The organism is Gluconobacter japonicus, assembly GCF_015244665.1.
GTDB lineage: Bacteria > Pseudomonadota > Alphaproteobacteria > Acetobacterales > Acetobacteraceae > Gluconobacter > Gluconobacter japonicus.
Map to the genome: position 1 here is coordinate 554,660 of NZ_JABCQN010000003.1, position 91,687 is coordinate 646,346.

General features: G+C 52.5%; 67 protein-coding genes, 2 pseudogenes and 1 riboswitch (1 of these 70 only partly in view). Of the genes and pseudogenes, 44 read left to right on the forward strand and 25 right to left on the reverse strand.

Features of this window, described 5'->3' with window-relative positions; translation table 11 throughout:
- The 7 genes in view from HKD32_RS08980 to HKD32_RS09010 are tightly spaced (at most 2 nt apart) and all read right to left on the reverse strand, a layout consistent with a single transcriptional unit that may run on beyond the window.
- Positions 1–415, reverse strand: partial view of an ABC transporter permease gene (locus tag HKD32_RS08980; RefSeq protein WP_061930081.1) — the 5' portion only. Its footprint begins 521 nt before the window's first position; the window shows 415 of its 936 coding nt (coding positions 1–415); its start codon is at positions 413–415; its stop codon lies off the left edge, out of view.
- A gap of 2 nt (positions 416–417) precedes the next feature.
- Positions 418–1,464, reverse strand: a complete 1,047-nt coding sequence (locus tag HKD32_RS08985; RefSeq protein ID WP_061930078.1) for an ABC transporter permease — start codon at positions 1,462–1,464, stop codon at positions 418–420.
- Complete coding sequence (locus tag HKD32_RS08990) at positions 1,461–3,047, reverse strand: ABC transporter ATP-binding protein (protein WP_061930075.1); 1,587 nt, start codon at positions 3,045–3,047, stop codon at positions 1,461–1,463. Before HKD32_RS08990 ends, HKD32_RS08985 begins: the two co-directional genes overlap by 4 nt.
- The gene (locus HKD32_RS08995) at positions 3,040–4,143 is read right to left on the reverse strand and encodes a BMP family ABC transporter substrate-binding protein (protein ID WP_061930071.1); all 1,104 of its coding nucleotides are present in this window, start codon (positions 4,141–4,143) and stop codon (positions 3,040–3,042) included. Before HKD32_RS08995 ends, HKD32_RS08990 begins: the two co-directional genes overlap by 8 nt.
- A complete protein-coding gene (locus tag HKD32_RS09000) occupies positions 4,134–4,694 on the reverse strand; it encodes a glutathione S-transferase family protein (protein ID WP_194257872.1) in 561 nt (186 codons plus the stop codon). Before HKD32_RS09000 ends, HKD32_RS08995 begins: the two co-directional genes overlap by 10 nt.
- Positions 4,691–5,302, reverse strand: a complete 612-nt coding sequence (locus HKD32_RS09005) for a Rieske 2Fe-2S domain-containing protein (protein ID WP_061930065.1) — start codon at positions 5,300–5,302, stop codon at positions 4,691–4,693. The genes HKD32_RS09000 and HKD32_RS09005 overlap by 4 nt, the downstream gene beginning before the upstream one ends.
- On the reverse strand, positions 5,299–5,526 hold the full coding sequence (locus tag HKD32_RS09010) for a hypothetical protein (RefSeq protein WP_061930062.1): 228 nt from the start codon (positions 5,524–5,526) through the stop codon (positions 5,299–5,301). Before HKD32_RS09010 ends, HKD32_RS09005 begins: the two co-directional genes overlap by 4 nt.
- A 128-nt stretch (positions 5,527–5,654) precedes the next feature.
- On the opposite strand from HKD32_RS09010, the gene HKD32_RS09015 reads away from it, so the two are divergent.
- The 8 genes and pseudogenes from HKD32_RS09015 to nagB all read left to right on the forward strand — a co-directional run bounded on the left by HKD32_RS09015 (position 5,655) and on the right by nagB (position 15,125).
- The gene (locus HKD32_RS09015; protein ID WP_061930058.1) at positions 5,655–6,494 is read left to right on the forward strand and encodes an aromatic ring-hydroxylating oxygenase subunit alpha; all 840 of its coding nucleotides are present in this window, start codon (positions 5,655–5,657) and stop codon (positions 6,492–6,494) included.
- A complete protein-coding gene (locus tag HKD32_RS09020) occupies positions 6,491–7,849 on the forward strand; it encodes an amidohydrolase family protein (protein ID WP_061930055.1) in 1,359 nt (452 codons plus the stop codon). The genes HKD32_RS09015 and HKD32_RS09020 overlap by 4 nt, the downstream gene beginning before the upstream one ends.
- Positions 7,833–8,327: a nucleoside deaminase gene (locus tag HKD32_RS09025; RefSeq protein ID WP_194257873.1), complete on the forward strand. Its 495-nt coding sequence runs from the start codon at positions 7,833–7,835 to the stop codon at positions 8,325–8,327. Before HKD32_RS09020 ends, HKD32_RS09025 begins: the two co-directional genes overlap by 17 nt.
- A gap of 106 nt (positions 8,328–8,433) precedes the next feature.
- Positions 8,434–9,840 carry an 8-oxoguanine deaminase gene (locus HKD32_RS09030; protein ID WP_194257874.1) on the forward strand — a complete coding sequence of 469 codons (1,407 nt, stop codon included), beginning with the start codon at positions 8,434–8,436 and terminating at the stop codon, positions 9,838–9,840.
- 146 nt (positions 9,841–9,986) lie between these two features.
- Positions 9,987–11,621 carry a S10 family serine carboxypeptidase-like protein gene (locus HKD32_RS09035; RefSeq protein WP_194257875.1) on the forward strand — a complete coding sequence of 545 codons (1,635 nt, stop codon included), beginning with the start codon at positions 9,987–9,989 and terminating at the stop codon, positions 11,619–11,621.
- A gap of 486 nt (positions 11,622–12,107) precedes the next feature.
- On the forward strand, positions 12,108–13,280 hold the full coding sequence (locus HKD32_RS09040) for an FAD-dependent oxidoreductase (RefSeq protein ID WP_194257876.1): 1,173 nt from the start codon (positions 12,108–12,110) through the stop codon (positions 13,278–13,280).
- 93 nt (positions 13,281–13,373) lie between these two features.
- A pseudogene (locus HKD32_RS09045) lies at positions 13,374–14,052 on the forward strand (IS5/IS1182 family transposase).
- 308 nt (positions 14,053–14,360) lie between these two features.
- Positions 14,361–15,125 (forward strand): glucosamine-6-phosphate deaminase, encoded by a 765-nt coding sequence (gene nagB, locus HKD32_RS09050; RefSeq protein WP_010504690.1) that lies wholly within the window; start codon positions 14,361–14,363, stop codon positions 15,123–15,125.
- A 165-nt stretch (positions 15,126–15,290) separates the two neighbouring features.
- Here nagB and HKD32_RS09055 read toward each other — a convergent pair whose 3' ends face one another.
- Together HKD32_RS09055 and HKD32_RS09060 are read right to left on the reverse strand one after the other, a co-directional pair.
- The gene (locus tag HKD32_RS09055; protein ID WP_194257907.1) at positions 15,291–17,213 is read right to left on the reverse strand and encodes a CocE/NonD family hydrolase; all 1,923 of its coding nucleotides are present in this window, start codon (positions 17,211–17,213) and stop codon (positions 15,291–15,293) included.
- A gap of 72 nt (positions 17,214–17,285) precedes the next feature.
- Positions 17,286–19,784, reverse strand: a complete 2,499-nt coding sequence (locus HKD32_RS09060) for a TonB-dependent receptor domain-containing protein (protein WP_337905510.1) — start codon at positions 19,782–19,784, stop codon at positions 17,286–17,288.
- Between the two features lie 228 nt (positions 19,785–20,012).
- On the opposite strand from HKD32_RS09060, the gene HKD32_RS09065 reads away from it, so the two are divergent.
- The 4 genes from HKD32_RS09065 to HKD32_RS09080 all read left to right on the forward strand — a co-directional run bounded on the left by HKD32_RS09065 (position 20,013) and on the right by HKD32_RS09080 (position 25,210).
- On the forward strand, positions 20,013–20,909 hold the full coding sequence (locus HKD32_RS09065; protein WP_061930031.1) for a LysR family transcriptional regulator: 897 nt from the start codon (positions 20,013–20,015) through the stop codon (positions 20,907–20,909).
- Between the two features lie 217 nt (positions 20,910–21,126).
- Positions 21,127–22,731: a serine hydrolase gene (locus tag HKD32_RS09070; protein WP_194257877.1), complete on the forward strand. Its 1,605-nt coding sequence runs from the start codon at positions 21,127–21,129 to the stop codon at positions 22,729–22,731.
- Positions 22,728–23,948: an FAD-dependent oxidoreductase gene (locus HKD32_RS09075; protein ID WP_061930028.1), complete on the forward strand. Its 1,221-nt coding sequence runs from the start codon at positions 22,728–22,730 to the stop codon at positions 23,946–23,948. Before HKD32_RS09070 ends, HKD32_RS09075 begins: the two co-directional genes overlap by 4 nt.
- A complete protein-coding gene (locus tag HKD32_RS09080) occupies positions 23,945–25,210 on the forward strand; it encodes a serine hydrolase domain-containing protein (RefSeq protein ID WP_061930025.1) in 1,266 nt (421 codons plus the stop codon). Before HKD32_RS09075 ends, HKD32_RS09080 begins: the two co-directional genes overlap by 4 nt.
- Positions 25,211–25,337: 127 nt before the next feature.
- On the opposite strand, the gene shc is transcribed toward HKD32_RS09080, so the two are convergent.
- Positions 25,338–27,365, reverse strand: coding sequence for a squalene--hopene cyclase (shc, locus tag HKD32_RS09085; RefSeq protein ID WP_061930022.1), 2,028 nt, complete (start codon positions 27,363–27,365; stop codon positions 25,338–25,340).
- A 317-nt stretch (positions 27,366–27,682) separates the two neighbouring features.
- Between shc and HKD32_RS09090 the strand changes: the two genes are divergently transcribed.
- The 4 genes from HKD32_RS09090 to HKD32_RS09105 are packed head-to-tail and all read left to right on the forward strand — an operon-like array spanning position 27,683 to position 31,920.
- A complete protein-coding gene (locus HKD32_RS09090) occupies positions 27,683–29,896 on the forward strand; it encodes a TonB-dependent siderophore receptor (protein ID WP_382385026.1) in 2,214 nt (737 codons plus the stop codon).
- Complete coding sequence (locus HKD32_RS09095; RefSeq protein ID WP_228118881.1) at positions 29,850–30,176, forward strand: hypothetical protein; 327 nt, start codon at positions 29,850–29,852, stop codon at positions 30,174–30,176. The genes HKD32_RS09090 and HKD32_RS09095 overlap by 47 nt, the downstream gene beginning before the upstream one ends.
- On the forward strand, positions 30,173–31,636 hold the full coding sequence (locus HKD32_RS09100) for a PepSY-associated TM helix domain-containing protein (RefSeq protein ID WP_194257878.1): 1,464 nt from the start codon (positions 30,173–30,175) through the stop codon (positions 31,634–31,636). Before HKD32_RS09095 ends, HKD32_RS09100 begins: the two co-directional genes overlap by 4 nt.
- Positions 31,633–31,920, forward strand: a complete 288-nt coding sequence (locus HKD32_RS09105; protein ID WP_156471977.1) for a DUF3325 family protein — start codon at positions 31,633–31,635, stop codon at positions 31,918–31,920. Before HKD32_RS09100 ends, HKD32_RS09105 begins: the two co-directional genes overlap by 4 nt.
- A gap of 2 nt (positions 31,921–31,922) precedes the next feature.
- Here HKD32_RS09105 and HKD32_RS09110 read toward each other — a convergent pair whose 3' ends face one another.
- Entirely contained in the window at positions 31,923–33,257 is a 1,335-nt protein-coding gene (locus HKD32_RS09110; RefSeq protein WP_061930010.1) for a voltage-gated chloride channel family protein, read from the reverse strand.
- A 15-nt stretch (positions 33,258–33,272) separates the two neighbouring features.
- Positions 33,273–33,354, reverse strand: a riboswitch (Fluoride riboswitch).
- Positions 33,355–33,442: 88 nt separating this feature from the next.
- Complete coding sequence (locus tag HKD32_RS09115; RefSeq protein WP_228118883.1) at positions 33,443–35,857, reverse strand: TonB-dependent receptor; 2,415 nt, start codon at positions 35,855–35,857, stop codon at positions 33,443–33,445.
- Between the two features lie 717 nt (positions 35,858–36,574).
- On the opposite strand from HKD32_RS09115, the gene ybaK reads away from it, so the two are divergent.
- The 3 genes from ybaK to HKD32_RS09130 all read left to right on the forward strand — a co-directional run bounded on the left by ybaK (position 36,575) and on the right by HKD32_RS09130 (position 39,529).
- A complete protein-coding gene (gene ybaK, locus HKD32_RS09120; protein WP_062024614.1) occupies positions 36,575–37,054 on the forward strand; it encodes a Cys-tRNA(Pro) deacylase in 480 nt (159 codons plus the stop codon).
- A complete protein-coding gene (locus HKD32_RS09125) occupies positions 37,038–38,282 on the forward strand; it encodes a DUF2075 domain-containing protein (RefSeq protein WP_228118884.1) in 1,245 nt (414 codons plus the stop codon). The genes ybaK and HKD32_RS09125 overlap by 17 nt, the downstream gene beginning before the upstream one ends.
- Before the next feature lie 128 nt (positions 38,283–38,410).
- The gene (locus tag HKD32_RS09130; protein WP_194257879.1) at positions 38,411–39,529 is read left to right on the forward strand and encodes an SMP-30/gluconolactonase/LRE family protein; all 1,119 of its coding nucleotides are present in this window, start codon (positions 38,411–38,413) and stop codon (positions 39,527–39,529) included.
- Positions 39,530–39,599: 70 nt separating this feature from the next.
- On the opposite strand, the gene HKD32_RS09135 is transcribed toward HKD32_RS09130, so the two are convergent.
- Positions 39,600–41,954, reverse strand: a complete 2,355-nt coding sequence (locus HKD32_RS09135; RefSeq protein ID WP_194257880.1) for a TonB-dependent receptor — start codon at positions 41,952–41,954, stop codon at positions 39,600–39,602.
- 420 nt (positions 41,955–42,374) lie between these two features.
- On the opposite strand from HKD32_RS09135, the gene HKD32_RS15385 reads away from it, so the two are divergent.
- The 9 genes from HKD32_RS15385 to HKD32_RS09180 all read left to right on the forward strand — a co-directional run bounded on the left by HKD32_RS15385 (position 42,375) and on the right by HKD32_RS09180 (position 53,122).
- Positions 42,375–42,533 (forward strand): hypothetical protein, encoded by a 159-nt coding sequence (locus HKD32_RS15385; protein ID WP_235678154.1) that lies wholly within the window; start codon positions 42,375–42,377, stop codon positions 42,531–42,533.
- Between the two features lie 2 nt (positions 42,534–42,535).
- Complete coding sequence (gene mdtN, locus HKD32_RS09145; protein WP_194257911.1) at positions 42,536–43,585, forward strand: multidrug transporter subunit MdtN; 1,050 nt, start codon at positions 42,536–42,538, stop codon at positions 43,583–43,585.
- The gene (locus tag HKD32_RS09150) at positions 43,566–45,401 is read left to right on the forward strand and encodes an FUSC family protein (protein WP_194257881.1); all 1,836 of its coding nucleotides are present in this window, start codon (positions 43,566–43,568) and stop codon (positions 45,399–45,401) included. The genes mdtN and HKD32_RS09150 overlap by 20 nt, the downstream gene beginning before the upstream one ends.
- The gene (locus HKD32_RS09155) at positions 45,398–47,053 is read left to right on the forward strand and encodes a TolC family protein (RefSeq protein ID WP_228118885.1); all 1,656 of its coding nucleotides are present in this window, start codon (positions 45,398–45,400) and stop codon (positions 47,051–47,053) included. Before HKD32_RS09150 ends, HKD32_RS09155 begins: the two co-directional genes overlap by 4 nt.
- Before the next feature lie 412 nt (positions 47,054–47,465).
- Positions 47,466–48,017, forward strand: a complete 552-nt coding sequence (locus HKD32_RS09160) for a sorbitol dehydrogenase family protein (protein ID WP_194257882.1) — start codon at positions 47,466–47,468, stop codon at positions 48,015–48,017.
- An 18-nt stretch (positions 48,018–48,035) separates the two neighbouring features.
- Positions 48,036–49,496: a cytochrome c gene (locus HKD32_RS09165; protein WP_194257913.1), complete on the forward strand. Its 1,461-nt coding sequence runs from the start codon at positions 48,036–48,038 to the stop codon at positions 49,494–49,496.
- Between the two features lie 22 nt (positions 49,497–49,518).
- Positions 49,519–51,153, forward strand: coding sequence for a GMC family oxidoreductase (locus tag HKD32_RS09170; protein WP_194257883.1), 1,635 nt, complete (start codon positions 49,519–49,521; stop codon positions 51,151–51,153).
- A 104-nt stretch (positions 51,154–51,257) separates the two neighbouring features.
- The gene (locus tag HKD32_RS09175) at positions 51,258–51,668 is read left to right on the forward strand and encodes a GlcG/HbpS family heme-binding protein (protein WP_034881338.1); all 411 of its coding nucleotides are present in this window, start codon (positions 51,258–51,260) and stop codon (positions 51,666–51,668) included.
- A complete protein-coding gene (locus tag HKD32_RS09180; protein ID WP_194257884.1) occupies positions 51,665–53,122 on the forward strand; it encodes a carbohydrate porin in 1,458 nt (485 codons plus the stop codon). Before HKD32_RS09175 ends, HKD32_RS09180 begins: the two co-directional genes overlap by 4 nt.
- Positions 53,123–53,215: 93 nt before the next feature.
- On the opposite strand, the gene HKD32_RS09185 is transcribed toward HKD32_RS09180, so the two are convergent.
- The 8 genes from HKD32_RS09185 to HKD32_RS09220 all read right to left on the reverse strand — a co-directional run bounded on the left by HKD32_RS09185 (position 53,216) and on the right by HKD32_RS09220 (position 64,462).
- Positions 53,216–55,648, reverse strand: coding sequence for a membrane-bound PQQ-dependent dehydrogenase, glucose/quinate/shikimate family (locus tag HKD32_RS09185; RefSeq protein WP_061929979.1), 2,433 nt, complete (start codon positions 55,646–55,648; stop codon positions 53,216–53,218).
- A 121-nt stretch (positions 55,649–55,769) separates the two neighbouring features.
- Positions 55,770–56,168 (reverse strand): tautomerase family protein, encoded by a 399-nt coding sequence (locus HKD32_RS09190; RefSeq protein ID WP_061929976.1) that lies wholly within the window; start codon positions 56,166–56,168, stop codon positions 55,770–55,772.
- 30 nt (positions 56,169–56,198) lie between these two features.
- Positions 56,199–57,320, reverse strand: a complete 1,122-nt coding sequence (locus HKD32_RS09195; protein WP_194257885.1) for a Gfo/Idh/MocA family protein — start codon at positions 57,318–57,320, stop codon at positions 56,199–56,201.
- Positions 57,321–57,325: 5 nt separating this feature from the next.
- Positions 57,326–58,807 (reverse strand): sugar porter family MFS transporter, encoded by a 1,482-nt coding sequence (locus tag HKD32_RS09200; RefSeq protein ID WP_061930163.1) that lies wholly within the window; start codon positions 58,805–58,807, stop codon positions 57,326–57,328.
- A gap of 100 nt (positions 58,808–58,907) precedes the next feature.
- A complete protein-coding gene (iolB, locus tag HKD32_RS09205) occupies positions 58,908–59,708 on the reverse strand; it encodes a 5-deoxy-glucuronate isomerase (protein WP_061929970.1) in 801 nt (266 codons plus the stop codon).
- Positions 59,690–60,592 carry a myo-inosose-2 dehydratase gene (iolE, locus tag HKD32_RS09210; protein ID WP_194257886.1) on the reverse strand — a complete coding sequence of 301 codons (903 nt, stop codon included), beginning with the start codon at positions 60,590–60,592 and terminating at the stop codon, positions 59,690–59,692. Before iolE ends, iolB begins: the two co-directional genes overlap by 19 nt.
- 48 nt (positions 60,593–60,640) lie before the next feature.
- A complete protein-coding gene (gene iolD, locus HKD32_RS09215; RefSeq protein ID WP_194257887.1) occupies positions 60,641–62,497 on the reverse strand; it encodes a 3D-(3,5/4)-trihydroxycyclohexane-1,2-dione acylhydrolase (decyclizing) in 1,857 nt (618 codons plus the stop codon).
- A gap of 24 nt (positions 62,498–62,521) precedes the next feature.
- Entirely contained in the window at positions 62,522–64,462 is a 1,941-nt protein-coding gene (locus HKD32_RS09220) for a bifunctional 5-dehydro-2-deoxygluconokinase/5-dehydro-2-deoxyphosphogluconate aldolase (RefSeq protein ID WP_061929964.1), read from the reverse strand.
- 276 nt (positions 64,463–64,738) lie between these two features.
- Here HKD32_RS09220 and HKD32_RS09225 point away from each other — a divergent pair, with 276 nt between their 5' ends.
- The gene (locus HKD32_RS09225) at positions 64,739–65,554 is read left to right on the forward strand and encodes a MurR/RpiR family transcriptional regulator (protein WP_061929961.1); all 816 of its coding nucleotides are present in this window, start codon (positions 64,739–64,741) and stop codon (positions 65,552–65,554) included.
- A gap of 108 nt (positions 65,555–65,662) precedes the next feature.
- Here HKD32_RS09225 and HKD32_RS09230 read toward each other — a convergent pair whose 3' ends face one another.
- Positions 65,663–66,625, reverse strand: coding sequence for a LysR family transcriptional regulator (locus tag HKD32_RS09230; protein WP_061929958.1), 963 nt, complete (start codon positions 66,623–66,625; stop codon positions 65,663–65,665).
- A gap of 192 nt (positions 66,626–66,817) precedes the next feature.
- Between HKD32_RS09230 and HKD32_RS09235 the strand changes: the two genes are divergently transcribed.
- From HKD32_RS09235 to HKD32_RS09245, 3 genes are read left to right on the forward strand one after another with little or no spacing between them, the layout of a single operon-like run.
- Positions 66,818–68,482, forward strand: a complete 1,665-nt coding sequence (locus HKD32_RS09235; protein WP_061929955.1) for an MFS transporter — start codon at positions 66,818–66,820, stop codon at positions 68,480–68,482.
- A gap of 18 nt (positions 68,483–68,500) precedes the next feature.
- Complete coding sequence (locus tag HKD32_RS09240; RefSeq protein WP_061929952.1) at positions 68,501–69,577, forward strand: HlyD family secretion protein; 1,077 nt, start codon at positions 68,501–68,503, stop codon at positions 69,575–69,577.
- An 8-nt stretch (positions 69,578–69,585) separates the two neighbouring features.
- The gene (locus tag HKD32_RS09245; protein WP_194257888.1) at positions 69,586–71,091 is read left to right on the forward strand and encodes an efflux transporter outer membrane subunit; all 1,506 of its coding nucleotides are present in this window, start codon (positions 69,586–69,588) and stop codon (positions 71,089–71,091) included.
- Between the two features lie 132 nt (positions 71,092–71,223).
- Here HKD32_RS09245 and HKD32_RS09250 read toward each other — a convergent pair whose 3' ends face one another.
- Together HKD32_RS09250 and HKD32_RS09255 are read right to left on the reverse strand one after the other, a co-directional pair.
- The gene (locus tag HKD32_RS09250) at positions 71,224–73,656 is read right to left on the reverse strand and encodes a membrane-bound PQQ-dependent dehydrogenase, glucose/quinate/shikimate family (RefSeq protein WP_209436200.1); all 2,433 of its coding nucleotides are present in this window, start codon (positions 73,654–73,656) and stop codon (positions 71,224–71,226) included.
- 190 nt (positions 73,657–73,846) lie between these two features.
- Positions 73,847–75,538 (reverse strand): alpha-keto acid decarboxylase family protein, encoded by a 1,692-nt coding sequence (locus HKD32_RS09255; RefSeq protein ID WP_062502830.1) that lies wholly within the window; start codon positions 75,536–75,538, stop codon positions 73,847–73,849.
- Between the two features lie 101 nt (positions 75,539–75,639).
- On the opposite strand from HKD32_RS09255, the gene HKD32_RS09260 reads away from it, so the two are divergent.
- The 11 genes from HKD32_RS09260 to HKD32_RS09310 all read left to right on the forward strand — a co-directional run bounded on the left by HKD32_RS09260 (position 75,640) and on the right by HKD32_RS09310 (position 89,490).
- The gene (locus tag HKD32_RS09260) at positions 75,640–76,569 is read left to right on the forward strand and encodes a LysR family transcriptional regulator (RefSeq protein ID WP_061929946.1); all 930 of its coding nucleotides are present in this window, start codon (positions 75,640–75,642) and stop codon (positions 76,567–76,569) included.
- A 488-nt stretch (positions 76,570–77,057) separates the two neighbouring features.
- Positions 77,058–78,206 (forward strand): FMN-dependent L-lactate dehydrogenase LldD, encoded by a 1,149-nt coding sequence (gene lldD, locus HKD32_RS09265; RefSeq protein ID WP_061929943.1) that lies wholly within the window; start codon positions 77,058–77,060, stop codon positions 78,204–78,206.
- Between the two features lie 439 nt (positions 78,207–78,645).
- Positions 78,646–79,917, forward strand: a complete 1,272-nt coding sequence (locus tag HKD32_RS09270; protein WP_194257889.1) for a carbohydrate porin — start codon at positions 78,646–78,648, stop codon at positions 79,915–79,917.
- Between the two features lie 69 nt (positions 79,918–79,986).
- The gene (locus HKD32_RS09275; RefSeq protein WP_194257890.1) at positions 79,987–81,627 is read left to right on the forward strand and encodes a lactate permease LctP family transporter; all 1,641 of its coding nucleotides are present in this window, start codon (positions 79,987–79,989) and stop codon (positions 81,625–81,627) included.
- Positions 81,628–82,063: 436 nt separating this feature from the next.
- A complete protein-coding gene (locus HKD32_RS09280) occupies positions 82,064–82,828 on the forward strand; it encodes a triose-phosphate isomerase (protein WP_194257891.1) in 765 nt (254 codons plus the stop codon).
- A complete protein-coding gene (locus HKD32_RS09285) occupies positions 82,825–83,664 on the forward strand; it encodes a DeoR/GlpR family DNA-binding transcription regulator (protein ID WP_194257892.1) in 840 nt (279 codons plus the stop codon). The genes HKD32_RS09280 and HKD32_RS09285 overlap by 4 nt, the downstream gene beginning before the upstream one ends.
- Before the next feature lie 15 nt (positions 83,665–83,679).
- Positions 83,680–84,162, forward strand: coding sequence for a D-erythrulose-4-phosphate isomerase (gene derI / locus HKD32_RS09290; protein ID WP_194257893.1), 483 nt, complete (start codon positions 83,680–83,682; stop codon positions 84,160–84,162).
- 60 nt (positions 84,163–84,222) lie between these two features.
- Positions 84,223–85,143 (forward strand): substrate-binding domain-containing protein, encoded by a 921-nt coding sequence (locus HKD32_RS09295; protein WP_010505224.1) that lies wholly within the window; start codon positions 84,223–84,225, stop codon positions 85,141–85,143.
- Positions 85,144–85,171: 28 nt separating this feature from the next.
- A complete protein-coding gene (locus tag HKD32_RS09300; protein WP_023941867.1) occupies positions 85,172–86,677 on the forward strand; it encodes a sugar ABC transporter ATP-binding protein in 1,506 nt (501 codons plus the stop codon).
- Positions 86,667–87,686 (forward strand): ABC transporter permease, encoded by a 1,020-nt coding sequence (locus HKD32_RS09305; RefSeq protein ID WP_194257894.1) that lies wholly within the window; start codon positions 86,667–86,669, stop codon positions 87,684–87,686. The genes HKD32_RS09300 and HKD32_RS09305 overlap by 11 nt, the downstream gene beginning before the upstream one ends.
- 40 nt (positions 87,687–87,726) lie before the next feature.
- Complete coding sequence (locus HKD32_RS09310) at positions 87,727–89,490, forward strand: dihydroxyacetone kinase family protein (RefSeq protein WP_061929921.1); 1,764 nt, start codon at positions 87,727–87,729, stop codon at positions 89,488–89,490.
- A 91-nt stretch (positions 89,491–89,581) separates the two neighbouring features.
- On the opposite strand, the gene HKD32_RS09315 is transcribed toward HKD32_RS09310, so the two are convergent.
- The gene (locus HKD32_RS09315; protein ID WP_061929918.1) at positions 89,582–90,895 is read right to left on the reverse strand and encodes a cation:dicarboxylate symporter family transporter; all 1,314 of its coding nucleotides are present in this window, start codon (positions 90,893–90,895) and stop codon (positions 89,582–89,584) included.
- A gap of 359 nt (positions 90,896–91,254) precedes the next feature.
- Here HKD32_RS09315 and HKD32_RS15215 point away from each other — a divergent pair.
- Positions 91,255–91,535 (forward strand): annotated as a pseudogene (locus tag HKD32_RS15215) (IS5/IS1182 family transposase); the annotation flags it as partial.
- Positions 91,536–91,687 lie beyond the last annotated feature (152 nt).

The window sequence follows — 91,687 nt, forward strand, 5'->3', positions numbered from 1 at the left end:
TGAAAAAGGCTGGTCCAATGACGGGAATGGACGAAAAAACCGGAATAGAGACGGGTTCAAATACAGCAGACACAGGAATACCGGCAACAGACCGGCCTATGACGGAACTCAGACCCAGCCCTAGGAATGTAATGGCAACGCCGCACAGAACCTGATTGGCACGAAGTACCACACTCGAAAGCGCCAGAACGCCAGCTCCCAGCCCTCCAACCAATCCGGCAGCCAGAAGGCCTAGCCATGGATGGGGCGTCGCCGTCACTGTCATGACGGCGACGACAGCCCCGAGAGACATGAGGCCCTCGACACCGAGATCCAGAACGCCAGCCCGCTCGGCAATCACCTCGCCAAGCGCACCAAGAGCCAGAACACTACCGGAAAGAACGGCATGACCAAGAAGATCGCTGAGAAGTGCCATTGTCAGGTCCTGTTCACGCGGACATAGGCCGCCAGTTCGTCTCCCGCCGCGATGGCGAGAACAAGAAGGCCGGTGATGGCCAGAACAGCCGACGAACTGATCTGGGTGGTCTGTAGAACGATGCCTGTATCAAGAATCAACGCCATCAGGAGAGCAGCCGGAATCAGCGCGAGGCATGATCCGCGAGCCAACAGCGCAACGACGATACCCAGATAGCCATAGTTGTTGGCAAGGCCTCCCTGAAGCCGGTGCACAGTTCCTGCGACCTCAAAGACACCCGCCAGCCCCGCCAAGGCACCCGACAGAAGCAAAACAGCCAGAATGCGGGGAGCAACACCAATTCCAGCGTAATGCGCAGCCTGTGGGTTCGAGCCACAGACCGCCGTTTCGTATCCGAAGCGGCTCTTGGCCAGACCAATCCCCAGACCGATGACAGTTGCAAGCGCCAGAATAAAGCCGAGATGAACGGCACCCCAGAGTTCCGGGAAAGCCGTATGCAGACGCTCGGTAGAGGCCAGAGCTCCGGTGACGCGATCGGCCCATGGGCCCGTTGCAAGATAATAGACCAGCAAAGAAGCTACGAAATTGAGCAGAAGCGACGTGACGATTTCACTCACACCCAACCATGCCCGAGCAGCCGCTGGCACAAAGATCCAGGCTGCACCGGCGAGCATGCCAGCAACAATCATGGCGGGCAGCGCAACAAGTGCAGGCCAGTGTGTGAACAGCCCGATCGCCGTCGCGGCAGTCGCGCCAGCATAGACTTGCCCTTCAGCGCCGATATTCCACAAATTGACACGAATACCGACCCAGACTGCCGCGCCTGTCAGCATCAGCGGGGTCATGAACAGGGCCAGATCTTCAATTCCGAACCGGGAGCCAACCGTAGAGCGCACAATCAGCCCAGCGAGTTCAACGGGAGAGCGTCCCATGGTAGTTAGAGTTATGGCGACAATGCTGAGAGCTGCAAGGATGGATAATCCCCGCCCTACAGCGATGCGATACGAGGGAACAACCGTCAGACGGGTCCGATGCGATACAGCGCTCATGCTGCCTCCGACAGGCTACGACCACTCATGAGAGCCCCAATACTGTCTCTATCTGCATCCGCACGCGCCATGATCCCCATGAGACGCCCTGCATACAGGACGGCAATTCGATCGCTGAGAGCAAAAATTTCGTTCAGATCTTCTGACATGAGAACTACGGCCACACCTGCGTCCCGGGCGCAGGCGAGCATGTCGCGCATCGCGGAAATGGCGCCGATATCCAAGCCACGGCTTGGATAACTCGCGACCAGAACATGGCTTGCGATCCGTATTTCTCGCTCCAGAACCAGTCTCTGCTGATTGCCACCAGACAGTCCACGGATCTGCACCTGTGTTCCCGGGAGTTTGACACCTGCTTTGTCGGCAAGCATCTGAGCGAATTTGCAAGCCTGCGGCAGGGAAAATCTGAATTTTCCGCCAATAGGAGGGCGGTCATATTCCCGTAATGCCATATTCTCCGCAACGCTCAGACCCGGCATTAAAGCGCGTTTGAGGCGGTCTTCCGGGACGTGCCCAACGCCTGCATGGGCAAACATAGCCGGGTCCGCACGGTTTACAGCCTTGCCGTTCAGAAAAATGGTTCCACTTTCAGGGTCTTTCAGACCGGTCAGAACTTCTGCCAGTTCAGGCTGGCCGTTTCCTGTCACCCCTGCAATTCCGAGGATCTCGCCGGGGCGCAGGGAAAGACTGACATTATCAAGCCGCACGACCCCCGCATTATCGCGCACAGTGACCTGCTGGAGAGAAAGTGGGTCTGCCTCCCCATCTACCGGAGCGAGAGCTTGGCGGGGATAGGACGTCGCAAGAGCGACGGGACGACCGATCATTTCCGTCACAAGGCTGTCGGGCGTCACATCAGCCACCTGATGGGTGCCGACCAGGCGCCCCTGCCGCAGAACGGAGACACGATCTGCCAGAGCCATGATCTCGTCCAGCTTATGGCTGATGATGATAACCGCTCCACCTTCAGACCGAAATCGCCGTAGAGCCGAAAACAGCTCCCCGACTTCGACTGGGCTAAGAACTGCCGTGGGCTCATCCAGAATGAGCAGCCGCGCGCCGCGAGAAAGCACACGCAAAATTTCGACCCGCTGCTGCTCACCAGCCGACAATAAGGAAACAATCGCCGAAGGCCGCACTGGCAATCCAAATTTGGTAGAAAGCGCTTTTGCCCGTGCTTCGATATCTTTTGCCGAGAGGCGCTTGGGCATCTCGGACCAGCCAAGATGCAGGTTTTCCGCAACCGTAAAGCGCGGCACCAGCCGGAAATGCTGGTGCACCATGCCAATTCCAGCCGAAATGGCGGCATCCGGAGCCGGGAATGTAGTGCCATATCCATCAATAATGATTTCACCGGCATCTGGCTGATACAGACCCGTGACCACGTTCATCAGAGTGGATTTCCCTGCCCCGTTCTCACCCAGAAGCGCGTGAATTTCACCAGGGAAGACGTTTAGGGAAACATGCTCATTGGCGATGACACCGGGAAAGTACTTCGCGATGTTCACCAGTTCCAGAATGGGCGGCGTTCCGGCGGGAAGATGGCGCGGCGGTGCATTGGGCGTATGTGTGACGTCAGCCAAGGCCGGATACTCCCTGTACCTGCCAGGTCCATCCATACATCTCCGCGTCTGTCATGACATGACCCGGCGGAACGCGGAGTTTACCGTCTGAATCATAGATTGGTCCCTGGAAGGGTGACCATCCAGCCAGCATCCGGTCTCGGGCTGCGTCAGCTTCCTTCTGGACCGCCTCGGGCACGTTCTGGCCCCAGCGGTCTCGGTCGACACCCTTCCCCAGCGTCAGGAAACGACCTTCCGGGGCCCATTCCCCCCGGATCCGTGCGCCGACCTGTTGAATATAGAAATCAGCGAAATCCAGCGTGACAGAACTGACATAGGCGTTTGGCCCAAACTCTCGCATGTCGGTGTTCCACATAGCTGCCCAAACACCGCGCTTTTCCGCCACACGCAGATAGCCCGGATCATCCATGATGCCACACAGGAAATCACACCCACTGTCCACGAGAGCCGCTCCAGCCTCGGTTGCGGCTTGCGGGTCGAACCAGGAGTTGATGGAAATGACGCGCATCGTCGCATTCGGATTGACCGATCTGGCGCCCAGAAGAACAGCATTGGCGCTCGCATAGACGGATGGCACTGGAAAGGACGCCACATATCCCAGCTTCCCGCTTTTGCTGAGACGGGCTGCTGCAATGCCGATCACGTAGCTCGCATACCAGTGCGTGATGTAATACCAGCCGAGATTGTTACTGACGGTATGACCGTCACATTCCATAAACGCCACATTCGGTGCCCGGTCTGCAACATCCTTGATGAAATCCCCATAATTGGACGTGGAGATGACCATCTGAGCGCCTTCTGCGACGAACTGGCGAAAGATGCGTGTTGCGTCCGCGGAATACGGCACGCTCTCAACAAACAGCGTTTTCACTGCCGGATAGGCGCGCTTCATGGCTTCAACGCCCTGATTATGCGCATAACTCCAGCCACCATCCGTGATGGGACTGGTGTGCCCGAAGCCGACCAGAAGATCTTCTTCTCGAATAGGTGCGAAACGGCGTTCGGCAGCCTTGAGCGCGGAAGGCAGCAATAGCGAACTTCCGAGAGCGGCCAATGCTCTGCGCCGGGGAAGACGTGTCAGGTCTTTCAATGACATTCCGGCACTCCTGGCATCGTCATGAATCCGGGTAGCGCCTTGAACTGCCGGATGAAATTTCGGATCGCCGGATAGAGATCCAGCGGCACTTCCAGATCCTGACTTAAAGCGACGATCGGGAACAGCAGAATATCGGCAACACCCGGATGCCTTCCTGAGACCCAGGGGCGGTCACACAGACGGTCGTCTGACAGGCGATCTTCAATTTCAGTCATCAGACGAAACGCTGAGGGAGGAACACCGTCTGTGGGTAACGCAGCCAGCAGCGCGGCCCGGCGAAGATGCGAAAAACGTTCCAGCGCACTTTCTGCCCACGCGTCCCGCCGTTCTTCACCAATACCAAGATGCCAGTCTCGGGAGACTTCGGGCAGACTGGTCATTCTTTGCAGGATATCGGCGGAGCCACGAAGACAACCCCCGTCAATTTCAAGCACGGGTCCGGTTTCCAGGGCAGCAGCGTCTGTGATGGTTGAAAGATGCACGCCCATCAACGACGCGCCCAGCCGGACGGCATAGCACCGGTCGTCGAGTGCCCAGTCTCGCAGCCTCATGCCGGAACCTTTTCGTTGAGTGCTTCGAGACGATCTCTGGTCGTTTTGGATCTGGCGGCAATATCCAGCCTGTTGGCCAGCGTTGCAGATGCCATGTGCAGCATTGTCAGACCGGTTTCGGGTTCATGAGCGGCTACGAGACAGTCTTCCTGCCACTCCCACCCCTTCTCCGGAAGCGCCAGAGCGGCACGCACTGAAGCCAAAGGTGCCTGGACGAGAATACTGCGCGCGCCGAACGCATCCATATCCGGCAGTTCGTCCAGACTTTCGTCCTCATTCAGCGACACCCAGATCACTCCGGCCCGCTCTTCCGCCCGATAGGCATGAGCATGGATTGTTCCCGGTACGCGTAATTCAGGATGCGCTGGAATATGACGACAGGCAGCGTCCGCACCAAACTGCCAGCCGTGATACAGACAAGCCAGATTGCCATTCCGCACAAAGCCGAAGCTCAGTCGCATACCTCGATGGGGGCAGTGGTCCTCCCAGGCATGAACCTGCCCATCTGCGCCGCGCCACAGCGCGATTTCTTTCCCGTGTAAACGAGCCGGTGCTGCGGTTTCAGATGGGACATCCATCCCAAGAGCAAGGGGAAACCAGTCTGTCACGCGATGTCTTCCACATCAGTCACGATACAGCCTGCAGGACCCAGAAGGCAGGACATTTCAAACATGCCAAGCAGGGCTTCCTCCCCGATGATCCGGGCTTCGAAACAGGACTGTGATACGGACATTTCTGTAATCTCCACGGCCAGAAGCCTTGCCCGGGCCTTTGCGAAGGCCTGCAACGCCTCAGGATCAAAATGCCCTGTGAGACGAATCTCCCGGACCATATAATCATGCCCTCCTTATCTCATTTCACAATAAGAATTTTCCGGCTTATTAATATTCCTTATTCCACCCACACCAAGTGTCATGATTAACTCAGGGTCAACCGTCACCAGCAGCAGGTCCATGCCCCATGAGTACCGTTGATTCGGAAACGTTATCACAATGGTATCCGCTCGCCATGCTGGAAGATCTGACGGAACAGCATTTCCAGACAATGCTGCTGGACAAGCTCATCGACGTTTCACGAGACGATAAAGGCGCTCTGCAGGTTCTCTGTGGGAACCGCTCCCTGCCCGCCCGTGAACGCTACGGTTATCTCTGGACATCTCTGGGTGAGCCAGTGCGCGATATTCCGTCTATCCCAGAAGCGGATGAGTCAGATCGGCGTCTGGTCTGTTGCGGGTCTATTGCCGTTCATTCGTCTGGTCTACGGGTTGTTGAGAACTTTCTCGACATGGCGCATTTTCCGTTTGTTCACACCAATATTCTCGGGGCAGAGCCGGAAACCGAGGTTCGCCGCTATCAGATCGAAACGCGTGAAGGGGGCGAAGAAATCTGGGCAACGGATTGTACGTTCTTTCAGCCACAGGCCGCCCTTTCGGCCTCCGGGGGTATTCTCACCGATTATACCTACCGAGTTGCGGCGCCCTTCTCGACACTTCTCTATAAAACTTGCCCTGCTTCTCCTGACCGGCAGGACGTGATTGCTCTCTTCGTCCAGCCCATGACGCCCACACGCTCACGGGCCCATCCCGTCATGTTTCTGATCGATGAAACCTCATTTCTTGAAGGGCTGGTGGAATTCCAGCAGTTCATCTTCCTGCAGGACAGGATCATTCTCGAAAACCAGCGCCCTCGCCTGATGCCTCTGGATGGTAAGTACGAGATCCCCACCATGGCGGACCGATCCTCGGTGGCCTATCGCCGCTGGCTGAAGGGTAAAGGCGTCACCTATGGTGTGCTCGCGTGACCGCAGTCGTCATCATAGGGCGGGTTCTGACATCGGAGACGCCCCAGAGCGCTCGCCTCGAAAACGTGGCTCTTCTGGTCGATACAGAGGGCACCATTCATGAACGCGCCACTCTAGATACAGCACGCTATGACGCTCTCTCTACACGAAAGGACGCAGTCTGGCTGCCGGATGAAACACTTCTGATCCCCGGTCTGACAGACCTGCATATCCACGCACCACAATGGCGGCAGGCTGGCATGGCGCTGGATCGACCGCTTGAAGACTGGCTGGGCATCTACACTTTCCCGTTGGAAGCCCGCTACGCTGATCCTGCGTTTGCGAAAGAGATATATGACGATCTTGTTCGCACCCTGCTGGAAAACGGCACCACAACGGCGCTTTATTTCGCGACGATCCATGAAGAGGCCAGTCTTGTTCTGGCCCGGACCTGCCTTCGCTATGGGCAACGCGGCTTTGTCGGGCTCGTGGCAATGGATCACCCAGACCTTTGCCCGCCGGATTATCGACAGGCCAGCGCTCGGGAGGCTCTGGATGCAACGCGTCGGTTCATTGGGGCTGTTCGCGCTCTTCCGGGTAATGAGTGCGGCCTCGTTCAGCCTGTCATTACCCCACGGTTCATTCCCGCCTGTTCCGATGCACTTCTGGAAGGACTTGGCATACTGGCCGCCGAACTGAACGTCCGAGTTCAGACCCATGCGTCGGAAAGTGACTGGGAACACCAGCACGTTCTGGATCGCACAGGCCAGACGGACACCCACGCGCTGGACCGCTTTGGTCTGCTGCGCGATTATACGGTTCTGGCCCACGCTGGATTTCTAGATCAGGCTGACCGGACGCTCGTTAGAGCCCGCAAGGCCGCGCTGGCCCACTGCCCCACTTCCAATGCGTTTTTTGCCGGCGCTGCACTTCCTGTTCGGGATGTTCTGGACGAGCATGTTCATTGCGGGCTGGGCACGGATATTTCCGGCGGCTATTCGCCCTCGATTTTTGAAAATGCCCGACAAGCGGTGCTGACCTCCCGTCTGCTGGAAAGCGGCACAAATCCTCACCTTCCCGCCTCAGAGCGTGGGTTGCCCAACAGCCGGATCGACTTTCAGGAAGCCTTCTGGCTTGCCACGCGCGGAGGGGCTGAGGCCTTGGGGGTTTCTGCCGGGCAACTCATGCCAGGGCAGATGTTCGACGCCGTCGAAATTCTGGGAACGTCCGGCGCTCTGCGACTGCATCCAAAAGACGATGCCGCTACCTGCGCGCAGAAAATCGTTTGCCACGCATCGTCACAGACCATTGGCCGTGTCTGGGTCAATGGCCGTCAAATCAAGGAAAAGGCGTCTCCCCATGCTGACAGACACTGATGATCTCCGCTTCCTCCGTATGTCCTTTGATATTGCGCGTAAATCGCGTGAAGGTGGCGACCATCCGTTCGGCGCCCTTCTTGTGGACGCGGACGGGACAGTTCTGATGGAAAAGGGCAATGGCTACAGCGCGGAAGGCTGCGACATGACGGCCCATGCCGAACGTCTGCTCGCCAGTCGTGCGAGCCGCGCATATGGCTCTGAACGCCTGCGAAGCTGCACGCTCTATAGCTCCGCCGAGCCTTGCGCGATGTGTTCTGGCGCCATTTACTGGGCTGGCATTGGACGCGTCGTGTACGGCCAGTCCGAAAAAAACCTGAAGGATATGACGGGCAATCACGCGGAAAATCCGACGCTGGACCTCCCCTGTCGAACTGTCTTCGAGGCGGGACAGCAGACAGTCGAAGTTGTCGGCCCTCTTCTTGAAGAGGAAGCTGCCGCCCTTCAGGCAGAATTTTGGGACGCCCATCCGGCGTGACATTCCCGCAACCCTGATGCTAGGCTGACCGTTCCTCGCCCGTTCAAGACCAGCTTGATGACGATCCGGAGTTCGCACCTTCGGAACAGGGCCTTCTGCGAAAGCCATGATCCGTCATGACTTGCTGATGGTATCGGGAAAGGACGCCGTAATGACGGTCAGCCTCCTTATTACAAACGCCTATCTGTACATTGATCGAAACTGGGAAATCCCGAACGGATGGATTGCCCTGAAGGACGGTCGTGTTCATTCCGTGGGAGATTCTGGCGAAACGCCACCACAGGCTGAAAAAATGCTCTCAGCCAATGGAAAGCTAGTGACGCCGGGTCTCATCAATGCCCATCACCACATGTACCAGAACCTGACCCGCGCCTATGCACCCGTCACGAACGGAACGCTGTTCGAATGGTTGCAGGGGCTATATCCGCTCTGGGCCGGGCTGGATGAAGAATCCGTTTATCTTTCAACTGCCGTGGCCATGATTGAGCTTATTATGGGTGGTTGCACAACGTCGATGGATCATATGTACGTCCATCCCAAGCCGTTCCTGATTGATGCGCAGTTCCGTGCGGCAAAAGACATTGGGTTCCGCTTCCACGCTACGCGCGGTTCCATGACGCGTTCCATTGAGGATGGCGGCCTACCACCTGCGTCGGTCGTGCAGGACGAAGACACCATTCTCGCGGACAGTGAGCGTCTGGTTCATGCGTATCATGATGCTTCACCCGGAGCGATGGGCCGGGTTGCTCTTGCGCCCTGCTCGCTCTTCAGTGTTTCCGAACGAATCATGACAGAATCTGCATCCATGGCAGACCGGTATGATCTGCGCCTCCATACGCATCTGGCGGAAGATCACGACGAAGATCGCTACTGTGCGGATGTTTATGGGTGCACCCCAACGGAATACTTCGAGCGTGTGGGTTGGGCCAGCCCGCGCTCCTGGGTTGCCCATTACATCTACCCTTCAACGGATGAGATCGATCGCCTCGCCCATGCGGGTGTCTGTACGGCGCAATGTCCGTGCTCGAACATGATGATCGGTGGTGGCTCTGCTGATGCCATGGACATGCGCCGCAGGGGGATGAGGGTTGGGCTTGGATGTGACGGATCAGCCTCCACCGATCATGCATCGCTCTGGCTGGAAACCCGCATGGCGCTTCTGCTGGGACGGTTCCGCAATGGCCCCCATTCCATGACGGCTCGGGATGCTTTGGATATGGCAACACGGGGTGGAGCGGCCTGTCTGGGCTGGGACGATGAAATCGGACATTTGAGACCCGGTGCCTGTGCTGATCTGGTTATCTGGCAGATGTCGGAGATCTCCCTTGCTGGCGCGTTGACAGACCCGGTGGAAGCATGGCTCCGCTGCGCCCCAGCAACAGCGGGCACAACCATCGTGAATGGCCGTATCCTGATGGAGAATGGACAACCCGTTCTGAAAAACCTGGGAGACATTCTTGGAGCGCATCGTAAAGAGGCCATGCGCATTCAGCGTCTAAACGTCTCGATATGATCAGAAGCGGGGCGACGACATACGTCGCCCCGTTGCAAAGCAATGTTCCATTACTGAAAGAGATGTGAAAGACTTTTCATCTCTGCGGAACTTGTAAGGCTTTCGTATTCCTTCCAGAATAATCGCACTATGTAAGGAGTTACACCGTGCGTACCAAGATTTTGACCTGCTCCCTCCTTGCGGCAGGCCTACTCGCTGCGACCAGCCTGATGGCTCATGCAGAAGCCCCTTCTTCAGAAACCTTGAAGGCGCCTGAAGGCGTATCTCACTTTCTGACAACGCCCCAGAAGGTCGTTTCAGATGGGACTGCGACCATTCGTGGGCAGCACATCGCGTATCAGGCTGTGACCGGAACGCTGATCGTTCATGCTCAGGGTTGGGATGATTCCGATACGGGCAGCAAGGATGAAAAGGCCAACAAGAAGAACCCGGATGCTGTGGCGTCAGTCTTCTATGTGGCTTACTTCAAGAAAGGCACCCATCCGGAAAACCGTCCGATCACCTTTGTCTATAACGGTGGCCCAGGGTCATCGAGTGTCTGGATGCACATGGGGGCCTTTGGTCCGCATCGTATTGTCACCGCAGACGATACCCATACACCGGCTGCGCCCTATCATCTGATTGACAACAACGACAGCCCGCTGGATGCAACCGATCTGGTCTTCATTGATGCACCAGGCACAGGGTTCGGGCGCCTCGTTGGCAAGGATAAGGAAAAGGCATTCTACGGTACGGACCCGGATGCAGCAGCCTTTACAGACTTCATCGCACAGTTTCTGACACGCTTTAACCGTTTCAACTCTCCCAAGTATCTTTTTGGTGAGAGCTACGGCACGACCCGATCTGCAATCATTGCCAATCAGCTGGCGTCTGAAAAAGGCATTGATCTGAACGGCGTCATGTTGCTGTCCCAGATCCTGGACTATGACAACTCGATCGACAGCGTAAAGTCGAACCCGAGCGTCGATCAGCCCTATGTTCTGGCTCTCCCCAGCTTTGCCGCAACTGCGTGGTATCATCACAAGCTGCCGACCCAGCCAAAAAACCTGAAGCCTTTCCTGTCCGAAGTCGAGCACTTTGCCCTGACGGATTACACGTCTGCCCTCCAGGACGGCACATCCATTTCAGACGAAAAACTGGAGCAGACGGCCCAGAAACTTCATCAGTACACAGGCCTTCCGGTCGAGTACCTGAAAAAGGCAGACCTGCGCGTAAGTGGCGGTGAATTTGCCAAGACCCTTCTTGGGGATGACGGCATGGATACAGGCCGTCTGGACAGCCGGTTCTCTGGACCGGCCATTGACCCGCTCGGACAGACGCCAGATTACGATCCTCAGTTTGCGGCCATGCAGTCGGCTTACGTTTCGGCCTTCAATGATTATGTCCGGAACACCCTGCACTACGGCACCAATCCTGCGTTCGATGACGGGTACCAGGAATATAAGGTTAGCGCTCATTCCATCGGGAAATGGGCCTTCGTGCACAAACAACCAGAGTCAGGCCGTCCAGCCAAAGGCGCACCGAACGTCCTGCCGGATCTGGCGAGCGCCATGAAGCAAAACCCAAGCCTTAAGATCATGTTGAATCAAGGTTACTATGATCTGGGAACACCATTTTTTGAAGGAATCTATGAGATGCAGCATCTTCCGATACCCCGAAAACTGGCCTCCAATATCGAAATTCACCAGTATGAATCCGGTCACATGGTCTATGCCCATGCCCCAGCTCTTGCAGAACTTCATGATAATGTCGTCAACTTCATCAACAAGACGCACGACTGAGGTTTGAAAATGATCGGGCAGTTTTCCTGAACTGTCCGACACTCCAATTAAATTAAAAACCGAAAAGACAGAAAATATATTTCAAACAAAATTAATCGGTGTTTTATGTTTTCTTTGGGGCGCATAATTTTTTATTGTCGCTATTGAGTGTTTTGAATCTTATAATCTTAACCAAGACTCAAGCGTATCCAAAATTCGGGCACCGTATAACTTCAGGTTATGGAAAACCGCTTATTTGAGAATTTCTTTTTATGCCCAATTACAGAATTATTATTGCAATATCAAAACAAGATGGATATTTCTGATCTGCATTAACTCCGAATTGACGGCATCACTGCAGAGTTTTTGCCTCAAAAGTAGAACATGCTCTCGCCCAGTCCTGCATGTCATCCCGGAAAAATACGCGCTGTATGCATCTGAGTTTTCTGATCCTAGACCAGCCTAAAATCACTCTCCCTTTCCTCCTTTTGACTGGGATTTTCCTCAATGCGTTTTCTTTCCCGTCGTCATGCCCTGACCAGCGCAGCCTCCCTGTTAGGCCTCTCCAGCCTTCCCGGTTGCACGGACAGAAGTCTGCGCAATCTGGATCTGGATGCGGATGTTCGCTCTCTTCCGGTCATCAGGGCGCGAACGGACCGGATTGATCGCATCACAGTCTGCCTACGCCCGTTTCGGGCTGCCGGACCCCGTCTGGATGTTGAACAGATAGGTCACAAAACCGTAGTTCATAACTATGGGCATGGAGGAAGTGGCTGGTCGCTTTCCTGGGGCAGCGCAAAACTGGCGGTAGAGCGAGTTCTACCCGTCAATTCCCAAAAAATTGGTGTCCTCGGATGTGGTGCTATCGGCCTTACGACCGCCATTGTAGCGCAGCAGGCCGGAGCACAGGTGACCATCTACGCTGAATCTCTTCCACCGTTTGTTCGATCCGCCCGCGCTTCGGGAAGCTGGACACCTTCTTCGCGTATTGCCCAAAAAGATACGGTGACACCCGAATTTGTAAACCGATGGGAAGCCATGGCCCGGTATTCGTTCTCCTGTTACCAAAATCTGCAAGGACTTCCAGGAAACCCCATAGAATGGGATACATTCTATGGGATGAAATCCAGAGAACCGGCTCCTTTGCATGCGGATCCTATCGGTTTTGCCAAGCTTGACGACCGCATTCAGGATATTGAGCCTCAGGGAAATCTGATACAGGTGGATGATACACGACTTCCCTACTCAGAAGTTCACAAGAAACCCAATCTGATTTTCAATGTCACAAGCTATTCGGACTACCTCCTACGTCAGTTTCTGGAGCGTGGGGGCAAGATCAAGACTATGACCTTGCATCATCCTTCTGAACTGACAGCCCTGCCTGAACCAGTTTTCATCAACTGCACGGGATATGGAGCGCGCGCGCTTTGGAACGATAGCAGCATCATTCCTGTTCGTGGCCAGATTGCCTGGTTGATCCCGCAACCCGAAGCTTTGTGCAGCATGAGCTTCGGAAACGTCTATGTCGTGTCCCGACGCGATGGCATCGTCGTGCAATGGATGGGCGATGACATGGGTTTTGGGTACAATGGCACGGATGAAACACCCGATCTGGCCGAAGCCCATCGCAGTGTTTCGGTCATCAATGGTTTATATAGAAGTATGGGCTACACAGTGTAGGCTCAGGCTGCATTGATTTAATTGTGAAATTTTGATTCGGGTTCTGCAAAGAGATTGAAAATAAATGACCTGTATTGACTGACGGATGACCAGATGGACCGTCTTCCGGAGAGACATGACAAATCGCGCGTTGATGACCACCGCGTGCTGAGCGACATCATTTTTATGAGTCGTAAACGGCCTGCGCTGCCGTGATGCTTGCCCAGGAATACGGTCCGCACAGAAGCTCTACACCAGCTGGAAGCGTTAGGGCGGCATGGGTATTTCATAGGGATGATAGATGGCCTGTCTGCTGCGAAGACCGAGCTTCGGACTATCATGATTGATGCGACCTTTCCCAAAGCACACTGCACGGCTTCAGGCCTGCGGTTAAAAAAGGGATCCAGGTCGTCTGATCGGTCACACCAAAGGTGGTATGCAATAGCGGTCACCGATCAGAATGGACAACTACTGAGATTTTTCATGACTGCAGGATAGGCCAGTGATTACATGGAAACTTCTGCCCTGCTGGACAGACTTACCATGGCACAGTGAATGCTGACGGACCGGGTTATAATGCTGACTATTTCAGGGGGCCCCAAGGAGAAAAAAGGAAGCAGGCCTTGCATCCCGGGACGGAAATCCCGCAGACAGCCGATCAAATATGACAAGAGAAAATACAAACAGTGCAACCGCATCGAAATCATATTCGGTCGACACACGCTGGGACAGATATCCGACAGTCTTCTTCTCCGTTATCTACCCCACTGCAAACGTCATCTTCTGGTTATGAATACTAAGCCTAAGAGACTGGAAATATTAGGAAACTGCTACCATTGGGTACCATACGGCGCCCAGAATATCGCTCAATAGAATGGTCATTATTTTGAGCGGTTTTAACGAATTTCGATCACAATAATGACTTGACATGATTGCTCACGAGCATCTCATATCGCTGGAGCATTAATTCATCTGAGCCACATCACTCCCAACAGAACACCTCCCCTGGAAACCACTCACCTCGCAAGAACAAACGTCCGGGATTGCCCCGTGCGCGTATGCTTTCTCTCCAACGCCATCAGACAGGATCTCAGTCAATCCATGAACATCATCGTAACCGATAGCCCTGAGCAGGCTTTCAGCAAGGCTGCCGACATGATTGCCTGCGAAGTTCTTTATAATCCTCATCCTGTTCTGGGATTAGCAACAGGCCGCACGATGGAAAGCATCTATCGACTTCTGGTCAAACAGTATGAAGCCTCTGCTCTGGATTTTGCCGCAACAACATCTTTCAATCTGGACGAGTATGTTGGCCTTTCTGCTACAGACCCCAATTCATACCGCTACTACATGCAGGAGCATCTTTTTAAGCATGTGAACATGCCACCCTCACAAATTCATGTCCCGAACGGAATTGCCGAAGACTTGAGTGTAGAGTGTGCTTGTTATGAAGCGTCTATAGAAAATGCTGGAGGAATTGGACTTCAGCTTCTGGGAATTGGGGAAACTGGGCATATCGGCTTTAATGAGCCTCCATCAGCCTTTAATAGTCGTACACGTGTCGTACACCTTGATGAGATCACACGTCGTCAAAATTCTGGTATGTTTGGCAATGATCCGACACGCGTTCCCGAGCACGCGTTAACCATGGGGGTCGGAACAATTCTGGAGGCGCGTAAACTTTTACTAGTGGCTGTTGGAAAAGGAAAAGCCGCTATCGTTGATGATGCTCTGAATGGACCGCTCAACGAAAATGTCAGCGCCACAGCTATTCGTTTACATCAAGATTGTACCGTCATCTTGGATAACGCAGCGGCTTCAATTTGGAAGAATAATAGCTCTAACGGGTTCAATGCTATACTTTAAAAGTATGCCAATTAAAAAAATAAATTATAAATAATATAATTTTTATTAGTTTTTACAATTTTAATATTTCCTCTCCGACTATTAAACATGAATATATCATTCTTATAATAATAGTGCTGGAGAGGTAAAAAATCAGCAGGAGAATTTTTCTATTAACGTGCCAATTTATAAGGCTGATTTGGCACTTCCATGAAGTTCTAACCAACTTTCGGAAACATCTACAGAAATCGTTGCAGGTTTATAAGCCTCCTTAGGCGCAACCATAATGTTATCGACATAGGTTTGAGGATTACGGTCATAAAGCGGAAACCAGCTTGACTGCACCTGGATCATGATTCGGTGACCTGGCAGGAATGTATGGTTTACCATTGGCAGACGTACTGGATAAATCTGTTTCTCGTTTGCAGGAACGGCCTCAGGATGCTCAAAGCTTTTCCGATATCGCCCGCGTAAAATATTGCCTGACACCATCAGTTGATAGCCACCCATCGCAGGCTGGGAAGCGACCTCATCAGGATAAACGTCAATCAATTTGACGACAAAATCTCCGTCAGTCCCGGTTGTCGCCGCAGTCAGGTGCATAAGCGGCTCTCCTGTAATGGTAAACGGCGCCGTCAATACTGCAGATGTCAGAGATAACACATCAGGACGGGCTGCGGCGTTGCGTTGATCGGCAGTAAGCCACCAACGCCATCCCGAATTTGCATTATCTTTAGGAACAACCGGAAGAGTGACATACGGCACAGGATGATCAGGATCTGAAACATAAGTAAAATGACCGGAAGAACCCGATGCCTTCTTAAAGGCCAATCCGTGATTCTGCTGGAAATACAAAAAGGAGCATTGATCGTCACACTCTGGCGCGGGTAGCGAATCCATGGTTTCCCATTCATCCTCGCCGCTCCGATAAGCTGTTACGCGCGCTGGAAGGGCAATAGCCTCATCCTTTAGATAATGCGCAAGAAACGGCATGAGAACGTGCCTTCGAAAATACAGCCCCGTATCAGAGTGGAGATCTATTGAACCCAACATACTGGCCGCGTGGATCTCACCTCCATGATTCCATGGTCCCATTGCAAGCCACAGGTTTGGTCGCGCCTCAGGGTGTTTGCGCAGTGCATCATAAACGGCGATTGCACCATAATTATCTTCCTGGTCCCACAAACTATGTATCAGCATGGTTGGGACCTTCAGCCCTTCCTGCGGAAGAAGACGATCAAGAGCCTGTAACTGCCACCATGAATCATAAGCGGGATGTGCCAGCAATTGCCGGAAAAAACCGATCTGATCCATTCCTCGGGACTTACCGACTGCTCCCGCAGAAACACCATTCAGGAACAATGTGTAAGAATCAAAAGTACTGCTCCACCATTCAGCCGTATTTTTCCGCGTCGCACCCTGGTCATAAATGTAGGGCAGCATCTCTTCACGAAATGCACCATTATGGAACCAGTCATCTCCCATCCAGCCATCAACCATCGGGTTCATTGGAACCGAAACCTTCAATGCTGGATGAGGATGAAAAAGCGCTGTAATCGCCGTATATCCGTCATAGGACACCCCGAGAATACCAACTTTCCCATTACTCTGGGGGACGTTGTGCACCAGCCATTCTATGGTATCCCAGGTATCGGTGCTTTCATCGACAGCCGTACTGTTCAATGGCCCTCGCATGGGGCGGTTCATGACAAACTCACCCTCAGAGCCGTATTTCCCACGTATATCCTGAAGAACACGAATATACCCGCCGTCAACAATAACATCCGGCATGTTGTCATAACCAGGAAGGATAGATGCCATATGGCTACTTGACCCCAGAGAAGCCATATGTGCCGCATTATACGGCGTACGCGTCATCAACATACCCGCGTTTTTAGCATCTTTGGGAACGAGAATAACCGTATGGAGCCGGACTCCGTCACGCATTGGAATCATCACATCCCGGCGGACATAATCAAAAGTTGAATTGATCTCATGAAAATCGGTTGGCATATCAGTATAGACCGAACCGGCCCCAGGTCGCGCAAATGCAGTTTGCGTCAACATTAATGCACAAGCCGATACCATAAGAAGCTTTTTCATAGTCATTCCAGAAAGTGAATGGTCATCAAGTATGGCGTATCTATGCCACAGAGTATTTTTCGGAGCTATCACATGATGTTAAAATTCTGCGGAAACAGTACCAAAATACTGCCGGGGAGATCCCACAAACAGATTGGCATTATTATCACCTGAAACCGATGCTGCTCCGTAGATGCCACCAATATAGTTACTATCAAAAAGATTGGTAATGCCGAAAGTTGTTTTTATGTTCTGAGCAAAGCCAACTTGGCCAAAATTGTAGGCAAGATTAAGATTTGCCATCCAGTAGGACGGAACATATTCATCGTTAAGATATGTCATTGGCCTTGAACCAATGTAATTGACATTAAAGTTGAACATTGCCTTACGCCAAGTATAATTCAAATTAGCTTTATACATGAATTTTGGATAATATACTTGGTGCTTGCCTTTAAGGCTGTAATTTTTTCCACTGTAATTGATAGAGGTTGTCTGGTATTCTGCATCATTCCAGCTCACGCTATTTGTAATTTCAAGCCCACGGAATGGGCGGATCGTTATTGCTCCATCGGCACCGTTCATAGTCTCACGACCGACATTCAAATAAGCATTATGGGCTGTCGCCGTGCTTCCTTCGGTAATGGAAGCAAGCCTGTTATAGTAATCTGTATGGTAAAAATCAGCACTTCCTGAAAAAAATTGGGAATCATACCTGTACCCAACAATATAATTCCATGTCCTCTCAGGCTTGAGAACTTTCTTGTTAGCATCAAAAACAGATTGGGCGGATTGCGACGAATTTCCCAGACCACCCCACGGTCCAGCACTAGACGTTTGGGAATAATAATCGTAGGCGCGGAGATTTTCTGCAATATCCCAATAAATTTCATGATGATTGAGAAAATGATAATCGAAATTGAAATGAGGCAAAAACGCTCCCGAAGCCGTCATTGAGCCGCCTGCGGGATGACGATAATAAGTATTCCACCCAGCCGCCGTGAGTTGGTCCGTGTAATCTGCTTTTGTACCACCATGAGTAGTTTGTGTGAGTGATTTAAACCCCGCCAGAAGCGTCATTCCAGGAATAATTTTCCAACGATCCTGAAGAAAGAATTGGAATGTATTGGTATTATAAGCATCATTATACCATGTACTTCCAGTACCTTTCCTGAAGCCTGCCAGAGGATTATGACCTGTCGTCAAGCCATCTTCATAAAGCATGGAATCATAAATCCAGCGGTTATTTTCATACCAGATGCCACTTTCGATATAGTTATTGTGTGGCGCTTCAATTGAAACTTTCTGCGTGAATCCCAAGCGTCGCATATCAGCATGTGACATCCCTAATGCCATCGGGACACCGGAGACCGAGCCATCGGCCTGCAGTGCAGGAACACCGTAACTGGGAGATGTCACGAAATTGTTGGTTCCGCCATAGAGGCCGCTACCAATATTCCCATATGCGACCGTATCTGAATGAACTTTATCAGACAGATCAAAGTGTCCCGTTACTGCGGACAAATAAGTTCTCTGGACCTGAGATGCATCCCAAGCATAGTCACCTATCTCGTCATTCGAAAGTCTTCCCTCATATCCTGGAGGAACGTCCGATGTGTACTGAGCATAATAAGCCCATTGTTTAGCCTTTTCATAATCAGGCTTCAAATAAGTTGTATTACGGCCCATCTGTCGCCACATATTCTTGGTAAGAGTCAGATAATTCATTTGCTGGAAATTACCATAACCGAAGAACCCAGTGATTTTGCCGTGTTGACCGATAGGTTGGACAATTTTTGCATCAGCCTGCAATTCACTTTGCCCCCCGGCTCCCTTCCACAAATCCGTGTCTGTTCGCGCGAAGGATGCGTAGAATTTGGTTCCGGTCTGGTTCAGGATGCCACTATCAACACGGGCATAGGTTCGATACGCATTATAGCTACCGAAAGTCTGACTGATTTTACCCCCTGCCTTATCCTTGGGATCAGAGGACGTATATGTCATTGCGCCGCCAAGATTCTGAGCAGAGAATGAGTCCAGCGCCCCAGCCCCTTGAGACATCGTCATCCCGGCAACATCATCCTGAATCATTGCCTGCGTGATAGATACACCATTGTTATTGGCAAATCCCTGCGATCCCAGCGGAATGCCGTCTAATGTTGCGCCAATCTGCATTTGGGTAAATCCGCGCACATAAAATGTATTGCCATAAGTATCGAGACCAAAGGCATCAGTAGATGTGAAATTTGCTCCCGGCGTTGTCATGGCCAGAATTTGCATAGGGTTTGTTCCCTCCACAAATCTATCCATAACCTTTCGCGTTACAGCGACTTCAGGGCCATGACTGCGAACACGAGAGACACTGACTGAAATCGATTCAGAATCAGCACTTTCAATCGTACTACGCCTTTGATGCGGAGAAACTTTCGAGCGCGAAATTGGATGGGAGGAAGTATGCTGAATTTTGGCTGACTGGTGTGATTTTGCAGCCGCCTCTGCTCTATGAAAAGAAGCGCTTGCAACAGCGATTCCCAAGATGCTTGTCGTCAAAAGGTAATGGGATTTTCTTCTGGACTTGCCTGATAGTTTCACCGCCGACACCACTTGTACTCCTCGAAATATCACACCTAAATTCACGTTACGGGTTCGATACAATATGCGTCTACGGTGATTTTTTTTGGGAACTGATAGACTAAGGTTAAGAAGAAGCTGCGCAAATGGTGGCTGACTCCGTAATATTTCCAAAATCTCATAACAGAGCTATGAAGGATGTACTCCTCTCTTTTTGGGAGATATCCCTGCCTATCAGCACCTCGGAGAATATGCATCGTGAGATTACGTCAGATCGAAGTTTTCTACGCGATCATGACAACTGGATCGCTGCGAAAAGCAGCAGAAGTGCTGCATGTTTCACAACCTGCAGCCAGCAAGGTTCTCCGATACGCAGAACACTCTCTTGGTTTTGCACTCTTTGAGCGAAAAGGTGGCAGATTGGTGCCAACCCGGGAGGCGCAGATCATGCTCCCGCATGTTAATGCCATTTTCGGAAAACTCTCCGATTTGCGCCGCCTCACTCATAATCTACGCTATGCTCGGGATGGACATTCCATTCGCGTGGGGTGCGTACCCAGCCTGGGATTAAGCCTTATCCCCCGCGTGGTTCGCAGCTATTGCGCCAGCCATCCTGATACGGATGTTACAATCGACACCTTACACGGATCGGAAATTGTATCACGCATTTTCAATCATGACTTGGATCTGGGTGTTGTTTTCGGACATTACTCCCGGGAAGGTCTGACTGCACAGCACATTGGCGATATTCCTCTGGTTCTTATTGATAAAGAAATGAAAAATGGCCCCGTAGCCTTAACGGATATTGACCGTCACCGTTATCTGGGTCTTTCAGAAAAAGATCCAACGGCTGATCTTCTTGATATTGCACTAGACGAAGCTGGCGTGACGATGACCCCAGCCATACGGGTTCGCACACATTTTATGGCAGCAGAGCTGGTCCGCCTCGGCGTTGGCTGCGCGATTGTAGATGCACTGACAGTATTGCATCATCCAGGCCTCCCTCGCCCTTGCGCACTCTCTCCCTCTCTGAATGTTACATGTACGGTTCTATATCGTGCAGATTATGCATTGTCGCACATTTCTCGTGACCTTCTCGTTTTGATGCAAGATGAACTAGATGGTGACTTAAATAAGTTAAACGAAATTATTTAGAATAAATATTCATTATATTATATTTAATTTTGTTAATATTTAGTCCTAATTTTAAAATTATCATAAGTTAATACTTTAGATTTTATCTCAAAATAACCCTGCATAACCCAAGGTTATCGCTTGCAGATATCTCATCATGAGACATACAGGCGTTTTTCATGCTCTATAAGATGTAACATTCATTCCGGATAGCAATGACGGGAGCATGGGAGCCACCATGAAGGCACGCTACAGTCTGTATCGGATAGTTATTCTCTCCGGAGTATTTCTTCTTCCCTTGCGTTCAATTTACGCTACAGAACTCCCGTCCGGGCTGACAGTGCAGGATATCGACGCGACTGTTGAACGCACACGTACGACCTTCAAGGTTCCCGGAATTGCCTTGGCTATTGTACAGAATGGAAAAATTGTTTTCAGCCGAGGCTATGGCCAAAGGGCAGAGGATCCCAAGAGTGCTTCTGTGGATGGCCGTACTCTGTTCGCCATCGGGTCTAACAGCAAAGAATTTACGGCCACCGCCCTTGCGCAGCTGGTAGATGCTGGCAAGCTGAAATGGGATGATCGCGTCATTGATCATTTGCCGGAATTCCGTGTCTCGGACCCATGGATTACGCGTGATTTTCGCGTCTCTGATCTTCTCACGCATCATAGCGGCATGGGACTTGGCGCTGGTGATCTGATGTTATTTTCTCATAGTACGTTTACACGCAAAGACGTTCTGGCGGGACTGGAACATATGCCTTTTACCGCCCCGTTCCGAAGTGAATACGCCTACAATAACCTATTATACGTTGTCGCGGGCGCTCTTGTTGAACATGTGACGAGCCAGAGTTGGGAAGACGCTGTTCAGACCCGGCTGATTGATGCTGCAGGCCTGTCTGCTTGTCAGACTACACCTCCTTATCGAGATGAAGCAGATATTGCTACAGGCCAAGGGGATCATTCCCCCCTACCCGCAAAGGCTGCACGTCAGTTGTCTGCTGTCGCACCTGCAGGCGGCATATGGTGCAGTGTAGATGGTATGGCGCGATGGGCTCAAATCTATCTTAATGGGGGTCAAACGCCAGAAGGTAAGCGTATCTTCAGCACGGAAAGCCGTGATGCTCTGTGGGCGCCTCATGCCCTCCTTCCCTTGCCAGACATGGCCGCTTTAACCGGAACGCATTTTCGTGCTTACGGCTATGGCTGGTTCATGGAAGATTTCTTTGGACATAAGCGCGTTTGGCACACTGGCACTATCGGCGGAATGGTCAGTTACGTCACGTTTCTTCCTGAACTGAAGAGTGCAATTGTAATCCTGACCAATCACGATGACCACAACGCTACATATGCTCTGGCCACAACACTCAGCGCCCGTATTGCAAGCGGACAGAGTGCTGATTGGATAAGCTACTGGAAACATCAGGAAGACGCTGCGAATACTGAAAGTGATGCTCTGGCAGCGTCAAGCGGTCCAGGCTCATCTGCTCGCCCATTTTTGACACTTACCACGCAACAGCAGCAGGACTATCTGGGCGACTACAAAGACGCTTGGCGCGGTCTGATCTTCGTTACGCAACATGGAAATGATTTACGGCTAACTTTCTCAAAAGCTGACGGTTTGAGCGGAACCCTTAGGTCGCTGCCTCATGATCTGTTTGTTGTTCGGTGGGACAATCGCGAACAGGATGGCGAAGATGACGCCTATGTTCAGTTTGAACGAAATGTAGAAGGCAAAGTGACGGGGATGACAATGAAGCTTCTCGGCTCAGACTTCAGTTTCGATGCACAGGATCTCCATCCCCACAAAATAAACTCTTCATCTCGCGAGACCACACAGTGAAACAGCATATTGCGGTGATTGGCGGCGGGGTCATTGGCCTTTCGACCGCTTTTGCACTGATCCGGGCAGGCCATAACGTCACGCTGATCGAACAAAACGAGGATGTCGGGCTGGGTGCGAGCTACGCTAATGGAGGCCAGCTCAGTTACCGCTATGTGAGTCCACTTGCAGATGCTGGAATCCCCCGTCAGGCACTGGGTTGGATCATGAAGTCCGGCTCTCCGGTTTCACTTCGTCTCCGTGTTGATCCGACCCAATGGCGCTGGATGCTATCGTTTCTTGCAGCCTGTAATCGGTCAACCAATCGTAAAAATGCAAAAATACTTTTACAGCTTGGACTTGAAGGCCAAACTGAAATGGCGACATGGCGCGCCGAAGGGTTAGAAGGATATTTCTGGCGGCAGGCGGGGAAGCTGGTTCTGTATCGTCAGAACAAGGTTTTCCAAAAGGCCGTCTCGGCTATTCAGAACCCTACTCTGGAACGGGCTTTCTCTCCCAAAGACTGTGCAAAAATTGAGCCGGCATTCGCCCATCTTGCCCCTGATCTGGCAGGAGGCATTTTTTCACCAGAAGACGAAGTGGCGGACAGTTACCTTTTCTGCAAAGCCCTGAAAACATCCCTTCTGAGCAATCCGCAGTTCCGTTACCTACCGGGCAAAGCTGCACTCAAGCCGGAAACAGACAAGCATTGCATGCTAACAGTGGATGATGTCGGTTATGCGGTGGACAGAATTGTCCTGGCGGCGGGTTTGAACTCACGAGAAATCGTTGCCCCCCTCGGAATACGCCTCCCTCTTTACGGCCTCAAAGGCTATAGCCTTACGCTTCGTCCCTCACCTGAAAAACTGCCCTCCATAAGCGTCACAGATTACGATAATCGCGTTGTTTATGCACGTCTTGGAGACACCCTGCGTGTTGCGGCAATGGTTGATATTGGCGCAGAGGACCGATCTCTCACCCCTACACGTCTGACCTCCCTGCGCCATCTTGTCAGGCGTACCCTGCCCGGACTTAATTCCAACAACCTTCCGGACTCTCCATGGGCGGGTCTTCGCCCAGCCACTCCAACCGGCGTGCCGATTATTGGGCATAGTCGCTACGAGAACCTGCTGTTCAATGTGGGGCATGGTGCTTTGGGTTTTACTCTCGCGGCCGGATCAGCTGCACGGATTACCAAACTCATTGATCAGGCTCATCCTGAGGGAATTCAGAAATGAGAGAACATGTCTTCCAAACATTCTGTGCTTTTTTCATTGCAACAAGTACGGCAACAGCCTTTGCTGCGTCATCCCCCACAACAGATGCACAACTGACTCAGGTTCTGGCTCATGGAGAAAATCGTTCTCTGGCAGCAATCGCAGCCTTACGTATTCATAGGGGAGCTGTATCCTATCAATATATCGGTGGATTTGCACGCAAGGATGGTCTCAAGAGTACGCCAGCCCGTTCCGATACTTTATTTCGGATTGCCTCTGTTTCGAAATTCGTTACCACCATTGGTATGATGCAACTGGTCGATAAAAGGAAAATCGACCTGGACGCCGATGCATCACGCTACCTTGGCTTCACACTGCGTAATCCCGACTTTCCGAACGTTGTCATTACGCCGCGTATGCTGTTGAGCCACACCGCCAGCATTGCAGACGCAGATGATTACGTCATGCCGGCACACCATACTGTCTCGGAATTTTTTGATCCCTCACGCCATAAAGGAATGGCAACATACCATTTTCTTCCTGGACGACAGCCTGGAACGTGGTTCAGCTACTGCAATCTGTGTTACGGCTTGATTGGCACCATAATCGAACGGGTCAGTGGCGAGCGCTTCGATCTTTACCAACAAAAATATATCTTGACGCCCCTTGGCATTGATGGGGGATACGATCCCGCGCTTCTTCCTCATCCCGAGAGGCTAGCCACGCTTTATCAACACACTGCCCGCGGATACGAAGCAACAAAAGACAAGATCGGGCGCTTTATCCCCGAGGCACCTGCTGATTACAAAATTGGTACAAATGCCACGATCTTTTCCCCTCAGGGAGGTCTTCGCATTTCACTTGATGGCCTATACCGTTTGGCACAATTCGTCTTCGGTGACGGCACAGTTGACGGTGTAAGTGTACTTTCTTCCAGGTCACTCCAGACCATGCTGAAACCCGCATGGACGTACGACGGACATAATGGAGAAGGCCCTTACCCCATCGCAAGCTATGGTCTGGCCACTATCCAACTCAGCGGCGCTACAGATCCTTCAGGCCATCCCACTAAGCCATGGAACGATTATCACGGTGGGATAGTAGGACATCTTGGGGATGCTTACAGCCTACGATCAGGCTTCTGGCTTAATCCAAAAACTCAGGATGGTTATCTGTTCATCGCAGACGGTTTTCCTGAAGACGGGCAAGAAAAACCGGGGAAAAACTCTTCATTTACTGCCGTGGAAGAAAATATTTTCAATGCGCTTTCTCTAGCACCTTAGATTAATTAATTTCGCATAACGTGCACTTATAATCTCATTGTGACAGCAAGATTCATTACCTTTCAGGCTATAAAAAAACGAGGGTTTCTGCCCTCGTTTTTTACTCTTTTCACAAAATATTAAGAACCTATACGTCCTGCGAGAGTAAACGATTGGCTCGCGCAAGCGCCATGATCGGGAAATACTGGCGATACATATCATAGCGCAACATAAACGCGCGGGAGAGCTCTGCGCCCTGCATCAGACGCTTTGACAACGCCGGGTCATCCAGCTTGATCGTCTGACCAACGCCGTAGCCCGGAAAGCCGGTGCCAGTGAACTCCTGCTCCGTCCAGCTTCCGTCTGCTTCCTGCCGATCAATCAGAAACCGGCATCCCTTGGCAATTGCCTCATAATCCTGAGGACGGCCCACAGCGATAAGCCCCATCAAGGCCCAGGCCGTTTGAGACGCCGTCGTACTTCCACGCCCTATGGATGAAATATCCATATAGGATGCACAGCTCTCTCCCCATCCACCATCATCCTGCTGACAGGAAATCAGCCAGTCGCAGGCCTTGGTAATATAGGGTTGCGTCATGTCCTCACCAATGGCCGCAAGAGCAGGTAGAACGGCTCCTGTTCCATACAGGTAATTTACACCCCATCGGCCAAACCACGGGCCTTGAGGGTCCTGCTCCAACCGAACATAGGCGAGTGCTTTTTGCACCACAGGGAGATCACGCGACAAGCCCAGAAGACCAAATGCTTCCAGAATATGGGCGGTGACATCAACAGACGGCGGATCAAGAGCCTCGCCAAAATCACAGAACGGAATTTTGGAGAGCAGGCTTTTGTTATTATCCTTGTCAAAAGCACCCCATCCGCCGCAAGAGCTTTGCATGGCGATCAGCCAGTTCACGGCCCGATCAATCGCCTCATCAACCCCCTTACGCTTCCACTCTTCCTTGTGACGACAGAATGACAGTGCAATCAGGGCGACAGCCGTATCATCGGTATCCGGGTACCTATCATTGGCATACTCAAAAGACCATCCGCCCGGTTCGACATCCGGAAGCTTGATGGACCAGTCTCCCTTGACGCGCACTTGTCGGTTCAGAAGCCAGTCCAACGCCTTGTCCATTTCCGGCGTAAAGCGCTCCTGTGCATTTGCGTCATGCAAGGCCATCAGAGCCAGCATGGTATCCCAGACAGGACTATTCGTTGCCTGAATCCAGGATGCTTCTCCCTTGTCATAACGCCATCCCGGATCATCGAGAGCCGCCAGAGCTTTGGCCAGCACAGGGTGATGAAACGGATAACCCTCTCCATGTAGCGCCATCAGGCCGTACACCCATGGTGGCTGGATACCGCCCCAGCCGCCATCTGCATCCTGATGTCGGATGATCCATTCCAGCATGTGACGAATTGCGGCTTCACGAACTGTATTACGCTTGAGAAATCTGGACTGAAGCCAGTGCAACCCTTTGTCAGTCGTCCTAAAAAAGCTTGACCACAGATCCACCCGGTCTTTTTTGGGAAGAGTGTAATCAAACTTTTCGCGTCCCTCGGGAAACAACGCATCCAGACGGTCTTGTGGACGCAAAGGACGACTGGGTCGACGTGCAGACAGAATGGCAAGCGGGGCCAGAGTTGCGCGTGCCCATTGAGCAAAATTATAAATTGAAAAAACGAAATTATTCGGAAACCAGATGACTTCAGGCGGAAGATTGGGTGTTTTGTCCCATGGCCATTCGCCAATCAGAGCCAACCAGTAACGCGTGAAAACGCGGATATTTTTCAAACCGCCTTTCTCGGCAATCCACGTACTGGCCTTGAGAAGCACAGGGTTGTTCGCGGAATAGCCAAGAGAACGCAAAGCAGCATAAGCCTCTACCGTTGCATTGATGTCACCACTTCGCGCATCAAGATAAACCCCCCAGGACCCATCATCCCGCTGCATTTCCAGAAGCGCATTCCCCAGTCGTGGACGAAGCGGATGATCTTCCAGACCAAGAAACCAGAGAGCGAGGCACCACTCTGCCTCCATGGATGCGTTGGATTCAACTGGCCCAACCCAATGACCATCTCCCTTTTGCTGCCCAATCAACCAGTCACAGGCACAAGACACCGTATGAGCCAGGCTGTTACTCATTCCTTTGAGTATTGGTGCACTCATTCTCCAAACACCCACGCAGTATATAAAATCATGCTTCGGAAAGCTTATTATCAGTCTTACCTGACAGCGTCAGCCTCTGATATTCTCAGAAGCGACAATTCATTTCAGACTATACCAGTCCAGAAATCAGAAGATTTACAAACGTCATGTGGCTGATGCATGAGCCTTCATTGGATTTCTGCAACCCTGTCGGTCCGGAACGTGTGGCTTCCTCGCCGCACTGGTGACAAGGATAAAACATCGCCCCAATCCTACTTGCAAATGACTCTCAATACCGATAGGAGCCGTGACCCATACGCAAGCAGGAGCGAGTAAAGATGTCGGGTATGCATCGTAACAGGGCCGTTTATGTGATTCCCCTGTCCCTGCTCATGGGCAGTAAAGCCTTCGCAGCAGATCAGATCGTAAAGTCTGAACCAGCAGGTGACATGAAAGACTCTGCCCGGATCCGACCGGTCTCTTCCTCTGCAACGCAGGCAACAGCGGTTGAGAGCCTGCGTGTGCAAGGGCGCAAACCTTCCACGGTGGCATCTTCTGCGACCAAAACGGACACTCCCCTCGTCGAAACAGCACAATCCGTTACAGTCATCACCCGTAGCGAGATGGACATCCGAGGCGTTCTGAACCTCAATCAGGCCGTGCGATACGCCGCTGGTATCACACCTGACCTGCGAGGCGGCGAAGGCACGCGATATGATCAATTCCTGCTGCGTGGCTTCATGGTTCCAACGTTCCTTGACGGACTGAAACTTCAGGACAGCCCTACAGGTTACGCCAGCGCCCAGACTGACACTTCAAGACTAGAGAGAATTGAGATCCTCAAAGGTCCTGCATCTGCAATTTATGGCCAATCAAGCCCAGGTGGTCTGACGGCCCTCTCCAGCAAACTTCCGACGGACCAGAGATTCTACGGGGGTGTCAATGCAACTGGCGGCATGTTTGACCTGTATCGCGTAGATGCAGATGTCGGTGGTTTTGCGACGGATAACGGATTTGTCCGATACCGTATCAACGGGACGGTCAACGGTCAGCACACACAGCTTGCCAGAACAGGAAGCCGCCGTTTCAGCATCAGTCCGTCCTTTACGCTTGGTGGTGACGGCCCGACGACACTCACCATCCTTGGTAACTATCAATACGATCCCGAAAATGGATCATATGGCGGCGTGCCGCTGGTTGGCTCTCTCAAGCGCGCATCTTTTGGCTATCTGCCGCGCAATTTCTATGATGGTGATGCCAACTACGAGAAGTTCAACCGCAAGCATGGTTCTATAACGTATATCTTCAATCATCGCTTTAACAAGGACTGGTCGTTCACGTCACGCGGCCGCTACGACGATATTAAAACACAATACCGCAGCGTCTATAACAGCGGTTACTATACAGACGAAGCAAATGGCATCCTTGCCCGGTCTGCTTTCGGGACAAATGAACATACGCATAATCTGGCCTTCGACAGCCAGTTCAAAGGGCGCGTCCACACAGGGCCTCTCACTCACTCACTGATGTTTGGCTTTGACTATATGCAGCAGACCGCCTCGGAACAGGGCTTCTATGGTTCTGCACCAGATCTGAATGTTTTCCACCCAGACTCCTACATGGCCATCCCTGCTGCGGCCCCTTACATCAGCTACAACACAACATCTCATCAGATCGGAGCCTACGGTCAGGACGAAATTCGCTGGAAGCACCTGATCCTCACGGGCAGCATTCGGAACGATTGGTACCGGTCTCACCAGGTTGAACATATTTACGGATCAGACACCCGCCAAAGCCCGAGCCAGATCACTTGGCGTGCTTCAGGTCTCTACCATTTCAACTTCGGCTTGGCGCCGTATATCAGCTACTCGACATCATTCCAGCCACAGTCTGGCCTGGTTTCCAGCAATGGAGGAGCAACACTTCGTCAGGCCAATCCATCACTTGGCAAGCAGCTTGAAGGCGGTGTGAAGTATCAGGTTCCGGGAACGTCCATCCTGCTGAGTGCGGCTGGTTTCCACATTGAGCAAACAAACGTCCTCGTGGCTGTGGCCAACACATCATATAGCCTCGAAAGTGGCAAAGTTCATTCGGACGGGTTTGAGTTTGAAGCTCACGCAGAGCCTTTCAAAAACCTGATGCTCACTGCAGCCGTCAGCTTCCAGAAGGTCAAGGATGATTCCACTGGCAAGCCACTCATCCAGTCTGGTCGTGGTAATGCCTCCCTCTTTGCGTTTTATACCCTGCCGTCCGGCCCGCTGAAAGGCTTCGGTTTCGGTGGCGGCATGCGTTACACAAACAAGTCTTACGGTGGCGAAGCGAACTATGGCAGCGTCTGGGTTCCACAGTATGCCGTTTTCGATGCCTCTATCCGCTATGACCTCTCAAAGATGTCGCACTCTCTCCGTGGCTGGAACGCTTCAGCGAGCGTCCGCAACCTGTTCGACAAGAACTTCGTTGCCAACTGCCTGAGCTATGCCTCTTATGGTCAGGAATTCTGCTATTATGGAGAGCGTAGAAACGCTCAGGCGACCATTGGCTATAGCTGGTAAATCATCGCCTCTGAAGCGCCGGGATCTGACCTGCCGAATTTTGGCAGCCGTTCCCGGCGGTTATGCACTCTCGGCTTTCGCCGGGATCTGCATTGCCCTTTGGCTACCAGGCTTGCGGGTCGAGCGCGCCATGATGGGGATGCTGGTTGGCCTGTTGATCTGGCCTGTCACTTTCATGATGAGCTTCGCTATTTCTGACGGACGCAAAGTCTTTGGAGGCACCATGGTTGCCCTCCTTGCTCTGATAGGTCTGGCAGTACTTAAAGGATGGCGCCCATGAAGGGAACATTCCGTGCGTCAATGGCATGGCTGCATACAGGTCTTGGCCTGATCACAGGTTGGGTTCTGTTCGCAATCGCACTATCAGGAACCCTCAGCGTCTTCAGGGAAAGCATCAGTACCTGGATGCGGCCGGAACTTCCTACTGCCCCCGTGCAAACCATTGATGCCACAGCCCATGCAGTAGCCTGGCTTACAGATCATGCCCCCAAATCGCCGGCCTGGTATCTTGCCGTCCCCACCCATCGTGCGCCTTACGTCTTTGGAACCTGGGAAAAGCCAAGTGGAAGCTACATCCAGAAAGCTCTAAACCCTCTCACTGGCAGCCCGGACGGTATCCGCGATACGCGGGGAGGCGAATTCTTCTATCGCTTCCATTTCGAGCTTCAGCTACCCTACCCTTACGGCCGTCTGATTGCTGCTGTTGCTGCTCTCGCTTTGGTCGTGGCTCTGGTCACTGGCCTGATCATTCATCGGCGGATCTTCGCAGATTTTTTCACCTTTCGTCCAAACAAGGGGCAGAGAAGCTGGTTGGATGCCCATAACCTTATGGGTGTTATCGCTTTTCCTTTCCACCTGATGATTTCCTTCACAGGAGCCGTCACTCTTGTCACGATGTTACTGCCATGGGGACCGCAAGCTGTTTACAAGCAGGACATCATGGCAGGCTATACGGACCTCAACCCAGCCATTGAGACCCGTCCGGCCAGCGGAAAACCCGGTCATCTGACGTCTGTTCTCCCCGTGCTGCGAGAGGCTGAAAAACGCTTCAAAGGAGCTGGAATCTCACAGGTCTATATTTACAACCCCTCAGACGCGGCTTCCCTGATCACAGTTATGGCCGGGAATAACGGTACCATCAGTACCCTTTCTCGCAGCCTTACGTTCGATGGGACGACAGGACTTCTCATGAGAGAGCACGTCGAGACGCGTCCAGCCGTTCGCACCTACACGTTTCTGTATGGGCTACACATTGCACGCTTCACACCCGACGTAACACGATGGCTCTATTTCCTTTCCGGCCTGATGCTGACCGCCGTCATCGGGAGCGGAATGCGTCTGTGGACTGTCAAACGCCTTCGCCTGCCTCATCATCTTGGGCATGTTCTGACAGATCGTCTGAACGTTGGCGTGCTGGCTGGCGCGCCTCTCGCCTTCGCATCCTACTTTTTGGCCAACAGGCTATTGCCCCCGATGTCTGCGCATCGTGCAGATCATGAAGTGCAATGCGTTTTCATTGTCTGGGGGTTGGCACTGTTGTTTGCTCTCGTGCGCCCTGCCAGACGCACATGGCCCGAGATGCTAACAACCTGTGCATTTGCCTGCTTTGCCATTGCTGCGGTGAGCAGCCCATGGACCAATCCTGTCACCCAAAGCACGGCTCTTGTGAGCCTGTTCTTCTCTAGTGCTTTTGGGTACGCCGCCTTCCGTGCGCTCAACGGAAAAGCAAAGCAAACATGACAGGACCGTCTTTCCTGTGCGGGCAATTCGCAATGCTGCTCCTCGCTGCTGGATCAGCTCGTGGCAGTGGTATTTTCTTCCGAAAATCTCCTCCCGCCTCTTATCGGCTTGGACTGCAAATCTCTGGCTTTGCACTTCTGGGGCTCAGCCTGCTTCTGAAATTCTATAACAACGATTTTCCGATCGTTGCCATGACAACCTGGATAGGGCTGCTCAGCCTTGAGGTGCTGCTCGCGGCATTGATCTGCACAGCTTTAAATGCCCGCAAGCGGTCATCGCGGTAGTTTCATTTCCTGAGATCCCGCAAAACCGCCCCTGAACGTTCGAGCGCAAGCGATGTCTTGGGCGTTCCAATCCGCTGTGCCTGATAAATCCCACTGTGGCCAGACGCCAGATAGGCAATGAAGCATCCCGCAGCATAGTAAACGACATCCGTTGCCCCGAAGAGTTCAACGGCCATGAACGTACAGGCCAGAGGCGTATTCGCCGCCCCTGCAAAGACCGCTACAAACCCCACACCAGCCAGCAGATCTGCTGGCACACCAAGTACCGGCGACAACGCATTTCCCAGCCCGGCACCAATGAAGAAAAGTGGCGTAACTTCCCCACCCTTAAATCCGGACGCAAGCGCTACCAGCGTGAAGACCAGCTTCCAGAACCAGTTCCAGGGATAATACCCGTGGCCGAAAAAATTCATGATGCTGGCGCCGTCAATGTCAGGAGACATCACGCCAAGACCGAGATAGTCCCGCGTTCCCAATAGACCGACCAGCAAAATCGTCAGAACTCCACCCAGTGCGGGGCGCAACCATGCCTGCGGGCAGAGTTTCTGAAAAATACCTGCCAGTCGATGAACGCCCAAAGCAAAAGCCCGACTGGCAAGACCAAAGCACACGGCGGCAAAACTGACTTTTGCAAGAAGCAGCGCATCGACATGGAACATCGTGCCATCGGCAGACGGAATACCCCGAAAACCAACATGATATGCTGCATGGTGAATACCCCAGGCATGGCAGGTCCAGTCCGCAACAATGGAGGCCACGGCAACTGGAAGAAGCGCTGCATAGTCCAGCCTCCCCAGCGTCAGAACTTCCAAGCCGAAAATGGCACCCGCGACCGGCGTTCCAAATACGGCCCCAAAGCCTGCAGCAATCCCCGCCATCAGAAAGAGGCGCATTGCGCGGTCATTGAGGCGAAACAGCCGCCCGATTGCCGCAGCAAAGCTGCCACCAATCTGAACAGCCGTTCCTTCGCGACCAACCGAAGCGCCGAAGAGGTGGCTGATGACCGTCCCAAACAGGACAAGAGGCGCCATACAGAACGGTACCCCCCCGCCCGGCTTGTGAATTTCATCGATAATCAGATTATTACCCGCCGCAGCTCTGCCGCCGTAACGCTGATAGAGAAGCGCTACCCCGACACCCGCTACGGGAAGCCCTATGAGCAAAGACGGATGCAGAAACCGTAACTGCGTCGCCTGATCGAGCAGCCAAAGAAACAGCGCACAGACGGAGCCGACACTAACGCCCAACAGCGCCAGGATCAGTCCCCAATGCAACGCGATCTGAAGAAGTCGTGGGAAATTCTGAAGTGTGCGCATTGGATACATCTCTCCTGTCATGCTTCCGGGGAAGCGGGTTTGACAGGAATCATCAGCATCTCGCCGTGGAGAGCGGTTCGACCATAATGGTCAGGCAGAATCCATTGCCGTTACGAAGATGCTAGCGATCACGCCCTACGATGTCACCCCTATCATCTGAAAATGGCTTTCCCTGAAAATAGGGAAAGCCATTTTTTAACCTAATATCAGAACCCGACGGAAATATTCCCCGTTACGCTGAAGCGTGGATACAGATAGTAGGTGGGCGTCCCACTGGAACTGATGGTGCTGCCATAAATGCCCTTGGCAGCCTTGGCGTTGGAGACAAGACTGTAGACACCAGTTCGCACAAAATCACCTCCAAGATTGCTGAAGTTCAGCTGGAACTTCGGCGCCTTGAAACGGCCGAACGAATTGAAGCGATAACCGAGCGACAGATTATCGGTGATATAACCCGGAATCTTCTCGTCATTCATGAATGTTGCATACTGGGACGAGACATAGCTGACGCTGCCATTGGCAAAGAAATGCCCATCGTCATAGGTCAGACCCGCGCTGGCATGAACATGCGGAGACTGAACGGCCTTCTTACCCTTCGTCGGCAACAGGTCGCTGACTGTCTGGCCATTCAGCATCCCCGTCGTCAGGATATTGGAATCCATTGTCGCGTTCAGATACTCAACAGAGACATACGGGCTGAAATGATGCCACGGATGAGCCGAGATCATGAAATCCACCCCCCGCGCGGTCTGATTACCCGCATTAATCGTAGAACTGATCGCCTGATTATTGATGTAAACGCTCGTAGAAAGCAGACGATTGGTGATGGAATAGTTGAACAGCTCCAGATCGGTCATGAAGTAATCATTGTCGAAGCGCCAGCCGAGTTCTTCCTTGATGGAATATTGAGGCTTCGGATTGTACGGATTTCCAACATAGCCGCCCGTCTGCGCATCATAAACCTGACCAAGCGATCCCGGATCAGGCATACGGAAGTCACCCTCAGCATTCACATAAATCATGTTGTGCTGATCAATGCGATAGCTGATCCCCACCTGCGGCAGCGGGACGACCTGGTTCTGTTCCGTTCGAGGTGTTGATGAAGCCCCGTTGACCGTCCAGCGATTAATCATGGCAACCTTGATACCACCGTTCAATGTCAGGCGGTCATTCAGCAGCTTTGCTGTATTCTGGAAGAACAGCGAGTGAATTTTCCAGCCCGCATCTCCCTGATAAGGCATGTAACGCTCACCATTGACGTACACCCCTTTGGAACTGTTGTACGGGAAATACTGTCTGCCGTTGCTTTGCAGCACGGAATACATGTTATTGACCTGATTGTCCTGATAATCGAACCAGTATCCCAGTTCCATATGATCCCAACTGACAGGATCATAATTCAGCTTGGCAACAGTCCCGGCATGCGGACGATACACGCTGTAGTAGGATGCGGTCGGGACACTCCCAGCAATCCCGCTTCCACCCTGCCCGATCGTCGCGTTACGGCCAGAGCCGTTAAACAGGCTACCGTTGTAAGTATAGCCACCGTTATAAACGTAATATGGTTTAAAATCGAAAGAGAATTTTGCTGGCAGATGCAGATGTACAGGCAGCGTCACGAAGACCTGATCCCACATATTACCATTCAGCATCCCATACTTTGAAGGATTGGATGGGTCATAAGATGAAGAATAATTATACGTCCCCAGCCCATCTTTCTTGTTATAGAACTGCTTCGCCGTAGGCTTGAGTGGTTCCATTGTGAACTGATGGTTCCACGATACGAACAGATTTACAGACGAACCGTCCTCGAAGTCCTTGGCAGCACCGAAATCCAGATGACGGCGCTCGTTAGTGCCGGGGCCATTCCAGTTGCGAGAATGGGTATGGGAAAATGATGCAAACGTACGGATACCGGAATTGCCGATGTCACCGCTCTCAACACGAATGAACTCACGAGACAGGTTGTTGGTCCCGTATGAGAAGTCCATCAGACCGCCAAACTTGTGAGACGGAGTCATGGTCTGAGAGTCCATGATGCCAGCAGCTGCAGACGTCACAGGCAGATCAATGGCAGATGACCCCGGTGTGACCGAAATCATGTTGACGTTCTCTGTATCGACGTTCTGATTCAGGTAATATGCCGTGGCAACCGGCACACCATTCAGAAGAATGCCCATATCTGAGTCAGTTAAACTGCGACTGTTGATCTTGCCACCCAAAATACCAGAACTATCAACAGTCGAAACCGTGACACTCGGCAGGTTTTTGATCATGTCGAGCGCCGTACTAGCCGGACTCTGCATCTCAATATACTGCTTCGTAACCGTCTGAACGGAATGAGGCGCGATTTCCCGGCGCATCATTCCACCACCACCATTCAGGGCCTGACGCGACACACGAACGGAAATGGCTTCCGCATCCTGCGCATTAACGGAAGTACGCGGATGCATGATCTTCACCGGCACCCGACCATGTGCCTTCCCCTGCGAACCACCCGTTGCAGCAGGATGGTTGCTATGAGACTGCGCAGCAGCATGGCTGCTTCCATCACAAAACACTCCAGCCAGCATGGTAGCTGTTAGCAATGTAAGGCGTCTGGCACCAATTTTCATCTTCATCCGTCCCCAGATATGTCGTCTGTTGCGCAGAAAATATTTATAACGGCGCCCATGGCAAGTCAGACAAAGAAAATATATGACATTCATTCTGAATCATTTCATTCATAATCTTTTAATGTGACTTTTTTGTCGCAATATATTATTTTATATATTGTAATATATTTAATTATTTCCAAAATAAATCTATAAGTATTTTTGTATGATTTGAAATATTTTCATACCTATAAAATGCATCGTACTGTTGCATATAAGAGAACACTCAATTTTTAAGACTATCCCACTGGCGATTTTTTTCAGATATCCTTCTTGTTATGCGTGCGGAACAACGAAAGAAAATCACGAAAATCGCCCGATTTGTGTAACAAATTATGCCATACTTTTGTGCCTTCTTTCCTCTGAGAAGGAGTTTTTAGATTTCAAATGCCTAACAAGTGGCTGGCTTGGCGTCGCCAAGGGCGGATAACTCTTGGCCACCCAAAAGTTATCCGTGCTAAAAACGTAAAGGGCCATTTATACACGCTCGTCATAGAACAAATATTGCGAAGCTTGTCTAAAGCGTTCATACCCCATATCCGACCTCCCTGTGCGTAAGGCGAGGATAGACATAGAAGCACCCGTCCTTCTGCTTCAGTGGTCAACAGAACATGTTTTCTTTCAGTCATGCTCTTGCTGACGGCTCCTGTCGGGAATGCTTCACGACAAAATGGGAGATCACATATGATCCGCGAAACCGGCGCTACCCTTTTTCTTGAAAAACAAAATATTCCATTTAGTCTGCACCACTACGAATATAACCCAAACGGCGGCTTGATCGGAATGCAGGCTGCAGACGCAATTGGTGCTGATCCAGCGAGCGTTCTGAAAACTTTGGTTGTTGAAATTGACAAAAAACAACCCGCTTGCGTGGTGGCACCCTCACACCAAAAGTTAAATCTCAAGAAGGTTGCAGCACTTTTCGGTGGGCGAAACGCTCGCATGATGCCTCCTGAAAAAGCTCATGAACTGACAGGATACCAATCTGGCGGAACCAGTCCCTTCGGGCAACTCACGCCCATTCCCGTTGTTTTGTCGCAGGATGCGATGAATCAGGCATATGTTTATATCAATGCGGGTCATCAAGGCTTCGTTGTACGCATCTCCCCACAAGACGCCCAGCGCATTACAGACGCCAGAGTTGCCGATGTCGCGGCTGACTGACCAACAGAGCGAGTTCATTCGGGAAGCGTTGCCCTCGGACGCAAACACAGCGACATCAAAGCTCTCTCCGTGCCGTTCTCTGTCCAAGGAACAGAGCACTCTTGTCCAGGAAGTCCTGACATTCTGTTCTGAACACTTGCACGACCGAAGTGCACTTCTCGTCATCGAAGGCGCGGCGGGCACCGGCAAGAGCGTTGTGCTAAATGCTATTTTTAATATCATTCAGACACGAGCGCGTTCCAAAAATTCCGCCGATCCACTCAATGGTACGCGCAATGCGCTTCTGGTTAACCATCCCGAAATGCTGAAACTCTACCGCAATATCGCGGCAGACATGCCAGCATTTAAAAAAGCGGACTTCGAACGTCCGACAACATTTATCAATCGCCATCATAAAGCTGAGACCAAAGCAGATATCGTGCTGGTCGACGAGGCCCACCTGCTTCTTACCCGGCCAGATCGCTACAACCATTTCAAACAACAGAATCATCTGGAAGAAATCCTGGATCTGGCTCGGGTGGTTATTATCGTTTTTGATCCGTCCCAGGTTCTAAAATTCAAAAGTCATTGGTCCAGCCCCCTACTGGATCAGTTCTGCCAAGGTCGTTTGACCCGAACCCTGCATCTGACTACTCAATTCCGGATTGAAGCTGGACCTGAAATCAGACTTTGGCTTGATGCGCTGGCAAAGGGCCACCTCTTGCCCCGCCCCCGGAATCAGAAGTTTGACCTGCGCGTCTATGACGATTGCGCAAAGCTTTATGAAGATCTGCAGGATCGCAACCGGGAAGTCGGTCTCTGCCGACTGCTATCGACCTACGACTATCCCTACTGCTTAGACGGCAAAGACCATTTCATTGAAGAAGGAGATTTCCGCCTGCGCTGGGACCGCTCCAAGCCAGAAGAGAAACTGCCTTGGGCAGAGCGCCCGGACACCATTGATGAAGTCGGCTCCGTTTATACCATTCAAGGCTTCGACCTGAATTACGCTGGCGTTATTCTGGGGCCTTCCCTGTCCTACGATGCCACAACCGACAGAATTCGTGTTGATCCTTCGCGTTATGAGGATAGTGCCGCATTTCAGGGACGCGAGGGCATAGCGGCTCTTGATAAAGCGAAACAACATATCATTCTGAATGCTTTGAATGTTCTCCTGACACGCGGGATGAAAGGGCTGTATCTCTACGCGCATGATCCTGCTCTCCGGAAGCGACTTTTAGACAATTGAAGCTTCCTGACAGAACAGTTCGCCACCATTTGCGTTCAGTCCTGACTACCCAATAAAGTTTAACGCTCAAGAATGATTGACTTGCTATTTTTCTGTGCCTCGCTCAAATCATGTAAGGAGATCTCGTTATGATGTTCAAGTCCCCAGTTGCTCTTGCCGCATTTTTTAGTGCGTCCTTTATTTATTACAGCGCGTATGCGGCAGACACTATTGATAAAGGCTCTATCTCGTCAGGTAATATCGAGATCATTGGGCGTTTTCAGGAGGCCCAACCCTCTGGAATTGCCGCATTACCAGATGGCCGCCTGGTCCTCGGTTTCCCTCGCAGCGTCAAAGATCATTCCGGACCACGTCTGGCCACCTATGCAAACGGACATTTGACCCCTTTCCCAGATGCGGCAACCCAGGATCGCTTTGTTTCCCCCCTGGGCATGACTTTAGACGCGAAAGGCCATCTCTGGGTTCTGGATGAGGGAATGTTGGCTGGACAGGGAACGGTTCCTGGAGCACAGAAATTGTTCGAGATCGACCCGGGCACTAACACCATCTTGAACGTCCTCTCACTTTCTGCGCCAACCCTACTACCAGACAGCCACGTCAACGACGTACGGATTGATCTGACCCACGGTAAAGCAGGTACAGCCTTCATTACCGATACCTCTACCGGCGTTCACCCCGCCTTGATTGTTGTGGATCTGGCCTCTGGCAGACAGCGTCGCATTCTGGCCGATACGAAACCTGTGATGCCGGAAACGGGCTTCGTCGCAGTTATGGATGGTCGTGCTGCGCGTTATGATGCCAATCATGCCCAGATGCCCCAAGGTGGAGCAAATGGGATCGGTATCAGCCCGGACCAACAGACACTTTACTGGCAACCACAAACCAGCCGTAGACTTTATTCAGCCCCAACTTCCATTCTCTCGGACCGTACCGCCACAGAGAAGCGAATAGAGGCTTCCGTCCATGATGAAGGAGAAACAGGCATGGGCGATGGTATGGCAACGGGACCAGACGGCTCGCTTTACATCACTGACGACGAACGTCACGCCATTTTAAGACATGCCCCGGATGGAACACTCTCCGTAATCGCACATGATCCCCGCATGATCGAGCCTGATGGTCTGACTTACGGAAAGGATGGCCTGTACTCAACAATCGGCCAGTGGGCACGACTGCCAGATTTCCACAATGGGAAAGATATGCAGGAATTACCATACATCGTAGTTAAAATCACACTTCCACAATAATTATATGAAATAAAATAATAAACCCACGCGTGCATAATCGTGGGTTTATTATTACTTAGAAAATATTCTCTCAGTATGCGACGCTGACTTCACCCAGGAACATACGTCCTGCAGACGGGGTTGCTCGGTTTGAGAAAAGACTCTGGTAATTCAGTCTATTTGCTAGATTGTAGCCATTCATGGAAATTTTCCAATGCTGGTTAAATCGATGAGAAATCATGGCACTGAAATCCAGATTTGCCGGAGCGCGCAAGGTATTGGCTGCATTTAGCCAGACATGCTCACGCCATGTCAGTCCTCCACCCACTGTCAGGTTGTAAGGTTTGTGCGGGAAAGCACTATATGCTGACCAGAGTGTCGCCTGATTATGCGGCACATACTGAACATTCTTGCCGCGGTTCGCCTTGGTGGCAGAATACGTCGTACTACTGTCGTAAAGAGCATAGGTTGCAGAGATATTCCATCCTGGCAGAATGACACCTCCAACAGAAAGCTCCAGGCCCTGATTGCGCTGCCGATCAGAAGACCCCTGAATTTCACCGGTCACAGGGTCTGCATTCAGTGCATTCCCCTTGTCCAGCCGGAACAGCGATGCTGTCAGACCCAAACGGTCATGCAAAATACTGTACTTGGCACCGAGTTCGTAAAGCTGGGCTTTTTCCGGGCTCGCAAAGGAGTTGGTTCCTGGCCGGATCGGTACAGACCCATTGGTAACATACATGCCCATAGGGGTCGTCGAATTAGCCCATGTAAAGTAATACGTCTGATGCGCATCCGGCGTGATGACAAGACTTGCATTAGGGTTAAAAACGCCCGTGACATCATGAAAGTGTTGATCGGGATTTTTGGCGACGTTTCCGCCAGTCAGGTTGTAGCTCGTCTGCCAGCGGTCCCAACGGAAGCCCCCTTTCACAGAAAGCCACTTGGTAAACCAGACCTGATCGAAAAAGAACAGACCCGTATCAAACCCATATCCATTACTATGAGACTTCGCTCCCAAAGAACCCAGAGAGACCAGTCCTCCAGGGTTCAGGTCTCCCGGAACCAGTTCAAGATTACCCACATGCGGATTGGGGTTCACAAGGCTCGCATAGGGTTTTGGTTTCAGATAAGTCGATTGTGATCGAACATCATTAACACGCTCGATATCAAATCCTGTCACAATCTGATGCCGAAGAAAGCCAGTATGGAAGTCCGCAACCATCGAGCCGACATTCTGTACCGACCAACTCGTCTGTTCATATGGCAACGGCGCCATGTATGTTCCTGCTCCGGTGCCATTTCCCGCCCCGCTAGGACCAGAGCGCGCAACAAAGGCCCTTGATGCATCTCCATTGAAGTAATTATTCACGCAAGTCGTGTCACAGGTCGCTTTCGAGGCTGCAAACGAGCGGAAATATTCTCCTCCCCGCAAATCATCGTAAAACGTGATGTGTTTGTTCAGCTTAAAGCTGAAGCGTGCGGTTTCCATGTTGGCATTGGTGGCGTTCTGATCGTTATCAGTGCCGTACCAGTTCGTACGGCGGATGCCATATTCCGTAATGGGCTGGCCATATTTCGCTCCCGGTTTCGTAACGACGGGAACACCGAAATCAGGAACAGAATTTTCCTGCTGATGCATGTATTGAAGAACCAGCGTCGTTCTTTTTCCAATACCGAATGCAAGGGACGGAGCAACACCCCAGCGATGGGAGAAGATATAATCCCGCCCTACAACGTTATGTTCATCCCCCATCCCCGTAATCCGGAACGCTGTAGAATCATTGATTTTTTGATTCACATCCAGGGTGCCACGGTAATAGCTTCCTGAGCCTCCAGAAAAATCAGCATTATAATGATTTTGCAAGCCAGGCGTCTTGGTCACCATATTAATCGCGCCGCCTGTCGTCCCATTTCCGAAGACTTCGGAAGATGGCCCCTTGATGACAGACACACTTTCAAAGTTGAATGAATCACGCGAATAAACGCCGAAATCTCTCAGGCCATCTTCGTAAATATCATTCTGTGCCTGAAATCCACGGATCAGAAACTGATCCCCGTTCATTCCACCAGCACCTTCACCGATGGACGTAGTCACACCCGGCACATTCCTCAGAGCCTCATCAAGAGATTTGACATTCTGCTGCTGCATCAAAGCTTGCGGTACAACATTGATGTTCTGCGGCGTATGCATCACATCCTGCGGCATGCGGGAGAGCCCAAGAGCCTGATGCATGGTGTTAAAACCATGTCCCTGCACTGTCAGATGTTCGACATCTGACCCTTCAATATCCGCAGTCTCCTTTGAATGCCGCGTTGATGTGTCAGGTTTTCGATCTGGTTTTTGATCATGTGTCTCAGAAGCTGCAGCATAACCCTGCGAAGACATTAAAAGAGTACCAGCAATGGAAAGAGACGTGATGTGCGTACGCAATGAATTTGTCACCAAAAACCTCTTTTATGTGAGCTGATGTTTCACAACATGACACCCATATAGTTTTAGTGATAATCATTCGCAACAAAAATTTTTACAGCCAGAGCCGTACTGGATTTTCCTTGGCTTCAGCTACGCTTTCGGGATATGGCCCCTCACGCAGAGGTCTCCACAATCCCTTCATCTCTGATGATCCAAAACACACTTCAAATGAAGAAAATTGATTGACTACCATGCCAACGTAGTAGCGTTTGAAAAGGAATGTGATAGATTTACTCTCTCGTTTTTCAAACGCAGAAAGCTCTGACATTGACCATGAGATATATCCGGCTGCGTTTTTTCATCCCATATTTTTCTTTACTTGCAAGTGAAGGGTGTTCCTTTCAGGGAGCCCCCTCTTTTCCTGTAGCCGGCGCATACTTTCCAGGCTGGATGGTCTGTGGGCTTATTGGTGTGGCAGTCGCTGTGGGATTGCGAGTGGTATTTCTTCTAACCGGAATTGATGCCAACCTCAGCTTTCGGCTTTTTACTTATGTGGCTCTGGGCGTCATCACTGCGCTGACGGTGTGGACGCTGGTGTTTGGTCCCTGATGATGCAGCGCACTCGTATCTCTCATACAAAGCCAATTGGTATCATCATTGCAGTTCTCTGTGTGAGCGCGGCTCTTTTGTTTGGCATCCATGTCTCACACGAAGACAGCACTCACCCTTCCTCCGACAGCGCGAGCATTGATGCAGAAGTGGTCCATATCGCCTCTACAGTTGGCGGCCGGTTGAAGGACTTGCACGTTTCGGTCAATCAGCATGTCCATAAAGGCGAAGTCCTTTATCAGCTCGATCCGGAACCTTACGAACTGATCGTCCGACAGGCTCAGGCGAATCTGGATCTCGCCAATGCGGAAGTTGAAAACCAGACACGCCTACTCAGTATCAAGACATCGAACGCAGCTACAGCGGAAGATCAGGTCGTTCGTGCCAGAACCAACCGCGATCTGGCCGCACGTACAGTTGAGCGACTAAAACCACTTGCGGGACAATCTTATATTCCATGGCAGCAGTATGATCAGGCCCGTGTCGCATTGCATGACGCTGAAGTCTCACTTTCGCAGTCACAAAACCAATCAACTGCGGCAACAACGGCAATTGGAAATCTGAAAAGCTCTCTTGCTGCACGGGATGCTAGCCAGGCAGCTCTCGATCATGCCAGATACGAACTTCGCCAGACCGTCGTGAGTGCCCCAACCGATGGGTACGTTACCAGCCTACGCGTCAAAGAAGGCGAAGTTCTCGCGCCATCCCAGGTTCTTTTCACACTGATTTCCGATGATGAATGGTACGCGACTGCCAACATTCGCGAAATCAATCTTTCTTCCGTGCAGATTAACGACTGCGTGACCGTTTATTCCATGATTGATCGACATATTCCCCTCAGAGGACATATCGAGAGTATTGGCTGGGGTGTTCTGTCCGTAGACTCTGCTGGTATTGCCCGATCGTTACCTGTCGTCCCGCGTCAGATGGACTGGGTTCATGTCGCCCAGCGCTTCCCGGTCCGTATCAGGCTGGAAAAAACAAATCCACATCTTCTAAGGCTCGGCGCTACAGCGACTGTGGAGATCCGGCATGGCGCAGCCTGTCCCTGATACGGCGGCGAGCGCGCCCTCTCCCTTTCCCAACACACAGATAATGCCAGGACTGACCATGGCCCGGATCTGGCGACTAATCTGCGATCAATCGCCTGGACGCCTTGGATATGCCCTTCGTATGGCCGCAGCCTGCACGATGACCGTTCTGATTGGAGAAATCTGGCAGGTACCCGAACTGGCAGTTCCGGCTCTCGTAACAATGGCACTTTGGCAGAAAGACCGCGTCACCAATGCGGTAGCCGGGATCGCCGTCAATGCGATCATCCTCATCCTGCTTCTGGTCATCTACGGTCTGGTCCGGGTGACGCTTGATCATCCCATGGGACTGGTAATCGTTATTGCCCTGTTGTCATTCAGTTTCTTTTTCCTGGGGTCAGCCAGCAAACTCAAACCCGTAGCCTATATGCTGGGTCTGATTACAGTTTACGGATTGGTTGCGATCGATCAGGTTCCTGTAGGGGAAATCGTAACACGCGCGCTCCTTTATACAGATCTGTTTCTAGCTATTCCCGGGGCTGTCATGGTGGTACTTGGCCTTCTGATTTGCCCATCACCAAAAAAGATCCTGACAGACGACATCGCTGCCCGGCTCCGCATGGCCGTTTCTCTTCTTCAGAACCCTGACCTCCAGACCCGTGAACGGGCTACTGCTCTGCTTAGAGACGGCACGACGGAGATGATGAAGTCTGCCCGAATGGCTGCACTTGAAAAAATCTGGTCTGCCCATGATCTGACTTGCCTGAAACAGGCTGCCAGCAACAGTTTTACCATTCTGGCACTTGCCGATCATGCGAGCCGAACATCCCTGAGAGAAGAACCGTCCAGTCGTCTTGTAAAAACTCTTGAAAGCATGGCGGATATTTTTTCAGACGGCGATTATCCTACAGATATTCAAAGACCTGTCATAAAGCCCGAGCAACCCATTCTAGAAGCGATGGCCAATCTTCTGCCGAATTTTACAACCCCATCTGCCGCTTACAATGAAAAGCCCTCCAAGCCGAAAAAATCCGGCTTTTTTACAGAGGATGCTTTTAGCAACCCTGACCATGTCCGTTTCGCAGTGAAAGGGACCGCTGCGGTGATGCTAAGCTATCTGACCTTCAAAGTACTGGATTGGCCCGGTATCCATACCTGTATCATCACCTGCTTCATCGTAGCACTTCCTACGATGGGCGAAATGATTTCAAAGCTGACATTACGAATTACAGGCGCTCTGATGGGAGGTTCTTTGGGAATTATCTCCATCATCACGATCATGCCGCATCTGAATGACATCACTGGTTTTCTGATATTGGTTTTCGTCATTTCCCTGCTTGCCGCGTGGATCAAGACAGGGGACGAACGGATTGCCTATGCCGGTTTTCAGATCGGTCTGGCCTTTTATCTAACGGATTTGAAAGGCTATGGCCCAACCGCTGACATGGCCACCGCACGAGACCGCATTGTTGGTATCATGCTTGGGAATTTTATCACGTATATGATGTTCACCAGTTTCTGGCCTTCGAGTGCCTATGACCATCTCGGGTCCAGCCTTCGGAAGTTGGCAGAGTGCCTGAAAAAGCAAGGTAAGGCGCAAGCCATTCAGGAGAAAATCGAGGCTGCTATCCGCAGTCAGGCAGCATTGGCAGAAAGCGAGCGAACACTTGAGTATGCCATGTCCGAGCCGCTCCATATGCGCGCAGATCAGCCACGCCTTCGGGCTGCCAGAGAAGCTCTTGATGATACGGCAAACCTCACTGAAAAACTGCTCATCACTTCTGAGAAAACTGATCTTTCCGATCGCATCGCAAGACTGAAACAGATTATCTCATGATCTATTCACCCCAAATTTTCTCGCAGCTTGTCTCGTCTTCCAGACGGCCCTTTAGTCGCCTCTGGTTTTTATTGACGCCGTTGCTGTTGTCTGGCTGTGCTACGCAAGCTCTCGATACGGCTCCAGGCCGGCCTGATCGTCCTTGGCAGCCTAATGTCGCAGTGGGGGGAGAATTGGTACCCGGCAAACCAAGTCCGCACACCCTGACTGTTCCAGCGGGATATACCCTCCCTTCCAATGAGAAAATTCATGTTCGCCCATCTGCCTCCGAGCTGGGCTTCCAGACTGGACATGCCTATTCCCTGTCTGAACTGATCGATATTGCGCAGTCCTCCAATCCTGAAACACGGCGCGCCTGGAACCTTGCCCGTGATGCCGCCCTGACTGTCGGCATCACGAAGAGCACCTATCTTCCCCGCCTGACAGCAACTGTCGTCGGCGGCTACAATCATAGCCGTAATGATGGGGCCAACCCCTCCATCAGTAATGGAGGGGTTGCAGGAGACGCTATCAATTCAGGTTTGAACGGCCTGAACAGCGCCTTGGGAGGAATCCGCAATAATAGATCGGGAGCCGGTGAAATTCAGACCCTTGGTCTGGAATGGCTTTTGTTCGACTTCGGAAAACGTGAAGCGATCATCGCAGCCACAGAGCAATCACAGATTGCGACCAATATCCTCTTCACCGCAGCCCACCAGAAGATCATCTATAACGTTACGACCGCCTATTACACGCATGCTGCTGCACAAAACCGCGTTGCTCTGCTGCACAAAGCACAAGATAATGCTCGCTTCGTTGAAGCAGCCGCGACTGCCAGGTTACATCAGGGTCAAGGAACTATTGTCGATGTTACCCAGGCGCGCCAGGCAACAGCTCAAACTGAGCTCAGACTTGTTCAAGCAGAAGGCGACGAGCAGAATACTGCACTGGAGCTTCTGAATGCCATCGGGCTTTCGCCCAACACAAAACTTGAGACGCTGGATATTTCCAGGCGCCCTCTGGGTCTGAACGATATTCGATTAACGGATGCCCTCGTCCAGCAGGCTGTTTCACGTCGTCCGGATGTTTTGGCAGCATATGCTCATGCAAAAGCCGCCAAAAGCAGAGTTCAGGCCGCCAAAAGCGAGTTCCTTCCAAAAATCTTCATGACCGGGAACGTCGCCTATACCACAGGCCGACTTGCACTTTCCTCTGTACCAGGCGTTGGAAGCGAAGCACCTCCCACCCTCAATCTTTCGAGTAATGCATTCAGCAGCCTGATCCTGGGTGGAATTACCGTGCCCATTTTTGATGGTGGGACACGGATGGCCCTCCTCAAGCAGGCAGAAGACCAATCAGACAGTGCGGAAGCCACAGTACAACAAACAGTCGATAGTTCGGTGAAGCAGATCGTGGCTGCGGAAAATGCACTGCATACAAGCCTAAGTGCCTATGCTGCATCCGACAAGCTCGAGACAGCTGCAATGACGGGTTTCAAGGCATCCACAGCAGCGTATCAGAGTGGCGTAGGATCAATGACCCAAGTCAGCATCTCGCAAAATGCTTATCTGGATGCGATGCTCAGTCACTCGGATGCGTATTATGCAGCCTTGATCGCAGCGGCCAGCCTTGCTTTTGGGACCGGATCCTTGAGTCAAAATGAAGGACTGTAGACTGCGTCCGGTATCTGCCTAAACAAAGCGAGCCGCCCCAGACCTCGATGGAAATACATTATGTGATTTCAAAATTATTTCTTGATGACATTCTTTAGAGAATAAATTTCTTATTTTTCTTTAACGATACAGATATTATAAGATATATTAATCCAAGATAATAATAGTAATTAAGAAAACTAAAATAAGTTAAAAATAATTTTTTAAGAAATTTCTCAACTAGAGATAATTTTTATCAACAAATAATATAAATATATTATTTTATAATAACCATCTCGGAAACGTTACCAGTAACAAAACAAAAAAATCACCATCGCGTTATTCCAAACAAAAAATAGTCATTTCTGTTATTCGTGAAAATTTTGAATGAAGAGACACACGCATATCAAATTATGTCTTCAGGAGAAGGCCATTGGAAAAAATAGCTGATTCCGGCCCTGTTCAAATCTTTCTTTCGCGTAGAAAGCTTCTGGCTTTTTCCGGTGCCTGCCTCACAGTCGCAGCGATTGGAACACCCTCAAAAGGATCTACTCAGGACGTTGTGGCATCAAATCGCGATAGCATTTCGGATTTTATGCAGCTTTCCGCTTTTGCCACCGGTCACAAAAATCTGGATCTCAGTATCGGATCAGCACTTCTGTTGGCATTTGAAGCTCAGAAGCATGATTTTTCTACTCAAATAAAGGCTCTTCGCGAACATATTACTAAAAATAATTATCAGGATGTTGAAGCACTGGATGCAGCCATAAAAGATGATCCTCTGCATTCTACACTCCTTCAAATTATCCGAGGCTGGTATTCAGGCGTTGTTGAGAGTGGAACAAACGCTAAAGTTTACGCCTTCGAAAAAGCACTCATGTATCAGCCGTCCCGCGATGTCGTGGTCATTCCGACATATGCTCATAACGGACCCAATTATTGGGTCTCGGAACCCGCATCCGTCGATGTCATGCCGGCATTTTAAGGACTTTATTCCGTGATTATGCGATACTTTCGCCCTCTGTCCGCCACAGCCATGACAACCGTTCTGCTTCTCGCAGGGACGAACGTACGGTCGCAACCGACAGAACCAACACCCGCTTCAGCGCATCGCCCCTCCATCAGCCGCGGTCATTACCTGGCAATTGCCGCTGATTGTGCGGCCTGCCATACCAATGGGCGGGACGGTCAGTTTCTTGCTGGCGGCTATGCCATTTCTTCTCCTATGGGAAATATTTACTCAACCAATATTACTCCCTCGAAGACGCACGGTATCGGCAACTATACTCTGGAGCAGTTTTCTAAAGCACTTCGGCATGGTATCCGCGCCGATGGCGCTCAACTGTATCCCGCCATGCCTTATGACGCCTATAACCGCCTGACGGATGAAGACGTCAAGTCGCTCTACGCTTACATCATGACTGAAGTAAAACCTGTAGATGCACCTTCTCCCAAGACGCAACTCCCCTTCCCGTTTTCAATCCGTGCATCACTCGGTATTTGGAAAATTGCGGCAAGAATCGAAGGCAAACCCTATGTCTTTGATCATACGCACAATGACGACTGGAACCGTGGTCGGTATCTGGTCGATGAGCTCGCCCATTGCGGTGAATGTCATACACCCCGTAACTTTTTTCTGGCTCCTAATCAGTCCGCTTATCTTGCTGGTGCGGACATAGGATCATGGCGTGCGCCAAATATTACCAATGACCCTCAAAGCGGTATTGGCAGTTGGTCGGATCAGGATCTCTTCCAATATCTGAAGACTGGAAAAACCGCACATGCTCGTGCAGCAGGACCAATGGCAGAAGCAATCGAGCATAGCCTACAATATCTTCCGGATGCCGATATTTCTGCCATAATTACATATCTGCGTTCGGTTCCGGCAAAGGCAGAAAGCGGTCAAACAGTCGCTAATTTTGAGCATGCCGGCCGCCCATCCGGTTACAGTGTTGCTGACGCTAACTCCCGTCGCACCAACAGTACTCTGACAAAAACAACCGATGGTGCTGCTCTCTACGAGGCTGTGTGCGCCAGTTGCCACCAATCTGACGGTAAAGGGTCCAAAGACGGTTATTATCCGTCCCTCGTAGGAAATACGACGACCGGACAGCTCAATCCAAATGATCTGATCGCCAGTATTCTTTACGGTGTGGACCGCACAACGGATGACCACGAAATCCTGATGCCGGCTTTTGGTCCAGACTCTCTCGTACAGCCCCTGACAGATGAGCAGATCGCCACAATCGCGGACTACGTTTTAAGTCACTTTGGCAATGCCCAGGCCACGGTCTCGGCAGATGCGGTCAAACAGGTGCGGGCGGGCGGAAAGCAGGTCCCTCTCGCCAGGCTCGCCAGCCCGGGCGTGATGCTGCTTTTCGGAACTGGTGGCATCTTGGGAGCCATTCTGCTGGTAGGCGGCCTCTGGTGGCTGATCAGCCGTCGCAAAAAGCGTTCCGCTTAAATAAGATTCAAGGGTCAAAATCATGTCTAATGAAACGCTTTCGGCTGATGTCGTCATCATTGGAGCAGGCATTTGCGGTTCCCTGCTCGCACACAAACTTGTCCGCAACGGACTTTCTGTGCTGCTCCTGGATGCAGGTCCCCGCCGGGACCGCTCCCAAATCGTAGAAAACTGGCGGAACATGCCGCCTGACAACAAGTCCCAGTACGATTATGCAACACCTTACCCCAGCGTACCCTGGGCCCCGCATACCAACTACTTCCCAGACAATAACTACCTGATTGTCAAAGGCCCGGACCGGACGGCTTATAAACAGGGAATCATCAAAGGCGTCGGAGGTACAACCTGGCACTGGGCGGCTTCAAGCTGGCGGTACCTGCCCAACGATTTCAAGCTGCATTCCACATATGGCGTGGGCCGCGATTACGCCATGAGCTACGACGAACTTGAGCCTTACTATTACGAGGCCGAGTGCGAAATGGGCGTGATGGGACCAAACGGCGAAGAGATTACACCGTCTGCGCCTCGCCAAAATCCATGGCCGATGACCTCCATGCCTTACGGATATGGAGACCGGACTTTCACGGAGATCGTCAGCAAGCTCGGTTTCTCAAACACTCCTGTTCCGCAGGCACGGAACAGCCGTCCTTATGATGGCCGACCACAATGCTGTGGTAACAACAACTGCATGCCAATCTGCCCGATTGGCGCGATGTACAACGGCATATACGCGGCAATAAAAGCGGAAAAGCTGGGCGCAAAAATTATCCCCAATGCTGTCGTCTACGCGATGGAAACGGATGCAAAAAACCGCATTACAGCGATTAGCTTCTATGATCCCGACAAGCAGTCCCATCGCGTCGTTGCAAAAACATTCGTGATCGCCGCAAACGGGATCGAAACACCGAAACTGCTGCTTCTGGCGGCAAATGATCGAAACCCTCATGGGATTGCCAACTCATCAGACCTTGTTGGCCGGAACATGATGGACCATCCGGGCATTGGCATGAGCTTCCAGTCTGCGGAGCCCATCTGGGCTGGTGGAGGCTCAGTCCAGATGAGTTCCATCACCAACTTCCGTGATGGCGATTTCCGCTCGGAGTATGCTGCCACGCAGATCGGCTACAACAATACGGCCCAGAACTCCCGCGCAGGCATGAAAGCCCTGTCCATGGGGTTGGTTGGCAAGAAGCTGGATGAAGAAATCCGCCGTCGCACGGCGCATGGTGTGGACATTTATGCCAACCATGAAGTCCTCCCGGACCCCAACAACCGTCTTGTTCTCTCCAAAGACCATAAGGATGCGCTCGGTATTCCACATCCTGAAGTCACCTACGATGTTGGGGAGTATGTTCGGAAGTCAGCTGCCATCTCAAGACAGCGCCTGATGGATATCGCCAAAGCCATGGGCGGTACGGAAATCGAGATGACTCCGTACTTTACGCCCAACAACCACATCACCGGTGGCACTATCATGGGCCATGATCCACGGGATTCAGTGGTCGATGAATGGCTCCGGACCCATGATCATTCCAATCTGTTCCTTGCAACAGGCGCGACCATGGCAGCGTCCGGTACGGTCAATTCAACGTTAACAATGGCCGCACTGTCATTACGCGCGGCAGATGCCATTCTCAATGACCTGAAACAGGGGTAAGTCTTTTGAACACAGTGTTTCAACGCCACGCTATTGGCGCTTTTCTAAGTATTTTCATCGTATCAGCAAGTCTGACTGGTCTCGCATCAGCAAAGGATTTGACCGTGAATCTGGAAACATCCAATACTCTCATCGACCAAGCCAAGAAACTGGCGACTGCCAGTCATAACCGCGTCGCCATCGCTATTGTTGATGCCGGTGGAAATCTTGTCTCTTTTCAGAAAATGGATGGGACACAACTTGGAAGCATCGAACTGGCAATCCGTAAGGCCAAGACAGCCCTTTCCTTCGCCCGCCCGACTGCTGACATGGAACACGCCCTCAATAGTGGAAATTACATGATCAGTACGCTCCCCAATGCCCTGCCCGCGGGTGGAGGATACCCGATCATGGTGAACAATGAACTTGTGGGGGCTCTTGGCCTCAGCGGTGGCGAAGGCGAAACTGACGCTCATCTGGCTCAGTCCGCAGTCACTGCATTCCTGCAGACCTCAAAGGCAAAGACCACGGAATGAAAACCCGACGTCACATGCACAGGAAAAAACTGGCTGTTTTTTTCCTGTGTGCGGTTTTCGGGAGTGTTGGCTCCAGCCGTCATGCGTTCGCACAGAGCGAAACGTCTCAAAACCTCTCTACGCCTGACTCTTACAAGTCCCGCGCTTTCGCGATGGAAGGCGTCGACACATTCGCAGTGGGGCCGTTGGTCCCATCTCTGTACGGAAACCCTCATCTTTTCGGAGACTGGGGAGGCGCGCAGACATGGTTGACCAAGCATGGCATGTATCTGAACGTCGCCCTTAACGAAGAATATATGGCCAATGTTACAGGTGGCCGGACACGGGATAATGTTCTTGCAGGTCAGGTCGCAGCAGAGCTGGACGTAGACTGGCAACAGCTTGCGGGGATCAAGGGTCTTTGGACTCATCTTCTCGTGATTAACGGTCATGGGCGAAGCTTCAGCCATACGCTTGGGGATTCAGTCACCAATCCGGAACAAATCTATGGCGCCCGCGGCAATGTCGTTGCGCATCTTGTTTCCATGTATGCAGATAAATCGTTCCTGAATGACCGTATCATCCTGTCATTGGGTGATATTCCAACGGGCAGTTTTTTTGCTTTCGATTATGTTGCCTGCTCTTTCATGAACGTCTCTGTTTGCAGTAACTTCGCGCCCGGGAAATATGTTCCAGGCGGTCGTGACTGGCCCTCAGGCAATCTTGGCGGTGTACTGCGTCTCCGACCGACCGAAGAAACTTACATTATGGGCGGTGTTTTCGCGGTTTCTCCGCATAGTTACAATGGCGGGATATCCGGCTGGGCTTTGGCACAGAGTGGTCTGGGAAAAGTCTCTTCACAGATTGAAATCGGCTGGATGCCATCTTTTGGCAAAAACAAGCTCCGAGGAAATTACAAGATCGGTGCCTGGTACGACAACTCCCGTTATCCCAACCTCTATGAGGACATCAACGGAAATTCTTTTCAGGCTACAGGGCTGGAGCGCCGCTATGAAGCTGGAATGACATCTGCCTGGTTTATGTTCGACCAGATGCTGGTTCGCAACGGACCGGGCATCACGGACGGTCTCATTCTGCTTGGAGGTGTGGGATATTCGCAAGGCAATCTCGTCGCCATGCGGGATCATGAATGGATCGGCGCGGTCGAGAGTGGAACGCCCTGGCACCGCAGTGGCGATCAGGCAGGTATCATGTTTCAACACATGGACATGAGCCGCACCGTTTCCCTCCAGCAGGAATCCTCACTGGCTCTTGGGCTTCCTTTTCTGGCCAATCAGTGGGGCCCTGTCTATGGGGTACAGAATTGGGAAAATATCTACGAGGCATTTTACAGCACCCATATCATGCGTGGTACAACCTTACAGGCCGACTTTCAGTATCTTCAACGCCCGGGAGCCACAACGACATTCAAAGATGCAGCGATTATTGGCGGGCAGTTAACATCAAACTTCTAAAATATTTTTATTTCTAAAATCTACTTTCGCAATGGGAGCCATGAAATCTTGTTCCATGGCTCCCAAACGCTTGTCGATCTTACACTTGCTCCTTCAGGGTAAAGCGTAAGCCATGACATAGTCTCCGCGATTTTTATTGGTTCCTGTCCGGGTAGCTCCCCCGACAACAACCACAACATACTGCTTACCGTCTTTTCCAAGATAGGACATGGGAGCCCCCTGCCCGCCAACCGGAAGACGTGCACGCCACAGTTCCTTACCCGTATCGTTATCCAGAGCGCGCACATAGTAGTCCAGAGTTCCGTGAAAGAACGTCAGGCCACTCTTCGTCACCATTGGGCCACCCATGGTTGGCATCCCCAGCGGGATATGCACCCCCGGAACGATACCATGCACTGGAGCATCCTGGATGCTTCCCATCGGGACCTGCCACTTGGTCTTTCCTGTTGCCAGATCAATGGCTGTCATAGTTCCAAATGGCGGCTTGAAGCATGGCACTCCAAGTGGCGAGACAAACATCGAACGTTCAACACCCCATGGGGTACCAATCTGTTCAGAATACTCCCCCTCAGCACTTGGCTTCAGGCCAATACGCTTCGCCTCATCCTGCTTGATGAAACGCCCCCACTGCGCCATGCGGATATCATTGACAATCAATGTTCCCGTAGAGGCATCGATGGCACCCCCACCCCAATTGGAGCCGCCGTAATAGCTTGGGTAAATCAAAGTTTTCTGCTTGTCAGAAAGGGATGTGAATTCGCCCTTCCAACGCATCTGTTTGAACTGAATCCGGCAATACAGCTGGTCAAGGATGGTCCCACCCCACATATCGGATTCCTTGAACGGCGTAGTGCCAATAGAAATTGCCGAGAAAGGTTGCGTAGCGGCAGCACGCATACCGGGCATAACATCCGTTGGCACCTTACGGTATTCAACGGGAACAACCGGCTTGCCATCGCGACGATCCAACACGAATACTTCTCCACGCTTGGTTAACTGAATAATAACCGGCGTCGTGGTACCGCCCTTACCTGGAAGATCATAAAGGATCGGCTGTGATGTCACATCATAGTCGAACTGATCATTGTTTGCCGTCCGGAAATGCCAGTGCTCCTTGCCTGTCCTGATCTCAACCGCCACAATCGCATCCGTGTATTCATCTGAATACGAAGAACGATCACCATTCCAGAAATCAGGCGTCTGATTGCCCGTCGGGAAATAAGCCAGCCCCAGTTTGGGGTCATAAGCCGCAGTTCCCCAGAAGTTCGGCGTTTGTGGAGCATATTTCTCACCAGGAGGAAGCGGACTGCTATCCTTGGCGCCACGCGAAGCATCCCAGGCCCACAGGAGCTTGCCGGTTCGAACATCGAACCCCCGAACCACGCCCGAAGGTTCACCAACAGACAGATTATCGTTGATCTTGCCCCCCACCATGATGACACCATCAGCCACCAAAGGAGCGGAAGTCAGATAATAAGATCCATTTTCCGGTGCATCCGTCAGCCCCTCAAGAAGATTGACGAAACCATGCTCACCAAAGTCTTCGCAGGGCTTGCCAGTCTCGGCATCCACTTCAAACAAACGACCATCATTCGTTGTGGACACAATACGCTTACGACATGCTGGTGAAGAAGCCACTGAGTCCTGCTTCTCCACTTGGTCCATCCCGGCCTGATCTGTAACAGGCTGAAGCGCTTGAGGAAGTAATGTTGAGGTATCGGCATACCCAACACCACGACAACGTTTCCACCCTCTATTGCTATCGGTAACCTTCATCTTGGGATCGAAGCGCCAACGCTCTTGGCCTGTTACGGGATCCAGTGCAATCACCTTGTTCAAAGGTGTGCAGAGATACATCGTGTCATCGACCTTCAGCGGAGTAACCTGATATTCTGAGCCATCAATGGCCAGATCCCCGGTGCGATAGGTCCAGGCCAGCTTCAGATCCTTGACGTTGGATTTGTTGATCTGATCGAACTGGACGAAGCGGTTACCGGCCGCGTTCCGGCCCCAGGCTGGCCAGTCGCTTCCACTGTCATGCCCTGCCTGTGGCTGCGTTACAGGGGCCGGACCAGCAGCATCCGCCACCACAGTTGGATGCGGAAAAAACATTCCGACGATAAACCCAACCAAAGACCCGAGCAGAACAACCCCAAGACTGTTAGCCGCAACACGCGGAAGTGCAGGCCGACCGTCTTTCTGTATCAATCGACGGACAAAAGCCGTAACAATCAATGCGATGACAATAAATGCCAAAAGCCGGGGAACAAGCTGCCAGAAGTCAAACCCGACTTCCCAAAGCGCCCAAAGCACACTGACCAGGAGCAGTCCCAGCGCAGTATAAAGAGCAAAAGCAGCACGTTTCAGAAGACCAAAACTAATGACAATAACGGCAATGCCCGACAGAAGATAAAATGTGGACCCGCCAAGGGAGAGCAACCAGACACCCCCGAAAACCAGCGTTAATCCCAGAACCAACCCTAAAAGCTCAACAACCCAGAAGGCTGTTTTTTCCAAAATGTGCATCAGGAATACTCCCAATTTTTTATGCACGGCACAAACGATAAGTAGTTATCAGGGGTGTTATTGGAATAATCACCACGGAATGCGTTTGGATTTCACGAAATCAAACGCAAAGGGTGCAATATTATTTTCCGCCAAGTTCTCCAGTTAAGAACTGCGCCCTCCCCAGCCCGAACGACCAGTGGGCATCTTCGTTTTCAACTACGGAAACCATAACATCGGAGGACGGAATACCACATTCCCGCTCCAGATATTCTGTAAGTAATTTATAAAACCGAGCCGTCTTTTCTTCGCCTCGAGGGCGACTGAACATCTGAACGACCACAACTTTTTCAGTACGCGGAATACCAAGACCCGTATCTTCCACAACCATGCGGGATGTCTTGTATTCTGAAACAAGCTGATAACGATCTCCACGCGGAACCTTGAAGGCTTCCAGCATGGCTTCATGAGCAGCATCTAGAAGCGTTTTGATCTCCGCATCCGTGCGGCCTTCGAGCATATGAAAATGAAGAAGTGGCATGATCTTTTCTCCAGATTTGATTGAAATGGTTCAGGAAATCGTCTGCCATTGCCGTTCCCGATGGGAACGAACAGCCGTATCTATGATTTTCTGAATTTCCCATGCCTCCCGGAAATCCGAAGTGCTGGGTTCGCCACGATCAATGGCACGCATGAACTCTGCCATTTCGATCGTCTTGATATCGTTGAAGCCAAGATGATGGCCCTGCGCAACGCAGAACGCACCATATGGGGGATGCTGTGGACCCGTTTCGATCAATCGGAACCCGTTTGATCGACTATCATCACCCGCTTTGTAGTAAAGCAGTTCATTCATGCGTTCCTGCGTGAACGACAATGCACCCTTGCTGCCGGAAATTTCAAATTCCAACTGCATCTTACGCCCCGTCGCTAGCCAGTTGGCCTGGATGTTTCCCGAACATCCACGTTCAAACGTAACAATCATCCGCGCCACGTCATCGACGTTGATATCCTTGAGTTCCTTAGCTCCCGCATAGGCAGGACGCTGCTTCACCACCGTATCAAGCTGAGCAAAAATCGACGTCACCGGCCCTAGCAGGAAACGGGCGATGGAAATGATATGACTTCCGACGTCCGCAAGAGCGCCTGTTCCTCCCGCCGGATCACAACGCCAGCTATAGGGAGACAGGGGATCCGACATGAAATCTTCTGCGTGAATCCCATTAAAGGCGTAAATTTCGCCGAGCTCTCCTGATGCAATGAAATCGCGAGCGTATTTCAGAAGCGGATTTTTCAGATAATTGAAGCCACTTTGCGTTCTGACCCCCGCCTTTTCAGCAGTCTGAACAATTTCCCAAGCGTCAGACGCAGTAGGAGACAATGGCTTCTCGCAATGAACGTGCTTACCCGCAGAAATCGCAGCAAGTGCCATTTCACGATGCAGCAGCGTTGGCGTCGTAATGGAGATGATGTCGATCTCCGGATCATTGACCAGTTCCCGCCAATCCTGCGTATAAGATGCAAAACCGAACTGACGCTGGAATAGACGCGCACGCTCCCCGTCAATATCTGCAATCCTGTGAAGAACAGGCCGCGAAATATCTTCAAAAACATTCCCAGCTGCCTGATACGCCAAAGCGTGGGCTTTTCCCATGAAGCCCGTGCCAATCAGGCCAATTTTAAGTGTATTCATTGATATTACTCCTGACCTGACACGACTGGAACAACCGGAGCACGGACAGGTGTAATCACGGGTGCTCCACCTGGGCGGCGGCTCAGCATGACAGCCTCGATCTTTTCAAGAGAAACACCTTTGGTTTCCGGCACAAATTTTAGAACAAACCACATGCATACAAGGCACAAACCAGCAAAGAGCCACATGGAGAATGCACCATGGAAATGCTCGTTCAGAAACTTGTTCTCGCTCAGCATTGGAAAAGTCTGGCTGACGACGAAATTCATGGTCCATTGACAGGACACAGCAATACTCATCCCAACCGAACGAATGGCATTCGGGAAGATTTCAGCCACCAGAACCCAAGTCACCGGCCCCCAGGACATGCCGAAGGCAAACATGAAGACCAGCATACCTGCGAGAGCCAGCAAACCTGTGGTCTGTGTATAAAGCGCCCAGGAAACAGTCAGAAGACCAAGGCACATCACAACAGATCCAACACGGATCAGAGGCAAACGTCCTTTCCGATCAATAATCCAGGCTCCCAGCATCGCCCCGCATACAGAGACGACACCAATCCAGATCGTCTGAAACAGAGCAGCCTGAATACCACCGCTTGTGGTTTTCAGAACCATGGGAGCGTAATACATGATGACATTGACGCCGGTGAGTTGCTGAAGCAGCGCAACCATGGCACCTACGAAAATGATCCATTTCGCACCATCACGCTTCAGAACTGAAACACTTGCGCGCGCATCCATTTCAATGTTGGCTACAGACTCACGAATCTCACCCAGCAGCGAATGCGCATGGTTTTCATTGGAAATTCGTTTAAGCGTCTTGAGGGCTTCTGCATCCCGACCGCGAAGCACATGCCACCGTGGTGATTCCGGGATTAAAAAGATCGTGGCACAGAAAATGACGCAAGGAACGATTTCCGAGGCGATCATCCAGCGCCACCCGATGTCTCTCAACCATTCGGTGGAAGCACTTCTGGCAATCAGATAGTTCACCACGAACACAATGACCTGCCCGAACACAATAGCGAACTGCTCCATTGTCAGAGCCCGTCCACGCATGTCTTTTGGTGAGACTTCAGACATGTACATCGGCGATACCGCAGACGCGACACCCACTGCCACACCACCGATCATGCGGTAAATCACGAACCACAGAAAGCTGTGCACGAGCGCAGCCCCAACAGCAGAAATCGTGAACAGGATGGCACAAATAAACAGCGTGACACGCCGCCCCAGTCTGTGCGCCATCCAGCCGGACAAGGCAGCACCGATAATGCAGCCGACCACCACATTCGAAACTGCCCATCCCGTCTCCGCCGGAGAGAGCTGGAAATAGTCGCGAAGGGAGTCAATTGCGCCCGAAATGACGGACGTATCATATCCAAAGAGGATACCCCCAAGCGCTGCGACGGCGCAGATACGAAGAACATATTTTACGTCATGCCGCTCGGACTGAACAAACACGACATCCTTGATACTCGCCATGATTTCTACTCCATCACGAAGAAGCATTTCTCTCTTGGTGACTGGTTGGCCTTGTCGTTTCCTGTTGAAGAACTCTGCCGTGCAGAATTTTCTTTAGCGCTCAATATGGGAGGTGCGCCTGATCAGGATCCATGGAAAATTTCCATGCCCGACGTGGACCTGCCATTACGTTAAGATAATAAAGATCAAACCCATGTGGCGCGCCGACCGGATGGTATCCTTTCGGAACCATAACGGTATCCCGATCAGAAACAGCCATGGTCTCATCCAGGGACCCGTCCTTGGTGTAGACGCGTTGCACTGCAAAACCACTGCCCCGTTTCAGGCGATGGTAATAGGTTTCCTCAAGATAGGTCTCATTGGGAAAATCATCAGTATCATGCTTGTGTGGCGGATAGCTGGACCAGTGCCCACCTGGCGTAATAACCTCCACAACAAGGAGTGTTTCCGCCGGCGCTGTATCAGGCAGGATATTGCGGATCAGACGCTCATTTGTCCCTGTTCCCCTCGTGATCTCACCAGCTTCCTCAGGAGCAATAAACCGTGCCGGATATTTTCCGGACGCAGGCGAACGGCAGACTGCCAGTTCCACATCCGTTTCCGCTTCAGCACGCCATACCGTCCCCGGAGGAAGATAAACCGACCACGGCAACCCCTCGAACGGACTCATCCGTTCCCCCAGAAGACCGAAATTCTGCTCCGCCCCTTCGATACGGGCACGACCACTCACCAGAACGAGACAAACTTCTGTCCGATCCGTAGATTCCGAGACGGTTTCACCAGCCTTGAGTGACATCACTTCAAAGCCGATATACCCCCACCCCGCCTTTTCTGGCGTCAGATTGATAATCCGGCGATTGTCATCGCGCGGGTGAGCATGAATCAGGAGGCGCGAAGACATGACAGATGCCCCGTCTGTGAGAGGGTATTGACCAGATGGTTCCGCCCCATCCGCACATAAGTCAGCGGACTGACGTCTTTCGAATATTGTTCCGCCTCAATGACCACCCAGCCGGAATAATCGGGGATCTCCGCAAACACCTTGGCATAGTCGATGCAGCCATCGCCCGGAACAGTGAAGACATCCCCTACAATTGCCTGCAGAAAACTCCAGTCTTCCGCATCCGCTTTGGCCCGGTTGATGGCGCGCAGATCCTTCACATGCACATGACCGATACGATCACGATAGACCTTAGCCAAATCTGCCAGATCTGAGCCGCCCCACAGGGCATGACCCGTATCAAGCAGCAGCTTTACGGAAGGCCCGGTCAGCGACATGAGGGTATCAATATCCTGACGGGACTGCACTACTGTGCCCATGTGATGATGGTACACAAAATCCAGCCCTTCGGCGGTCACTGCATCAGCCATCAAAGTCATGCGCCGGGCAAATTCCGGCCACTCTCTGTCTGACAGAACCGGACGCCGGGAAAGTGGAATACTGACATCCGAATGAATGGCGTTTGAGGTTTCCGCGGCAATAAAGACTGTTGCCCCCAGTGCCTTCAAAAGCTGGAGATGCGACTGCATCCGTTCAATCTCCTCTTCCGCACTACGAATGAGAAGGTCCGTGGAATACCAGCCAGAAACCAGTTCCAGACCATAAGGCGAAAGAGCAGCTTTCAGATTAGAACCAACTCTGGGAAATTTGTTTCCCAGCTCCATCCCTTCGATCCCGGCCTCCCGTGCTTCGGAAAGACAGGTTTCCAGAGAAATATCCCCCCCCAGCGACGGCATATCGTCGTTGCTCCAGATGATAGGATTGGCACCAATTTTAATAGGCATTGAAGACTCCCGACCTTCCCTGAAGGCCTTACGTCAGAATGTGCAGTTTTAATTGCCGATGCGCTGGCCCATACGCATACGTTCGTAAGAGGTACGGGCAGTCCTGACAGCGTCACGCCCCGAGACTTCCGGAACCGCGACGTCCCACCATGCACCGCCATCATCAGTGATAGCCTTCGGGTCCGTATCGATGATGATCACCGTCGTGCGGTCTGCCGTTCTGGCGCGCTGTATGGCCTGTGAAAGCTCAACCGTTCCCGAAACTTTTTCTGCCCTCGCGCCAAGACCCTGCGCCAACTGCACGAAATCAATATCTGGCGTTACAACTTGCGTGCAGTTTTCCAGAAGGTTGTTGAACGGCGCACCGCCAACCGCCTGTTGAAGCCGGTTAATGCAACCATAGCCGCGGTTATTCAGAAGCACGACCGTCAGCTTTTGACCCAGCATCACAGATGTTGCGATTTCGGAATTCAGCATGAGGAAAGACCCATCCCCCAGCATCACAATAACCTCTCTGGCGGCATCAGCCATTTTGACGCCTACTGCACCGGCCAGCTCATATCCCATGCAGGAGAAACCGTATTCCATGTGATAGCCACACGGCTTTCCGGGACGCCAGTGCTTCTGGAGTTCGGCAGGAAGCCCTCCAGCAGCACAGACCACAACATCATCCGGTTGCGTCACACGTTGCACAGCCCCGACAACCTGAGCGTCACTTGGGAGCGTTTCCTGAGTATCAGACGGCTCAGCCTGATAGCGCAGAGAACTCTCAGTCCATGCGGACAGACCGCTTCTGGCTTTCTGCGTCCAGCCAGCATCTGCTTTCCAGCCGGAAAGAAGACTTTCAAGCGCTTTCAACCCCACACAGGCATCCGCCACAAGCGGGTTTGCAAGATGCTTCGTCGCGTCTGCAACCTGTACGTTGAGAGTGACGATTTTTACAGAGGGATTTTGGAAAATCCCCCAGGACCCTGTGGTAAAATCCTGAAGACGGGTGCCCACGGCAATCACAAGATCCGTCTCTTCCGCAAGAGTATTTGTCGCTGATGTCCCTGCAACACCAATGCGTCCCATGTTCAGCGGATGATCCGGCAGAAGAGAGGATTTACCAGCCTGCGTCTCACCAGACGGGACACCATGACGGTTGCAGAACTCGGCCAACGCCTGCTCTGCGCCAGAATAAAGAACACCGCCTCCAGCAATCACCATGGGCTTGTGAGACTTGCGGATCAGCGCCGCAACGTCTTCCAACTCCCGTTCATCAGGCGCTGGCCGGCGGATACGATGAATGCGTTCCGCAAAGAAGCTTTCCGGGTAATCAAACGCTTCCGCCTGAACATCCTGACACAGAGACAGCGTGACCGGTCCACACTCCGCCGGATCGGTCAGAACCGTCATCGCACGATTAAAAGCCGGAATGATCTGTTCCGGTCGCGTGATGCGGTCAAAATACCGCGACACCGACCGGAACGCATCATTCGCACTCACAGTCCCGTCTCCAAAATCCTCGATCTGCTGCAAAACAGGGTCGGGAATGCGATTGGCAAAAACATCACCCGGCAAAAGCAGCAAGGGCAGCCGGTTGACGTGCGCCACTGCCGCGCCCGTCACCATGTTCAACGCCCCCGGGCCAATCGAACTTGTGCAAGCCATGGCACGACGACGACGGGATGCCTTGGCAAAGGCTGTCGCAATATGCGTCATGCCCTGCTCATTGTGAGCGCGCCAGGTCACCAGTTCATCACGGGATGCGTGAAGCGCTTCTCCAAGACCGGCAACATTGCCATGCCCGAAAATCGCCCACACACCAGCAAAGAAAGGCTCTATCCGGCCATCTATTTCAGTTTTCTGGGCGATCATGGCGCGCACCAGAGCCTGAGCCATCGTCAGGCGGATCGTTTTCATTGTGATATCCTTCCGAGCATTCGTTCAGGCCGCGCTCTGATGGGGCAGAGGACGCCCCCTGCTCTGCCAGGCTGCTACAAAATGCTCGAAACGACGCGCCAGCTCGTCTCTGGCCTCACTGTCAGACAACTTGCCCGCCAACCATGCCCGTGCCGGATCACCGAAAATGGTCCGCCCGATCGCAAAGCCTTTTACCCAGGGTGTTGCCGTCGTTTTCCTGAAAGCCTCTTCCAAATCCGAGACAGGCGCATCAAGCCCAAGCAGCAAAATTCCCCGACAGAACGGATCCCGCCTTTCGATCACCTCACCTATCTTTGCCCATGCTGCTTCTGACGGCTGGGACTCAAGCTTCCACCAGTCCGGCTGAATACCAATATCGTAGAGCCGCTCAAGAACGCGGGACACTGTATCCACCCTGAGATCCCCATTTTTGCCAGCAATGATCTCCAGCAACAGTTCTCTCCCTTGCAGACGACAGGCTTCATACGCCCGGCGAAGTTCCCGCTCCTGCCGAAGCTTCAGCTCTTCGCTATCATCCGGATGATAGAAGCAGAGACATTTGATGACCTGATCCTTTGGCCACTCAATCAGAGACGTGCCCAAGCTACCCTGCCCTTCAAAATCCAGAGGACGGGAGCCAGTTTTCTCGATGGGACGGGCCATCCAGAGATTGCTCTCGGCAGCGCGGAACAAAGCATCCTGCCCATACCGGCCGTCCATGAAAACTCCGAAGCCGTCCCGGCCCTTCGCGACCTGAGCCGCAGCCTCGACAGCAAGAACTTTGAATTTGGAGATCTTGCTGAAAGGTGCACCAACAGCAGTCGCCATATCTTCAAGCTGAAGCCTGTGATCACAGGCCAAAGCCATGACCGGGAACGTCTGTTCCCTGCGTGTAGTAACCCAATGCAGATGGTTCAGGGCCGCATCGTGCCTCAAGGCGCGCTGGGTAGACCCGTGGGAGAGGAAATAGTCCAGCTCTTTCCACGTTGGAATTTCTGGAGAGCACAAGAGCCGAGAAACAGCAAAAGCCCCACAGGCATTGGCATAGCGGCAACACTCCGACAATGCCTCATCCCGCAGCCACCCACGAAGGAAGCCGGACATGAAAGCGTCGCCTGCGCCAAGCGTATTGTAGACTTCTACCGGGAAGCCCGGGCCACTAATCCCGTCTTCAAGACTATCAGGAATTGCGCCATCAAAAACGACACATCCCATCGGTCCTCGTTTGCAGACAATCGTGCCCGCAGAAACCGCACGGATATTCCGAATGGCTTCCAGAGTATCTTCACTGCCGCCGGCAATATGCAGTTCTTCTTCCGTCCCAACGATCAGATCACAATCCGGAAGAATATCCTGCAGATGGGCGGTCACATTCCCGGAACGAACATACCGCGCCTCACCGTCCCCGATGCCGGCTAATCCCCAGAGATTAGGGCGATAATCCACGTCAAAAGCAATGCGCCCGCCTGCCTCCCGGATCAGCTTCATGGCTTTACGCTGTGCCGCAGCAGCTTCAGGCCGCGCAAAATGCGTGCCGGTAACGACGATCGACCGTGCACGCTGAATGAAAGCAGGATCGATATCTTCCTCATTCAGAGCCGCATCAGCACAATCGGTTCGATAGAACAGCAAAGGAAAACTGTCCCGGTTACGAACACCCAGAATTGCCAAAGCCGTGAAGCGGTCCGGGTCCGTGCAAATACCATCGATCGTAACACCTTCACGAACCATCTGTTCCTGAATATACCGTCCGAAATGTTCGTTTCCGACCCGGGTAACGATACCGGACTTCAATCCAAGACGGGCCGTTCCGATCGCAATATTGGCAGGGCATCCCCCAACCGCTTTGCTGAAACTGGCCATATCTTCCAGCCGACTGCCAATCTGCTGCCCATAGAGGTCCACAGAGGCCCGGCCAATGGTGATAACATCAAGATCTGGAGACATCGCAGGATACACCTTCATCGTGTCTGAGCATTCTCTAGAAATGGAATATTTATTCTATTCCCACACCATGAACGAGTCATCAATCAGATTATACGTGATTAATATCACGTTTTGATGATTTATAATCCGGTTTTGTGTTGTTTATATCATAAGACTGCTTATATATGGAAAATTAATTCCCTCCGCTTTGATGGAATATATTTTCCAAACTTCCTTTCAACGCCCCTGAAAAGATGCGACGATGCTCGGAACCAATGCGCGGAATAAAAACAGGGAAGGCGCAGCTAAAAGATCATGACTGATCGTTACCAAATCTTCTCAGCAGAACTTGGAGCACGATATTCATCCCTTCCCCCACGCCTGAAGCAGCTGGCCGATCTGGTTTCCAGCAATCCCGATGACGTTGCACACTGGACTGTCAGCGTTCTTGCCCAACATGCCAATGTTCAGCCATCGACAGTTGTCCGTTTTACGAAAACATTTGGCTTCAAGGGATATTCGGATTTTCAGGCTCTTTTCAGAGAACGACTTCGCGGACTGGCATCATCCTACCCCGAACGCCTGCAAACCCTCAGAACTCCTGACGAAACGACGCACTCTACAATAGACCTGCTCACAGGCTTTCACCGAGCCGCCGCGACCTCCCTGAATACCCTTCAGGAAAAAACAGACCCTCTGGCACTCGATCAGGCTGTAGACATTCTGGCAAGCGGCCGCTGCATCCATATTCTCGGACTTCGCCGGTCCATGCCCGTAGCGCGCTACTTTGCGTATCTTCTGCTCAAAATGACCATTCCCCATCAGGTTATCGGCACAGAAAGCGGTATGGAAGAAGAAGCACTTCTGACAGCCAACTCAAATGATGCCGCCCTCATCATCAGTTATGCCTCTTACGCTCCCAAAACCATCGAGCTTTTCCAGAAACTGGAACAACGCGGTATCCCCATTGTTTCCATGACAGACAATAAGCATAGCCCCGTCATCCCGAAATCCGGTGTATGGCTACAGGTCAGCGAGGCGGATTTTCATGGCTTTCGCTCAAACGCTGCTTCTGTCGTTATGGTCATGACGCTCGCTACAGCGATAGCCAACCGGCGTGGGAGTTTATGATCCGGCACTACTGTTGATCCACATCGATAGTGATAGATGACATAACGATGCGATCAAACCCGATCAATATCCCTTTAATATTACATAATTAATGATAATTACTTTAAATTATTTTTCTTTACGGGACATCTTACGCAGTCGATCTTGCTCTTCACGAATAGCGAAATAAACCGTGTTTCTAAACCAGCGATGAAGAGGATCAGCATCTACACGAGGATGCCAAGCCTGAAACGCTCGAACAGGAGGCAGATCAAAGGGGAAAGAAAAAGTCTTCAAACCCAATGAAGCCAGTGGCAGCCGATCAGTCACAATTTCCGGCAAAGGAAGTATAACATCTGTTTCCTTCATGGATTCAATAAGAGAATAATAGGTTGGAACTACCAAAGCAATTCTACGAGATAACCCGTATCTCTCCTTTAAAACGGTATCAATAGGACCATTCTGCTTCCCTTTTCGGGATACGCTAACATGGTCATACTTTACTAATTCCCCAGGGGTAATTTCGCTGTCGAATATTGGATGATTTTTTCTAACCAGAGCATTGAAATTCGTTTCAAAAAGAGTTTTCCGCATAATTTCAGGGCGCAGATCATCCGTAGCTCCAATATAAAGATCTATCCTGTTTCCCCTTAGGGATTCACTGGCCGTTTCCTCGGACTCAGGCGAAAAAACAATTCGGCAGTCCGGGCAGTCCTGACGGAGCGCCAGAAGAATAACCCGCCCAAACGCCCCAACAACAAGATCATTAGCACGAATAGTAAACAGAGGTGCCATACCTTGCAGGTTGAGAGTTGCCCCTTCACTTAACAGATCGTCCGCTTCACGCACCAAAACCTGAACTCTGTCGCGGATACGGTTCGCAAAGGCTGTCGCAACCATCCTGCGACCTGACATAACGAGGATTGGATCGCCGAAAACAGTTCTGAGTTTGGCCAAGTGTCGGCTCATGGCAGGCTCGCTGACTTTAAGCCGTCGCGCAGCAAGAGAAACGCTCTGTTCCTCCACCAGAACCTGAAGATAACGCAAAAGATCCAAATCATAGCGACGCCCAAGCGACTGCTTTTCCGACATGGCACTTTCCTTCCTTCAGGTAACGGCAAACACTCCCGTGACCATAAACAGGAACGATGAAGTCCAACATACAGAAATGAAAGGCTTCTTAGCTACCCTTCCAAAAAGTGAAATCCTAACCTGTTCGAAGTGAGGGTTTTCTCCTCACAGAGTTACCCCGATAGATGCGCTCAGACACCAAGAGAGCAGCTGATGGCATCACCTTCACAAACCGCAGCGCCACCCGCGCAACCGTCCTACATGCCCCCCTTCGGGATACGCACTCTGATCGGGTGTCTTGGTATGTTGCTGGCTGTGCATGTCGCAGGGTTCAACGAACACATCACCGAAATCGGCCTGTCGGACATCCGCGGCGCCATGCATATCGGCCGTGATGAAGGCACGTGGTTCATCTCGACCTACGAAGCCTTCAACATTGCCGCCATGGCCTTCACGCCATGGTTCTACATGACGTTCTCAATCTACCGCTTTTCGATCTTCATGACGGCAGTTCTGGCTCTTCTGTCTATTCCCCTGCCCTTCATGCCGGACATGGTTTCCCTGTGCTTTCTGCGTGCAGCACAGGGCCTCAGTGCGGGATGTCTGCCACCCGTCCTCATGACCGTGATGCTTAAATATCTGCCACCTCCCATCAAGGTGTTTGGTGTGGGCGGCTACGCCATGAGTGCGACATTTGGCCCCAATCTTGGTGGACCGCTGGAAGCTCTGTGGTTTGAGCACTTCGGCTGGCACTGGCTGTACTGGGAAGTCATTCCTCTGAGCGCCATTGCCATCGCCATGATGGCTTACGGCCTTCCCAGAGACCCGGTGCATCTCGAACGGTTCATGAAGTTCAACTGGCGTGGCTTCTTCATCGGTGTGCCATCCATTCTGTGCGTGGTCACAGTCCTTTATCAGGGCGACCGACTGGACTGGTTCCGTTCTCCGATCATTTCCCATCTGACATTCTGGGGCGGTGCGCTGTTTGTGGGCTTCCTGTTCCACGAATGGCACCATCACAGTCCGTTCTTCCGCCTTCAGTACTGGAAGAACCGGAACATCGCGATGTCCATGCTTACCCTTGTGGGCGTTCTGGTCATCTGCGGTCTGATGATGGAAATTCCGTCCACGTATCTGGCAGAAGTGCGCGGATACCGCCCGTCCCAGACAGCTCCTATCGCCCTGATGGTGGCTCTGCCACAACTCATCATGCTTCCGCTGACAGCGGCCCTTTGCAACATGCGGTCGGTGGACTGCCGTTATCTGCTGGGCATCGGCATGAGCTGCCTCGGGCTAGCGGCATTCCTCGGAACCTGGCTTACGCCGGACTGGGTGCGGGATAATTTCTATCTTCTACAGGGCCTCCAGATCGTAGGACAGCCCATGGTAGTCATTCCCGTTCTGATGCTGGCAACCATGTCCCTTGGTCCGGCGGACGGTCCGTTCATTTCCGGCATGGTGAACATGCTCAAAGGAATGGCCAATGCCGTGGCTGCGGCCCTGTTCGCAGTCCTGCTTCGGCGGCGCGAGCAGTATCATTCCAACATGCTCCTGGACCGCTCCGGCAATAACGCGACGTCCCTGTCCAGCATGGGAAACCCGATTGAGAGCGCGATCCAGAATACGTCACCGGATACGGCGCATGTTCCCCGCAACGCATTGGAAATCTTTCATGACTACCTGCACGAACAGTCTGTCGTGTTGGCTCTGGCCGATATCTATCTGGTCGTTGCCGTGCTGTGTGCAGGTTACGTCGTTCTGAATTTCATTCTTCCAAAACGCGTCTATCCGCCCGGCAAAGGCCCGGCTCCCAAACCTGCTCCCGTCCCTGTTTCCACTCCTGTTCCGGCGGCGCCAATGTCCGCCCCCGCACATTAAGATCCGGATCTCTCAGACATGATTTATGGAAAGCCTCTTCTTCTCGCCGGCTGCGCCGTCGTGGTTCTGACTGGACTGGCCTGGAGTGCCGACCGCTTTTTCGTGGGTGACGGCGTTCATCAAAAGACCAATGACGCATATGTCACGGCTGACTTCACGACCGTTGCCCCCAAAGTTGCTGGACGGATCGACCGGGTACTTGCGGAAGACAATGAAAACGTTCACGCGGGCGAAGAACTCGCTCATATCGAAGACGACGACTATCGCGCTGCTCTCGCAGCAGCCAAAGGGGACGTGGCAGCCGCAGAAGGCGAAGTGACCAACCTTCAGGCCATGCTGGCCCGTCAGGACAGCCTGATTGCCGCAGCGTCCGATACCGTCAAGGCTGACGAAGCCAGTTTGGCCTTCGCGCAGCAGAACGCCACCCGCTATCATAATCTTTCAGCGGGGGGCGCCAGCACGCTTGAGCAACAGCAGGGCGCTGACGCCCATCTCCGGGAAGCCATGGCAACCCTCGCCCGTGACAAAGCTGGCGTTGACAGCGCCCGGCAGCAGATTCCGGTTCTTCAGGCACAGATCCAGCGGGCACAGGGTGCTCTGCTCAAAGCGCAAAGTGCAGAGCATCAGGCAGAGCTGAACCTGTCCTACTGCACCATTCCCGCCCCAGTGGACGGCATTGTTGGTGAGCGCGGTATTCGTATTGGTGCGTATGTTCACCCGGGTTCAGGTCTGCTGGCTGTCGTGCCTGTTCAGAAAGCGTATGTGCTGGCCAATTTTCAGGAAACCCAACTCACCCAAATGCAGACAGGCCAGCGGGCGACAATCTGGGTCGATACTTTCCCCGGCCATCCGCTCCATGCCCATGTAGACAGTCTGGCCCCAGCGACTGGCGTCGCCTTCGCTGCGATCCAGCCGGATAATGCGACAGGCAACTTCACAAAGGTGGTCCAGCGTGTGCCGGTCAAGCTGACATTCGATGCCGGACAGCCTCTGGCAACCAAGGTTCGCGTCGGTATGTCTGTTGAAGCGGAAGTGGATACGGCCTCACAGCCGGAAGGGCCACATGCCCGCGACAACCGTTACGCCTGGCAGTGAGACAGCCCATGCGCCTTTTCCTATCGCCGCGAATAGCCACTCTTCTGTCTGTCACAGCGCTGAGCGCCTGCACCGTTGGACCGGACTATCATAAGCCGACTGACACTTCGCCCGCGCACTATCATGAGAGTGTCGCCCCAGCGACAGACCACCCAACCGAAGCCGCACTCGATCCGCAATGGTGGCACCTCTACAACGACCCTGTGCTGACGCAGCTTGAAGCAGAAGTGGTCCGCAGCAATCTGGATCTGCGGACGGCCGCCCTGAACCTTGCTGAAAGTCAGGCGGAGCGCCGCATTGCCAGTGCGGCACAGATGCCCCGACTGGATGGGGCCGCGTCCTATGCGCGGGAGCGTGCCAGCACCAACGGTATCCTTGGCCTTCTCGGAACGACCGAACAGGCGAGCCCCGGTGATGTCGCCAGTGGCGCACAAGGGTTCGGGCCTGCTGCAGCCGATGGCGCCAAGGGCAATCCATCGTTCAATCTTCCGCAATATGGGCTGAGCGCATCTTGGGAGGTTGATTTCTGGGGACATGTTCGCCGGCAGGTTGAAGCTGCCACGGCAGCCATGCACGCCACCGAAGACATGCAGCGCAATGTGCTTGTTTCCCTGATGGCGGAAACTGCCCAGAATTATATCGCCTTAAGGAATATACAGGCCCAAATCGCCATCACGCAGCAGAGTATCGAGATCGCACGTCATAGCGTTGATCTGACAAATCTCCGCTTTACTCAAGGAACAGCGACCAAACTCGATGTCGCCTATTCTCGTGGGCAGATGCATAGCTTCGAGGCGCGCCTTCCTGTTCTGAAAAGTCAGGAAGTGCATCTCATCAATGCCCTCAGTTTCCTTGTCGCTCGTGAGCCAGGTGCTTTGGCCAACACCCTCGGCAAGCCCGGCGCCATTCCGCCTGTGCCCACAATCATCCCGACCGGCCTACCCTCACAACTGGCAGACCGCCGACCGGATATTCGTGCCGCGCAGGAACGCCTCCATGCAGCAACGGCCAGTATCGGCGTCGCCATTGCGGATTTTTATCCCCGCATCACCCTCTCTGGCAGCCTTGATATTCAGGCTCTCCAGTTCAGTGGGCTTGGGTCCTGGGCCTCTCGTCAGTATGGCTTTGGCCCGACCATGACATTACCTCTGTTTGAAGGGGGGCGGCTCACAGGCCAGCTGCATCTTCGTAAAGCTCAGCAGAAAGAAGCTGCGATCGCGCTTCAAAAAACAATTCTGCATGCCTGGGAAGAAATCGACGACGCCATGACGGATCTGAGTACCGCTCAGGAACGTCAGAAGCGGCTGGAGGAAAGTGTCACGGAGAACGAGACAGCCGTTCACATTGCTCAACTGCAATATAGTCAGGGCGCTGGGGACTTCCTAAATGTACTGACAGCGCAAAGTGCTCTTCTATCAACCCGGAGTGCACTCTCTGAAGCCCGCGCAAACGTCGCTCAATCCGTAGCTCTTTTGTATCGGGCCCTTGGGGGAGGATGGGAGAAAGTACTTTAAGCCATGATCCTCTGAGTAATCCCAAAGAACAGGATGGAAGACGGGCGATCTTTGCTTCCATCCGTTCATAACGATCAAGACCATTTATAGAAACTGACCCAAGAAATCATATCCTGGGTCAGTACAAAATCGTTACTCCCCTTCTCCATCAGGCAGCGTGTAAGCAATAATTTCATCACTCACATCCGGCGAGTGGCTCATTCCTCCTGCCGAAATAACGACATATTCCTTGCCATTCTTCGGAGAGCGAAACACCAGAGGTGCTGCCGGAGCTCCGGCTGGCAGCCGTGCCTTCCAAAGCTCTTTACCCGTCAATGAATTCAACGCTCTTAAATAATAATCCTGGGTCCCCGCGAAGAACAGAACACCTGACGCCGTAGCCGTTGGACCTCCCAGCGTCGGCAATCCCATTGGTACAGGCATATGAGTCTTCAACCCCATGGGGCCGGTGTCTTTCACCGTTCCAAGAGGAACCTGCCACAGCAGCTTCTTCGTATGCAGATCAATGGCGTTCATTGTTCCAAATGGCGGCGTATTGCACGGTACAGCCAGTGGTGACTGAAGAATATCAATACGAACACCACGATAAGGACCTGCCACCTGCGGACGCAGAGTGCCCATGAAGCCTGGAACCTCATCCATCGAAATTGTGTAATGAGAAGCGTTTTTTTCGTTCACGAGCATCATGCGCAGCGGTACGCGCATGTCATTCACGAACATCAGGCCCCGGGCTTCATCAATAGCAATACCGCCCCAGTTCATCCCACCAAGCAGACTTGGATATTCAATATAGGGCTTCTCGCCAGGTGGCGTAAATGGACCTTCATAAACAGAGTTACGAAACATAATCCGGCAGTAGAGCTGGTCGAACGTGCTTACGCCCCACATTGAATTTTCCGTAAGCGGCTTATTGCCGATACCCGGCATCCCAACAGAAAATGGCTGTGTCCTGGCCAGATGCTCACCTTCCGCCGCACCTTGGAGTGGAACACTTTTCTCGACCACATCTGTCACCGGCTTCCCGGTCCGACGATCAACGACAAAGATATTGCCCGTCTTTGTGGTCTGGATCAGAGCAGGAACTCTTTCACCCTTGGCGTTATTCACATCATAAAGAACAGGCTGGGACGGAATATCATAGTCCCAGACATCATGATGAACCGTCTGGAACACCCATTTTGTCTGCCCAGTCGTAGCATCAACCGCCACGATCGCCGCCCCGAACTTCTCTTTCACTGCATCGCGATCACCACCCCAATAATCCGGCGGGCCACCACCCGTCGGCAGATAGACCAGGTTCAGATCACGGTCATATGTCGGAATAGTCCAGACATTTGGTGTTTCCAGAGTATAGGTCTTGGAAGGGTCTGTGGCATTGGCGTTATCCGGATCACCAACATCCCATGTCCAGGTTTGTGTTCCTGTCCGCACATCAAATGCCCGCACGGCTCCCGAAGGTTCGCCATGCACGATATCGCGCACCCAGCCACCAATCACCGTCGTATGACCCATGATGACTGGAATACCAGTAGGATGATACCGCTTGCCGTTTTCGACCGGCCCCATGCGGGACTTCAGATCGACCACGCCATTGTTTCCAAACTTCGGGCACAGCTTTCCCGTATGTGCATCAAGAGCGATCAGACGGGCATCGACCGTGTTTACAATGACGCTCTGACGGCAAGGCGCCTCCAGATCGACAGATTTTTCCTCGGCTGTCAGCGTCAGATCTTTGTCGGTATCGTAATATCCTACCCCACGACAGCTTACGTGCTCTGCGGAATGTGCCTGTGGGTCAAACGTCCACAGAGCATGCCCCGTATCGCCCTCAATCGCAGCAACCTTATTTTCCGGGGTGCAGGAATAAAGAACATTCCCAATCTGCTGCGGCGTATTTTCATCAACGCCCGTACCAGTCCCAGTCACGCGGCGCCCTGTGTGATAAACCCAGGCAACTTTTAGATTGCGAACATTCTCAGGCGTAATGGCCGTATACGGCACATAACGTGTTCCATGTGCATTTCGACCGAAATACGCCCAGTCATCCGGAACATCATCACTGGCCACGACATTTTTAGCGCGGGTCGCAACATCGCTCTCATTGTGGATGGCACCATGCGGTGTAAAGGCTTCAAACACCGTAACGAGAAGAGCAAGTACAAGACCCGCACCACCGATAACGCTGCCCTTGCGAGCCCCGGAACCAACATTTGCAAGTGTCGCCGTTCCCCATACTCCCAGAACACAGAGGACTGCTGGAACGGTCAGACGAGGCAGCAGCGCCCAGTAACCGATTTCCGGCGTATCAGCCAACGCCCAAAGCAAAGTGGCGAGAAAAACTGCAACTGTCGCAGGCAAAGCCAAACGCTGCCGCAGAAACATGAGAATACCAATGGCCACATACGCCAAGCCTGCGGCGCAATAATAAAAGGATCCGCCCAAAAGAATAAGACGGAACCCTCCAGCCAAAAGCGCAATGCCAACACAGAAGATAATTGTCGCAAACAGAATACGACATGCGGAGCGTATATCGGCGCCGACTTTTCCTGCAATATTATTCTTCACATCAAAAAACTCCGCATGAGCGACCTTCTATCCACCACAATATTTTCTATTCTTTGTACCGCAGAACTTCATACGGATACTCTGGAACCGCGGTTAGTGCCTTATGCCGACAGACCAGACCGAGCGCCAGTGACATAAAAAAAACCAGAGCCTGCAAAGGCTCTGGTTTTTCCGTCTCAGATTTTTGCTTTTAGCTACGCTGTGGCTTCCGGGAGTTGGCAGCAGCCACGCGCTTACCCCATGCGACAAGCGCATCTGTGCAATCCGTGCGATCAAGCTTACACTCGATCAAAGTTGGGCCACGAGTGTTCTTTCTCGCCTTTTCAATAGCCTCCGCCAGTTCTGCACCCGTCGTAGCCTTCAGGCCCAGACCCGACTTGCCACTTGCTTCACCTGGAACGCCACCATTGAAGACATTAACAAGTGCGGCGTAGTCCCAGTTCTGGATATAGTTATATGGCCCGTCGTGAATCTTGATTTCAATCACATAACCATAGTTGTTGATCAGGAAAATAATGACCGGCAGTTCATACCGAACCATCTGTGCAACTTCCTGAGCCGTAAGCTGGAACGAGCCATCACCGACCATCAGAACGTGCTGACGCTCCGGCGAGCCTGCCGCGTTCCCGAAAACAGACGGGACGGACCAGCCGATATGCCCCCACTGCATCTCGGATTCAACGCGCGCGCCTTCCGGCAGATGCATACGGGTCGCATTGAACCAGGAATCGCCCGTCTCGGCGAAAAGAGTCGTGTTACCATCCACCAAGGCGTTGATCTGACGCGTCATCTCGTCATTCGTCAGTGGCGCAGACGGTTCAGCCTTTGGCAGAACGACAGGCTCATAGCGTCCGGTCAAGGATGCAGGCTTATGGGGAGCCTGTGCCGTGAGAGCCTTCACGAATTCCTTTAGACGGAAGCCTTCAAACGTCTTGCCATTGACCGTTACGCGGTCCGGGTTAACCTCAAGGACGTTCTCACCACGGATCAGATCATTCCAACCCACGGAAGAATAGTCGTTCCAGACAGGTGCGAGCGTAATGACGCCATCTGCACTTTTCACGACCGCTTCTGCACCGGGGCTGCTGACTTCACCCCAGTAAACGCCACGGAAACCCGGGTGCGTCTCAGGGAAGAAGCTTTTAGCCGCACTCATGACTGTAACGGCACAACCCAGCTTGTCCGCCAGAGCTACGGTTTCCTCAAGAGCTTCAGCCGCACGAAGCTTGCTTCCAACAAGGATAACAACCTTCTCACGCTGCTTGAGGAATTCTTCCGCTTCCTTAAGAGCGGCTTTCAGACTGGCATCGTCCGGAGCCGGATAGGACAGCAGGGAGTCTACCGGGCCAGGGCGAGCACAGGGAGCCGCAGCCACGTTGCAGGAAATTTCCAGATAGGCTGGCTTCTTTTCACGAAGAGCCGTGCGGATGACATGGTCAATCTTGGCTGGTGCTGATTCAGCATCCGTGATGCTCTCAGCCGCGCAGGTGACATGCTTTACCATTTCAAGCTGGTAATTATAGTCCGTCGTGCCGATCGTATGATGCAGCACGCGCCCCGAACCATAGTCATTCGTATTGGGCGCGCCCGAAATCACGATAACAGGCAGGTTCTCGGCATAAGATCCACCAAGACCGTTCATGGCTGAAATGGCACCGACGCTGAACGTCACGATAGCTGCAGCAGCCCCTTTGGCCCGCGCATACCCTTCAGCAGAAAAGCTGCAGTTCAGTTCATTACAGCTGTAAATCTGGCGCATGCCGCCGTGCTCTAGAAGCTGATCCAGCAGGACGAGGTTGTAATCTCCCGCTACGGCAAAATGGTCTTTCAAACCGATCTGCGTCAGCCGTTCAGCAAGATAATGTCCAACAGTAAAGCTCATCACGATATCCTCTGAGGAATGTCTGACACGACTCTCGGCAGGATGCGGAATAAAGTCCAATATATAGTTGAATGCATTTCCATATATGATACATATGGATCATGGACCTGCGCCACTTACGCTATTTCGTCTCCATTGCGGATCACGGGAGTTTTACCCGTGCAGCAGAAGCTCTGCATATCGAACAGCCTCCACTCAGCCAGCAGATCAAAGCGCTGGAAACAGAGCTGGGGCTTTCCCTCTTTCATCGTTCCCGGCGGGGAGCCACCTTGACGGAAGGGGGCATACACCTCCTGGCAAAGGCGCGTCATATTCTGGAGATGGAACGCGAGTTCTATTTACTGGCAGGTGGGCTGGCACGAGGCGAACAAGGGCGATTGCGCCTTGGTATGGCGGGGGCAGTCGCCCTCCTCCCCCTCATTCCGCGCGCTATCCGACTGTTTCGAGAACGCTGGCCAGATATCGTCATCACTTTAGACGAAAGTAATACCCCTGCACTCTGCGAAGCTTTGCATGAACACCGGCTGGACATCGCCATCGTCCGCCCGCCAGCGCCGGATCCGCGTATCACCCTTCACCCGCTGTTTGATGAACCCACGGTTCTAGCCATTCCCAAAGGCCACCCCCTCTCGCAGCAGGACCGTATACCGCTTTCTGCCGTGGCCAATGAACCTTTCCTGATTTTCAAACGCGAACTTGGCCCTGGTTTTTATGACGCTATCATCGCAGCATGCCAGAAAGCGGGCTTTACACCCCGACTGGGTCAGTCCACTCCACAGATTGCGGCAACAGTTCCCATGGTGGCAGCCGGGATGGGGGTTTCGATTGTTCCCGCCTATCTGAGTCAAATACACGCTGAGGGCGCGACATTCCATCCTATCGACGGCCCTATGCCCCGCGCCTCTATCGCCCTGGCCTCCAGCCAGCCTGAACTCTCAGGGCCGAGCGCACGGTTTCACCATCTTCTCAGCGAACTCGCTGGACGAATGCCAACCGCATCACTCCCATCTACACCTGCTTCAGTGCCTTAAACGATCATCACGTGATTTCTCGAACAGAGAATTTTTCCACACATCCTGCTGAAGCGTAATTAACGAGGCAGGACCAACACCTTCAAGTGCGGCGTCGTGAGAAAATTAAATCCTGTACAATCCTAAATGGAGAATTATTAACCACTTAGTTACCAGATGATTAAGTAAAAAGAAATTGGATAGTCCCAATTTCCCAAAATAAAAAACACCCCTTTGACTAAAAATTAATCAACACAGAAAGTAATCACGTCTCTTTGATAGAGAGCCATCAAGAAGCACACGCACCCTCTAAACCCTTAAAACATATAGGTATTTTATAAAAAATAATTTTTATATATCGAAAACATATGGATAACGCCAGTTTCAGCGAATGGATGTCCAACCATTTCTCTTCCAGACAATGCGCTAGACGGACCGCAAGAAAGACGGCCCGACGGAAACATAAGCAAAGCGCAAGCGGGATCAGATCACCGCCAAGGAGAGTTGCAATGATTATTTCGGCAGCGACGGATTATCGAAAAGCAGCAGCTCGAAAACTTCCTCCATTTTTATTCCATTACATTGATGGTGGATCATATTCTGAACATACATTAAAAAGAAACACTGCAGACCTCGCGGATCTTGCTTTGAGGCAGCGTATTTTGCGCAATGTGTCAGACTTGGATACTTCTACTGAATTATTTGGTCGCAAACTGGCTTTTCCAGCCGCCCTTGCCCCAGTTGGGCTGACAGGAATGTATGCCCGTCGAGGCGAAGTACAGGCCGCACGCGCCGCAAGCCGCAAAGGCATTCCTTTTACCCTCTCTACCGTCTCGGTTTGCCCAATCGCAGAAGTACAGGCTGCAGTTCGGGAACCAATCTGGTTTCAGCTTTATGTTCTGAAAGACCGCGGTTTCATGCGAGACGCCCTGGAGCGTGCAAAAGCCGCTGGCGTAACCACTCTTGTTTTTACGGTCGATATGCCCACACCCGGCGCACGTTATCGCGATGCCCATTCGGGCATGTCCGGCCCGATGGCCAAATGGCGCCGCTATGCTCAGGCTGTAACACATCCGCAATGGGCCTGGGACGTTGGTTTGCGTGGGCGCCCGCATGACCTGGGTAATATTTCAACATATCGCGGTACGCCTACAGCCCTTGAAGATTATATCGGTTGGCTCGCAGGTAATTTCGATCCCTCAATAAGCTGGAAAGACCTGCAATGGATCCGGGATTTCTGGGAAGGCCCAATGATCATTAAGGGTATTCTGGACCCTGAAGATGCAAAAGACGCCGTCAAATTTGGTGCGAATGGGATCGTCGTTTCCAATCATGGTGGACGGCAACTTGACGGTGTCCTGTCTACCATTCGAGCCCTTCCCGCAATTGCGGATGCTGTTAAAGGGGATCTGAAAATTCTGGCTGATTCAGGGATCCGCAGCGGGCTGGATATAGCGCGAATGGTCGCTTGCGGAGCAGATGCCGTTCTTCTTGGGCGCGCCTTTGTTTATGCACTCGCAGCAGCCGGAGAACGCGGAGTTTCGAACGTGCTGGACATCATTGAAAAAGAACTCCGCGTTGCAATGACGCTAACTGGAGCACGCTCTATCTCGGAAATTACATCCAACAGCGTCGAAAAACTTGCACGAGATCAATAAATTCAAAAATACCAAGTGAAAATACAGCATGTTGTGGCTCACAATAAGAACACAACATGCAAAAAAACCTTCCCCTTATATACAATCTATGCCGATCCGGAATATTGGATTTATGTGCGATACTTTCTTTCAATGGTCTGCGTCGTCTTTATCGCACGTCAGGAATAAAAAAATATCTGGGAGCACAAAGCTGGCAGGTATCATATTGCTTGTCGCGCTTTCAACGATCCACTCTGCTAGAAGCGCTCCCAACGCGCCCTCTACACAACTGCAATCAGATAAAAATTTTTCGAAACCCCAGTCCCAACTGGACACAAAAACAACACATGCCACATCTACTCACCCCAGACTGAGAGAACATCTCTCAGACCCCAATCAGCTCGAAAGCCTTTTCAATACTGAAAGCCTGTCTGCGCTCCTCAATCACAGAGACGATGCATTGAGGGAACGCGACCTGTCTGCGGGCTATTTCGTGCCTGCTCAAGCCTTCGGCAATCTGGTTCCACAACTATCCCCTGCAAGAGCATGGCTTGGCAAACACGGCTACACATTCCAGTTCGCCTATAAAGGAGAAGCGCTTGCCAACGTAAGCGGAGGCCTGAGCCGAGGCATGTCTTATGCCCATGAACTCACACTGATCAACAACCTCGATCTTGGAAAACTGCTCGGTCTGAATGGATGGATTTTGCATGGCGTTCTGATGGAACGGGCAGGCCGACAGATCAGCTTCGATCACGTCGGAGAGCGACGTATTCTGCTCTCCGAAGTTTACAGCCTTTCCGGGCACATGGCCGCTCATCTGGCAGATTTCTATGTCGAAAAATCCTTCCGACGCAACAGCATCAATATCAATCTTGGCCGCCTAACCCTCACCCATACCTATGGCACGTCCCTGCTCTTGTGCACCTTCATGATTCAATGTTCTGCCCCGGTGGGGATCAAGAGCGCTCAGGGATGGAGCGTCTATCCCAAGGCAACATGGGGCGGCACAGTTCGACTGCGCCCAACACGTGATCTGACGTTAAGAACCGGCGTTTATGCGTCCTCCGTACTCACATCCAATCCATCAGGATGGGCATGGGGCAGCGAGAAGCAAACCGGCGTCATGCTCCCGATCGAACTAACTTGGGAACCCTTCCTCGGCCCCAGGAAACTGCCAGGCCATTACAAACTGGGCTTTGGTCACGACACCAGCGGCTTCGCGGACCTGATTGGAAATGTTCCCTCTTCCATGGCCCTTCGCTATGCCGTGCGCAGGCCTCAAGCACGCGATACGTTCTACATTGAGGCCGATCAGATGATTTACCGCAGTCATGGTCTGCATCAGATGGCAGGAGGCTATCTGATGGCAGGATATATTCACAATACCCCGCAAGTCTCTGTCTTCTCAGACCAGTTTTACGTCGGCACCTCGCTTCTTGGCGTCATTCCGTTTCGTCCGCTCGACCGCTTTGGCGTGATGTACTCCTATTACCAGATCAGTAAGCGCCTCACGCTCGGACAAAATCTTCTCCAGCAGGCCGGACTACCCTTTCCGGCAGGCGTGAATGGTCCACAGACCCATACAGCAACGCTGGAAGCCTATTATGGCATTCCAATAATGCCAGGCCTGCTGTTCCAGCCCTCTTTCGAATACCAGATGCGACCAGGGGAAACCTCCGTCATCCCGAACGCAACGATCATCGGCCTCAAACTTATCGGTAACCTTTAAACCCTCACATCCAGAGCCGGACATCGGCATGGATACGCATTATCGGCACGAAGTCAGGAGAATAAACCCATGTCCCCCTGGAACCAGATCTACGATCCAGCCGGAAATATCATTGTTTCAAGCCTGGTCGCTCTTATACCGATTGCATTCTTTTTCGTGGCGTTACTGGTTCTTCGCATGAAAGGTCATATAGCCTGCACCATTACCGTCATCCTCACAGCAATCATTGCAGTCCTATTTTACGGCATGCCAGTACCGTACCTGATCGCGACAGGAATATACGGTTTTCTATATGGCTTATGGCCTATAGCATGGATTATTCTGGCTGCCGTCTTCCTGTACAAGCTCTCGGTCAAAACCGGATATTTCGATATTATTCGATATTCAATTGTCACAGTTTCTGATGATCAGCGCATTCAGATCCTGCTCGTCTCCTATGGGTTCGGTGCCTTTCTTGAAGGCGCCGCAGGATTTGGCGCCCCGGTCGCAATTACAACCGCGCTTCTCGTGGGTCTTGGCGTCCCTCCCCTTTACGCGGGTGGCCTCTGCCTTCTCGCCAATGCTGCCCCTGGCGCATTCGGAGCAATGGGCATTCCCGTCATCGTCGGAGGTCAGGTTATCGGTGCAGATCCATTCCTGATTTCCCGCCTTGCAATGCCCCTTCTGGCAGGATTGGCTTTTATCATTCCTTTCCTTTTGGTGCTGATCGTCGATGGCCTGCGAGGACTACGAGAACTCTGGCCAATTACCCTCGTTGCAGCCCTGACTTTCACCATCACACAGACTTTGGTCGCTGTGTTCGTCGGTCCTGAACTTCCTGATATTGCGGCAGCGCTGGCAACTCTGGTGGTCATTCCTCTCTTTCTGAAGTTTTGGACGCCCGCGACCAGTTTCCGTTTTCCTCAGAACAGCAAGGCGACGTCTGTTACCGGACCTGAAAAGACTTATGGCACCAGCGATATTATCCGTGCCTGGATGCCGTTTGTCATTCTGACGGTGTTCGTAGCGATCTGGAGCATTGCGCCCTTCAAAAACCTTTTCAAACCGGGTGGTCCGCTGGCTTCAACCGTCATCACGTTTCCCTTTCCCTATCTGAATGATCTGATCATCAAAATGCCTCCAGTGTCTCTGGAACCCACGCCATATCACTCCATCTTCAAACTCGATCTTATATCCTCGGTTGGCACAAGCATCATGCTGACGGCGATCCTTTCGACATTCGTCCTGCGTGCCCGCCCCCGCGATGCAGCAGCAATCTTTTTCCAGACACTCAATGAGCTGAAAATTCCGATCTATTCTATCGGCATGGTTCTTTCATTTGCTTATCTGGCAAATTACTCCGGCTTGTCCGCAACGCTTGCTCTCCTGTTTGCGGCCACGTCTTCCGCCTTTACATTTCTTTCTCCAATCCTTGGATGGCTGGGCGTTTTCCTCACAGGATCGGATACATCCTCAAACGCTCTGTTCGGAGGATTACAGGCAGCCACAGGTCAACAGATCAATGTCAGCGGCCCCCTGCTCGTCGCTGCCAATGCTGTAGGAGGTTCAGTAGGAAAAATGATTTCACCCCAGTCCATTGCCGTGGCCTGTGCGGCCGTCGGAATTGTTGGACGCGAAGGAGAAATGCTCAAATTCACACTGAAATGGAGCATCTTACTTGTTCTTATGTTGAGTAGCCTGCTCATAATGCGGATCTATCTGTTTGGTTAGATCCCGATCTTGGTAGCCTTCTGATAAAAGACGGCTCTGAGCTCTGCAAATTCAAAAACCATACTGGCTGACGGACGCGCAAATCAGGCGTCCGTCAGCTTTTTTGTCCAAGGGCTACAAATCCTTTTCATTCAAAACAACCATGACATGCCAAGCGCACTCATTCCGCAGGGCGCAAAAATCCCATAAAAATAACATTTAAATCACAGATTAGTGTGATGAGTATCAATTTATGACTATAAATTCCACCATGATGGAAATACCACATATTTTCATTTTAAAACAATAACTTATACTATTTTAAGTTCTAATAATCTCCGAAACAGAACACCGAAATCAGATATGAGGCCTTTTTTATGAGATAATTCTATCATTGTCACAGTTATATATAACAGTGTAGTCGTTACGTATGAGATGCTCGAATCGGAGATGAGCGATGGAGCGTGACGCTACCTGGGTTGGTACAAGCTGGAAGATGAACAAAGGTCCTTCAGCCGCCGCTGAAGCTGCCGACAGACTGGCCCGGTTATCATTCCCGGCAACCATTCAACCGTTCGTCATTCCACCTTTTACGTCCCTGAAGGATGTCTGTGACAATCTTTCAGGGAGCCGTGTGATCGTTGGCGCCCAGAATATGCACTGGGAAGACAGCGGCGCCTGGACGGGAGAAATATCACCCGTCATGATTTCCGAATGTGGGGCAGAACTGGTTGAAATCGGTCATTCAGAACGTCGCACACATTTCGGAGAAACAGACTGGACCGTTAATCTCAAGGTGCATTCCGCGCTGCATCATGGGTTAAGACCACTCGTCTGTATCGGCGATACCGCTGAAGAATATTCTCATGATGTCACACTGGAAACGCTCGCCCGACAGTTGAAAATCGCTCTACACGGCGTTTCCGAACAAAACATCCCAAGAGTTCTGATAGCGTATGAGCCTGTCTGGGCCATTGGAGCAGGTGGACGGCCTGCCGACGTGCCGTTCATTGATAAAGCCCATAACCATCTGCGAAGTGTTCTGATCAATCTCGCAGGCTTGGAAGCCGGCTCCGCAGTACGCCTTCTCTATGGCGGAAGCGTCAATCAGGACAACGCGTCCGGTTACAGCCGCCTACAGAACGTCAACGGAGTATTCGTTGGGCGCGCAGCCTGGAATGTCGACCATTTCCATGCTCTGGCAGAAGGCGTCGTGGCATGACTGCTCAGACAGTTTTCGAAACACGCTCCGTTTCTGCCCGCCGGCAGAATATTCTGGATTACGTCCGGGATCGGGGCGGCGCTCAGATCGACGAACTGGCAGGCCATTTTGTGACAAGCAGAATGACCATCCACCGCGATTTACAGGTTTTGTCAGAACGCGGCGTTCTGCGACGTGTTCATGGCGGCGTCACAACCGTGCCCAAAGCCTTCTCGGAAGGAAGTACGGCCCAGCGCAGCCACCGTGCCGTCGAAGCCAAAAAGGCAATCGCAGCTTTGGCCACAACCTTCGTGCAGGACGGAGAAATCATTGCACTGGATGATTCCACCACATCCCGTTTCCTTGCAGAACGCCTGACAGAAAATCTTGCTCTGACAGTTGTGACGAACAGCATGGGAACAGCCAACCTGTTCACTAGCAACGCCAACGTTAATCTTCTGCTGCTTGGCGGTCGCTATAACACAGATTTCGACGCCTTCTTCGGAACGCTGTGCGAGCAGGCGGCAACATCCCTGCGCGTCAACACATTGTTTCTGTCCGTGGCCGCAATCCGCGGAATGACAGCCTATCATCAGGAGCAGGACATCATCAAAGCCAAACAGGCTCTGATGAATATCTCCGACCGGCGTATCCTGCTGGTGGATAGCACCAAATTCGGCGTCATCACGCTCAACCGTTTTTCTGATCTGACGGAATTTGACGTGGTGATCACGGACTCAGGTCTTGAAAAGGACCTGGAAGACACACTCCGCAACGCCGGGATTAACCTGGAAATTGCGGAAATACCCGTCACGAGGGTGAACAGAGCCATCATCGCTCCCGAACACATCCCTTAAGAATGGAGAACAGACATGCGTATCGCAATTGGTGGCGATAAGGCTGGTGAAGGCCTGGCTTCTCTTATTGCAGCACATCTGCAGGCCACAACACACCATACTGTCGTTGATATGTCTCACCCCGAAGACAACCAACCGGAACTGTATTCGGAGCTGAGTGAAAGGGTTGGTCTTGCCATCACGGAGGGTAATTTTGATCGCGGTATCCTATGCTGTGGAACAGGAATTGGCGTGTGTATTTCCGCCAACAAAATTCCCGGCATCCGCGCCGCCCTGACGCATGACACCTATTCCGCTGAACGTGCCGCGCTCTCCAACAATGCCCAGATCATCACCATGGGCGCACGAGTCATCGGACCGGAATTGGCCAAGAGCATTGTGGATGCCTGGCTGGCACGCAGCTTTGACCCGTCCGGCCCTTCAGCAGGCAACGTGGCCGGAATTGAAACGCTGAGCCGGAAGTATTCCGAGCACCATCTGCCAACACCAAGCTGCTGACATCACATCGTACCGTTTTCCGGCACGGGACCGGAACGGATCATACGGAAAGACAGAAACATGAAGAAAGCTCTTTTCCTTGGCGCTCTCCTGGCAGCAACGCCCTTGGCAGCACAAGCCGCCGACAGCAGTACACCACTGCGGTTCGTACTGATTCCAAAAGTCGTCCACCCGTGGTTCGACAAGCTCAATACCGGTGCTCATGCTGCAGCCGATATGATTGCCAAGACAACAGGCCAGAAGATCGAAATCGAATACCGTGCGCCCCAAACCGCCGATGTGTCTTCCCAGAACGATATTATCGAACGCGCCATTGCGACCCATCCAGATGGGTTGATCCTCGACCTGCTGGACGAAAAGGGAAATCGCGCCACGATGGATGAAGCCATCGAGCAGAAAATCCCTATGACCGTCTTCGACTCCCTCCCCCCGGAAGGTATGAACATCACGGCTGTTGGCGCGGATTTCTGCGAGCAGGGAACGATCGCTGCGGAACGTCTCGCTACGCTGATTGGCAAGAAGGGTGAAGTCGCCATCATGATGGGCGTCCCGACCGCACCAAACCACACCCTGCGAGCAGAGTGCGAGAAGAAGGTGTTCGCAAAATATCCCGATATCAAAGTCGTCGCGACAGGGATTGATAACGATAGCATCGAGACCGGTCAGAAACAGGCCTCTGCCATTATGCAGGCTCACCCCAATCTTGCTGGATGGGTCGCGTGTGACGCTTCCGGGCCAGTGGGCATCGGTCAGGCCATTCGTGAAAGCGGAAAAGCTGGCAAGGTGCAAGAAGTCGGCCTCGATAACCTAAATGACATGCTCCAGCTCATTAAAGATGGCGTTGCTGAATCCACAGCTTCCAGCCGTCCGGAAATGCAGGGTTACTGGGCCGTCGTCTCCGCCTGGCAGAGCGCCATGGGTCAGAAAACCCCAAAATACATCGATACCGGCATCGACGTCATCACCAAGAAATCTCTTTGAACTCTGCTCGGAAGCAGGAGGCACGATCATGGCGGTTCTTCAGGTAGAAGCTGTCCGTAAAAGCTACCCCGGCGTGGTCGCGCTTGACCACGTCGATCTGACGCTTGAACCGGGCAAGATCCATATTCTTGCTGGCGAAAACGGCGCGGGAAAATCGACGCTGATCAAAACCCTGACGGGTCTGGTCAAACCCGATGAAGGAAAAGTGCTGATCGAGGGGCATGATGCTCTTGCCGATCATAGCCTGTTCTCACGCATCGCTTATGTCCCGCAGGAACTGAATCTGTTCCCGTCCATGACGGTGGCGGAAAACATGTTCATGCCCTTCCATCATTCGGGATTTGGTCGCGTGACCATTTCCCGCAAGGCGATGGAAGCGGAAGCCGCAAAGTTCATTGAACGATTTGGCATTCATGCCCGCCCAGGACAAACTGTCAGTCGCATCAGTGTGCCAGACCAGCAGTTGCTCCAAATTGCCCGCGCAGCCTGCCGCGACGAATTCAAGGTCCTGATCCTGGATGAACCGACATCGTCCCTGACGGCCAATGAGACAGAGCATCTGTTCCGCATCATCACCACGCTGCGCGACAGTGGATGTGCCATCGTTTTCGTCTCGCACAAGATGGAAGAAATTTTCAGTCTTGGCGATACAGTCACTGTTCTTCGGAATGGACGAAGCGTCGGTACCTTTCCCATGGACGGCATGACGGAAGAGCATCTTATTCGTCTCATGTCTGGCAACTCCGTCCAACTGGAAGAAAAATTCCAGCCTCGTGGCGCGATTGATGACAACGACATTCTGCTTCGCGTGGAAGGACTGACAGGTCCCGGCTTCTCGGACGTCTCGTTTCAGCTTCGCAAAGGCGAAATCCTTGGCTTTGCAGGTCTTGTCGGTGCTGGCCGGTCAGAAGTTATGCAGACCATGTTCGGATACCATTCTGCAAAAGCCGGACGCTGTATCTTGAGCGATAAAGAAATTCCACGTGGACGAACGGATCGCGCCGTTGCCATGGGAATGGTCTATCTCTCCGAAGAACGGAAGCATCATGGCATTTTCCCGCTGCTCAGTGTGCGGGAAAATATCAGCCTGTCCGTTCTGGAAAAGATGAAACGCGGCGGAATTATTTCTTCCGGCAAAGAGAAATCCATCGTTTCCGACACGATTGAGAAGTTCGATGTCCGCACATCGTCAGCCGCCAAGAAGATTGTTTATCTGTCTGGCGGAAACCAGCAAAAAGCCATCATTGGCCGCGCCATGGCCCGGCGTCCCCGTATCCTGATTTTCGATGAACCCACAAAAGGGATCGATATCGGAACAAAATTCCAGATTTATCGCATCATGCAGCAACTCGCCGAAGAAGGCGTCGGCATCATTCTCGTGTCATCCGAAATGACCGAGCTCCAACGCTGCGCCACCCGCATCATCACCATGTACGACGGCCGCACCACCGGTTCGTTCGATCAGGCCACCACTGACGTCAACACGCTTGTCGGCGCGATCATCGGCGCCACGGAGACCCGCCATGTCGCTTGAAACCACACTTCCCGGAGCTACCCCCACCCCCCCTAAGGCGTCCTCCCTGCGCACGCTGATCGCCCGGATGATTGCCAACCCACTTGGAGGCGTCATTGGCGCGCTGATCCTGATTTTCGGGATCTCCTGCCTGCTCTCCCCGCACTTCCTGACGTCTTTCAACATGATCATCATTGCGCGTGCACTGGCCTTTATTGGGCTGGTTACGATTGGACAGGCCGTCCTGATGATCCTTGGAGAACTTGATCTGTCCGTTGGGGCCATCGGTGGCCTGGCCGGTGTCGTTGGCGGCATGCTGATGGTGCAGATGGGGCTAAATCCCTGGCTTTCCCTCGGCCTGTGCCTACTGATGGGCGCTGGATGCGGCCTGCTGAACGGTCTGCTCATCACCCAATTGCGGCTACATTCCCTCGTGCTGACCATCGGCATGGCAGGCGTCTATGGCGGTGCCAATCTTGTGGCCACCCGTGGCGTTGCCATCACAGGCGTGCCACATGAAATCAGCTTTCTGGGTAGAGGCCTGGTTTTCGGACTACCCGTCCCCTTCCTGATCCTCCTCGTCTGCCTGACAATCGTTGCCTTCGTCATGATGCGCACCCCTGTCGGGCGTTACATCTACGCAATCGGCAGCAATCCACAGGCCGCAAAAATGCTCGGCATCCGCGTCAACGCCATTCGCGTTGGAGCTTTTGCTCTGGCTGGTTTCCTGTCCGCGCTAGCCGGTATCCTGATGGTGGCCCGTCTCGGAACGGCTCAGCCCTCGATTGGTGACACCTGGGTTCTCTCCCCCATCGCCGCAGCCGTCATTGGCGGAGTTGCCACCACAGGCGGACTGGGAAGCCCGGTTGGCGCCGTGTTTGGCGCCGTCATCATCGGCATCATTGAGGACATCATCGTCCTCTTCGGCATCTCGCCTTACTGGCAGTCCATCGTGAGCGGCGGCATCGTTGTGCTGGCCATCTCTCTGGACTCTCTCGCACGCCATTACCTCAACCGCGACGCGTCCTGACCCGTCCGCAGCTTTCCATCCTGCAAAAGGAGAGACTTACATGACCAAAATCTGCGGCAATGCCTCCGAATTCGCAGCCTCCGCCCTCCATGGATACAGCATGGTCCACAGAGATCTTGTCAAAATGATCCGTGGTGGCGTCATGCGTGCCAAACCGGGAGCACAAGGAAAGGTCGCCGTGGTTGTCGGAGGTGGCTCCGGCCACTACCCCGCTTTCATCGGATATGTCGGCAGCGGCTTTGCGGATGCAGCCATTGCAGGCGACATCTTCGCTTCACCATCCACCCAGGCCATCCAGAGCGTGGTCCGTCAGGCAGATCTGGGAGGAGGCATTCTCCTCGGTTTCGGAAATTATGCCGGAGACGTTCTGAACTTCGGCATCGCCGCAGACAGACTGCGCGCGGAAGGCTACGACGTGCGCATCCTTGCCACGATGGATGATGTTGCCAGCGCCACCGAAGGCGAGAGAGAACGCCGCCGAGGCATCGCGGGTGATCTGACAATCTTCAAGATCGTCGGAGCGGCGGCCGAAGCCGGCCTTGATCTGGATGCCGTCGAGGAAATCGGGCACCGGGTGAACCGCCAGACGAGAACCTTTGGCGTGGCATTCGATGGCTGCACACTTCCCGGAGAGAAAGACAAGCTATTCCATGTTCCCTCTGCGCGCATGGCTCTTGGACTGGGAGTCCACGGGGAACCCGGCATCGGGGAAGACAACATTCCCGCGCCTCAGGCCCTCGCCCAGATCCTTCTGGACAAGGTTGTCAGCGAACTTCCGGCGGATGCCCCGCGCCGCGTTGCCATTACCCTCAACGGCCTGGGAAGCACGAAACAGGAAGAGCTTTTTGTTCTTTGGGAAGCCCTTGCCCCTTTGCTTGAAAAAGCCGGGCTGACGGCCATTGCTCCCTTGGTTGGAGAATACGTTACAAGCCTTGATATGGCAGGCTGCTCCCTAACCCTGACCTGGCTTGATGAACAACTGGAACAACTCTGGCGTGCTCCCGTCGATACGGCAGCCCTACGCCACGGCCAGATCGAAGACTTAGAGATGCAGCCTGAGGATTTCGCCTCTGAAAGCAGCGTTACCTATATGAAATCCTCAACAGCTGCGGGCCGCCATGGAGGACAGTGCGTTTCTGACATGATGGCTCATCTGGCAGACGCTCTCGCCAAAGCAGAGGCGGAACTTGGCCACATTGATGCCGTAGCTGGCGACGGAGATCATGGACAGGGCATGGCCCGAGGGTCAGCAGCGGCACGGGCAGCCGCTTCCAAAGCGGCTGCCTCCGGAGCCGGTCCTGCCACTGTCCTGTCCGCTGCGGCAGATGCGTGGGCGGACCGCGCAGGCGGGACATCTGGCGCACTTTGGGGCGAAGGCCTGAGAGCATTCAGTCTGGCTCTGGACGATAATGCTCTCCCCTCCTCCCAACATCTGGCATTGGGTGCCCGACAGGCCATGGAACGCATCATGACCTTGGGCAAGGCTAAACCCGGCGACAAAACCCTGATTGATGCGCTCGTTCCATTTGTCGAAACACTTGAGACCCAACTGGCTGAAGCAACGCCCCTTCCACAAGCATGGGCACAAGCTGCCAAGGCCTCCCAGGCCGCCGCGGAAGCCACAAAGGACCTGCTGCCAAGGCTCGGTCGCGCCCGAACACATGGGGAAAGAAGCAAGGGCCATCCCGATGCGGGCGCTCTGTCTCTTGCTCTCTGCACGGACGTCGTAGGTCAAAAACTGTACGCATCAATGCAGGAAAACTCTTTGATTGTAGAGCAACGGCACCAATCCGCTGGGCTATAATACCCTTTTCTCAAATGGCGGGATCGATATTTTTTCGAAATACCAACGATCCCGCCAACGCAGATTTTTTAATGCACATTCGTCATGACATTCATGAAGAAGATCTCATTTTTCCACGAGGGACCAGAACCTCCTGAACGCGACTACGATCAAGAGACCCGTTCCAGACTGCCATAACAACGGGCGCTACACAGTTTCCGGCCAGATTACCCACAGCGCGCGCAATTCCGATAAACCAGTCCACAGCCAGGAGCAGTACCAGGCTGGACAGAGGGATCGACGGGGCGGCAGACAGTGTTGCTGCCAGGACGACAATTGCGATGCCCGGCACGCCATGCGCACCTTTGGAGGTAATCAGTGCGGTTGCCAGCATGGAGAGCATCTGGGTCAAGGTCAGGGGTGATCCGGTAACGTCAGCCAGAAAGACAATGGCAAAGCCGAGATAGATGGATAACGCATCCAGATTGAGAGAATATCCGGCTGGCACAACAAGCCCTACCACCTGTCTGGGAATGCCCATATTCTCTAGCTTGGCCATAATGCTGGGAAGTACGGAATCTGAACTGGTCGTCGCCGTGACAATCAGGATTTCTTCACGGAAATAACGGGCAAAACGCCCTGGATGCACACCGCAGGCCAGCAGACAGCCTCCAAGAATTACAACGATGAAAACGGCAATCGCCACAAAATACAGCACGACAAAGGATGCCAACCGATCAATCGCATCCAGCCCATACTCGGCAACGGTCGTAGCGACGGCTCCCAGTACACCTAGGGGAGCAAGTGCGATGATGAGGCGCATCATACGCGAAAACAGAGCTGAAAGGCTTTCGATCAGGCGTGTGACGGGTGCCCCTGCGTCCCCAATGCGGGACAGACAGCAGCCGACAAGAATAGCGAAGAACAGAATTTGCAGGATGTTTCCTTCGGCAAAGGCTGCAACCGGGGATCGTGGGATGAGACCCAGAATGAAACCAGTAATACCCTGGCCATGAAGGACATGCGCATTGGCTGCATAAGACGAGACAATATGCAGATCTTCCGCACTGGGCGTGAAGGTCATTCCCTGCCTCGGTCGAAGCAGCATTGCAGCCCCGACTGAGAGCAGAAGCACAAGCGTTGTCATGCCTTCAAAATAGATCAGTGATCGAAAACCGAGACGTCCCACCGCACTCAGAGATCCGGCTCCTGTGATGCCGGTCACAACGATACAAAACAGGAGAGGACCAACAGCCATCAGGATAAGCCGCAGAAACAGGTCCGTCAGCCACCGGCACTCTCCTGCCAGGTGCGGAACAAACAGCCCCAGCAGAACGCCAAGACATGTCGCCGCGACCACCTGCGAGAAAATTCCTGGACGAAACCTGTGCTTCGCACCTGCCGGGAGGGTCGTGTCGTTTTTCATCCAGATCTTCTTCTTGCTATCGTTTCAGAAACCTGGATCCAGTAAGAGAAACCCTTCTGGATCATAGCTTCCAATCTTCTGCCTTCAGTATATTACATTCATCTTTGCGCCCACGAAACGTGGTAGACTAGGCATCACGCCATAGAATGTCGCCTGTGTACCCCCGGAGAGCCAGTAGCGACGGTCTGCAAGATTCTGCCCACACACCGTGACAGACCAGTGCTGTTTCGGTGCGGCAAAAGTCAGTAAGGAGTTTTCGAGAAAGTATGCTGAGGCTGCGTCTGTGCCCCGCGATAGTTGTAATCCACGTCAAAAGTCATCTTGTAGTCGCGAGACATCGACCATGAATAGGTAGTCGCGCCAGACTGCACGAAGGCCTGCTGGATAAAGCCAATACTGCCTCAACATCTGGTCCGACACAACCTACCGCTCAAAGAGCAATAAAGACTTCATGGAAAAGCAGGGCTTTGTTTCGAAGCTTCATCGCAAAAAGCCATATCTCAAACCGGTGCTTCGGCATATCCAACGCTCCAACACCGGAAAGTCGATAATCCGATCGCGTGTTGAGCACGTCTTTACCGATCAAAAGTCACAGACCGGGCTGTTCGTCCGAACCGTAGTCATAACGTGGGCCAGCCTCGCTCCCAACCCCGACGCTCGATCAGCTTTGTCGACAGTAACTAGGTCATGTTGACAAAAAATCTGATCCAGAGCTTTGCGGCGGCGAGATTGAGGAAACTCATGAAGGACAAGGCGGTCTTGTCGTAGCGCGTCGCAATACGGCGCATCTGC

Excerpts from the sequence above, each read along its gene's own strand:
- HKD32_RS08985 (WP_061930078.1), bottom strand. The coding sequence starts at position 1,464 with ATGAGCGCTGTATCGCATCGGACCCGTCTGACGGTTGTTCCCTCGTAT.
- HKD32_RS08995 (WP_061930071.1), bottom strand. The coding sequence starts at position 4,143 with ATGTCATTGAAAGACCTGACACGTCTTCCCCGGCGCAGAGCATTGGCC.
- HKD32_RS09000 (WP_194257872.1), bottom strand. The coding sequence starts at position 4,694 with ATGAGGCTGCGAGACTGGGCACTCGACGACCGGTGCTATGCCGTCCGG.
- HKD32_RS09010 (WP_061930062.1), bottom strand. The coding sequence starts at position 5,526 with ATGGTCCGGGAGATTCGTCTCACAGGGCATTTTGATCCTGAGGCGTTG.
- HKD32_RS09015 (WP_061930058.1), top strand. The coding sequence starts at position 5,655 with ATGAGTACCGTTGATTCGGAAACGTTATCACAATGGTATCCGCTCGCC.
- HKD32_RS09025 (WP_194257873.1), top strand. The coding sequence starts at position 7,833 with ATGCTGACAGACACTGATGATCTCCGCTTCCTCCGTATGTCCTTTGAT.
- HKD32_RS09030 (WP_194257874.1), top strand. The coding sequence starts at position 8,434 with ATGATCCGTCATGACTTGCTGATGGTATCGGGAAAGGACGCCGTAATG.
- HKD32_RS09040 (WP_194257876.1), top strand. The coding sequence starts at position 12,108 with ATGCGTTTTCTTTCCCGTCGTCATGCCCTGACCAGCGCAGCCTCCCTG.
- nagB (WP_010504690.1), top strand. The coding sequence starts at position 14,361 with ATGAACATCATCGTAACCGATAGCCCTGAGCAGGCTTTCAGCAAGGCT.
- HKD32_RS09055 (WP_194257907.1), bottom strand. The coding sequence starts at position 17,213 with ATGACTATGAAAAAGCTTCTTATGGTATCGGCTTGTGCATTAATGTTG.
- HKD32_RS09070 (WP_194257877.1), top strand. The coding sequence starts at position 21,127 with ATGAAGGCACGCTACAGTCTGTATCGGATAGTTATTCTCTCCGGAGTA.
- HKD32_RS09080 (WP_061930025.1), top strand. The coding sequence starts at position 23,945 with ATGAGAGAACATGTCTTCCAAACATTCTGTGCTTTTTTCATTGCAACA.
- shc (WP_061930022.1), bottom strand. The coding sequence starts at position 27,365 with ATGAGTGCACCAATACTCAAAGGAATGAGTAACAGCCTGGCTCATACG.
- HKD32_RS09090 (WP_382385026.1), top strand. The coding sequence starts at position 27,683 with ATGTCGGGTATGCATCGTAACAGGGCCGTTTATGTGATTCCCCTGTCC.
- HKD32_RS09095 (WP_228118881.1), top strand. The coding sequence starts at position 29,850 with ATGGAGAGCGTAGAAACGCTCAGGCGACCATTGGCTATAGCTGGTAAA.
- HKD32_RS09100 (WP_194257878.1), top strand. The coding sequence starts at position 30,173 with ATGAAGGGAACATTCCGTGCGTCAATGGCATGGCTGCATACAGGTCTT.
- HKD32_RS09105 (WP_156471977.1), top strand. The coding sequence starts at position 31,633 with ATGACAGGACCGTCTTTCCTGTGCGGGCAATTCGCAATGCTGCTCCTC.
- HKD32_RS09110 (WP_061930010.1), bottom strand. The coding sequence starts at position 33,257 with ATGACAGGAGAGATGTATCCAATGCGCACACTTCAGAATTTCCCACGA.
- HKD32_RS09115 (WP_228118883.1), bottom strand. The coding sequence starts at position 35,857 with ATGAAGATGAAAATTGGTGCCAGACGCCTTACATTGCTAACAGCTACC.
- ybaK (WP_062024614.1), top strand. The coding sequence starts at position 36,575 with ATGATCCGCGAAACCGGCGCTACCCTTTTTCTTGAAAAACAAAATATT.
- HKD32_RS09125 (WP_228118884.1), top strand. The coding sequence starts at position 37,038 with ATGTCGCGGCTGACTGACCAACAGAGCGAGTTCATTCGGGAAGCGTTG.
- HKD32_RS09130 (WP_194257879.1), top strand. The coding sequence starts at position 38,411 with ATGATGTTCAAGTCCCCAGTTGCTCTTGCCGCATTTTTTAGTGCGTCC.
- HKD32_RS15385 (WP_235678154.1), top strand. The coding sequence starts at position 42,375 with ATGGTCTGTGGGCTTATTGGTGTGGCAGTCGCTGTGGGATTGCGAGTG.
- mdtN (WP_194257911.1), top strand. The coding sequence starts at position 42,536 with ATGCAGCGCACTCGTATCTCTCATACAAAGCCAATTGGTATCATCATT.
- HKD32_RS09150 (WP_194257881.1), top strand. The coding sequence starts at position 43,566 with ATGGCGCAGCCTGTCCCTGATACGGCGGCGAGCGCGCCCTCTCCCTTT.
- HKD32_RS09155 (WP_228118885.1), top strand. The coding sequence starts at position 45,398 with ATGATCTATTCACCCCAAATTTTCTCGCAGCTTGTCTCGTCTTCCAGA.
- HKD32_RS09165 (WP_194257913.1), top strand. The coding sequence starts at position 48,036 with ATGCGATACTTTCGCCCTCTGTCCGCCACAGCCATGACAACCGTTCTG.
- HKD32_RS09170 (WP_194257883.1), top strand. The coding sequence starts at position 49,519 with ATGTCTAATGAAACGCTTTCGGCTGATGTCGTCATCATTGGAGCAGGC.
- HKD32_RS09180 (WP_194257884.1), top strand. The coding sequence starts at position 51,665 with ATGAAAACCCGACGTCACATGCACAGGAAAAAACTGGCTGTTTTTTTC.
- HKD32_RS09185 (WP_061929979.1), bottom strand. The coding sequence starts at position 55,648 with ATGCACATTTTGGAAAAAACAGCCTTCTGGGTTGTTGAGCTTTTAGGG.
- HKD32_RS09190 (WP_061929976.1), bottom strand. The coding sequence starts at position 56,168 with ATGCCACTTCTTCATTTTCATATGCTCGAAGGCCGCACGGATGCGGAG.
- HKD32_RS09195 (WP_194257885.1), bottom strand. The coding sequence starts at position 57,320 with ATGAATACACTTAAAATTGGCCTGATTGGCACGGGCTTCATGGGAAAA.
- HKD32_RS09200 (WP_061930163.1), bottom strand. The coding sequence starts at position 58,807 with ATGGCGAGTATCAAGGATGTCGTGTTTGTTCAGTCCGAGCGGCATGAC.
- iolB (WP_061929970.1), bottom strand. The coding sequence starts at position 59,708 with ATGTCTTCGCGCCTCCTGATTCATGCTCACCCGCGCGATGACAATCGC.
- iolE (WP_194257886.1), bottom strand. The coding sequence starts at position 60,592 with ATGCCTATTAAAATTGGTGCCAATCCTATCATCTGGAGCAACGACGAT.
- iolD (WP_194257887.1), bottom strand. The coding sequence starts at position 62,497 with ATGAAAACGATCCGCCTGACGATGGCTCAGGCTCTGGTGCGCGCCATG.
- HKD32_RS09220 (WP_061929964.1), bottom strand. The coding sequence starts at position 64,462 with ATGAAGGTGTATCCTGCGATGTCTCCAGATCTTGATGTTATCACCATT.
- HKD32_RS09225 (WP_061929961.1), top strand. The coding sequence starts at position 64,739 with ATGACTGATCGTTACCAAATCTTCTCAGCAGAACTTGGAGCACGATAT.
- HKD32_RS09230 (WP_061929958.1), bottom strand. The coding sequence starts at position 66,625 with ATGTCGGAAAAGCAGTCGCTTGGGCGTCGCTATGATTTGGATCTTTTG.
- HKD32_RS09235 (WP_061929955.1), top strand. The coding sequence starts at position 66,818 with ATGGCATCACCTTCACAAACCGCAGCGCCACCCGCGCAACCGTCCTAC.
- HKD32_RS09240 (WP_061929952.1), top strand. The coding sequence starts at position 68,501 with ATGATTTATGGAAAGCCTCTTCTTCTCGCCGGCTGCGCCGTCGTGGTT.
- HKD32_RS09245 (WP_194257888.1), top strand. The coding sequence starts at position 69,586 with ATGCGCCTTTTCCTATCGCCGCGAATAGCCACTCTTCTGTCTGTCACA.
- HKD32_RS09255 (WP_062502830.1), bottom strand. The coding sequence starts at position 75,538 with ATGAGCTTTACTGTTGGACATTATCTTGCTGAACGGCTGACGCAGATC.
- HKD32_RS09260 (WP_061929946.1), top strand. The coding sequence starts at position 75,640 with ATGGACCTGCGCCACTTACGCTATTTCGTCTCCATTGCGGATCACGGG.
- lldD (WP_061929943.1), top strand. The coding sequence starts at position 77,058 with ATGATTATTTCGGCAGCGACGGATTATCGAAAAGCAGCAGCTCGAAAA.
- HKD32_RS09275 (WP_194257890.1), top strand. The coding sequence starts at position 79,987 with ATGTCCCCCTGGAACCAGATCTACGATCCAGCCGGAAATATCATTGTT.
- HKD32_RS09280 (WP_194257891.1), top strand. The coding sequence starts at position 82,064 with ATGGAGCGTGACGCTACCTGGGTTGGTACAAGCTGGAAGATGAACAAA.
- HKD32_RS09285 (WP_194257892.1), top strand. The coding sequence starts at position 82,825 with ATGACTGCTCAGACAGTTTTCGAAACACGCTCCGTTTCTGCCCGCCGG.
- derI (WP_194257893.1), top strand. The coding sequence starts at position 83,680 with ATGCGTATCGCAATTGGTGGCGATAAGGCTGGTGAAGGCCTGGCTTCT.
- HKD32_RS09295 (WP_010505224.1), top strand. The coding sequence starts at position 84,223 with ATGAAGAAAGCTCTTTTCCTTGGCGCTCTCCTGGCAGCAACGCCCTTG.
- HKD32_RS09300 (WP_023941867.1), top strand. The coding sequence starts at position 85,172 with ATGGCGGTTCTTCAGGTAGAAGCTGTCCGTAAAAGCTACCCCGGCGTG.
- HKD32_RS09305 (WP_194257894.1), top strand. The coding sequence starts at position 86,667 with ATGTCGCTTGAAACCACACTTCCCGGAGCTACCCCCACCCCCCCTAAG.
- HKD32_RS09310 (WP_061929921.1), top strand. The coding sequence starts at position 87,727 with ATGACCAAAATCTGCGGCAATGCCTCCGAATTCGCAGCCTCCGCCCTC.
- HKD32_RS09315 (WP_061929918.1), bottom strand. The coding sequence starts at position 90,895 with ATGAAAAACGACACGACCCTCCCGGCAGGTGCGAAGCACAGGTTTCGT.